Raw genomic sequence first — 115,343 nt, forward strand, 5'->3', positions numbered from 1 at the left:
TTAAACGTCAATAGTAGAGTATTGTGCATTTGCTTCGATAAATTCGCGACGTGGTTCAACTCGGTCGCCCATTAGCATATCAAAGATTTTGTCTGCTTCAGCGGCATCTTCTACAGATACACGCGCCATAAGACGAGCATCAGGATCCATAGTTGTTTCCCAAAGCTGATGGTCATCCATTTCCCCTAAACCTTTGTAACGTTGTACTGTTGGTTTTGCACGTCCTTGAGACCATTTTTCAAGTGCAAGTTTCAACTCACGTTCTTGATTTTCTCCGGGTTGGATATACTCTTTTGTTTCTGAGCCGACTTTGATTCCGTAAATTGGTGGTTGAGCGATATAGACATATCCCGCCTCAACTACAGGACGCATATAACGGTAGAAAAGTGTCAACAAGAGCGTACGAATGTGCGCACCATCCACATCGGCATCGGTCATTATAACCAGCTTATGATAACGTGCTTTAGATAAATCATAATCAGCACCGAAACCAGTTCCCATCGCTGTAAAGAGAGAGCGGATTTCTTCGTTTGCTAAAATCTTATCCATTGTCGCTTTTTCAACATTCAAGATTTTACCACGGATAGGCAAAATCGCTTGGAATTCACGATTACGGCCAGACTTAGCAGAACCGCCAGCAGAGTCTCCTTCGACGATGAAAAGTTCCGTTTGTTTTGGATCATTGGAAGAGCAGTCAGCAAGTTTACCAGGCAAGTTAGAAATCTCTAAACCTGATTTTTTACGTGTTACTTCTCGCGCACGCTTAGCCGCGATACGTGCCTTGCTCGCAAGAATACCTTTTTCAACAATTTTCTTCGCAACTTGAGGATTCTCAAGCATAAAAGTTTGCAAGGCTTCTGAGAAGAGCTTATTGACGATACCTGTCACTTCACTATTTCCCAATTTGGTTTTAGTTTGACCTTCAAATTGTGGATTAGGGTGTTTAACAGAAATAACAGCAGTCAAGCCTTCACGGACATCATCTCCTGTAAGATTTTCTTCATTATCTTTAAGAAGCTTTTGAGCTTTTGCATAGTTGTTTATCGCACGCGTTAAAGCAGTACGGAAACCTTGTTCATGCGTACCACCTTCGTGTGTATTAATATTATTTGCAAAAGACATGATTGTCGAGTGGTAAGTCCCTGTATATTGCATAGCAACTTCTACAGTAATACCATCTAATTCACCTTCTGTATAGATGGGTGTGTCAAAAATAACTTCCTTATTTTCATTAATGAAGGAAACATAAGATTGAATCCCACCTTCATAGTGGAACATAGCATGATTGTCTTCTTGCCCTTCACGTTTGTCGGTAATAGAGATACGTAAGCCACGATTTAAGAAAGCTAATTCACGGACACGTGTTACCAACTTATCATAGTCAAAGATTTGTGTCTCAGTGAAAATCGTTGGGTCTGGTGTAAAGTGAACGACCGTACCACGTTTCTCTGTTTCACCGACAATAGCCAAATCTTCGACAACAACACCACGATGATATTCTTGATAATATTTTTGACCATCTTTATGTACGGTAACATCTAACTGTGTAGAGAGAGCATTCACGACGGATGAACCAACACCGTGTAAACCACCAGAAACTTTATAGCCGCCACCGCCAAATTTACCCCCAGCATGGAGGATAGTAAAGACCGTTTCAACCGCAGGACGTCCCGTTTTCTCTTGGATATCTACTGGAATACCACGCCCATCATCCACAACTGTAATAGAGTTGTCAGGTTCAATAAACACTTCGATATGACTGGCAAACCCCGCTAACGCTTCATCGATAGAGTTATCAACAATCTCCCACACTAAGTGGTGTAGTCCTTCCTTTGAAGTTGATCCGATATACATCCCAGGACGCATACGAACCGCTTCAAGTCCTTCTAAAACTTGAATTTGACTGGCATCATATTCTTCTGCCTTTTTTTCAATTTGTTCTTTATTTTCTTCGTTCAAAATAATCTCATTTCTTTGAAAATACTTACTTATAATTATAGCACATTCTAGCTTTTTTTACTATATACTGCGAGCCATAAAAGCTTTTACTCCATCTTAATAATTTCAGAAAAAAAGCAGCTTTACGCTGCTTTTTTGTTTAATATATTTCGTCTTTTTTCTTAATTCATCCGAACTTTCGGTGATTCTTTCCATGACCAAGGAAGATAAATAACAAGCCAAAACATCAATACAATAAAAATTAAACCTAAGATATAATAAGAACCGAATACATTATAGATGGGTTCAAGTGGACTTCCCGGAACTGGTGTTCTTAGGAAGAAAAAGTTTTGATTCCAAACTTGATTGAGAAAGGCACAAATAGGCACAACAATCGTCAAAAATGCAGCAGAGCGCCAGAGTTCACGCCATTGAGGGACAAAATCGCCTGCAATCAGACGCATTAAAACATACGAGATAAGTAAGCAATGAATCAAAAAGCTCTGCCATACAAAGACATTAACAAAATCATTGGTTACCCAGTTCGGTGTCACAAGTGCAAAAATTGCTCCAGGTAAAGTTAAGCTATACAAGAGCTCACGACTCGTTTTATTTGAGCGCACTGCATCAAATAAAATAATGAATATGCCAAGTCCACACAGTTGAAAGGGCAAATCTGCGTACAAAAATTGATTAGTCATAACTAAAATAATATCTCTAATGACTTCAAGCAATAAGGTAACTGAAGCAACAAGTAGACGTAACATTTTACGTCTCTCCTCATTTGCCCGAAGGTACGTACGAATCAAGCCAAAACTGATCAGTGCTAGAACAGCAAGGGCAAAAAAGTGATCGGCACTAAAAAGGCCAAAGCCTGGCCCAACAGCTTTTTCATTCGATATAAGAAAAGTATTCATTGTGGTTCAGTTTACTCCATAATGTCTGATAATTTTTTGATGCTTCGCGTTGCTTTGGAATACTCCTGCTGAGTATCAAAGAAAATAGTCGCAATACCCGCTGTACGACCGGCTTCAATGTCCAAAGGACGGTCACCAATCATCACCGTCTTCTTGGGGTCTAAGTTATATTTTTGCACTAAATAATTAATTGAATCCGGTGCTGGTTTACGCGGAAAACCATTATCTGCCGTGACAACTTCAGTAAAATATTGAGAAATATGGGCTGCTTCAAGAATGTCTAATACCTGTTTGTCTCTGTGAGAAATCATGAAGTTCTTGCAGTTCTGATTCACGATAGTACCCAAGAGCTCTGAAGCCCCCTCAAACAAAATTGGTTTGACCAAAGCTTCTGCTTCCAGTTTTCGGTATGTTTCAAGAAACTCTGGTATGTGGCTTGCGTATTGCTCCACAGCATGAGCAGTGGAAACTTTGAGTGCTGCATATACATCGTCATGCAAAACAACTCGTTCTTCCTTTTGCCAAAGTGCTGCAGCAAAAGCATGACTAGAATTTTCGTAATTATTAAGTAAAGTGCCACCTAAATCCCAGATATAGTTTTCGTAGTTCATTTGATAATTATATCACAGCTAAGGGCTGGCTTTCTGTTTTAAACTTATGCTTCTTATTTTCGAAGTAAGGGCTGTGTGCTACATCTAAATGATCCACCTAAACTTCGGGATATTTTGAAATCAAGGTACTCTGGACGGACTCCCCGTGCTTCAAGGGCTTCACCAATGTATTTAAACTCTGAATCTAAAATATATACTTCTTCATTTATTGGGAGGCCATTAATCGCAAGCTTTGCAATATCTTCGAAAGGAACATTTATTTTATCCCAATTTTTAAGCAGCTCAGGTACACCTGTTAAAAAGGCTTCCTCACAGACAATCATTAGACCATCTCTGACCAGACTTAGAGCACAATCAAGATGTAAAACATCAGGATGGAGTTTAACCTCAATCACCTGATAGCCCCAATGTGCTAAATAAGCTTTAAGCCATAAATAGCCGTTATGATTGCTCGCTTTACCTGAATTTCCTACAAATACTGTTTTTTCTAAAACGAGGATATCGCCACCTTCTAAGAAAGGTCCACTCTCATTCGTTTCTCCTTGTGAAGTATCTGCCATTGGAAGAGAAACGTAAAAAGCATCGCTAGAATAGGCTTGTTCAGTGAGTAAGTTTCTTACGGGTAAAACCTCGTTGCGGCGATGGAAAAAGCGCATAGACCCTTCAATCAGGGAGTCACCAATCGTAAAGAACGGGTCACGTACAAAAAAGTTTGCAGCACCATAGACTTTTCCTTGTTCTTTCTCATAATCCGTGAGAAGACGTGGACGCAAAACTTCAATATCATATTTTTCTAGCAAAGCTTGCAGATTTGCACGCTCTTCTTCCCACTGCTTTTGTCTTTCGGGAAACACTTCTGCATAATTTTTTCCGCTGGTGTCTTTATTATTAAACATATCAAGGACATCGTCTTCAAGGAAAGAACCGTCATCATTGGTATGCTCTTCGTGAGGTAAGATAAATTCCGATTGTGTTAAAACTACACGTCTCAGTGGCGCAAACTCACTTGTAACACCTATTTCTTTTACATTGTTCATGTGTATTTCCCTCCTTTAAACTAAACTGTTAACTAATTCTTATATTATAACATTTTGTGATTTTAAAAAGTCCTCACATTGGTGAGGACTAAAGATGTTACAAAAAGAGTATTATTTGGAATAGTTATATTATACATTCGTCTTCTTAACCAAGACTAAAAAAGACTGCTTTTTTAATGAATCAATATCTTTTTCTATATTTGTCTGAATCTTTATGATTTTACTATAATATAATAGTAATTTCTGCCTAATACAAGGTTTAATTAAGTTTTAAATGTAATAATAATAGTTACAACACTGATAAATGTAGGCTCCTTTAAAGCAATTACAAAGATACGAAATTATTTATTCGAAGCTTTAAGGATATCCTAGAAATAATGAACTGTTAAGGAGAACTTATGACACTTTTAGGCGTAAAAATAGATAAATATTTTATGCGGGATTTACTGATACTACTTATCGGCGTAGGACTATATGTCCTATCTGTACAGCTTTTCGTCATCCCCAACCGACTAGCCAGCAATGGCGTTGCTGGCTTTTCTGTATTGATGGACTTTGTCTTTGGTGTTAATCCTGCTTTAACTTTCTTCCTCGTTAATGTACCACTCTTTACTTTTGGCCGTAAATACTTATCTTCACGTGAGCTTCTTCTCAGTATTCCAGGTGCAGCCGCTATGAGTGTCTGGATGATGATTTACGAAGCAATCGGGATTACAGGAATCCAGTTTTCTAATATCGTCTTTGCTGGTATTTTTGACGGAATTCTCTCAGGAACAGCTGCTGGATTAGTCATTATCTCTGAAGGTACTTTTGGAGGCACCTTGCTTTTGGGCCGAATATTAGAAGAAAAATGGAGCTTCAAAGTGGATAAAGTTTTATTTGGTGGCGATGTCATTGTCTTAAGTCTTTCTCTTCTCACATACCTTACCTTGCCCAACTTTGCCGTCACATTGTTGTCTTGCTATCTCTTCAGTAAAGTCACTTTGATTGTTGGTCGTGCGGATTATCGTCAAGAGCTCTTACAACGACTTTCAGTCATTCGCCTACCACAATTCGGTACTCAAGCCATTAAAGAGCGAAATAGAAAATAAGAAATAAAAAGTTTCCAAAAAGGAATCTTTTTTATTTCTGTTCAAAAACGAATCAGCTGTCATTTTTTCTAGCGTAATAAGTTTTGAACCTATCCACAAATTGAGACTTTTTTGTTATACTAATGTCATGACATATGATAAAAAGCGTCGCAAGTCTACTTCTAAAATCCGAAGTTTCTTTCGCATTGTTTTGCAGCTTTTGATTTTTCTCTTTGTTGCAGCAAACCTCTTGAACTTTAGAATTATACAAACAAGTGATAATCGTAATGACACTGAGCTCGCTAACCAAGTTGAAACAATTACAGAATACAACTTCATTCGCACTATAGCTCCCTACGCACAAGAATCGCAAGAAAAGTACCATGTTCTCGCCTCTCTGACTTTGGCTCAGGCTGCTTTAGAAAGTAATTTTGGTCAAAGTGGACTTGCAGCAAAATACTACAATCTTTTTGGGATCAAAGCTTATGGTGATGTACCAACTGTTACTTTAGATACGAAAGAATTTGAAAATGATAAGTGGATTACCGTAAAAGCAAAGTTTCGGGTATATGATGGCTGGAAAGAATCTGTTGAAGGACACGCCTATCTCTTTACTAAAGGAACAACATGGAACCCTAAGCAATACGCAAGTGTTTTAGCTGCGAAAAACTATAAAGAAGCTGCTAAAGCCGTGCAAACCTCTGGTTATGCAACAGACCCTGCTTATACCGAGAAGCTCATTCAAATGATTGAAAGCTACGGTCTAGATCAATACGATAAGATTTAGTCCTTCTTTTCAAAAGATATAAAAAAAAACGTAAAAACAGAGTATCGGTTTCTACGTTTTTTTTATTTTATTTAATAGCGAGTATACAATTCTACTGTAATATTGTTCCCTTACCCGAGGCATAATCAATTTGAATCCCAGGCTGGACATTAGGGATGAAAACATTAAACTCTAAGCTTCCATCTTTCGACTTAGCTTCCATATGCGTACCTGAAGGAACAAGATCGTTCCCGTCATACATAGGTTCTACGCGATAGCGGACTGTTTTATTCTTATCGAGAGCTTTGCGGACTAATCCTTCATAGTAGTTCTGTCCTGTATTTTCGTCATTGCCATTACTTGCTTGGTTGGCCCAAGCGGTTTGTGTACTGATATTTTGTGGGTTTGCTTCTGAGGCATCAAAGCCTTTGATATTTCCTGCTAGCGCGTAGCCAATCGAATGTCCTCGGTTATAGAGTGTGCTGTATGAACCGGAAGGAATCATGAGTTGTTTCCAGCCTACAGGATTTATTTTCGCACTGTTAGACTTCCCATCTGCTCCCGTTGTTTCTGAACGGTTTTTGTACTGACGACTCGTCTTATTGAGAAGCGCATTGGCAAGTTTAGGACGGCCTAAAGCATCTTGCTTAGCCAGTTGGACATAAGGTGCACTATTAACTTTTGCATCCAAATCTGTTTTATTGTCATTGACAATAAAAGCACCTGTCCCATTGTAAGTTACTGAATCTTTGAGATTCTTTTTAATTGAAGGTGTTAAAACTGATTGTGCTAAAGACTGTGTCGGCACTTTGTCTTTGATACTGCCATAATCGACCTTGCTAAAATTTTTAAGTTGCTGGCTTTGTGCTGGCTGATTCAGCGAGGGTGATCCTGTAACTGACGACAGTATTTCTGGATTTGACTTTAAAAATCCTAAACCAAGAACAACAACTGTCCCTAGAATACCCGCCCCTGCCTTCAATCCTGTTTGTTTTTTCTTTGCCATCTTCGCTCCTGATTTTATCTTATTACTTGTTCAATTGTTTCGTTTCTTATTATCTCAAAAATAACATAAAGAAAATAGACTTTCGTCTACTGCTCCTTCCCTTTATCTTATTAGGGATTTCTAAAAAGTTTATCGTACTGTTCTTGCGTACGAATCATGTTTAAATCTAAATGTCCACCATAGCTCGACAATTGTCCACGGTCCGTGAATTGGTGCATATCATAGTTCAAATCCGTTTTAGGAGATGTATCCCACATTCCCGTATTTCGACCATAATCAGCCATCCAAATTGAACTAAAATGGCTAGAGTCAATCTTATGGTCAGTCAAGAACCAATCTTGAGCATAGATACCTATATTCTTAGCACCTAGGCTTTTAAGCTCCTCGCGGAAAGCATCTACTCCCTCGCTCATGTTATCCATACTAACTTCTTCGATATCAAGCCAATAATATGTGGGCTTAAAAGGATGAGCGCGCTCATAAAAAAGACGTGCCTGTTCTTTCATCTCCTCAACATTTTTACCGTTGACGTAGGCGTATACTGCAACAGGAACGCCTCGCTTTTGTAATTCGGTCATGTGCGTCTTAAATTGACGATCTTCACCACTTTTATAAGCAGCTGCATTGTCCTTACTTGATTTCCCTGTTTGCACTCGTACAACAGCGCCAATAACTTCTTGACTCATCAAGTTGTAATCAATATCTTCAGGTCGCTGCCATGCGGAGATATCCACTACAAATCGGTTTAAATCAACATCTTCGTTGCTTAATGATTTATTTACAACCACCGTTTCTTCTTTTTCATGCGTCGATGCCATCTCGGGAACCTGATACCTTAAGTTACCAAAAACAAAGACCAGAGCAGTAAAAATTCCAGCAACAATCACGGTTGCCAGAGGGGTAAGCTTTTTTCTCATATTACTATTTTCACTCTTCATTCACACTATTGTAACACAGATTAGGACAATTTTTTTCAGATATACATACTTAATCTAACAAAAATTGTTCAAAAACTTCATTTCCTAATTCAAATCCTTTTTCTGTCATCCGTACACGTCCATCAGCATCAAGCAACATCTTTTGAATCTTTAATTTCGCAATAACTGGACCATAAACTTCTTCAAGTGTTTGGCCAAATTTCTTTTGGAAACGTTCTATAGATACACCATTTTTTTTACGTAATCCTAGAAACATTTCCTCTTCAATCATTTGTTTCCTTGTCAATACTTCTTCATTTACGCGTTTATTTTCCTCGCGTAAATAATGATGAACAGGTCCATGATTTTTATAACGAATGCCATCCAGATAACCTGAAGCTCCAGCTCCAACGCCATAGTATTCCGCATTGTCCCAATAGGTCATATTGTGCTTACTTTCATAGCCGACTTTTCCAAAGTTTGAAACTTCATAATGTGAATAACCTTTAGAAGTCAGCGTTTCAATAATATACTCATACATATCCGCATTGCGATCATCAGATGGTAAACGGAGGCGTCCACGACGTTGACGATTCATGAATACTGTATGATCTTCTAGAATCAGGCTATATAAGGCAACATGGGGAAGGTCCAATTCTAAGAATTTATGAACATCCCTCTCAACCATTTCCATTGTTTGGTTCGGTAAGCCATATATTAAATCTATCGTGATGTTTTCAAATCCGGCAGCACGTAGTCTTTCTATTGAAGAATAGACTTCTGCTTCAGTATGTGTTCTCCCAATTTTTTTCAAGAGTTTATTATCAAAGGATTGTACGCCAAGTGAGATACGATTCACAGGCGAATCCGCTAAAACAGCAAGAACTTCATCTGTTAAATCAGAAGGGTTTGCTTCCACCGTGAACTCTTCAAGTTCTTCTAAATCAAGATTTTTCGTCAAATGCGTGAGTAATTTTTCAAGTTGATCTGCAGGCAAAACACTAGGTGTTCCGCCCCCAATATAGAGCGTTTTTAAACTACTAATACCATAGCTATCATACTCTTTAAGCAACTCATCGATGTAAGCTTCGACCGGTTGTCCCGTCATCAAAACTTTAGCAAAATCACAATAGTAACAAATATGTGAGCAAAAAGGGATATGTATATAAGCTGCTTTTGTTTCGTTCTTTTTCACTTTATTACCTCTTCATTATTTGTTTTATAATTTTTACAGATTTCACTTTATTCTATTTTTATTGACTTATCTTTCACTTTTAAAATCACTGTCATTAAGATGTTAAGCAGAAAAAGATAAACAGGGAAAGCAAGGTGTGCAAAATCCCAAGTACTTGTAGCGGGAAGGGCAATTCCCGTGGTCACTATTCCCGCAGCAAAGGGCTTAATGCTTTCAGTTTCAGGATATCTCCAAGCTTTAATCAAGGTAGGCAAAGCTGCTAAAGCATCACTCATGATGGCCAATAAAATCGCCAGATTAGAATTCTGTGTCAAATACCAGATGACTAAGGTGATCAGTGAAACTATTCCACAGGACAAGTCAAAAAAGGTTATTTTCCAAAAAGACTGCTTATTTATAAAGGAAGCGCCAAAAACAAGTAAAGGCGTAAAGCCAGCCATGAAAACAGGAATTTGACCAAGGCTAAACCCCGACGAAGAAAAGGTGGCAAAAAAAGCAATCATTGGCGCTAAAGCCCAGAGAAACCAAGTTACTTTATTGGGAATCACCCAACCTTTGAGTGTGGCTCTAACGTAGCCCAAAGCAAAATATAAGGTAACAGCAGCACTCAAAATAAGTAAATATGCCATCTCGCCGCTCTCCTTTACTGGTAAAAACTCATATCTTACTATTGTAACAAAAAAATGTTCGATTAATCGATCGAACGCTCTCATTTTAAAAATATATTTAACTTAGACACTATTAAAACAGACTAGATATTTTATCAATAGCTCGTCCAAATGCTTTTAGACAGTAGCCAAAGAAATCTTTAGCTACCTCTAAATTTAAATCGTTGGATGTCAAATTATAAGTAGTCATATAATTTAAAAATAGTGCTGCAAGAGTTAATAGAAATAACACGACGATAATCCCAATTATCATCTGAATTATCCGCTGATTCCTGAATTTTATATAAGCACTTCTCCATTTCGGATCGTGTCTTCTATTTTTATAAAATTCATAAGTATGCAATGCCATCTTTTACTCCATAATGTTTGATAATTAAAGTATATCATATTCAATCCCTAAAACGTTATATCTGTCAGACTTTTTAATCTAATGTACATGAGAGGCAGTAATAATACCGTGAAAAGTTTCTATTATCAAGATTTTTATTCAATGAAGAGGGTAAGATAAATAAATTTTCTTATCCTAAACTAGACTTTCAAAAAAGTGAGGCAGCTTATATCATAATTCTTTTGACCTTTTGCTGTCTGTAAATTTACTAAACAGTGAACAATTACCACTTTTATAGAAAATCTTCGGTAATGTAAGAATAGCCTTATTTTCACCAGTTTGATACTTATAACTACTTTTGCTCTCTTTGTGTTATAATTAATAACAAAAGTTCAATAAATTTAAATGGGAGAACACATGGAAAAAGAAGTTACCATTAATGATTACACCGGTTTAGGAGCTTTTGAAGTTAGCTTTGAAATGCTTAAACTGGCAGAAAAAAATAAAAAAGCCAATATCTTTTTGAATGCCGGTCGCGGTAATCCAAACTGGATTAATACTAAAGCACGTTTAGCCTTTAATCGCTTAATTGAATTTGGTATTAAAGACTCCCTTCGTACGATTGAAAAAGCTGATATGGCTGGATATACGACATTGAAAGGTATTGGGCAACGTTTTGAAGCATTCTTAGAACCTGACGATGATGAGATTGACAAATTTTTGATTGATGTCATGGATTATATCGAAATTGATCTTAAACTCAATATTGACGATGTGATTAAGGAATTTATCGATGGCGCTATCGGAAATAACTATCCTGTTCCTAGCCGCTGTCTGAGAAATACCGAAATTGTCTTGAACCGTTTTATGGAAAAAATTCTGTATAATGGCGTTCATCTCGAAGATAAGACACAAATCTTCCCAACGGAAGGTGGTACAGCTGCGATTGTCTATATCTTCAACTCACTCAAGCGTAATAAATTAGTTGTTCCGGGTGATAAAATCGCTATTAACACACCTATCTTTACACCTTACTTGCAACTTCCTGGTCTAAGTGAGTTCAATCTCGTCGAAACCTTGATTACTTCAGATGAAAGTGATAATTGGAGCATTCCCGAAACAGAAATCGAAAAATTATCAGATCCTGAAATTAAGGCATTCTTCTTAGTTAATCCATCAAATCCGGGTTCTAAAGCATTCAGTCAAGAAACACTTGACGCTTTAAAACGAGCTGTTGAAAAAAATCCGGATCTTATCATTATTACAGACGATGTCTATGGAACCTTTGTTCAAGATTTCCAATCTGTTTATAGTGTCGTCCCTTATAATACCATTCTCGTTTATTCTTTCTCAAAACTTTTTGGTGCAACAGGTTGGCGTTTAGGGCTTATTGCTATGCAGGAAGATAATGTCTTTGATCGTCTTATCTCTGAACTTGATCCTGAGGATATTGAGAAACTCGACAAGCGCTATGATATTGTAACACATGACACTAAAGAGTTGCCATTTATCGAACGTATTGTTGCTGATTCACGTTCTGTTGGTCTTTATCACACAGCTGGACTCTCTACACCGCAACAAATCATGGAAGTTCTTTTTGCCTTTACGCATTTGATTCATCGTAAAGAGGCAGATCCTTACTTTGAAGCTTGTGATGCTCTTATCGATGAGCGCTATCAAGATTTGCTTAAAGCTATGAAATTAGAGCCAGACAACTCGAAAGAGAATGCTAAATATTATACGCTCGTAGATATTTATCAACTTGCCGAAATCCGTTTTGGTAAAAAATTCCGTATCTATTTGGAAGAAAATTTTGATTACTTAGAGTTCTTGCTCAATCTCGCTGACAAAAATGGTGTTGTCTTAATGGATGGGACAGGTTTTGGTGCTTCTAGTGGTACACTCCGCATTTCCCAAGCCAACTTGCCTACAGAGGATTATTACTTGATTGGTAAGCAAATTATTAATCTCCTTAAGGAATATTACTCAGATTATTTGAAGAAGAGATAGATGTAAAAGAAAAACTTCATAAAGATAATAAGATAAAAAAAAGAAACCTCGATAGGTTTCTTTTTTTTATCTTATTTGTAAATTTCAAGCAAGCCAAGGAATGAATCAGCTTCGAGTGAAGCTCCACCAACCAAAGCGCCATCAATGTTTTCTTTAGACATAAGTTCAGCAACTGTTTCAGGTTTTACAGAACCACCGTATTGGATACGTACAGCGTCTGAAACTTCTTTTCCGTAAAGTTTTTCAACTGTTGAACGAACAACTCCACAAGTTTCGTCAGCGATTTCCGCAGTGGCAGTTTTACCTGTACCGATAGCCCAGATTGGTTCGTAAGCGATAACCATGTTTGCAACATCTTTACCGTCGATACCAGCAAGACCAGCTTCGATTTGAGCTGAAACCCATTCAGCTGTTTTGCCAGCTTCAAAAGTTTCAAGTGTTTCACCACAGCAAAGGATTGGTGTTACACCAGCTGCGATAAGTGCTTTAGCTTTTTTGTTGATGTCTTCGTCTGTTTCGTGGAAGTACTCACGGCGTTCGCTGTGACCGATTACTGAATATTCGATTCCTTCTGCTGCAAGCATAGCTGGAGCGATTTCACCAGTGAATGCACCTGAATTTTCAAAGTAAACATTTTCTGCTGCAACTTTAAGTGGGTTATTTCCACGTTCTTGTACCATTGATACAAGGTAAAGTGCAGGAGCTGCGATAGCAACTTCTACTTTGTCTTCTGATGGCAATTTACCGTCAATGTTAGCGATAAATTCTTTAACCTCTTTGAGGTTTTTATTCAATTTCCAGTTACCAGCGATAATAGGTTTACGTGACATTATTAATGTTCTCCTTAAAAATTGTTCTTATTAAGTATATCACAATCTAGCCCTTTCTGCTTGAATTAACGTTTTAAACTTTCTCACACCAACTCATAAACCGAATAAAGAGCAACAGAAAAAACCTAATCAAAATTAGGCTTCTTTTACTTTATATTGACGTGCTTTTTCTTCGTCGTCTTTCATCTGAACAATCAAGGCTTCGATGCTATCAAATTTAATCATCTCACGAATCTTGTCTAACCAGAGTACTGTTAAATTTTCCCCGTATAAGTCCAAATCTTTATCAAAAATATGAATTTCAACTGTTTTTTCTTTGCCGTTAAAGGTTTCATTATAGCCAATCGAAGCAAAGCCACGTTGTCGTTTACCATCCCAAAGAACATCAACTGTGTACACACCAGGTGATGGGATGTGAATAAAGTCTTTAATCGCCAAATTAGCAGTGGGATAACCTATTGTTCGGCCACGAGCAAAGCCATGCACAACTATTCCCGTTGTCTCATAAGGATAACCTAGAAGTACATTTGCTGCTTCGATATCGCCAGTCTTCACAAGTTCACGTATCCGTGTAGAAGAAATCTTTCCTTCATCATCTGCAACCTCAGGGACAACAACCACTTTATATTGCTCACTACTTTTAAGTTGAGTCATGTCTGACCCGGTTTTATGATCAAATCCAGTAATAACAACTTTCGGCAAGAACTTTTCCACTATATTTTTAGAGAACTCTTCTGCTGTTTGCTTAGCAAAACTTGAAGTAAAATCTTTAAAAACTAGATAGTCCACACCATTTTCTGCAAAAAGTGCTTCTCGTTTTTTATCACTTGTTAACTTAAGCAACATATCTGGTTCGAATTTTTGAAAAGTAAGTGTCGGTTTTTCTGGAAAAGTTAAGACGGCAATCTTCAAATTTAGAACAGCTGCGATTTTTTTTGCCTCAGCAAACAGTGCTTGATGGCCGCGATGCAAACCATCAAAATAGCCCAAGACAAGAACAGTGGGTTCATTCCAATTTTCAATTTCGTCAAAATACAAAGTTTTCATTTTAATTTATTACCTTATTTGGTTTTAATATTCCTGGTTTTTCGGGATGTTTCATATAGACAGCGATCAATTTATTTTGATAAAAGAAAGCAAAGCGTTTGGCTTCACAAAGCTTACCAAATTCGGTCTCCTCAAACTTTTTACCTACACGCACGGCTGCTGCCTGTTCGTCTGTTACATCAATACGAGGTAAATCAGACACTGCAACTTCCTTGGGCTGCAATATCTCAGTAAGTTTGTCATCAAGGACAAAAGCCTCAATTTCTTCCAAAGTCAGTGCTTTATCAATCTGTAATCCGTTAGCCGCAGTCCGTTGTAACTTAGACATATGTCCAGCATAACCCAAAGCAGCAGAGAGGTCTACTGCCAAAGTACGAATGTAAGTGCCCTTACTACAAGCTACACGAAACGTAAATCGTGCGCATTCATTTTCAAAAGTGACCGGACTTGTCCGCACGAATGATTTAATTGTAACATTTCGGGCGGGGCGCTCAACTATTTCCCCCGCACGTGCATATTCGTAAAGGCGCTTCCCCTTTACCTTAACCGCTGAATACATCGGCGGTATTTGTTGAATCTCACCAACAAAAAGGCGTATTGCTTCATCAATTTCTTTTTCCGAAAGGGTTAACGGAACAGATGTAGTTTCAATGACTTTACCTTCAGCATCTTCTGTTTCTGTAGAGAAGCCGATCGTCACTTCACCTTCGTATACTTTTCCAGCCTCCTCCATGTATTCGAGAAGACGCGTGGCTTTACCTACGGCGACAGGCAGCACACCTGTCACTTGTGGATCAAGCGTTCCTCCGTGGCCTATTTTTTTCGTTTTTAAAATTCCTCGAAGTTTGGCAACAACATCAAAAGATGTCCAACCCGCTTCTTTATATACATTTAAAATTCCATTCATAGATACATAATTATAGCACTTTTTCAGACTTATTTCAGATAAAGGAGTATCTCTCTCTTAATTTTTCAGCGAGAATTTCATAACTCGCTGGCTGCTTACTTATTTTCTTTCTCTGTACTGATACAAATCAATGAAAATAAAAACGTAGCTTTTAGCTACGTTTTTAGGAAAATATATTTTTTATAATGTTTTTAGATTTCCCCAAGTTTAGAGTAAGGTTGTGCATGTAACATCCATCGCACACCATATTTATCGGTAAAATCTCCCATAGCGCCACCCCAGAATTGTTCTTCAAAAGGCATATTTATTGTCACTTGTCCTGACTCAGATAAGTGTTTCCAAAATTCTTGCGCTTCTGCCATTGCATCTTTATCTTCAGAGTTAAGATCTAATAAAATCGATATTCCCGTATAACTTAAAACTTCATGTTGAAAATTATCTGCTGCCATAACAGTCGTTCCTAGAATATCAAACTGACTGTGCATTGTCATTTCTGCTGCTTGTTCCTCAGACAAGCCAAATTCTTTTGCTTGTTCACCTGCGACAGGTACACGTCGGATATTTTTTGCACCAAGTACTTCTTCATAATAATCGAGTGCTTCTTTTGTATTATTAAGTACAATATAAGGATGTATGTTAGCCATAAGCGCCTCTTTCTTTTTTACTTCTTTTTTACTTCTTTTTTACTTCCTGATGTGATAGCTTCATTTTATCATAAGGGATCCATTTCAACTATTGGTTTGATATTTATTTCACTGTCCTTCATTTTCTAGTTTTCTTTGTAAGAACTTATCATAATTCCGGACTGAGGGTGTAACATACAAGAGGAAAGCAGACAATATGCCTCCAAATCCTGCAATCACGAGCATATTTTGAACACCTATAGACTCTGCTACAGGGGCAGCGAAGATTAACCCAACTGGCCCAGCAATACTCATCAGTGCCGAAACTATTCCCATAACACGTCCTAAATACTGGGCTTCAAATGATTGCTGTGTAATTGCCATATTCATTGTGGTATAAATCTGTCCCACGATTCCAGCAAAAACATTCAAAACAAGGAAAATCCAAAACCCATTCATATTTCCAGGAAGAAAGCCTGAACCACCGATACTTAAGCCGACAATAAGATAGGCAGCAATAATCCAAGGCATACGGTTCTTAGTCTTTCCAAAAATACCGACAGCGAAAGATCCAATCAGCATCGCTGCGGCAAATAAAACTTCAACCCAGCCCGCATGAACAATTGTACCTCCAAAATATTTCGTGGTCACAAGAGGATAGAGACTCATTGCGGGCATAAAAAGTAACATGAAAAGGGCGCCAATGAGAGTCATTTTCCACATCGGTTTATTCTCACGGAGAATATTAAACCCTTCAAGTGCATCCTTAATAACAGAAATCTTTTCACCTTGTGAAGCGACTTCCGGAATTTTAACCAAAAGCAGCATTCCAGCACCAAGGATGAAGCCAATCACATCAAGTAAAATAACCCAATGAATCGGCAGAGTTGCTACCATGAATGCTCCAATCCCAGGTGAAACAATGAATATCAGAGATTGAATGATACCGAACTGTCCATTGACTCGAGTGATTTCTTCTTCTGGTACCATTGTGGGCATAATAGATTGGACTGTAGGCATCTGAGCAGTCTGTGCCACCGCACGAATACCAATAGTCACAAAAACCATCCAGAGTGGATAAACATCGTTATTAATTCCGTAAATAAATAGTCCTAAAGCGATTACTGCAACCACAGCATCGTAAAAAATCAGTAAGAATTTCTTGTTGATACGGTCAATAAATGGCCCAACAAAAGGGCTCAGAATCGCCATAGGTAACATACCTACTAGTGTGGCAATAGCAAGAACGGATTCTTCGCCTGTTTCAAGGGTTAAATACCAAATTATCGCATATTGGACAATCATTGACGTTACACCCGTTAGAAGCTGACCAATCAAAAACAAATAAAAATTTTTCCGCCAGTTGGTTGGTACTTTTGTGTTCATAGGATTCCTTTTTCTATATCTTCTTTGAAGAGCCTAAAATTTTATCTGTAAGCCAACAGAGATTCGTCTCCTTTTTAAATATTAGCATATCAAAAAAGGAAGAGTTCTCAAAGCAATTTAAACCTTAACTTCAAGTATTTTACTGATTTTTAAGAAGCATCAAAAAGAGCCTGAACGATATCAGACTCTTAGTATTTACAGTAGTTCTTTATTTCGGAAACAATATTCGGCATGGTCATTAATCACACCTATAGCTTGAAGGTAAGCATAGATGATTGTTGGACCAACAAATTTCATTCCTCTTTTCTTCATGTCTTTAGACATGGCTTCAGCTAAAGCATTGGTGACAGGTACTAAACTTTCATCAGTAATTTGATGTTGCAACACTTGCCCTTCTGTAAAAGACCAGATGTATTTATCAAAAGAACCGAATTCTTTCTGAAGTTCTAAAACTTTTTGAGCATTATTGACTGCAGCTGCTATCTTTAGCTTGTTCCGGATAATCCCTGCATTTTGGCGCAGTTCTTCTTCCTTTTCCTTACTGTAGCTGGCTACTTTTTCAATCTCAAACTGATCATAAGCTTTATAGAAGCTTTCCTGTTTATTTAAAATGGTTGACCAAGAGAGGCCCGCTTGATTCATATCTAAAACAAGTTTTGCAAAAAGTTCCTGATCATCATGGACCGGGGTTCCCCAATAAGTATCATGATAATGAATCATCTTCTCCGAAGAAAGGCACCATTTGCATCGTTTCCTATCCATTTTTACTCCTTTTTCTCAATAGGTGCCATCGCAGCCAAAAGGCGTTTCATGCCTACTTCTGGGAACTTAATTTTCAGTTCCATGTTCTTACCAGTTCCGGTAACAGCTAACACAATCCCTTCGCCCCATTTGCGGTGGACGGCGGTGTCTCCAATCGTCCAGTCTTCGGTTGCAATATCTGCTTTTTCAATCACACGTGCTGTACCAGGATTGACTGCTGCTTTACGTTGATGTAGAGCATCTGTCATAGACATGCCAGTACCAAATCGTGTCGCACCATCAGCCGTTTTATAACTAGCATTGAAACTTGAGTTAGCCTTACGTGCAATCCCGCCATAGTCCAATAATTCATCATCAATCTCCGAGATGAAACGGCTCGGACGGTTATAGCTGGTTTTACCGTAGAGTACACGTTGATTTGCATTTGTCATATAAAGAAATTCTTCGGCGCGCGTGATTCCCACATAGGCGAGACGACGTTCCTCTTCCAATTCATCAGGATCATCATTGACACGGGAAAGCGGGAAGATGTTTTCTTCCATACCGATAAGAAATACAACAGGAAATTCTAGACCCTTTGCAGCATGTAAAGTCATCATGGTAACCGCATCACTCGCTTCTTCGTATTCGTCAACCTCAGAAAGAAGACTCACTTCATTAAGGAAACGACTCAAACGGTCCAAGCCGGTTTCCTTGATTGGTTCTCCGGTCATTTCATCTAGTGGTACTTCTGACTTTTCATCAAAATTCTTTGTCACAGAGAGAAATTCTTCGATATTCTCAATCCGTGTCTGAGCTTCAAGATTTGCTTGCATTCGTAGGAACTTCATATAGCCCGTGCGGTCGAGCATTTCTTCGACAAGCTCCGTGATACTGGACGTTTCAATAAAGCTACGCAAGAAGTCAAAGATCAGTCCAAGATTGTAGATTTCACCAGCTGCTTTACCTCGAATATCCGATAAAGTAATATCCAAAGTTGACTCTGCCAAAGACTTACCTTGCATATCCGCAAAGTTTCGCAATTTTTCCAGAGCACTTGGACCAACACCACGTTTAGGTTCATTGACGATCCGCTCGAAACTCATATTATCTCGAGGATTGGCAATCACGTTAAGGTAAGAAATAACATCACGAATTTCTTTACGTGAGTAGAACTTTGTTCCTGCAACCATACTATAGGGAATATTGGACTTCAAAAACGCTTCTTCTATTGTACGTGATTGTGCATTTGTCCGATAAAGGACAGCAAAATCAGAATATTTCCGACCAGCTTGCACTTGCTCATTTATCGTCGAAGCTGCAAAGATTGCTTCATCCCGCTCATCATTGGCGCGGTAATAAAGGATATTCTCCCCATCATTATTTTGGGTCCATAATTTTTTAGGGCGACGATTCACATTGTTATTTATCACATTATTGGCAGCCTGTAAGATTGTTTTTGTAGAACGATAATTTTCTTCAAGTAAAACAACTTTCGCATCTGGATAATCTTTTTCAAAGTCAAGAATATTCTGCATATCTGCACCACGCCAACCGTAGATGGACTGGTCAGCATCACCCACAACACAAATATTTTTAAAACGTTGAGCCATTAACTTGACGAGCTGATATTGCGCATGGTTAGTATCTTGATATTCATCCACATGGATATATTGAAATTTACCTTGATAATAGGCTAAAACATCAGGATTTTTATCAAAAAGACGTAAAGTTTGCATGATTAAATCATCGAAGTCCATCGACTCCGCTTTACGCAGTTCTGCTTGATAAGTTTTATAAACACGTGCTGTCAATAACTCATAAGGATTACGCGCATTGATTTGTCCTTCGTAAGCCTCGGGATCGAGAAGGTCATTTTTAGCGTTTGAAATTGTATTAAGGAGCGTTTTAGGTTCCCATTTTTTAGGATCCAAGTTTGCTTCTTTTAAAATACGCTTCATCAAGGTTTTTTGTTCCCCTGGATCAATAATCGTAAAGTTTCGGTTATAACCAATATGGTCAGCATCGCGTCGGAGGATTCGGACACACATAGAGTGAAATGTTGCAATTAATGTATCTTGAGCTGCCGGGGTTAAATTAAGCGCACGTTCTCTCATCTCACGCGCAGCTTTATTGGTAAAGGTAATCGCCAAAATATTCCATGGATTTACCATTTTTTCATCGATAAGATAAGCAATACGGTGTGTCAAAACACGGGTTTTTCCTGAGCCCGCGCCTGCCATGATTAAAAGTGGTCCTTCTGTAGTTTGTACTGCCTCTGCTTGTTTTTCATTCATTCCATTTAATAAAGGATTCATTTATTCTCTCAATTCCAGTCTAGTCTTGCTCTCCTATTATAACAAAAGAGGGACTTTCATGCACATCTGTTTCCCCTTAATTCTATTTCATTAAGCGTAATAATTATCGCAATAACCAAAGCTGTAAATACTGGATTACAGTTGCTCGATTGGCTTGTAAAAGCGACTCACACATGATAGAATTATTCATAAAATGAAAGAAGGAAAAACATGACGCTGAACATTCAAAATCTCCGCTTCTCTTATCAGGCGCACAATGTCCTTGATTTATCCCCTGTAACTTTCGAACAAGGAAAAATTTATGGAATCGTGGGACGAAATGGTGTTGGAAAAACGACATTTTTTAAAACGCTAACCAATATTATTACCAACTATTCTGGCAGCATCGAGATTGACGGCCAAAACATTAAAGAAAATCCTAGGATACTAACATCTGTAGGTATTGTTCTTGATGATATGGAACTTTATAAAAATTATTCAGGTTGGTTTAATCTTCGCTATTTTGGTGGCCTCCGCGGAAATTTTGATGAAGAAAGAACACGTATCTTAGCTAAAGAATTAAATATTGACAACAACCTGAACGAAAAAGTAAGTCGTTATTCTTTGGGAATGAATAAAAAGCTGATTCTTCTAATTTCCCTGATGAGCGATGCGGATATCCTCATATTTGATGAACCTTTCCGTGGCCTAGATAAAGGAACTGTCGAATGGTTTAAAAATTACCTGCTTCATTTAAAGACAGAAGGACGAATGGTCCTTATTTCAAGTCATGTTCAAGAAGACATTGAAACTCTAGCCGATGAAGTTTTAGTCCTAGAAAATGGTAATTTTGTTGAAAAATTCGATCTTCATAAGAAGAATCAGACCTATATTTACCGTGTCCAAACAAATCAACCTCAAGCACTTCACACCTTCCTAACGGAGTTACACGTTAAGTTTTCACAGCAAGCCGAAAACTGGACGATTTTTGAAATGAATGAAGACAATTACCGCGAGTTCTTCAAGCAAGCTGTTGCTCAAGATATTGAGTTTTATCAGATAAAAAAAGAAAGCAAGTTCATTGAACTTGTGAAATAGGAGGAACTCAATATGAATGCCAAAAATATTTTTAAAATGGAAATGTACAAAAACATAATGGATAAAACCTACATGATTGTCCTTACTGTATTCATTTCTTTAAGTCTATTGCTTAACTTTTCATGGTTGGCTGTAAGTTTGACAAACATTGATTTTCAAAACTTCCCCATCCTCCTCACTTTTCTTTTGATTACAACTGTCTTTGCCATCATTGGTCTAGCTATCTTTTCTCTCTTATACCCTTTTCATCTACTCAATGTCGATTACAAAAATAAAGTCATGAGTTTGATGATTGCCAGTGGTGTTTCTCGGGTCAAATATTACTTTGTCAAAATCGGTACAACAATTTTGACTCAATTAATTGCTCTTTTTCTTATCTTAGTTGTTCCTTTTGTTACTTTCTTTATCTTCAACCAAGAAACGGTCTTTTCTCTCTTTCGATCGCTTGATTTGTTGGTTCATTCCGCCGATATTTTTTCGGGACTTCTGTCTTACATTTTAGGACTTATTGCAATGATGGTCACGATGGCTTTAGCTGTTATTATCACGCGCGGAAGCACTTCTGGTTTGTTTGTATACATCGCTTTTAATTTTGCCTCACGTATTCTCCAAACAGTCTTAATGAGTCTATTTTTCCTCTTTCTTGCACAAGTTGGCACTTCGGATTTTAGTTCGACATTTGTAAGCAATAATAGCCTCTTCAGTATTGGTTATCATATTATAGAAATTTTGGTTTTCGGTCTAATTGGTATTTTCTATCTTCGCAAACAAGACTTATAAAAACCTCAAAAAAACTTCCAGAAAATGTTCTGGAAGTTTTTTATTTTTATTATAGTACTTGATTATAACTACGGCTAAAAGCAGTTGTCATCTCTTTTGTTGCATCATCATAAGCAACCTTTTTCTCAAATATGCCATGCACAATGATTCGGTTGACGGCTTCTGGATCAGCACAAGTTACCAAGGTAATCTCTGTCTTTCCTGGAGTATCATCGATTACTTCAGAATGTTCTGGAGAAACAACAGATATTTTGTTGATGCGATATTGGTAGATATTATTTTTGTCCGTGACATAGATAACCATGCCCTCTTTCGCACGCTCAAGGGGTGTAAAGAGGAGACTAACATCACTACTAAATCCAGTGACATTATGGCTGGCTAAGGCATAATTCCCCTGCCCCATCACTTGATCTTCTTTCATCGTTCCCGCACCAAAGGCGAGATTCTCATTAGCTAAACCATTAAAAATTGGCAGGTTAATACCAACATCAGGAATCGCAATTCCCCCAATTACTGGCATCGGTTGACGGTTTAACTGATGCCGCATCACTTGCTCAAAACTTATTGATTCCACGCTATCAAAGTCAAAGTTTCCCTTTACTTCTTTATTTTCTTTAATCGTTTCACGCGTCACATTATGTATCTGATAATGCGCCGTATTTCTACCGATTAACCAGTTTCGGATAGGCTTATTAAAAACAAGAACCAAACCCACAAGAAAAAGAAGTAAAATAAGCAAATTAACCAACACACGTTTCCAGCTTTTGTTTTTTTTCGCCATGTTGCCTCTTTCTATTTTAAGTCTTTAATTTGACCTATCTTATAGTTTTCACTGGTTAAATCAAATTTATCTTTTAAACCATCAGTAATATAGACTTTATTATCTTTGTCTACAAACACAGCTTGAACATTTTTCAGGCTTTGTACATATTCATAACCTTTTTTTGTTCCCATAGCGTAGATCATCGTAGATAAACCATCTCCATTTGTAGCATCTTCACCAGAGATTAAAAGAGTAATGCTGGCAATATCATTATCAAATGGGAAACCGGTTTTAGGGTTAAGGATATGCGAGTAACGATGCCCATCAATTTCTAGATAACGTTCATAGATACCAGAGGTATTAACATGTTGGTCGCTCGCTTTTAAAATACCCAATTGCGATTTCTCTGGATCATTAGGATCTTTTATAGCAATCGTCCACGCATCATTCGTTTGACGTGGGGAGTGTCCTATCACATAAATAGAACTTGATCCCAAATCAACAATCCCTGTTGTTACGCCATTATCTTTAAGGCTTTCCACCATCTTCATGGCTGTATAACCTTTAGCTATCGAACCTAAATCTAAACGGGCACCTTTTTCTCTTAGATAGACGGTACTCTCCTTTTCATTAAATTCAATAAATTGATAGTTAATCAACGGCAAAACACTGTCTATTTCACTTTGTGATGGCTTTCGTGCATCAGGGAAACCAATATTCCAGAGCTTGCTCAAAGGACCAATGGTAATATCATAGCCCATATTCTTAGCAGAATAGTTATATCCCAACTTGATTAACTGATAAATTTCGGCATTTACTTTGACAGGTTTAATACCAGCATTGTCATTGATTTCATCAACAACTGAGTTTGCTTGATCCACAGATACCCAATCGTTATATTTTTTGGCAATATTTAGCGCTTCTTCAACCGCTTTTTCCTTACCTTTATCATAAACAGTAACTTGGATATAAGTTCCCATCGTTGTGGCGTCCTTTTTGATTGGCTGCTCTAAAAGATCACGTGTCTCCTTATTTGAACTACAAGCTGCCAGTAAAAATATACTGACAGCTGCAGTTAAGAAGATAAATAATTTTTTCATTTTATTCTTCCGTATTTGAAGTTACCTCTGTATCGCTTACTTCTTCGTCTTCCTGTTCTGGTTCGACAAGAGCAAATGTCACAATTTGGGCATCATCATCTAAACGCATGATTTTCACACCTTGTGCTGCACGACCAGTTTGTGAGATATTGTCGACACTTGTACGGATTACAACACCTGTGTCGGTAATGACCATAATATCTTCATCACCATTGATAGCAGTTAAGCCAGCAAGCTTACCTGTACGCTCAGTGATATTCATGACTTTAATCCCTTTACCACCACGGCCTTTGACTGGATATTCACTCGCGATGGTTCTCTTACCCAAGCCTTTTTCAGAAATCACTAAGACTTCCTGTTCATCATGAACAATCGCTGTACCAACGACAAAGTCGCCTTCACGCAAGCTCACGCCTTTAACACCAGTGGCAGAGCGCCCCATGTCACGAACGACTGCTTCTTCAAATCGTACAGAGAAGCCATTATGCGTACCAATAATGATATTCTCTTTGCCTGATGTAAGCAGAACATTGATAAGTTCATCACCCTCACGAAGATTCAAAGCTTTTAGACCATTAGTTCGGATATTTGCAAATTGTTGTGTATTTGTACGTTTGACCAAGCCATTACGTGTCGTAAAGAACAAATATCTTTCTTCATCTGACTTCACAACATTAATAACTGTTTGGATTTTTTCACCTTCATCAAGTTTTAAAAGATTGACGATTGGCAAGCCTTTAGCAGCACGACCGTATTCAGGGATTTCATAGCCCTTCATCCGATAGACACGTCCGAGATTTGTAAAGAAGAGTAAATGATCATGCGTACTTGTTGACACAAGATGCTGTACGAAATCATCGTCTGACATATTCATACCTTGAACGCCACGTCCGCCACGTTTTTGTGCACGGAATTCGTCGTTGCTGAGACGTTTGATATAGCCTTTATTTGAGAGCGTAATAAGGACATCTTCTTCCTCGATCAAATCTTCGTCTTCCAGATTCAAGACTTCTCCCACCAAAAGCTCTGTGCGGCGTTTGTCTGCAAATTTACGTCTAATCTCGCCTAACTCTTCACGAATAATAGCTTTGACACGTTCTGGTTTAGCTAAGATGTCTGCCAAATCGGCAATCAAGGCAATAAGCTCTTGATACTCATTTTCAATCTTGTCACGTTCTAAGCCTGTTAAACGACGTAAACGCATATCCAAGATAGCTTGCGACTGTTTGTCTGACAATTGGAATTCATCCATCATCGCTTTTTGCGCAATAGCATCCGTTGCAGATTCGCGGATAATTGTAATCATACGATCAATATTATCCAAGGCAATACGCAAACCTTCTAAGATATGCGCACGGGCTTCTGCACGAGCTTTATCAAAGCGCGTACGACGTTCAACAACTTCGATTTGGTGTTCGATGTAGTCGGTCAAGATTTGTTTCAATGACAGAATCTTCGGCGTCCCTTTTTCGATCGCCAACATATTGAAACCAAAGGATGTTTGCAATTGTGTAAGTTTGAATAAGTTGTTCAAAATCACATGAGCAGATGCATCACGACGGACTTCAACCACTAGACGCACACCTTCACGGCTTGACTCATCACGACAGGCTGTAATACCTTCTATACGCTTTTCTTGTGCCAAACGTACAATATGCTCATGCACTTTGGACTTATTTACCATATAAGGAAACTCAGTAACTACGATACGTTCCTTACCACCAGGTAATTCTTCGATTTCTGTTTTCGCACGAAGTGTAATTGAGCCTTTACCTGTCTCATAAGCACGGCGAATACCTGATTTCCCCATAACCAGAGCACCTGTTGGGAAATCTGGCCCTGGTAAAACTTCCATCAAATCACGCGTTGTTGCCTCTGGATTTTCCATCAGCAAATCAACCGCATCAATTGTTTCACCTAAGTTATGAGGTGGGATATTTGTCGCCATCCCAACGGCAATACCCGTTGTTCCGTTAACCAAGAGGTTAGGAAAACGTGCTGGAAGTACCTCTGGCTCACGCTCAGTTCCATCATAGTTATCAACAAAGTCAACAGTGTTTTTGTTGATATCTCGAAGCATCTCCAAAGCAATTTTGGACATACGTGCTTCGGTATAACGTTGAGCGGCAGCACCGTCTCCATCCATGGAACCAAAGTTCCCATGTCCGTCAACCAGCATATGGCGGTAACTCCACCACTGAGCCATACGTACCATTGCCTCATAAATTGAGCTATCTCCATGTGGGTGATATTTACCCATGACATCCCCGGTAATACGGGCAGATTTTTTATGTGGCTTGTCAGGCGTTGTACCAAGCTCGTTCATTCCGTAAAGAATGCGGCGATGAACTGGCTTCAAACCATCGCGTACATCAGGTAGGGCACGTGCCACAATAACTGACATTGCATAGTCACGAAAGCTGGTTTTCATCTCCTCAGCAAGATTGACATTTATGATATTTTTATCTTCCATGTTCTCCTCTTTCAATGTATAAACACTGTCTCTATTATACCATAATTTCTTACTGTTTACAGTTGTTTTTAAATCTTTGGGCTACCTTTTTTAAACTTGTCCGACCCTCTCTTTGAAAGGATAAATTTACTTTTTCTCAATAAAAAAATAACCCTCATCCGAGGATTATTTTTTTATTTTATTTTTGCCTCTAATACACGATCAATATCTTCAGCTAAAGGATGACCATTGCTTGCGCGATCAGATAAGTTCAAGTCTGTTAATTCTGTTTGGTAGACTTTGCCCACTGCTGAGGTCACTTCTAAAATCTGGCTCTTATCAGTTTGTGTTTCTTCTACTTCTGCAGGACTGAAAAGATCAACCGTCTCTGAAAGTGGTGTCTTAGCAGTATTTATTACCCTACCAGCTGCAAATACGGTGTGTGGATTGGTTTTCAAAGGACGTAGAACCTGAAGACCACGATTCGCGCGACTTGTTTCTGGAATATCTTCAGATTTTACCCGTTTGATAAAACCACGTTGTGTAAGCAGGTACCAGCTGTCTGTTTGCACAAAGAAGGCAGCTTTCACCCTATCACCCGCTTTAAGATTCATTGCCTTAACACCAGCTGCTTTAGCCCCCACAACAGGAATTTCTGAGATGTTAAAGCGAAGGGCATATCCATTTTCAGAAATCAGCATCACATCTTCATCGCCTTTAAAAATAGGCTCGATGGTTACAATACTGTCTTTGTCCCCTTTGAGTTTTCCATAAGCCATTGACTTCGAACGGTATGTCCGCCAAGGTTTAAAGGAAGCGAGTTCAACTTGCTTAATTTGACCAGCCGCAGTGACGACCATGTAGTTTTCACCAGTCTCAAAATTATCAAGTACCTGTGCAAAGATAATCTCTTCATCGCTGGCAAAATTGTTCAAAGTTTGGGAAATATGCTCTCCAATATCCTTCCAACGGACATCAGATAATTCATGGACTGGACGATAAATAACATTTCCAAGACTAGTAAACATCAGGAGGTGCTGCGTCGTCCGAGCGCCTGCTTTAACAAAGATTAATTCATCATCCTCACGTTTACCGACTTCTTCAACATTAGAAGAGGCAAAGCTACGTGGCGACGTACGCTTGATATACCCTCCACGTGTTACAGAAACAACCGTTTCCTCTTCCGCAATCAGTTGCTGCGCTTCAATCTCTATCGTTTCAACATTATCTTGCAGTTCTGAACGTCTTTCTTTGCCAAATTTTTTCTTGACTTCACGCAATTCGCGTTTCATCAAGTTATAAAGTGTACGTTCATCATTGATAATCGCACGGAGTTCTAAAATCTTAGCTTCAAGTTCGGCTTGTTCATTCTCTAAAGTTACGATATCTGTATTGGTTAAACGGTAAAGTTGCAAAGTTACTATGGCTTCTGCCTGCTCTTCACTGAAAGCATAGCTCACTTTCAAGTTTTCCTTAGCATCAGCTTTGTTTTCAGATGCACGAATCAAAGCAACGACTTCATCCAAGATAGAAACCATACGGATTAAACCTTCTACCAGATGTAACCTTTTCTCAGCCTTACTCAAGTCAAATTTTGAACGTTTAACGATAACATCCTGACGATGGGCAATATAAGAGCGCAGAACAGGAAGAACACCGACTTGACGTGGTGTCATATTGTCAATTGCCACCATATTGAAATTATAATTAATTTGCAAATCTGTGTTTTTATAGAGGTAGTTAAGCACCAGTTGACTGTTGGCTTCTTTTTTTAGCTCAATAGCAATACGTAATCCTTCACGATCAGACTCATCACGTACTTCGGAAATCCCAGGTACTTTAGCATTTACCCGCACATCATCAATCCGTTTAACTAAAGTCGCCTTGTTGATTTCATAAGGAATCTCCGTAACAACAAGTTGTTCACGACCACCTTTAAGCTTTTCAACTTCTACCTTGGACCGAACAGCAATGCGCCCTTTTCCTGTTTCATATGCCTTTTTGATTTCGCTACGTCCTTGAATAATAGCACCCGTCGGAAAATCTGGTCCAGGCATGAGGGTCATGATTTTCTCGACATCAGCTTTAGGATGGTCAATCATATAGATTGTCGCATCAATAACCTCGCCGAGATTATGGGGTGGAATATCTGTCGCATAACCCGCAGAAATACCCGTTGAGCCATTTACCAACAAGTTAGGAAAACTTGCGGGCAGTACAGTTGGCTCTTTTTCTGTGTCGTCAAAGTTCCACGCATGAGCAACGGTATCTTTCTCAATATCTTTTAATAGATACGACGAAATTTCTGCCAAACGTGCCTCTGTATAACGCATAGCAGCCGGTGGATCACCGTCCATCGATCCGTTATTCCCGTGCATCTCAATCAAAGGCTCAAGCATTTTCCAATCTTGCGACAAGCGAATCATCGCATCATAAATTGAGCTGTCTCCATGAGGGTGAAAATTACCCATAACATTTCCGACAGACTTGGCAGACTTACGATAAGCTTTATCAAAAGTATTACCATCCTTATTCATTGAATACAGGATGCGTCGTTGAACGGGTTTTAAGCCGTCTCGAATATCAGGTAGGGCACGTTCCTGAATAATGTATTTTGAATAGCGTCCAAAACGCTCGCCCATAATATCCTCTAAAGGTAGAGTTTGTATATTAGACATTAGTCCTCCAACAGTTATTTCATTTTTAAGTTTACAAAATGTTTTTTAAGAGGCAAAATCCTTTAAGTCCAAAATCATTTCAACATGTTTTATGCCATCTTCCAAAAAGGGTTCTGAATCTTCCTTGAAACCAAAGGAAGCATAGAATGCACGGAGATAATACTGGGCTTCAATACGCACTACAGGTTCTCGCCATGATTGAGCCAGAAACTCAAGAGCCTGTTGCATCATTTTACGCGCCGTTCCTTTGCCACGTTGGCTTTCCTTCACCAGTACACGGCCAATAGAGGCCTCAGGATAAGAAAGCCCCGCCGGTAAGATACGACAGTAGGATTGAATGGCACCTTCATCATCTTCTAACCACAAGTGCAATGACTTTTGATCCTTACCGTCGACATCTTGATAAGCACATTCTTGTTCAACAACAAAAACTTCAGAGCGGACTTGTAAAATTTTGTAGAGTTCTGATCGCGTAAGTTCTTCGAAATTTTTAATCTTCCATTCCATACTTTTATCCCTCTTTTTCTATTTCATTTGTAAAGTTAGCTTTCTGCATTTCCTTCAAAAAGTCAGAATGAATGGTTACTGTATCATTATTATAAAGTGTTGCAGTTAAGCTGTAACCCGTTGAATATGCTGCCGTTATTGCTAGACCTGTCACCTCGAATTTCTGCCAATTTCGCTGTGTATCTCTGCGATAATAAACCAAATCTTTGGTAATCGGTAAGCTCAATTTTCGGCGGACTTCTTCCGTGATTCTCGTATCAACCTCACCAAACAAATCCATTTGCAAACTTTCATTTGACACAGGTTGCGGTTTTGGCGGCCGTGACAAGTCTTGCAAATACTGATAGAGACGTGCGGTGATAAGACAATCGTTAAGTGCATCATGACTGCGCAAATCAATACCTAAAACATCCTTAAAGGTTTCCAACTTATAGTTGGGCATCTGCACTAATTTTTTTGCTTCCGATAACGTGTCATAGACTTGAAAATGTGGGGCATCACCAATCTCACAATCAACAATCGCTTGATAGAGGAAGCTGACATCGAAAGGTGCATTATGAGCCACCATTAAGCTATCCCTTGAAAAAGCAATAAAATCAGGTAAAACTTCAGCAAGAACAGGTTGATCCAGTAAGGAAGCTGGCCAAATTCCAGTCAGTTCTGAAATTTTAGTCGGAAGATAAGAACGCGTCGGCTTAATCAACTGATTAAAGCGCGCAATTTCTTGGTCAGCTTGGTCATATTTGACAGCACCAATTTGAATAATCTCATTTTTTTGAGGACTGAATCCCGTTGTCTCAAAGTCAAATACTACGTAATGCTCCACCTTATCACGTTCCTTTCTCATTTTTCCTTAAAATATACAATTACTTAAAAGATTGTGTTTTCTTCCAATGTAAACTTCACATTATTCTCAATCCATTTACGACGAGGTTCAACCTTGTCTCCCATCAAAACCGAAACCCGTTTTTCGGCTTGCGCAGCATCATCAATGGTAACTTGAATTAATGTGCGTGTTTCAGGGTTCATGGTTGTCTCCCACAGTTGGTCGGCATTCATTTCCCCCAAACCTTTATAACGCTGAAGGGTTGCGCCCTTGCCAAAAGTTTGACGAAGTTCTTCAAGTTCAGCATCCGTCCAAGCATAAGCAACTTTTTCTTTTTTACCCTTACCTTGGCTCATCTTATAAAGCGGTGGCAAGGCAATATAAACGTGGCCATTTTCAAGAAGAGGCTTCATATAGCGATAGAAAAAAGTGAGAAGTAAAGTTTGAATATGCGCACCATCGGTATCCGCATCGGTCATAATAATAACTTTATCATAGTTCCGATCCGCAAGTGTGAAATCTGCTCCAACACCTGCACCGATAGTGTAAATCATCGTATTAATCTCTTCATTTTTAAGGATATCCTGCATTTTGGCTTTTTCAGTATTGATAACCTTACCACGCAAGGGTAAAATCGCTTGGAATTTACGGTCACGGCCTTGTTTTGCAGAGCCACCAGCAGAATCTCCTTCGACAAGGTAGAGCTCATTTTTATTAGGGTTTTTAGTTTGTGCAGGCGTTAATTTCCCTGAAAGCAGTCCTTTATCTTTCTTGTTCTTTTTACCTGTTCGAGATTCTTCACGTGCTTTGCGCGCAGCTTCACGTGCTTCGCGCGCTTTGATTGCTTTGCGAATCAGATTTTGCGCTAGCTCGCCATTCTCCAAAAGATAGAAAGTCAACTTTTCAGAAACCAGTGCATCCACTGCTGGGCGTGCTAAGGGTAAACCAAGCTTATCTTTTGTCTGTCCCTCAAACTGCAGATATTCTTCTGGTACAAGGATAGATAAAACAGCTGTCAAGCCCTCACGATAGTCCGAGCCTTCAAGGTTTTTATCCTTGTCCTTGAGCAGACCCGTTTTCCTCGCGTAATCATTCATAGCTTTTGTCAAGGCTGTTTTGAGACCAGCCTCATGTGTGCCTCCATCTTTTGTCCGCACATTATTTACAAAAGAAAGAATATTTTCTGAGTAACCATCGTTATATTGTAATGCTACTTCTACTTGAAAAGAATCTTGCTGACCCGCAAAATATAAAACAGGCGTAAGTGTGTCCTTATCTTCATTAAGGTAGTCTACGAAATCTTGTACACCATTTTCATAGTGAAACTCTTCCTTAACTTCCTCTTCTCCGCGTTCATCTGCAAGTGACAGAGTAACATCTTTCAAGAGGAAAGCTGATTCATTTAAACGTTCTGAAATCGTTTGGTATTTAAATTCAATTGTAGAAAAAATAGTAGCATCTGGCATAAAGGTAACTTTTGTACCTGTTTTTGATTTTGGTGCCTTACCTATTTTTTCCAATGTTGTTACAGGGTGACCACCATTTTCAAAGCGTTGACGATATATATTACCATCCCGGGTAATTTCTACTTCAAGCCAGCTGGACAAAGCATTTACGACAGAAGAACCCACACCATGTAAGCCTCCTGATGTTTTATAGCCCCCTTGACCAAACTTACCCCCTGCATGAAGGACAGTAAAGATAACTTCAACAGTTGGTTTCCCTGTAGCGTGCATCCCTACAGGCATTCCACGTCCTTCATCTTCCACAGTGACAGAACCGTCTTTATTTAAAATAACTGAAATTTTTGTTCCAAAGCCCGACAAAGCCTCATCGACAGCATTATCCACAATTTCCCAAATCAGATGATGCAAGCCTGTTGAATCTGTTGAGCCTATATACATCCCTGGGCGCTTTCTTACGGCATCAAGCCCTTCTAAGACTTGAATCGCGCTGTCGTCGTAATTATTTATATCTACCATTCATTATTCTCCATTTAAGCCAGCTCTAAACCAGCAGAAATATTCATCTTTCCTATTCTACATTCTTCAAGGGTCTTTGTCAAAAGTCTTTATAAAACAAATGAAGCTTTTTCCCCCATTTTATCTCTATTCTCCTCAAAAATTTTAAAATGAAAAGTTTTTCTTTCAAAAAATCGCTAAAATTCATTAACTTTTATGTTATAATTGTAGAGCTATTACAAACGTATAAGAAAGATGATATGACTATAATAATTTTATGCATCGCTGCCTATCTCATTGGAGCGATTCCTGCAGGACTTTGGATTGGAAAGATTTTCTTTAAAAAAGATCTGCACGAGTATGGTTCTGGAAATACTGGTACAACGAATACTTTCCGTATTCTTGGAAAAAGAGCTGGCATCATCGTTTTCATCTTTGACCTCCTCAAAGGTACATTGGCAACTCTTCTGCCTCTCATTTTCCATGTTCATAGTGTTTCACCACTTATTTTCGGATTATTAGCTGTCGTAGGCCATACCGTTTCAGTCTTTGATAAATTTAAGGGAGGAAAAGCTGTTGCGACTTCAGCAGGTGTTGTTCTCGGATTTAACCCCGTTTTCTTACTTTATCTTGCCGTTGTTTTCTTCCTCGTCCTTTACCTTTTCAGCATGATTAGCCTATCTTCTATTTTAGGAGCTACTGCTGCAATGATTGGCGTTCTTGTCTTTCCATATTTTCACTTTATTTTACCCAATTACGACCCCTTGTTCTCGATAATTATTTTAGCCTTAGCTTCCATTATTATCGTTCGACACAAGAGCAACATTAAGAGAATAAAAAATAAAGAAGAATCTTTGGTACCTTTTGGCTTAAACCTCAGCAAACAACACAATATATAGTAGTTTACATAATTAAGAACCACAATATCTAGTATCGATAACTTGACTAGGTATTTTTTTTATACTAAAATAAAAGAACAAAAATAATAAAAAATTGGAGAATATTTATGGTCACTGTATACTCAAAAAACAACTGCATGCAATGTAAAATGGTAAAAAAATGGCTCACAGAACACACTGTGGACTTTGAAGAAATTAACATTGACGAAAAACCAGAATTTGTTCAAACAGTGCTTGATATGGGGTACCGTGCTGCACCTGTTGTGGTCAAAGGCGACGTTTCATTCTCTGGTTTTAACCCAAGTGAATTGGCAAAATTGGCATGAAATTAATCTATTTCAGTATAACTGGCCAAACACGCCGTTTTGTCAATAAAACCAATTTAGAGCATGAAGAAATTCTGCCCAACGATCCTGAGTTTGAAGTCAATGAAGACTTCTTGATTATTGTCCCGAGTTATGCGGATGAAACTCCAGGGGCTGAACGAAGCATGGATATCATGGACCCTGTCTTTGAATTCATGTCCTATGCCAATAACGCACAGTATTGTAAAGGTATTGTTGGTACAGGAAATCGAAATTTTGCTTCCTTATATATATTTACTGCAAAAGAATTATCTGCTCGCTTCCAAATTCCTATTGTTTACGATTTCGAATTCAATGGAACACCGAATGATGTAGCTGCTGTTGAAGACATTGCAGCTCGATTAGAGTCTGGAGCAAACATCAGTCTCAAACCGTAAATTTCACTAAAAATAAAAATTAGCATGTGGGCGCAAAGCCCCGGAGAAATATATGTCACTTAAAAATCTTGAAGATGTTACGTACTTCACGCTTAACAATCAAATCAATATACCCGTTAACGGCTCTATTCCTTTAGCAAAAGACAAAGAAGCAATCACTGCCTTTTTCAAAGAAAATGTTGAGCCTAACACTTTCACTAAAGATACTTATGCTGAAAAAATCGAAGCATTGCTCGAGGGTGATTACCTTGAAGAAGACTTCATCCGTAAGTATGAAATGAGTTTCATCGAGCAACTTCACCAAGAATTGTTGGACTTTGGCTTTAAGTTTGATAGCTTTATGGCAGCTTACAAGTTCTACAATCAATACGCCATGAAAAATAACGAAGGTACACTCTACCTTGAAAACTTTGAAGACCGCGTCTTGATGAACGCGCTCTACATGGCTGATGGAGATACAAAACTTGCACGCAATTTAGCCTTTGCTATGGTTAATCGCCGTTACCAACCTGCCACTCCAACTTTCCTCAATGCTGGACGTAAACGCCGCGGCGAATTCGTCAGCTGTTTCCTTTTACAATTGACAGACGACATGAATTCGATCGGTCGTACTATTAACTCTGCCCTCCAACTTTCAAAAAATGGTGGTGGGGTTGGTCTTAACTTGACTAACTTACGTGGTGCTGGTGCTCCAATCAAAGGTTACGACGGAGTTGCAGCAGGTGTAGTTCCCGTAATGAAACTTTTCGAAGATAGCTTTTCTTATGCCAACCAACTTGGTCAACGTCAAGGTGCAGGTGTAGTTTACCTTTCCATTTTCCACCCTGACATTATGGAATTCCTTTCAACGAAAAAAGAAAATGCGGATGAAAAAATCCGTGTAAAAACTTTATCACTCGGTGTGACTGTTCCTGATAAATTCTACGAACTCGCAGCTAAAGGCGAAGATATGTATCTCTTCGAGCCTTACTTTGTAGAAAAAGAATACGGTATGCCTTTTGCCCATGTTGATATTACAGCAGAATACGACAACATGCTCGCAAACGACAATATCCGTAAGATCAAAATCAGCGCGCGTGAGTTGGAACAAGAACTTTCTAAACTCCAACAAGAATCTGGCTATCCTTATATCGTGAACATCGATACAGTAAACAAAGCTAACCCCGTCGATGGTGTTATCTCCATGAGTAATCTTTGTTCTGAAATCCTTCAAGTTCAAACACCTTCAGTCCTCAATGACGATCAAACATATTCAACATTAGGAACTGACGTTGCATGTAATTTGGGTTCAACAAATGTCATGAACATGATGACTTCAGGCGCAGACTTTGGAAGCTCAATCGAATCAATGGTTCGTGCCCTGACCTTCATCTCTGAAACTTCAAATCTTGACTCTGTACCGACTGTACGTAAAGGAAATAACGAAATGCGCGCCATTGGACTCGGTGCTATGGGGCTTCATTCTTTCCTCGCTAAAAACCACATCCATTACGACAGCAAAGCCGCAGTTGACTTTACAAGTGTTTACTTTATGCTCTTGAACTACTATACTTTAGTGGCTTCAAACGTACTTGCAGTTGAACGCCAAGCAACCTTCAAAGACTTTGATAAATCTGCATATGCGGACGGCTCTTACTTCGATAAATACCTTAACCATGACTATTTCGCCGCTGTTCCAGCCGAAATCCAAGAACTTTTCGCTGGTATTGCTGTACCTGGTCCAGCTGAATGGGCTGCCTTAAAAGAAAAAGTCATGCAAGGTGGACTTTATAACTCTTACCGTATGGCCGTTGCACCTAATGGTTCAATCTCTTATATCAACGACTGCTCTTCTTCGATTTACCCAATCGTTAACCGTATCGAAGAACGTCAAGAAAAGAAAGTCGGTAAGATTTACTATCCTGCCGCTGGCCTTTCAACAGATACCATTCCTTATTACAAATCTGCTTACGACACAGACATGCGTGCTGTCATTGACGTATACGCCGCTGCTACTGAACATGTCGATCAAGGTTTGTCTATGACCCTCTTCATGCGTTCAACTTTACCTGAAGGCCTTTATGAGTGGAAGATTACAAATAATAAAATGACAACACGTGATTTGAGTATCCTACGTAACTATGCTTACAATAAAGGTATCAAAACTATCTATTACGTCCGTACCTTTACAGACGATGAAGAGGAAGTTGGCTCAAACCAATGTGAAAGCTGTGTTGTTTAAAAAAAGGAAATACTATGTCTGAACAAAATAACCAAAAAGTCCCTACTTACTATGCAGCCATTAACTGGAATGCAATTGAGGATTCTATTGATAAATACACTTGGGAAAAACTGACCAGCCAGTTTTGGTTGGACACACGTGTCCCTGTATCTAATGACCTTGACGATTGGCGCAAATTGCCCCAAGTTGAACGTGATACTTTTGCGAAGGCTTTTGCTGGTTTGACGCTCTTGGATACTTTACAATCTGTAGATGGTGCAGAGGTGCTCAAACATGATGCACGTACACCGCAAGAAATCGCATGTTTCAACAACATCCAGTTTATGGAGTCCGTTCACGCCAAATCTTACTCTACAATCTTTAGTACCTTAAATACAAAGTCAGAGATTGAAGAACTCTTTGACTGGGTGGATACAAATGTTTATATGCAAAAGAAAGCAGAAATCATCAACGATATCTACCAAAATGGTACTGCCCTTCAGAAGAAAATTGCAAGTGTCTTCCTTGAAACTTGCCTCTTCTACTCTGGTTTCTTCACACCACTCTGGTATCTTGGCAACAATAAGATGATTAACTCTGCTGAAATCATCAAACTTATCATTCGTGACGAAAGTGTCCACGGTACTTATATCGGTTACAAGTTCCAGCTTGGTTTCAACGAATTGTCCGAAGAAGAACAAAGTGAACTCCGTGATTGGATGTACAATTTGCTCTACGAACTTTATGAGAATGAAGAAGCTTATACACACTTGCTTTACGATGAAATCGGCTGGACAGATGAAGTCTTGAAATTCCTCCGTTACAATGCCAACAAGGCACTTATGAACTTAGGTCAAGATCCTCTCTTCCCAGATACAGCAGCGGATGTCAACTCTGTTGTGATGAACGGTATCTCTACTTCTTCGTCCAACCATGACTTCTTTAGCCAAGTCGGTAACTCTTACCTGCTCGGTGAAGTTGAAGCCATGTCAGATGATGATTATATGATTGGTATGAAATAAAATTAAAAGATTAGGAATTGTTTTGAGGCTGCTGGAAAACAGCTAAAAATCGTGAAAATTAAAAACGGAACTGCTCAACTGGGCGGTTCCGTTTTTATAATTTGGGTTTAAATCTGACTTTTTCAGCAGCCTCATTGTTTTTTCTAGTCTTTTTTCGTTTTAGTTTGCTTGGTTGATGATTAGGGCTGGGCGGACGCCCGCATAGACACGGCTATGGCCTACGCCAACATTGCTATGCAGCTGACCAGCAAAGATAGACCAAGACACATACCAAGCATTGCCGAACGCACCAGGGGTACGTAGCCACCACCAACTATTACGGGCAGCGACACGTGAGGCATGATTGGGGAAAGGACCCGTTTCAGTCGACAAGTGCACCACATCCGCAAGGGAAAGCGCAAAGGCTTGAGATGTTGACCCACTAACAGTAGTTCTATCAGCGCGGACCTCATTGAAGCGAGCATCATCCCACTCCAAAGGTACCCAACGAGTGCCTCCTGTCCAAGGTGCAGCTGCGGAATCTGAAATACTCGGAACATCAGACGGAATAGATGCAGGCTGTACCATAGCCTGAACAGCTGGTGTAAGTCCCGTATAGAAGTCTGATAAAACTTGCGGTTGGTCATTGAAGCTTGTGTTACGGATGGCTTCATTGCGGATAATCATATGGTTATCGTTGCCCATATCTTCCAAATAACGGTACTCTACCCCATCCATAGTAAAGACACGGCCTGGAAGCATAGCATCAAAGTTAAAGGCAGATGGTGGAGAATCAATATCAGCACGTGGATTAGAGCCTTCACCGTCCATAGCATTATTCTGTATACCTGTAAGGAAGTCTGCTAAACGGCTATCGCCACCTGTAAGAAATTCATTCATATTTTCGGTGTCAGGACTAATCAACTGACTGTCCACATGGATACTGTAATAGTAAGAGCCATTGAAAACTGTATCTTCTATAGCGGCGGTCATTTCTGCTGCGTCCAATAGATAAGAGCTTGCTTCCCCTGGTTCTAAGAGTGAAGCCCAATAAGCCCAGCCTGTCGTGTGGTCAACAACCCAGAAGTTACCGATTTGTTGGTAAGGTTGAAGTTCCGACCATTGTTGGATGGTCATGACGGGACGTTGTTCTTGCAAGTTTTGAGCTGTTTCACGTGTCGCACCGTCTGAGCCACCATGCCAAACAGTGTTCGTTGGTCCTGAGCCATTGGTATAAGTCACACCTTCTTCCCAATAGCCATCTGTTCCGTCTCCGGGATGAGTCACGTCATCTGAATCATCTGCCAAGTCACGGGCATCTCCCGCTGCGGCAGTACTGAGATCCAAGTTGTTATGGTTAAAGGTTGGTAAATACCAAGGGGCTTCTCCTGCTCGACCAAATCTTAGGTTGGAGTATCTGTTAAAAGCAGCACCTGCCCCTGTACGTGTGCCAATCGCTGTCGCACTCGGAATATAAGGGGTCCATGTGTCAGGTTCTTCTCGGTCCCCGCCAACTATCTGTGTAAAGGGGCCATCCGTACCTTGACGGTATTCCAAGAACTCCGACAGGCGAATACGTGCCATGATGGGACGTTCACCATAGTTTTCAACAAAGACGTCCTTGTTTTCACTCTCGGCGTTATAGTAGTCATGGACTCGGCCACCGACATTAACTTGGACGTCGTTTTCACGGTCATTAATGGCTTGTTGGTTAAAAGCTGTAAAGGCGAAAGTACCTCCGATTAAGCCGAGCAGAGATAGGATAGCGATATTCCGCAGTTTCCGTTTTTTATCTGGTGTCATCTTTTTTCCTCATTTCTATTGATTGATTATTGTAAATGCCAAAAAACGCTCCAAGGGGTCCTGAGCGTTTGGGTGCAAGTAAAAATAGGCGGATGTCTACCGCTGGTGCTGTGCTGTGCTGTGCTGTGCTGTGCTGTGCTGTGCTGTGCTGTGCTGTGCTGTGCTGTGCTGTGCTGTGCTGTGCTGTGCTGTGCTGTGCTGTGCTGTGCTGTGCTGTGCTGTGCTGTGCTGTGCTGTGCTGTGCTGTGCTGTGCTGTGCTGTGCTGTGCTGTGCTGACCGATTATAAGTCATCTGCTTTACCCCGTCAAGTATTTTGTTATCATTAAGTAACGATGATAACATTTATATAACATTATTGTAATGTTTTTCTTATAATTTTCAAAATAATATTAGGGGGAGCTCTTCATGACAACCTCTTCTCTGTTTCTAAGATAAGCGCAGAGGATAATTGAGCAACAAAAAAAGCCCTACTTCTTCGTAGAACTTTTTTTGTTTTTAAACTTTCAAGAAACGACGCATTGAAGTTACTGCTCCGAGTGAACCGATCAAGATACCGATAAGGAAGAGTAAGCCAACCATCATTGGTACAAAGGTGTCTGCGGGAAGCAGATATAGACTTTGTGGTTTCAAGCTTGGTGTGAAGCTTGTGAAAGCAAGGTTGTAAAGCCAAGCAATCAATACACTTGGGACAATAGCTCCTAAGAGTCCAACCCAAGCACCTTCAAGGAAGAATGGCCAACGAATATAACCGTTACGTGCTCCCACCAATCGCATAATTTGAATCTCACGTTGACGTGACATGATCGTGATACGGATTGTGTTTGAGATGAGGAAGACGGCAACTAAGATAAGCAGAGCTGCTGCTGCACCACCCCAAATCTTCACGTTATTCCCTAAAGCAAGGATACGTTCTGTATTGGCACCACCATAGTTTGCAGATTGGATACCATTAATCTTCTTAATCGCGCTGGCAACTTTTTCGACATCCTGTGGGTTATCTGCTTCAACGATATAAGCATCGTAGAGCGGGTTAGCATCACCTTGGAAAAGAGCCCAAGTGCTGCCCAATGTCTCTGTCAATTGTTTAAGTTGTTCATCTTTACTTGAGAATTTGATTGAAGCAACATCAGGGATTTTTTCAATTTCTGAATAAATTTTACGATAGTTTGGATTATTGATTTCTTTTTTAGGATCTTTGGGATCTTCAATTTTTTTGTCCATATCATGAACATTTAAATCCATATACGCTACAATACGTACGTTTTTTTCAATATCGCTTGACAATTTCGCCGTATTTAAAATAACTGAGAGAAAAAGTCCGACTAAAGTCAAAGTAATCATTACAGAGGAAACTGCTGCGACAGTCATCCATCCATTACGACGGAGATTTTTCAGTGATTCCAATAAATGTTTAAATAAATTTCTAATCATCGTAACCGTAATCTCCTTCCGCTTGGTCTCGAACGATACGTCCATTTTCAATAGCAACAACACGGTGACGTAAGGTATTTACGATTTGGCTGTTGTGTGTTGCCATAAGCACAGTCGTTCCTTGCAAGTTAATTTTTTCGAGCAAGTTCATAATTTCCCATGAATTTTCTGGGTCCAAATTTCCTGTAGGCTCGTCTGCAATCAAGAGTTTAGGGGCATTAGCGATTGAACGTGCAATAGCCACACGTTGTTGTTCACCACCTGAAAGTTCATCAGGGAAAGAACGTAATTTATGTTTAAGACCTACAAGATCCAAGACTTCATTGACACGTTTTTTAATTTCACGCGGACGCTTCCCGACAACTTCCATCGCATAAGCGATATTTTCATATACAGTCTTCTTCGGCAAAAGTTTGTAGTCTTGGAAGACAACTCCTACAGAGCGACGCAATAAAGGCACATCACGACGTTTAAGTTTCATCAGGTCAAACTTAGCAACGACGCCTGTTCCTTTATCAATTTTTAGTTCATGGTAGAGCAACTTAATAAAGGTCGACTTACCAGCTCCAGACGGTCCAACAATATAAACAAATTCTCCTGCTTCGATGTCAAGAGAGATGTTACGTAAGGCTGTTGTTCCGTTAGAGTATTTTTTTGATACATTATTTAATTTAATAATACTCATTATCCCTAGTCTCCATTGAATTGTTTTGCAACTTTTTTCTTTCTCATCCTCTATAAATAGGAATAAGAAATATTTTTTTGAAACCATTCTTTCTGATTCAAAAAAAACAAAGTTCTTCTCATTATACCAGATAAAAAGATTTTTAGGTATAAATTATTTTACATTTTTTCCTTAAAGTTACAAATGAATTTCACTCGAATTACCCACTTACATTTTCCAACGTAGGTAGGCATGGATAAAGCCATCAAGATCTCCGTCCATTACTTTATCAATTTGTCCTGTCTCATACTCTGTTCTTGTGTCTTTGACCAACTGATAAGGCATGAAGACATAAGAACGAATTTGACTGCCCCAAGAGATGTCTGACTGATCACCCCGAAGTTCATCGACTTCGGCTTGTTTTTTATCCATCTCTAATTGATAAAGTTTAGACTTCAGCATCGCCATCGCCTTGTCTCGGTTACCGTACTGTGTACGGTCCATTGTAGAAGCCACAACAATTCCTGTAGGAATGTGTGTCAAACGTACCCCTGTTGAGACTTTATTGACGTTTTGTCCACCTGCACCACCTGAACGGAAAGTATCCATCTTGATATCTGCATCACGAACATCAACTTCAACTGTATCATCAAGTTCTGGCATGACATCTACCGAAGTAAATGAAGTATGACGACGATTTTGTGAGTCAAAAGGTGAGATACGGACTAAACGATGTACCCCCTTTTCGCCTCGCAAGAAGCCATAGGCGTTTCGGCCCTCAAATTTCAATGTTGCTGACTTTAGACCTGCAACATCTCCGTCTTGATAATCCAAAACTTCTACTTTGAATCCGTGTGCAGCGCCCCAGCGTTCATACATACGCATGAGCATGCTACCCCAGTCTTGTGACTCGGTTCCACCGGATCCTGGATGAATTTCCAAGATGGCATTCATGTGGTCATAAGGTTGGTTGAGCATGATTTCCAACTCGTAAGTTTCAATCTTTTTACCCAACTTCTCAACATTCTCTTCAAGCTCGACTTGCATATCTTCATCGTCTTCTTCCTGAAGCATCTCTAACAAGACTTCGCTGTCCTCATGAAGTGTCGCAATTGACATGAAGTTTTCATACTTTGCTTTAAGCGCATTTGATTCATCAATAACTTTTTGCGCAGCTTCATTATCATTCCAAAAGTCAGGCTCCGCCATGTCATTATCAAGCAAAGCAATTTCTTCTTCTAGGCGATCTAAGTCAAGTGAGCCACGAAAATCTTCGACTTTCTGACCATATGCCTCTAGTTTATTTCTAATTTCAGATAGTTCCATAGGCTCTATTTTAGCATATTTGTCCAAAAAAAGACAGCAGCTCCAAGGCTCCTATCTTTTTCGTGGTCGCATACGATGCTTATTTTCAAGTTTTTCAATCGCCCATTCTGCGGCATCCACCATGTAATCCCTAACATCATTTTCCGCAATCTCATGCAATTTGGGTAGAGCTGTACGATCATTCGCATTACCCAGCGCATAGACGGCATTACGTTGGATAGGATTCTTGCCTCGCCAGCTTCCTGCCATATTGCCAAATTTATTCGCAAACTCCTTGTTAGATAAATCCAAAAGTGGGAGCAGCTCTGGGTTTGTTAAGTCTGGATCTGGCTCCATTTCAGGATGGAAATGGCTGTTTATTCCCTTATTATAGGGACAAACCACTTGGCAAATATCACAGCCATAAATTACTGTTTTAATTTTTTCACGGTACTCTTCTGGCATTGCCCCACGTGTTTGGGTTTGATAGGATAAGCAGCGCTGTGCATTTAAGCGCCCATCCCCTAAAAGAGCCTTCGTCGGACAAAAATCAACACAGCGTGTGCATGAGCCACAGCCATAATCGACAGGCTGATCTTCTTCAATATCTAAATTGGTCACCAGTTCTCCCAAAAACATCCAGGAACCATACTCCTTGCTGACAAGTAAACCATTTTTCCCCACAAATCCCAAACCTGCACGCGCAGCGACAGCGACATCCACAAGTGCCCCTGTATCAACCATGGCTGTATAGTTAAAGCTTCCCGCTATTTTTTCTATTCCTTCCGCAAGTTCTTTTAACTTTCGTCGAAGCACGTGGTGATAATCTTCGCCCCAACTTCCTCGGGAGAAGGAACCTCGACGATACTCTGTTTTTTCTGGTTTTCCTTCTGCCTTATTTGGGTAGGCTATACCGATGGATATGATTGTTTTTGCATCCTCGAGAGACAACTTTGGTTGTAAACGCTCGTCGAGATTTTTATGCTCAAAGCCAGAAGTATGTCCTGCTTCTTTCTGTTCAATCAAAGAGGCACGGAGGTATTCGAAATCATCTGCTTTTGTAAATCCAATTTTTTGAATATTGAGGTCTGCCGCAAGCTTTTGTATCTCTTCTTTTAAACTTTTCATCTGTTAAACCTTTCTTTATAGACATCTTAACATAATTTTTACCAACAGCCCTCATAATTATGTTAAAATAAGCATTAGATTATTAAGAAACACGGGGTAAAATATGGCTTTCGACGGTATTTTTTTACATCATATGACAGCTGAAATTTCTGACATCCTTAAAGGAGGACGAATTCAAAAAATTAATCAGCCTTTTGAACAAGAACTTCTTTTAACGGTTCGTTCAGGAAGAACATCACACAAATTATTATTATCTGCTCATCCAACTTTCGGCAGAATCCAAATCACTAAGACCGACTTCCAAAATCCTCAAAATCCCAATAATTTTGTCATGATTTTACGCAAGTATCTCTCTGGTGCTTTTATTGAAGAAATCGAGCAAGTAGGCAATGACCGCCAATTAATTTTCCATATCTCAACCAAAGATGAAATTGGTAACGCCATGAAGATTGCGCTAGTTGCCGAAATCATGGGGAAACACAGTAACATTATCCTTATGGATAAAAGCAGCAATAAAATCATCGAAACCATTAAACACGTGGGATTTTCACAAAATCAGTACCGTACCCTTCTTCCGGGTTCGACTTATATTGCACCGCCAGCAAGCGATAAAGTGGACCCTTTTGTGGCTTCTGACGAGAAGATTTTTGAAGCGCTCCAGACACACACTCTGCAGTCAACCTTTCAAGGTATCGGGCGTGATAGCCTGCAAGCTTTAGAGAACTTGACACTTCCGGAATTCAAGGAAAAATTGCATAAAGTTCTTCCTTCAATCTATCCTAATGATAAATTTTCGGCCATTCAACTCGGGGAAGACTATCAAGAATTTCCCAGCTTATCTGAAATGTTAGATGTTTATTATGCAGACAAAGCCGAACGTGATCGTGTAAAACAGGTTGCCAGCGAAGTGATCAAAAAGGTTCAAAATGAACTCAAAAAAAATCGCGACAAGCTCAAAAAACAGGAAGCGGAGTTACGCGCGACAGAAAATGCTGAAATTTTTCGCCAAAAAGGGGAGCTACTTACGACTTTCCTCCATCAAGTTCCCAACGATAAACCTGAGGTGACCTTAGATAACTATTATACCAATGAGCCAATCACGATTAGCTTAAATCTTGCACTCACTCCTTCACAAAATGCCCAACGCTACTTCCACCGTTACCAAAAATTAAAACAGGCGGTGAAGTTCCTTGGTGATCAAATAGAGAATACCAAACAGACAATTTCTTACTTAGAGTCCGTTGAAGCAAACCTTACACATGCTGATGTTGTTGAAATTGCTGATATCCGTGAAGAACTAATACAAACAGGTTTTGTTAAAGCCAAATATCGTAACAATAAAAAGCAAAAAATGTTGCCACCAGAAAAGTATCAAGCTGAAGATGGAACCATTATTCTTGTTGGTAAAAATAACCTTCAAAATGAGCAAGTCAGTTTTAAACTCAGCCGTAAGGGTAACCTCTGGTTCCATGTGAAAGATATTCCTGGTTCCCACGTCTTAATTACTGGCAATGCAAATCCTTCAGATGAAACAATCACTTTTGCTGGAGAACTCGCTGCTTATTTTTCGAAAGCCCGTTATTCTAACTTAGTGCAGGTCGATATGATCGATGTTAAGAAACTTCATAAGCCAACAGGAACTCCTCCAGGATTTGTGACTTATACCGGACAAAAAACTATTCGTGTTACACCGGATGAAACCGTCATTAAAAATGCAAAAATAAAATAAAAAAAAAGTTCACATATAATTTTCGTGAACTTTTTAGTTTATCAAAGTCCAGTTAAAATTTCTATGTAAAAATTGTCTAAAACCCTTTAAAACACTGAAAACTTTAACAATATATGAAAACGCTTCATTTTTAGGTATAGAAAGTTCTTTATTAAAGCCCTAATATTTGTTATAATAAAATGTAATTATTTTGTCTAAAGTGTAGATATATTAGGGCTTCCCAGTAGGTCTTTCTTTTTTAACTTTAGGCATTATGTCATAAATTTTTTTAGAAGGAGCCGCCATGGCCAACGAAAATGTTATCCAAATGATCAACGTTACCAAAAAGTTTGGTGACTTTGTCGCAAATGACAAGATCAACTTGGAGCTGAAAAAAGGTGAAATTCACGCCTTGCTCGGTGAAAATGGTGCCGGTAAATCAACTCTGATGAACATGCTCTCTGGTCTTCTGGAACCTACAGAAGGCGAGATTCATGTTAACGGCAAACTCGAGCAAATAGACTCTCCAACAAAAGCTTCTCAGCTTGGTATCGGTATGGTTTACCAGCATTTCATGCTGATCGATGCCTTTACTGTTACTGAAAATATCATGCTCGGCAGTGAAGTAACGAAAGGCTTAAGCCTTGACCTTAAAACAGCTCGAAATAAAATCGTGGAATTGTCAAAACGTTATGGACTTTCCGTCGAACCCGATGCACTTGTTCGCGATATCTCTGTTGGACAACAGCAACGTGTCGAAATTTTGAAGACACTTTATCGTGGAGCAGATATCTTAATTTTTGATGAACCTACAGCTGTGTTGACTCCCTCTGAAATCACTGAGCTCATGGAAATCATGCGCAACTTGGTTAAAGAAGGCAAGTCCATTATCCTTATCACACACAAGCTTGATGAAATCCGTGCCGTAGCCGATCGTATCACAGTTATTCGCCGCGGTGTTTCTATTGAAACAGTCGAACTTGGTGATAAGTCAAATAAAGAACTGGCTGAAATGATGGTTGGGCGTTCCGTATCCTTCAAAACGGAAAAGGAAGCTGCTCAACCGCAGGAAGTCGTTCTCTGTATTGATAATATTTCTGTTAAAGAAAAACGTGGTTCCTTCGCTGTAAAAGGCCTTTCTTTAGATGTACGTGCAGGAGAGATTGTAGGTCTTGCCGGTATTGATGGTAATGGTCAAACAGAATTGATTAAAGCCATTACTGGTTTGATGAAGATTGATTCTGGTTCGGTTAAACTCAAAGGAAAAGACATCACTACCCACAAACCTCGTAAGATTATAGAAGACTCTGTAGGTCACGTCCCAGAGGACCGTCACCGTGATGGTGCAGTACTCGAGATGACTGTGGCTGAGAATATTGCGCTTCAAACCTACTACAAAGCACCATTAAGTAAGTATGGTTTCTTAGACTACAATAAAATCAATGCCAAAGCCCGTGAACTTATGGAAGAGTTCGACGTCCGTGGTGCTGGCGAACAAATTCCTTTCAAATCACTTTCAGGTGGGAACCAGCAAAAAGCTGTGATTGCACGTGAAGTCGATCGTAACCCCGACTTGCTTATTGTTGCTCAACCTACACGTGGGCTTGATGTCGGTGCCATTGAGTATATCCACAAGCGCTTGATTCAAGCACGTGATGAAGGAAAAGCTGTACTCGTTGTATCTTTTGAATTAGATGAAATTCTGAATGTTTCGGACCGTATCGCTGTTATTCATGACGGACAAATTCAAGGAATTGTCAGTCCTGAAACGACAAGCAAACAAGAACTTGGAATTCTCATGGTCGGAGGTAATATCAATGAACAGCAAAACTAAAAAAATCCTTGTACCTATTATCGCCGTACTTTCTGGTTTCTTAATTGGTGCAATCATTATGCTCATCTTCGGCTTTAATCCTATCTATGGTTACGAAGATTTAATTATCGGTGCCTTTGGTACACCACGTGCCATTGGTGAAACACTTCAAACAATGGGTCCTTTGATTCTTTGTGCCTTAGGTTTCTCTGTTGGTATGAAGGCCGGTCTCTTTAATATCGGTATGTCAGGTCAGGCTCTTGCCGGCTGGATTACGTCTATGTGGTTTGCCCTCAGTTTCCCTGGAATCCCTAAACCGATTATGATTCCGTTAGTGATAATTATTGGTATGCTCTTTGGAGCCCTCATGGGTGCAATTCCTGGTATCTTACGTGCTTTCTTAGGTACTTCGGAAGTTATCACTACAATCATGCTTAACTATGTCATCCTCTTTATGTCAACCTTCTTGATTCATGATGTCTTTAGTTCAAAAATCATGATGCCAAACTCAACTGACCAAACAAAGTTGATTAGTGCAAATGCTTCCTTCCGTACAGGCTGGTTGTCAGATTTGACTAATAATTCAACCTTGAATATTGGACTTTTTATCGCTTTAATCGTTCTTGTCATTATGGCTATTGTTCTTTCTAAGACAACACTTGGTTTTGAAATCAAGTCTGTCGGTTTAAATCCAGATGCGTCTGAGTATGCAGGGATTTCAGCAAAACGTACAATTATCATGTCAATGCTAGTTGCCGGAGCTCTTTCGGGGCTTGGAGGTGTTGTCTATGGTTTTGGATACATGCAAAACTTCGTTACACAATCCGCAACACTAGATATTGGTTTCAATGGTATGGCTGTTGCCCTCTTGGGTGAAACAAATCCTGTCGGTATCTTGTTTGCTGCCTTCTTGTTCTCAATGCTTCAAACTGGTTCAGGTAATATGAGTAATATCGATAATATCCCGCCGCAAATTGTACAGATTGTCACAGCTACAATCATCTTCTTTATTGCCGTAAAATATATTATCGAAAAAGTTCTCCCAAATATTAAGAAGAAAGGAGAAAAAGCATAATGAATATTGTAGATACATTGCAAATTATTGTTGCAAATATGCTTATTTACTCAACACCTTTAATCTTCACAAGTATCGGTGGAGTGTTCTCTGAACGTGGTGGTATCGTCAACGTTGGTCTAGAAGGTATTATGACAATGGGGGCTTTCAGTTCCGTTGTCTTTAACCTTACTTTCACTGAGACGTTTGGTGGAATGACCCCTTGGCTCTCTATCCTCTTTGGTGCATTTATCGGTGGGGTCTTCTCCCTAATCCATGCGGTAGCAACTATTAACTTCCGTGCCGATCATATCGTCTCAGGTACTGTTCTTAACTTAATGGCTCCTGCGCTTGGTGTCTTCTTGATTCAAACGTTTTATAATGCCGGTCAAGTAAACATCACTAACCAAATCGGATATTGGAACTTCCCAGTCCTCTCAAAAATCCCTGTGATTGGAAAAATCTTCTTCTCACAAACTTCACTACCAGGTTTTCTAGCAATTCTCGTTGCTTTCCTCTCTTGGTATCTTCTCTTTAAAACGAAATTCGGACTTCGTCTTCGCTCTGTAGGTGAAAATCCTCAGGCAGCAGATACTCTTGGTATCAATGTTTACCTTATGCGTTATGCTGGGGTTGTCATCTCTGGTATCCTTGGAGGTATTGGTGGTGCAATTTACGCACAATCAATCTCAGGTAACTTCTCTGTAGCTACAATCGCTGGACAAGGTTTCATCTCATTGGCTGCTATGATCTTTGGTAAATGGAATCCTGTTGGAGCGATGCTTGCTTCCCTCCTTTTCGGACTTTCAACCTCACTCGCTGTTGTAGGTGGACAAATTCCCGTTATTAAAGAAATTCCATCTGCTTTCCTCCAAATGGCACCATACGTAGTAACAATCATCGTTCTTGCGGCCTTTCTTGGAAAAGCTGTTGCACCTAAAGCTGACGGTGTTAACTATATCAAAACAAAATAAAATAAAAAGCATTTCAAGTTGAAATGCTTTTTATATTTTAAGAGCATACAAAATCATTTATTACAATATGTTGATAATTACTTGTTTATTTTCATAATAAGCTTTTTAAGAAAATAAACAAGTACGATAATTAAAACTATGAGTGCTATTAAAACTATACTGACAAAAATCACTTCTTACATACCTCCATCCTATTAGAATTATACAGTCTACATCAAATACCTCTTGTCTAATCGACGACATTATGCCTTGGAACATTAATCCAAAATATGCTACTCTTTCCACTATAATCAAATTTAACATTTTCGAGGAGGACACTCTTATTAATTTGTCTTTGATAGTAAGTAACACTCAAGCTGTAGAAATTTCTGTAAATATAAAGCACCTCATGTCTTTGATAAGATAACTTTAGTTAGATATGTCCCCCCTTATATAGCTTTCATAATTTTTATGATACCAGTTTTTCATTAGTCCATCATACATATAGGAAGCTTTACAAATAGACTTCATTGTTGTTTTGTACTGTCCTTTTCCAGTTTGTTTGTATTTAAATAAGCTTTCGACAAAAAGGTAAGCCATTTTTGCAAGATCATCTGTTTCTTGAACAAACTCTCTGGCAAATGCCAAGAAATATTCTGCTTCAAGAAGACTATTTCCCGTTAGTCTTAAGAGCGTTATTTCAAGCCCCGCCAAGACTAAACGTCTAGGATAAGTATTTTTTTCCTTAAAAAGCGTTTTAGAATATAGCAAATTTTCGCAAACTAACTTTAAGTGATCTGAACTTAGAAACTTAGCACTGTATTGAAAAATAAAGAGTTCTCGAGTAGTCCAGTATTCTCTTGTGATAAAATATTTTTTAATTGCTATTCTCTCTTGGTCAGAAATGTTGTCCACCATTCCTTTGAGGCAAAGTGATAGAAAAAAGTGTTCATTACACTCAGCAAGGCCCTCATACAAACTCTTCAGTTTCGGCGTATCACCTCTGTAATAAGCAAGATCTACCTGCTTCCAAAGAAACTCTATAGGGCTTTCACTCCCTTTATCGAGGAGAGAACAATAATCTTCAAGGCTTATGTTCATCTCCATAAGTATGGCATACAGTTTATCAAACTCAAACATAATTAGCCCCGATTCAAAAAGTTTCATTTGTTCTTCAGAAACAGAAAGGTGCGCAAAGGCTTCTCGTGAGAAACCACTTTGTTTTCTGATTTGTGTAAATATTTTTCCATATCTAGCATATATTTTCTCTTTGTGTATCACATGATAAAAATCAATAATATTTAAGTTCAATCTTTCCAATAAAGCCTCTAGTTTAGCTATAGGAAAAACAGTCTCTCCTCGTTCATAACGCGACAAACTTCTCCGAGGTACGATATCCTCAAAATCCTTGAGTGATAGTTTCCTTCTTTGCCTTATTTTTTGAAAAACTTTACCATAATGCACTTTTTTAGCCATATCATATCTCTTTCTCCAACTTTTCGTTCTTACTATTTAATACGAAAAAATTTTGAAAGCTTCACACAAAAAAACACCTAAATTTAGGTGTTTTTTTATTCTTAGTTTTTAGATGCTGAAGCAAACTCTTCTTTTGAGAATGCTTCATCAAGAATAGTTTTAAGTTGTTTAGCTGAAGCTTGCATTTTTTGCAATTCAGCGTCGTTCAATGGAATGTTGACTGGACGAACGATACCTTTATCACCAACGATAGCTGGTTGACCGATGTAAAGTCCTTCAACGCCTTCGTATTGACCTTCTTGGAAAGTTGAAAGTGGCAATACAGCATTTTCGTTGTCAAGGATAGCTTTTGTGATACGTGCAAGAGCTACAGCGATACCATAGAATGTCGCACCTTTTTTCTCGATGATAGAGTAAGCAGCGTCACGAACTGATTCAAAAAGCTCCACCAATTCTTCTTCTTTAACGCCTTGAGTATCTTTGAGGAATTCTTCAAGGTTAACACCCGCAACGTTAGCGTGTGACCATACAGCAAACTCAGAGTCCCCGTGTTTACCCATGATATAAGCGTGAACTGAACGAGCATCAATATCAAGTTTTTCAGCCAATGCTTGACGGAAACGTGCTGAGTCAAGTGATGTACCAGAACCGATAACACGTTCTTTAGGGAAACCAGAGAATTTCCAAGTTGCATATGTCAAAATATCAACTGGGTTAGCAGCAACAAGGAAGATACCATCGAAACCAGATGCTACAATTTCAGTAACAACTTGTTTAGTGATACGCAAGTTTTTCTCTACAAGGTCCAAACGAGTTTCACCTGGTTTTTGTGGTGCACCTGAAGTCAACACAACCAAGTCAGCATCATGAGCGTCAGAGTAATCTGCTGAATAGATTTTCTTAGGAGATGTGAACGCAAGAGCGTGTGAAAGGTCTTCTGCATCACCTTGAGTTTTTTCTTTGAAAATATCTACGATACCCAATTCTTGGGCGATTCCTTGGTTTACAAGTGAGAAAGCATAGCTTGAACCTACGGCACCATCACCAACGAGGATAACTTTTTTATGTTGTTTAGTCATAATTGTTCATTCCTTTCCTGAATGCAATAATAATGTTTACTTTATTATTATAGCATTTTTTCACATTCTTGTCACATTGGAAAGTGATTTATATCACATTATAACGCTTACATTTAAAGCTGAATACGTTTATATTTCTTGGACTTTGAACAAAGAAAATTAATATAAAAAAGACACCCCATTGAGGTATCTTTTATGCTGAGCAAAACGCTCTGAAGCTTTTTATTATTTGATTGTACGGATACGCATTGTGTTTGTACGTCCTGAACCAACTGGAACACCAGCAACGATAACGATGTTATCACCTGATTCAACAAGACCTGAAGCCAAGGCAGCTTTTTCAGCTACTTCGAACATATCGTCTGTTGAAGCTGGTTTGTCCATGAGCATTGGGATAACACCCCAGTTGATCATCAATCCGCGTTCAACTTTTTCATCGAAAGTGATTGCCAAGATGTCAGCTTCTGGACGGTATTTAGAGATCAAACGTGCAGTTGCTCCTGACTCAGTCAAAGCAACGATAAGTTTAACTTCCATTGATTCTGCAGCGTTTTTAACTGCTGATGCTACAACTTCTGTTACTGAATCTTTATCGAAGTTTTCTGGGTAAAGACGTCCGTATTCTTTCAACAATGTTTGCGCGTTTTTGTTAACTGTAGCCATTGTACGAACTGATTCGCGTGGGTATTTACCGTTAGCTGATTCACCTGAAAGCATAGTTGCATCAGTACCATCGATAACAGCGTTAAAGACGTCAGAGATCTCAGAACGTGTTGCACGTGGTTTTTCAGTCATAGACTCAAGCATGTTTGTTGCTGTAACAACGATTTTACCTGCTTGGTTAACTTTACGGATGATTTCTTTTTGGAAAACTGGAACCATTTCAAATGGTACTTCGATACCCATGTTACCACGAGCGATCATGATACCGTCAGCTGTATCGATGATTTCATCAAGGTTATCAATACCTTGTTGGTTTTCGATTTTAGCCAAAAGTTGAACGTGTGTATTACCAGTTTCTTCAAGGATAGCACGAACTTCGTTAACGTCTTTAGCAGTACGTACGAATGAGATTGCGATGAAGTTCAAACCATTTGGTTGTGAAAGTCCAAAACGGATATCGTCGTTGTCACGTTCTGCAAGAGCTGGGAAAGGAATAGTAGTGTTAGGGATGTTAACACCTTTTTGTTTACCGATAGCACCGTCATTTTGTGCAACTACGTCGAATTCACGTGCTTCAACGTCTTTAGCAGCTACTGTAAGACCCAATTTACCATCATCGATAAGGATAGTTTGACCAACTTCAACATCATCAAAGATATCAAGCCCACCAGCAACGTTCAAGGCAATGTTATCACGAGTTGATTTCAAACCTTGTTTTGTAGAAACACGGAATTGATCACCAGTAACATATTTATATTCGTCTGCACCATCTTCGTACACTTCTGTACGCATTTCTGGACCTTTAGTGTCAAGCAAGAAACCAACTTTACGGCCAGCAATTTCTTCAGCACGAAGTACTGTTGCCATACGAGCAGCTTGTTCAGCGTGGTCACCGTGAGAGAAGTTAAAACGGAAAACGTCAGCACCTTCTTTGATCAAATCAGCAATGGTTTGTGCTGATGTTTCAACATCAAGCTCTTCTCCCCAGTATCCTTTTTCTCCGAATTTTTTACCACCACGAGTTTCTACTGCAGGGCCAAGTGTTGAGACGATTTTTACACGTTTGTTCATTTTGAGTAATTCTCCTATTTTTATAAATGTACTCATTATTTAGTCAATGTGAGCATTCAGTGTTTTAACTTCACTCTGACATCAACCAAATAAGATTACTAATAATAACTTAATTAAATTTGATGTCAAGGTTGTTTAAATCAGCATTTAAACGATAGAGTTCCAATCCTGCTTTATGCGGATTGTTGACAACGATTTTACCTTCATCTGTCAGACTGAAAAGTGCATTTTCTTCTGCAGTACCAAGGATTGGGCTTTCAACAAGTTGTTCGTTACGGACACCGACAGCTACACCGCCAATACCATCACGAAGCAATTCTACTGCACGAGCACCCATGCGTGATGCAAGAACGCGGTCACGCGCTGTAGGTGATCCACCACGTTGGATATGACCAAGAACAGAGACACGAAGGTCAGAATCATCACCAGCAGCTTTAAGCTTCATGGCAAATTCTTCACCTGACATAACGCCTTCAGCAACTACGATGATGTGGTGATTTTTACCTTTAGCATAACCTGACTTGATATTACGTACGATACTTTCAAATTTGAATTCTTTTTCAGGAATTGCAATATCATCAGCACCTGCGGCGATACCAGACCAAAGTGCGATATCTCCAGCATTACGTCCCATAACTTCAACAACGAATGTACGGTGGTGAGATGATGATGTATCACGAATCTTATCAATAGCGTCCACAACTGTAGATACAGCTGTATCGAAACCAATTGTAAAATCTGTACCAACGATGTCGTTATCAATAGTACCTGGAAGTCCTACTGCTGGGAAGCCATGTTCAGTCAAGCGCATTGCACCATGATAAGAACCATCACCACCAATAACGACAACACCTTCGATGCCGTGTTTTTTAAGTTGCTCGATACCCGCAAGCTGCCCTTCAAGTTGAGCAAACTCTGGGAAACGTGCTGAATACAAGAATGTACCGCCACGTCCAACTTTATCACCAACACTTGCAGATGTTAGTGGGAAAATATCGCCCGCTACCATCCCTGCATATCCGTGGTTGATACCGTAAACTTCGATACCTTCAGAAATCGCTTTACGAACAACAGCACGAATAGCTGCGTTCATACCTGGTGCATCACCACCAGAAGTCAAAACTGCAATGCGTTTCATTAAAGTTTTTTCCTCCATCATATCTGATACTTATATTTGCGACTGCAAATTTAAAGTTCAATTTTTATTTCATTGTTTATTATATCACGATAGGAAAAAAAAATCTCATAAAAACGCTATGATAGCGTTTTTATTTACGGTTTTTCAAATGTAATGGTTTTCAGATTACAAAAAGATTATTACTGTCTAAAACTCTTTTTTGTATCTTAAAGTTATAAAAACAGTTCCTTTACGGAACTGTTTATTAGGCTTGATAACGTTTTTCACCATCAAGATAAGTTGCCACAAGCTCAAGATGTTCATCAAGAACGATAAAGTCTGCATCTAATCCTTCTTTAATTTGACCACAGACATCATCAATCTTCGTAGATTTAGCAGCATTCAAAGAAGCCATTTTTACAGCTTCAGCTGGTGTTGCAATTTGCCAATCTACAACGTTTTTCACTGCATCTTTAAGTAAAAGGATTGATCCAGCAAGATTGCCGCCTTCTTTCAAACGTGCTGCACCGTCTTTGACGATTACTGGGAATTCACCAAGATAATATTGGCCGTCGCTTAAGCCAGCAGCGCGCATTGAGTCTGTAATTAATACAACATGGTCTGTACCTTTTTCACGCATCAAAATTTGACATGCTTCTGGACGTACGTGGAAGCCGTCACAAATCAATTCTGCATAAGTATTTGGTAAGTTGAATACTGCACCAACCATACCTGGTTCACGATGATTAAGTCCACGCATCCCATTAAACGCATGTACCCACATTGAAGCACCTGCTTGAACAGCTGCTACTGCATCTGCATAAGTTGCATTTGAGTGACCAAGAGCGATTGTAAAGCCGTGTTCCACCGCTTCTTTAACAAAATCAGTTGAGCCTTCACGTTCTGGCGCAATACCAATTTTGATTGGCAAACCTTTTGCAGCTTTCCCATATTCAGCAAGTTCGCTATATGAAGGATCGCGCATGTATTTAGGGTTTTGAGCACCTTTGAATTCTTCTGTGAAGTAAGGACCTTCAAAGAAAAGTCCACGGATTTTAGCTCCAGCTGCTTTATCCACATTTGAACCAATTTCGTCAGCGACTTCCAACAATTCTTCATGACTTGCAGTCACAGCTGTTGGGAAGAAACTTGTAACACCTGCTGCTAAAAGTCCTTCACTCATTGTTTGGACGATGCCTTCGATTTTACGGTCATTGGTATCTGCTCCACCAAAACCGTGAATGTGTGTGTCTACCAAACCAGGAGCGATGGATTGACCTGAGTAATCCAAAACCTCAGCTCCAGCTGGCGCTTCTGCCATCCAGCTTCCAAATTTACCGTCTGTGATTTGCAGGAAACCACCTGTTTTCACTTCATAAGGATAGAAAAATTTGTCTGCTTTAATATAGTAAGTCATAAAAGGGTTCCTCCGATACTTTGTATTCTCCAACATTTTAACACTCGGTACTAAAAAAGTCAAGAATTGGTATATATCAATGCTTGACTTTTTGCTTATTTTTTATTGGAAAGTTCGAGCAATTTTTGCTTAATTTCATCTTCCATTTTGACCAACTCTTGCTCCGTTTGCTGACGTTTTTGACGTCCGTCAGATTGGATACGCATCGTTTCTTGAATTGTATCGATAAGGTTTTGTTGTGTAACTTTCAATGTCTCTACATCAATAAGTCCACGTTCATTTTCTTCAGCTGCTTCAATCGTTGAAGATTTAAGCATTTCAGAATTCTTACGCAAAAGATCATTCGTTGTTTCTGAAACAATACGTTGACTCGCTAAAGCATCTTTTTGTTTCAAGAGAGTCAAAGCAATAGCGACTTGATTTTTCCACAAGGGAATGGCTGTATTGATTGATGTTTGAATTTTTTCTGCAAGCTCTTGGTTTGTATTTTGAATCAAACGAATCTGTGGGGCTTGCTGAATCGTTAATTGCCGCGCCAAACGTAAGTCGTGCGCTCGTTTATCTAAACGATTTTTATAGGCTTCAAGATCACTGACCTTTTGAACAGCTAAAGCTCCGTCATCACCAGCGCCTTGTGCTTCTTGTCGAGCTGCAGGAAGGATTTCTTGTTCCAATTCTTCAATCTTAAACTCTGCGCCTGCAATGTAGACATTAAGAGCTTTGAAATAGTTGAGATTCTCGTCATAAAGCTTGTCAAGCATCTCATTGTCTTGAAGAAGGCCCTGTTGTTCATTGTTGAGTTTTGCCGAAATCTTATCAATTCCAGCTCCGATTTTTTGATATTTTTGAGTGACTTCAAAGATTGATTTTTTAACCTTACCAAACATTTTTTGGAAGACACTTTTATTTTCAGCAACAAGTTCATTTGGATTTGCTTGTTGGAGATTGTACATCAAATCAGTCAATGAACCACCAACATCTCCTAAATCTTGTGCCTGCACTTTATCCAAAACACTTTGTGAAAAAGCAGATATTTTATCTTGTGCATTTGCACCATAAGCAATCACTGACTGCGAACTATTCTCATCAAGTTGTTTGGCTAGTTCTTTCGCCTTTTCACGTTCTTCTGGGCTTAGTGCATCTATCGCACGCAAGGATGCTCTTTGATGCATATCGACAAGCTCTGTCTTTTGGGTTTCTGAAAGTGCTTCTGCCTCTTTCACGACCTTGTCATCATTTATTAATTCATCTAAAATAGGATTTTCCATTCTCACTCCTTAGTCAAACTTTACTTCGTGCTTAATAACATTAACATCATCCATCAAAATTTCATGATAGTTTTTAGAGATGTTCATTGCCAATGTTTTGATCAGAAGCAACGTTTCATCCATATCACGACTAACTTCTTCAGATTTGACAGATTGCTTTTGCATTTCCAGATATTTCTCTGTCAATTTCACCATATTTGGTAGGTCTTTATAGAGAAAATCATTCTGTTTTGTCAATTGCGTTGGGTTTTGCACGATATGTTTAAAGAGGAGCTTACTTGCTTCAAGACCACCTGTTACGGATTCAACAACCTCTAACTCGTCATTTTTCTTCGTATTTGTCTCCCACTTTTCAATGTTTTCTTTAGCATCTGCTAAAGTGTCACGAAAAATTTCAATATCGCTCTCAGAAAGCCCTGCTTCTTGATAACGTTGTATATTTTCTTTACGTGGTGGTTTTTTTGCTGTTTTATTCTTTTGATTTGATTTATTTTTCATTAAGCTTATCAGCCAAAGTGCCACTAGTAGAATCAGAATTATTTGTATAAATCCATGCATTCCACCCATCATCATTCCTGTCATATGCATTTTTAGCCTCCATCCTTGTTTCCTGTTATAACAAGCTTTCTTTACTTATTTCATCAGCCAACTGGCTATACTTTAATTTTATCATATTCTGAAGGAAACTTTTCAGACTTTCGTATGATTTCTAATTTGATATAAAGATGTTCAACGTAAGCTTATACGCTCAATATTGAAGATTTTTGTATTACTTTGTTATAAAGTTTGAGTATAATATTATATAGATTGCTTTTTATGTTATTAGGGTAAACATTATATGAGAATACAGACATAGTGTTTCTTAAAAACGACTCGTACTTTTATCACTGACTTTCTTTTTTAGAGTAGATATAATCTTTAGCAGTTGGGTCTTTTGTAAAGGAAAAAACAATATTGTGACCTTCAAAATTAACTGAAGAAGCTTCAAAAACTACCGAGCCATTTTCAATTCTATATGGGATTTTGGCCATATTTCCTGGTGCATTATTTATATATCCTATCTCAATATCCGTGTCTGTTATCTTATAAGGATGATTTGCCGAATAAGCATAGTTACCCACCCCTGTTGTTTTAACAGACTCCTTGCTTTCAAAATAGTAATACTGAGTACCATCATGAGCTAAATTTTGAGGCGCACCATTTTTCATTGCTGTATCTACATCCATTCCATCGTAACTTACTAAAGAACGTCTAAACCCTTTATTAATGAGAGCTTCATAAATAATCGATTTAGGATCGGAACTTTGCAATTCCGCTGGAGTAACCACTTTTAGAGCAATATTGTCTGTCGTCTGTTTAGATATGCCGTTTTGATAATAAGTAGATAACAAAGAATTTATTTTTGCTTCTTTTTTCTGAGGTTGACCGCTCATATTGTCGATGTAATTAAAAATAACCGTATTGTTATTGATGACTACATCTAATTTATGCTGAACATTTGTATCATCATACCATTGAATATATCCATCATTCACACCAGCATTACCATTTGCGGTCATTGCTATTTTTTCTGCACTTAGAAGAGTCGTTTGTGGATTTATTCCTGCATAGGTCTGTGCTAGCAATGCTATCTGTTGGTTTAAGGAAAGACGATCCCAATCCATAAGAACTTGGCGGTCGTGCTCTGACAAGCTTGTTGACTGTGCCATTGACGTACTTGCACTCCTTAAAGTACTTTTTGATGAACCATCATTAAAAGTAGCAGTTTGATCATTTGAAGGTTTAGGATAGAAAAATATAGTTAATAATATAGCAATTATAATGGCGAGAAGTGTACCCAAAATGCTTCCCACAATAATTATTGTTCTTTTATCATTTTTACTACGTATAACTTCCTCTTTTACTAAACCTTCAGAAACAGCTTGTTGATATTCTTGTTCATTGGGTTCACGCCCATTCACATTCTTGAAAGATTTTTCCCATTCCCTTTTCTGAATCATTCCTACTCTATTTTCTCCTTTATAATTCTTTGTTTGTTATTTCTTGGGTTTATTTTTTGCTCTTCTAGGTAATGAGAAATAAAGATTAAACATTAAAACCACAGCTATTGCTAGGGATACGTATGGGTTGCTATTATAAAATATAAAATTCATTGCAATAGCGATAAGTGATAGTAATGTAATCAATAAATTCATATGTTTTTTAGTCATTTATTAGTGTTCCTTCTATTTTGTGAGCTAATCATAATACTGTGAAAAACCAGAAAGCCCGCCGGAAAGCCTTAAGAAAGAGTATCATTCGTTTCATTCTCTTTTAACATTGAAATAGCGTACTGCGCAATGCAAATAATTATTATAAACCCGATAATTTTAAGCAAAAGACTGAGTGGCGCAAATAAGTACAATAAAATTATTGCTACTATTTCGCAAATATAAATGACAATTTTCATGATTTTTTCCAATCTATTTTAATAAGTCTGAGCACCTAAAAGGTGCATTTTTTATTTTCTAACAATTATTAGGAATTGAGCTTATGTAATGTTGCATTCCTAGCCTAAATACTTAGGAAATTCTTTATATTTAAGAGATATCAAATCCATTTTTCTTAGCATTGTGATTCATTATAAGTTGTAGTAAATTTTTTAACTCAGACTCGGGCATATCATAAGGAACTTTGAGTGAGCCTTTCCCGAATTCAATATTATAGTCTGTAAAAGAAGAAAAGTCATTTTCTTCCATTCCTTGTGTTCCGTAAATACCTAACCAACCCTTATTAGCCATGAGCAAAAAGAGTTGTTGCGTTGCTTTCTTAGCCTCTTTAGGATAAAAGCCAGGCATTGCATAAGAAACACGTTCTTGCACATCAGGATAGATAGTATGAACCAACTGTCGTGTAAGTCGCATTCTAGCAAGTTTTTCTTCCTCTAAGTCCTCATCATTAAAGTAAGTTTCAAAAGGTTGGGCTTTTTTCATTTTAATTCTCTCCTCTTATATCTTCTGTTTCATAAAGAGTTGTTCGTGCTTTACTCATCCTTTGCACTCATTCCGCTTCCAATCCAAGTTAAGATTCCTCCAATAAAACCTAAAAATGGAAACAGTCCAAATATTCCCCCTAAGATAAAATAAAAACCTGCACGCTTTGTATCTTTTTCTGTAGAAGATTTACGGTCAACAACTCCCATGATAATCAAAATAATACTAATAACTACAGTTACGCCAAACATCCCTAACAATAGCTGAGGATTCCAATTCTCTGGTACGTGTCCATGAGTGCCATTAAAGTATGGATTGGTATTCCAAAAGAGTTGAAATCCAAAAAGAGACAGTACAATAACGACGCTGCCTAAAAAGGCACTCATTATTGCATTTATTAAACTCATTTTTTCATTTTCCATTTTATCTTCCTCCTTGAGCTTCTTGTTTTCTCTTTTCGCTGTAAATACTAATCTCCTGTAAAGTTTACAGTATAAATAAGTGAATCTTCTTTATAAAACTCTACTTTAGAGTCAAGATTCGCTTTTTTGACGACACATCTGTCATAATTTTTTTTCACCATAAACAGATTTTGCTAAACGTTCTAGGTCTTTGGTAGAAGCATATTTAATATTTATCATAGGAGTGCTTAAGGCCTCCCATGATAAGCTCAAACTGTCCTTATCATACTGAATCTTGGCACCTCGCATCTCTGGATCCTTAATGATAGCCGTAATATTTTGTTGACTATACATTTTAGCACTTGCTTCCGTTAATACAAAAGACCCCAACATTAATAAAAGAGGGCTGAAATAAATCAACAGTGCAGCAAGTAAAATTACCAAAAAGTGCGAACAGACACAGAGACTTTTGCCCTCGTTTTTTTATTTTTAATAATATAACTCCTAAAATTTCGATTGCTGTTACTGTTAGAGCGCAATCCTTATATTCTTAGCTTTTAAATTATTAAGGCACTCTATCAAATAATCTGCATCGTGTTCTTGATAAATTGGCTTAGTTAAAGGTACTCTCTCTAGTGACTCGTAACTTGAGCAATGATTTCCACGATACAAAGGGTTTTCCCATTCTTTAGCAGGCTTATATCCTCTTCGCTTCATCTCCTCCATTATCCATAGATGATATTGAAATAATTTATAAGGAGAATAGTGAAAAACGTAGTTTACAGTCGCGTGAGGCTTGCCCCATCCCCTGCCTCTTAAAGCGCAACACTCTCGGTGCTGCCCGAGCAATTGCATCCGTGGAAGGTGCTTTATTAAAGCTTCATGCCATAGTCTCATCTATTATCTCCTCTTCTCCTTGCTTATTATGCTTCTTGTTTCAAATCAATCATCAAGGTCGATTTATTTCCAAAGGACACTTCCAAACAACCAAATTTCATAGCGGATTTCAGGAAGTTTTTGACTAAACTTACTTGCATTTGAGGATAATTTGTCGCTAAAGGCAAGTAAGGTAAAGCTCTCTCGGATATGTTTTACTCTTTATGGAACATATTTACCGCCTTCTATCAATTTTTTCGCCTTAGTTATTAAGTACTTCCCGTTTCTTGTTCCTCAACAATCAATTGATGACTATCATCGATGATCTATTCTTCACGCGCGGATTTATACTTTTCATAAATGAACGCCTTGTAAAAATCCTATTTGGTTTTATTTGAGTAAGGTTTTAAAAATCAGAACTACTAAAATTAGGTCAACAGCCAAGCCAAGATACCATGAGAAAAGAAAATATGCTTTTTGTGTCTTATGACGGCAAATTTTCCCACCCAGAAAAGCGCCCAAACCTCCACCTACTATTGCTTGAGAAATCAGGACCTTCTCAGGAATTCTCCATAAATGATGCTGTGCCTTGTATTTATCAATAGCGTAAAAAAGAAAAACAATAATATTCCATATAATAAGTACTGCTAAAATAATAATTCCTGTTGTTGTCATTGACTCTCTTTCTATTTTTAAATTTATTCTTAATATATTTTAAGTGCCAATAGTTAATGACTTTAATTATTGGATGTTTTAAAATCTTTTTATCTTTTTAAAGTTACCTTTACGCTACTCATTATACCACTTGCCACTCTTGAAGTCATAGCAGACTATTAAATAAGTGAAGTGTTTTTTATCATTTACCTGTAAAATTTAACTATTTGACATTCAAAAAAACTCGGAGTATAGTTTTATCTGTAGCAAAGTTAGAAAAGGGGAATTAACTTGGTATTTGAAAAAACAGTATTAAACAAAGCTCTCGCATCTGCCTTTGATATCCCAGTAAAAGTAACTTACTGGGACGGAAAAACAGAGAAATATGGCGATGGTGAAGCTCAAGTACACATCATTTTCAATAAGAAATTTGCTTTTAGCGAGTTATCATCCATGCCTACTCTGGTTCTTGCTGAAGCTTATATGCACGATGAAATCGAAATTGAAGGAAGTATACAAGACCTTGTCGCTTCCGCTTATCGTAAAGCAGATAGCTTTTTAACAAATCAATCAGGCTTCGGAAAATCAATTGTCGAACTCTTGGGCAATCACTCCCAAAAGCAATCTAAAAAGGATATCCATCAACACTACGACATTGGAAATGACTTTTACAGAAAGTGGTTAGATCCAACGATGACTTATTCTTGTGCATATTTTGAAAATGAGAATATGACACTTGAACAAGCACAAATCGCTAAAGTCCATCACATCCTTGACAAACTAAACAGCACACCTGGTGGACGCTTATTAGATATTGGTTGTGGCTGGGGAACATTGCTCTTTACTGCTGCACAAGAATACGGCTTAGAAGCTGTGGGCGTCACTCTTTCTGAAGAACAATACAACTATATCGTAAATAAGTCGAAAAAACTCGGGTTAGAGGATAAAATAAAAGTTTTCCTTACGGATTACCGTGATTTAAAAGAAGGCACCTTTGATTATGTAACTTCTGTGGGCATGTTTGAACATGTGGGCAAAGAAAACTTAGAAATGTATTTCCAAAAGGTTTATGATTATCTCAAACCCAATTCTCGTGCCCTCATCCATGGAATTACTGGGCAACATCGTGGAGCAGGAGTTGATCCATTTATTGAAAAATATATCTTCCCAGGCGGCTATATTCCAAACATCGCCGAAAACATTGAGCACATTATGACTGCAAAATTACAACTGGATGATTTAGAACCCTTACGTCGTCACTATCAAAAAACACTAGAAATCTGGAACGAGAACTACAGTAAAGTTTTTGCAGAAGTAGAAAAGGAAATGGGACGTCCATTTGCCCGCATGTGGACCCTTTATCTTCAAGCCTGCGCGGCAAGCTTCGAATCAGGAAACATTGATGTGGTTCAATATCTTCTGACAAAAGGACCTTCAGGTGTTGGTCTCCCAATGACTCGTCAGTATATGCTCCAACATCATTAAACATTTATTAAAATGAAAAGAAAAAAGCAGTTGATCAAATATAGCTGCTTTTTTTTTCGATATTTATTCTTTGTGTTTGTGTTTTGAATAGATAAATGCCTTGGCAATAACGGAGATGAACATGGCCATTATTCCTAAACCAACCGTAGCGTATATCATCATAAATATTTTACCCATGGCAGTTATCGGATGTAAGTCTCCATATCCTATCGTTGTCAAGGTCATAAAACTTAAGTACAAGGCATCTAAAATGCTAAATTTTTCTACTGTTGAATAAAAGATAGTTCCACTCATCAAAGTTGTTACCATTAAGAAAAATAAGGCTTTGGTATCGTCCTTTTTTAATATAAAACTAAATGATGTGACTAATTTTTTGGTTGCAATGAGTAAAGAGAGCACGAAAACCTTCTTTCTAATTTTATAATCAGCTTATTTCCAAATAAGAAGCTCTGAATCTGTAGTAACATCACCAAACTTATCCGAAAAATCTTTAAGATGAACAGCTCCTAACTTTGTATAGAGCTTCCTAGCATTTTCATTATTTTTCAGAATCGCAATGGTAACCGTCTTTTTGTCCTCTTTCGCCTGCTGTAATACCTGCAGCAATAGTTGAGTCCCTACGCCTTTTCTTTGAAACTTTTGAGAGATATGGAGCGAATCAATGTACAAGTTATCACTCCAATCTTTGCTTTCTGAAAATGCAATAAAACCTGCAACTTTATTTTCTAACTCTTTGACAAGAAGCTCTTGTGAAGGCTGTACAATAAATCGTTCCCATTTTCTCTGGAATGCCCTATATTCTAAACTTTCCAAATAAGATTGGGGCAAGATATTTTCATATGTCGCTCGCCAGTTATCCACGTTAATATGTGCTACTTCTTCTAAGTCAGCCTGATTTGCAGATCGAATGCTTGTCATATTTCACCCACTTTTATTTCAAATAATCTTTCTTCAAGAGCCCCATAAAATGACTATCATGGTAGCTTCCCGCCGCAAAGAAGTGTTCCTTCATTGTTCCTTCAATTTTGAACCCAACTTTTTCATAGATATGAACAGCCGGAGCATTATCTACATCAACCCAAAGATAGACTTTATGCATATTTAACACCTTAAAAGCATAGTCTAAAGCTTGGTGAAAAGCTTCTTGTGCCAAGCCTCTACCAGAATACTCTTCCGTAATGATGAGCTGTATTTCGCAGCTACGGTGGATGAAGTTAATCTCCATCAATTCTACTATACCCGCAAATGCGCCATCCACATCTACCACAAAGCGACGTTCATCCATACTATGAATGTGCTTATCATACAGAGCTGTTAATTCATCTAAAGATTCGTATGGCTCTTGGAACCATAAATGCATAGTTTTAGCTTCATTGTTGATGATATGAATATCCTTTAAGTCTGTTCTTTCTAATGCTCTTATTTTCATTTTAAAATCTCCATACTTTTTATTTCCAATAGCCATCATGAACTTTTCTAGCTTTTTCCTCTACTTCTGGAAAGGGGCCAATAATCTGTATCGACTTTTGTCCACAATCAATAATCTGTTGTGAAGGTAAATCAAAGGTGGGATTTTGTTCGTTATCTCCTGTTAATTCTAACAAACGTTTTTCCGTTAAAGCATAAACGATAGTCCCAATATTTCCCCAATAAATCGCTCCGGTACACATCGCACAAGGTTCAGCTGTAGTATAAAGTGTACATTGCCACAGAAATTCTTTAGAGTAAAGTTTTGATGCTTTTGCAGCCAAACTGGTTTCTGCATGTCCCGTACAAATCTGCTCTGTAATTTCAATATTCTCTTGTTCTAGGAGAATATTTCCCTTGTCATCTGTCAAGAGTGCACCAAAAGGAGTATTCCCATGATTGCGAGCATTTTGGGAAATCTCCACACAGCGTTCCAAAAGTGCAATATGTTTTTGTCTTTGCATATTCAATTTCCTCTTTTTTCACAATAAAATATTTAGACTTTATTATACAATGAACAAGCCATAAATAAAAGCGTTTACTGTTTTTCTGTATATATTTTAATACAATTTCTTTTTGTTTTATTTTTTTCTTCAGGGTTTTCAGTGAATTTTAATATAGATTATGATAAAATGAGGTTGTATTGGGCTTTTATAAGCTAGGATAAATTAGTAAAGGAAAAAATATGAATCCACAAAAAATTGCCGTACTCGGCCCTGGATCATGGGGAACTGCTCTTTCTCAAGTTCTTAATGACAATGGACATGAAGTTCGTATTTGGGGAAACAATGTTGACCAAATTGCTGAAATTAATGAAAAGCATACCAACGAACGTTACTTCAAAGGGATTACTTTAAGTCAGAAAATTTCTGCTTATACAGATCTTGAAGCTGCCTTGTCTAATGTCGATGCTATTCTTTTTGTTGTTCCAACTAAAGTAACACGTTTGGTTGCTCAACAAGTCGCAAAAGTTCTTAAACATAAAGTGACAGTTATGCATGCATCTAAAGGGCTCGAACAAGGGACACATGAACGTATTTCTTCAATCCTCGAAGAAGAGATTCCAGAAGAATACCGAAGCGAAATTGTTGTGGTTTCTGGTCCTTCGCATGCCGAAGAAACAATTCGACGTGATATTACCCTAATCTCAGCTGCCTCAAAAAACTTAGAGACAGCCAAATATGCGCAAGAAATTTTTTCTAACGATTACTTCCGACTTTACACAAATACGGATGTAATTGGTGTGGAAACAGCGGGTGCTTTGAAAAATATTATTGCTGTTGGGGCTGGGGCTTTGCATGGTCTTGGATTTGGCGATAATGCCAAAGCAGCAATCATCACGCGTGGTTTAGCAGAAATTACCCGTTTAGGCGTTGCTATGGGCGCTCAGCCACTTACTTATAGTGGTTTGTCTGGTGTAGGTGACTTGATTGTTACGGGTACATCAATTCATTCACGCAATTGGCGAGCAGGTGATGCTCTCGGTCGAGGTGAGAAGCTTGCGGAGATAGAAGCCAACATGGGTATGGTTATTGAAGGTGTCTCAACAACTAAAGCAGCTTACGAACTTGCACAAAGTATGAATATTGATATGCCAATCACAGAGACAATCTACAAAGTTCTTTATGAAAATATGGATGCACGTGAAGGCATCTTAGACATCATGCGTCGTGAAACACGTACCGAAAATGAATTCAGTATCTAAGGTCAGAAGGAGATAATTTTTAAAATGATCAAAACAAATCCAAAACAAAAAGTAAGAAAAGCGATTATTCCCGCAGCCGGTCTCGGTACACGTTTTTTACCAGCCACTAAAGCCCTTGCTAAAGAGATGTTACCTATTGTTGATAAACCAACCATTCAATTTATCGTTGAAGAAGCCTTAAAATCAGGAATTGAAGATATCTTAATCGTTACAGGTAAGGCTAAACGTCCTATCGAAGACCACTTTGACTCAAACATCGAGTTGGAACAAAATCTTAAAGAAAAAGGTAAAACAGAGCTTTTAAAATTAGTTGAAGAAACAACAGATATCAATCTCCACTTTATCCGTCAAAGTCACCCAATGGGGCTTGGACATGCAGTACTTCAAGCAAAAGCCTTTGTTGGTGACGAACCTTTTGTTGTAATGCTTGGTGACGACCTCATGAATATTATGGGCGATGGCACACCTCTTACAAAAGAATTGATTTCTGACTATGAAAAGACACACGCTTCAACAATCGCTGTAATGAAAGTTCCACATGATGATGTGGACAAATACGGTGTTATTGCTCCAGAAGGTGAAGTTTCCAAAGGTCTTTATAATGTTGCAGAGTTCGTCGAAAAACCTGCTGTTGAGGATGCACCATCAGATTTAGCTATTATTGGTCGCTACCTGTTGACACCAGAAATTTTCCAAGTTTTAGAAAAACAAAAACCTGGTGCAGGTAACGAGATTCAATTAACTGATGCAATTGAAACATTAAATAAAACACAACGCGTCTTTGCACATGAGTTCACTGGCAAACGTTATGATGTTGGCGATAAATTTGGCTTTGTTGAAACAACTATCGAATATGGCCTCAATCATCCACAAATCAAAGATGAATTACATGATTACATCATCGCTAAAGCAAAAGAACTTTCAAAGGCTGAAAACAAAACTGAAAAATAATTCAAAGCTGTCCAACATTTGCTTGGACAGCTCTTCTTATCCTCTTTTTACCGTACGAACAAATCATTCCGAGCTTCTTATTTTCCCTAAATTATGCTATCATGGAGGGGATGAAATTTTTCAAAGAAATCAAGATTAAAGCTCTGGATATTATCATTATTCTTGCCTTATTTTGTGCTTCTTTTTCTGTTTTCTTTCTCCTACCTCACAATAGTTCTGGGTCAAAGGCTCAACTACGTGTACAAGGAAAGGTGATTAAAACATTTGATTTAAGCAAAAATCAGCGCTGGACCTATCGTTCTGAGGATGGGGATTATAATGAAATAGAGGTAAGGGATGGAGAAATTGCTGTTATCAAGGCCTCTTGTCGCGACCAAATTGATGTGCAACGTGGCTTTATTTCCAAAGTTAACGATACCATCGTTTGTTTACCTCACGAGTTAGTCATTCAAATCATTGGAGATCAACCAGAGTCTGGAGTGGATTATAGCGGATGAATGTAAAAGAAAATATTTATGTAGCGCTTCTTACTGCAGTAGCTGTTGTTATGGGAATTTTTGAGAGCTGGATTCCCTCCTTCTTTGCTTTTGCCCCAGGAGCTAAGATTGGCCTAGCAAATCTCGTAATGATTATTGCTATTTTCACCTTAGATTGGCGTAAAGTTTGGACGATGCAAGTCTTACGCTTACTAATTACTGCCTTATTCACAGGTGTTTCTGTAGTAATCTACTCTGCAGCAGGAGCTATTTTAAGCCTCTTGGCAATGTATCTCATGAAGCAGCTGGGTCCCAAGCGAGTTTCTCTCATCGGCATTTCCGTTGTCGGAGGATTCTTTCATAATCTCGGACAGCTCCTCGTTGCCTCGCTTATTACAGGTACAAGTTCAGTAATGCTTTATTTACCATGGCTCTCTTTTTTCGGAATGCTCGCAGGATTTGCCATCGGTGTGGGGGGCAACCAACTCATTCAACGTGTAGCACCAATTCAGTTATTATTTATTAAAGAAAGTAAAAAATGGACGTAAAAAATACAATTTGGTCAGAATATCCAAAATTAGAATCTTCCTTAATCAAAGTTCAAAAGATGATGAAGCAACAGGTTGGCATCAAAAACAAAGAAATCAAATCAGCCATTTTTGACCTGTTTGATGCAGGTGGAAAAATGCTACGTCCAGCTTATTTATTAATGTTCGCCGATTTTACCACTATGGATAATAAAAGTAAAATCGCGCTTGCTGCAAGCGTTGAAATGTTGCATACCGCAACACTTATTCACGACGATATTGTTGACCACGCAGACACGCGTCGTGGCGTCGAAACCCTCTCAAAAAAATATGAGCCATCAATAGCTGTTTATGCTGGCGATTATCTTTTTGTAGCTGTTTTTAAGCTCTTATCAAAATATTCTTTTAATTTGCCAAACTTAACAAAAAATATCGGCTCTATCGAACGACTTTTAGGTGGAGAGCTGGGGCAACTCAACAAGCATTTTGATTTTGAGCAAACGATGGATGATTATATTCAAAATATTTCTGGAAAAACAGGCGAACTTTTTGCTATGTCATCCTCAATTGCTCCTTTAATTATGCAAGATGTTCACTTATCTGAACTCTCCTATAATATTGGGATGGACATTGGGATTGCATTCCAAATCATGGATGATTATCTTGATTATGCTAGCGATAGTCAAACTCTGGGTAAGCCTGTCCATGAAGATATCAAGCAAGGTATCTTTTCTGCACCTGTTCTCTTTGCTTTAGAGATTGACCATCATCATGTGAAATCTTTGATTCAAGAAGAAAAATTTGAAGAGGTTTACAGCTTCATTCAAAGCTCTGGAGCATTAACAAAAACGAAAGAACTGGCTCAATATTATACAAATCAAGCTCTCAAACTAATTAACAAACTCCCTGAGGGCCAAACACGTGATAACATCAGCAGTGTTACAAGAAAACTTTTGGAACGGAACTTATAATGAACCCTGAAGAATTTTATGCGCAACTTGAAACTTTTGATATTTTCTTAAATGAACAACAAAAAGAACAATTCGAACATTATTTTGAGCTTCTTGTTGAATGGAATGAAAAGATCAATCTTACGGCGATTACAGAGAAAAAAGAAGTCTTTCTCAAACATTTCTATGATTCTATCGCCCCAATTCTCTACAAGCTCATTAAAAATGAGCCGTTAAAAATCCTTGATATTGGTGCTGGAGCTGGCTTCCCTAGTTTACCAATGAAGATTATATTCCCAGAGTTACAGGTAACCATTATTGATTCACTCAACAAGCGGATCAACTTTTTATCGCTTTTATCTAATGAGCTTAAGCTAGATCAAGTCACTTTATTGCACGGCCGTGCAGAGGATTTTGGACAAAATCCTCTTTATCGTGCTCAATTTGATATTGTAACAGCACGCGCAGTTGCTCGTCTCAGTGTACTCTCCGAACTCACTATTCCTTTCCTCAAGAAAAACGGCCACCTCTTGTCGCTCAAAGCTGCCAAGTTTGATGAAGAACTTGCTGATGCTAAACATGCCATTGCCATCTTAGGAAGCAAATTTATCGAACAGATTGATTACCAACTTCCAAATGGTGATGAGCGACACATCGCTATTATCGAAAAGAAAAAAGAAACGCCAAAAAAATACCCACGTAAAGCGGGGACTCCAAACAAAAAGCCACTTTAAAAAGCCCTGATTCATTCAGAGCTTTTTATTATGCTTGCCCATTCCATTCATTTTTAATAGTCTGGTAGGCTTGAATTGGGTTTTCAGCACGAGTAATTGGACGTCCAACGACGATATAGTCTGAACCAATATTACGTGCCTCTTCTGGTGTCATCACTCGTTTTTGATCTCCCTTAGCTGTCCCTGCTGGGCGGATACCTGGTGTCAAACAAATAAAGTCTGGACGTGTTACGCTTTTAATCTTTTGGACTTCATGTGCTGAACACACAACACCATCTAAGCCAGCCTCATCCGTACACTTAGCATAGTGTAGAACTGATTCTTCCAAGCTTGTCATAATCATTTGATCATGATGCATACTTTCTTGACTTGTGGAAGTCAGCTGGGTTACAGCAATCAAATCTGCAACCTTTTCTCCAGCAGGTGTTCCAGCTATCAACCCTTCTTTAGCTTGCTGCATCATCTCAATACCACCAGCAGCATGCACATTAATCATATCTATTCCTAAACGCGCTAAGCCTTTCATAGCTGAGCCAACTGTATTTGGAATATCATGGAGTTTCAAATCTAAAAAGACATCATGTCCTTGGAATTTAAGGAAATCCACAACAACGGGTCCTTCTTGATAGAGGAGTTCCATCCCTACTTTTACATAGAGTTTTTCGTGATCATCAAAGCGCAATAAAAAATTCTTTACATCGCGTAAGCTTGGAAAGTCGAGGGCAACCATTGGTCTTGATTCATGCATTTTGTTTTTTCTCCTTTTTTACTTCTTTACGTAATTCTTCTAAACTTTCAATCCCATACCTATCCATAAGTTCAGGAAGTTCATTAATAATTTTCGGACACACATAGGGATCAGAAAAGTTTGCTGTCCCCACTGCAACCGCACTTGCACCTGCCAAATAAAATTCAAGTACATCTTGAGCAGTCATTACACCACCCATTCCGATAATCGGTAAATCCACTGCTTGTGCCACTTGGTGCACCAATTTTAAAGCCACTGGTTTAATCGCTGGACCTGAGAGACCACCTGTAATGTTGGCTAAGATGGGTTTACGAGTCTGCAGATCGTAACGCATTCCCATTAAAGTATTAATCATCGTAATACCATCAGCTCCCGCCGTTTCTACGGCTTGAGCGATTTCCACAATGTCTGTAACATTTGGTGAGAGTTTGACATATAGAGGTACATCTGCTACTTCCTTACAAGCCTTGACCAAATCATGAGCAACCTTAGGATCTGTACCGAAAGCTTGTCCTCCATGCTTGACATTAGGACAAGAAATATTAAGCTCGATAGCTTTAACATTTGGCGCAGTTCCTATTTTATCGCAGACAGCTACATAATCATATTGTTCAGAACCAGCTACATTGGCAATAATAGGGAGTTCAGGAAAGTTTTCATACAACCACGGTAATTTTTCTGATAACACGACGTCAAGCCCAGGATTTTGAAGACCAATAGCATTGAGCATACCTGCATTTGTTTCTGCAACACGTGGCGTTGGGTTGCCGTAACGTGGCTGAAGAGTTGTAGCCTTAATCATTATGGAACCTAGCTGATTCAAATCATAATATCGTGCGTAATCTTCACCAAAGCCAAAGCAGCCTGAAGCAGGAATAATTGGATTTTTAAGCTTTAACCCAGGAAGTTCTACTGCAAGTCGATTCATTATATTACTACTCCATTTCCTTTAAATACAGGCCCATCTTGACATACCTTTAAAGCATGTGTGGGGTCTTTTTTATCTGGAACAACACAAGCATAACATGCACCAATCCCACAAGCCATCCGTGCTTCCATCGACAAATATAAGCGCTCTAAACTTTCAAATTTTGTGGCAACAGCCTTTAACATCATCGGTGCTCCACAAGCATATACTGCATCTGCTTCTTGATCAAACTGGTTTAATAAATGTCCAACATGACCTTGGCAGCCATAAGAACCATTATCTGTTGCTACTTTTACCTGTACATTAGGTAGTTGAACAAATTGCTCTTCTAAAACCTTAACTTCTACACGTGCAAATCCGAGTAAAACCGTAATCTGACATCCTTTTTTACTCAGCTGTTTTGCTAATTCATACAATGGTGGAACACCTATCCCTCCACCTGCGATAAGGACATGATCTGTTTCTACTACCTCATCAACCGGAAAGCCTTTACCTAAAGGACCAAGAATATCGATGGCTTGTCCTGCAACCATTTTTGACAATAGGTAAGTGCCTGTTGTTTTATCACCTCGACGATAGAGTAATGTACACGTTTTTTCCTGCTTATTCCAACTCGAAATCGAAATCGGACGTCGTAAAAGTAAATCCTGACTGGGAACTTTTAGTTGCAAAAACTGTCCTGCTATTTCCATGTCATTTACCAAATCACCTTGCAATACCAACTCAAAAATATCTTCGGCTACTTCTTTCTGACTGACGATAAGCATTTCTTCTTGAAGCTTCATTACTCCTCCTTTTTATAAAACGAATTCATTAATCAACCAGTTCTGCAGCTCAAAATGTCTTTATGCCAAACGTTCTTTGCAAACTTTCATTCTCTTCACAGAAAGATAGCTGTGAGGGAGAAAAACTATAAGATTTTCCGTCATTTTTTAAAACAGAGAATGACGGAAGGTTCACAACTTGCTCCGCTCCCTACTATCCTTCTAATCTTCTAAAGCAGAAGGAATCATAATAAAAACACCTGCAGAAGGACTGCAGGTGTACAAAAAGCGTCTATCATCCTTTTCACATACCTAAAAGTATGCAAAATAAGGGGATATAATTTATCGTATCCTTGCTAGCCTCTCTGGACTAAGTTAAAGGTTTTAAAGTATTATAACCTAAATCTTAAGGAATTACAAGAATCAATAAATCCTACTCAAGTTGTAAAAATTTATTTTACTTCTATGGTATAATGAAAGCGTGTAATTTAAACAAAGACAGGAGAAAAATATGGGTATCATTAAAGCAGCAACAAGTAGCCTTGGGGGAACTTTAGCCGATCAATGGCTTGAAGTCATCGAACCAGAAGATATGTCCGATCAAACCGTTATGACCAAAGGTGTCATGGTACGTAAGGACGATAAACGTGGCAGCAATCGTAAAGGAACTTCTGACGTCATCACAGATGGGTCTGTCGTGCATGTCTATCCGAATATGATGATGCTCCTCGTTGACGGTGGAAAAATTATTGACTATACCGCTGAGGAAGGTTATTATACAGTCAAAAATGATACTGCACCTTCTATGTTTAACGGCGGCCTTAAAGAATCTGTGCAAGAAGCCTTCTTCCGTTTTAAATTTGGTGGTGTGACACCGCAAAAACAAGAAGTTTACTATATTAATCTTCAAGAAATCAAAGGTATTAAGTTTGGAACAGCAACACCTTTACAGTACTTTGATAACTTCTACAATGCGGAACTCTTCCTTCGTACACATGGAACATATTCGATAAGAATTACAGATCCTATCTTGTTCTATGCTAATGCCATTCCTAAAAATCAAACGCAAGTTGAAATTTCAGATATCAACGAACAATATCTTCAAGAATTTTTAACAGCATTGAACACGTCGATCAACCTTTACTCAGCCCAAGGGGAGCGCGTTTCTTTCCTCCCTTCAAAATCTGTTGAACTTTCAAAATATATGGCAGATACACTTGATGAAGAGTGGCGCAAACTTCGTGGAATCGAAGTGGTCGCTGTGGCTGTAAGCTCGATCAGTTACACAGATGACAGTCAAAAACTGATCAATATGCGTAATCAAGGTGCGATGCTTGGTGATCCAAGTGTACGTGAAGGCTATATGCAAGGCGCTGTGGCTCGCGGTATCGAAGCTGCTGGAAGCAACACGGGTGGAGCTATGCAAGCCTTTATGGGAATGGGCATGGGGATGAACCAAGCGGGTGATGTTCTCGGTCAAGCCAGTGCCTCAAATCAAGCCCAAATGGCTCAACAGGAAAAATCCGCGACAAAATCAGAAGATACTTGGACATGTTCAGCTTGTGGTACAGAAAATGCAGGAAAATTCTGTTCAAACTGTGGGGAGAAAAAACCTGAAGCAACAGCTAACGTAAAGATTGAAATGGCTTGCTCAGCTTGTAATGCAGTCGTTAATTTAGCGAATGGTGTGCCAAAATTCTGTCCAGAATGTGGGCAACCTTTCGTTGCTAAGCCTTTATAAAGATCAGAAAAGAGGTAAATTATGAGCCAGTCGAAGGTTCTCACCCATCTCTGTCCTAACTGTGGCGGCCCCCTCCTATTTGATCCTAAAAGTCAAAAGTTTCATTGTCAGTACTGCTTATCTACCTTTACAGAAGAGGAAGTTACTGCCTTTGAAGCTAAACAAGAAGACAAGGGAATTCCAGAAGAAATTGCTCCAGATGTTCCTCTAGAAACTGATGAGGCAGAAACACCGATTGATGATCAGGTTGGGCTCTTTGTCTGTCCTTCTTGTGGTGCGGAAATTGTGACCGATGCAACAACTGCTTCGACTTTCTGCTACTACTGTCACAACCCTGTCGTTCTTTCAGAGCGTCTGTCTGGGAAATTTCTCCCTGAAAAAGTTTTACCCTTCCAGATTGAACAGAGAGATGCTGAAGAAGCTTTTCTTGACTGGGTAGGGAAAAAGAAATTTGTCCCGAAAGATTTCTTTGATAAAAAGCAAATCAAGCAACTCCAAGGTGTTTACTTTCCTTATTGGGTTGTCGGTGCAGATTTAGAAGGACAATTACAGGCGCGTGCCAATAGGATTCGGGTCTGGATTGTTGGAGATTTAGAATACACAGAAACCAAGCAATACCAAATTATCCGAGAAGGGAACAGTTCTTTTCAAGATTTAGTTAAAAATGCCTTGAAAAAAAATGAACCTGAAAAAATGGTTGGTGCGGTCCAACCTTTCGATTTATCCAAAGCGGTATCATTTAAAAATCAGTATCTCTCCGGTTTTTTAACTGAAAAAAGAGATATTGAGTATGCCGAAATCAAGGAACGGGTGGATAGCGAATTACGTCAGTATTCTGAAGCGCTCATGCGTGATACAATACAAGGCTATACCGCTGTTACTAGTGTTCAATCTCAACAAAGCATTAAAAATCTAGAAAGTGACTATGTGCTTTTGCCACTCTGGCTCGTGACTTATCGTCAAAAAAATAGCGATAAACTTTTCTACTATGCGATGAATGGGCAAACAGGTAAAACTGCTGGTATTCTTCCTGTGGATAAAATGAAAGTCGCCCTAGTGGCACTTCTTATTTTCATTACTGTACTCATACTTGGAGTTATTGTGGGGTGGTTTGTCTCATGAAAAAGAAACGAATACTTTTAACACTATTTTTTACAGTAGTTACACTATGTACATTATTTGCTTTTCCTAAAGATACTTTTGCACAGCAGGTAGGTATTGACGATCAGGCTGCTCTTTTGAGTGGCACAACACAATCCCTTGAGCAAGAAGCTCAATTGCTTGCAGATCAGACTAAAGCCGGGGTCTTTGTAGTCACAACTATGAACGATACTGAATCGCCCAAAGATTTTGCGGTCAATTACTTAGCTCAAAAAGTTGGCCAAGGGAACAATGGTATTGTCTTGGTAATTAATATGTCACAACGGAAGCTTTATATCTGGGCAACAGGAAATTTGAAGCATTACATTACCTCTTCTCGGATTGAGTCGATTTTAGATGTTGTGCAGCCACAATTGTCCGATGGGAATTATCAACAAGCCATCGAAAGTTTCTATGCGCAGGTAACGCATTATTATGAACAAGGAATACCTGGAGATCGAAAATATACAGTTGACCCACAAACGGGAGCAGTTACTTTCCAACGTTCCTTCCGTCCTGCTTATATTCTAATTGCAGTTATCCTTGCGTTCATCTCCGCCGGTGCCTTTGTTATCGTTCTGGTCTCCCGCTATCAATTAAAGATGGGCGCCCACTGGAATTACCGTTATCAAGAGAACGGAAAATTAAGCTTATCCAAACGAAGCGATACACTGGTCAATTCCTTCATTACTACTCGCCGCATCCCTAGAAATAATAACTCTGGTGGAGGTGGCTTCTCTGGCGGTGGAGGTTCTGGCGGTGGACGGAGCTTTTAGTTGAAACACCCTTTATAAGTTTCAATAAACTTTTTTCTTATAATAAACAGTGAGACAGCATTACTCACTACTGCCGAGGAGTTGGTGAAATTCCTCGGTTTTTTTGCATGTTGTGCCATTTTATATTATAAAGAGGAGTTAAGAGATACTATGATTTAACGCATCTCTTAAGACTAAAAAAATACTTGGAAGTAAAGTTTCCAAGTATTTTTTTAATTAGAGCATGTCACATAAATAGAGGAAAAAGCTTTAATTTGAAAAGGAGTGATGAGTATTTTTTCTAAGCTTCTCTCTGCCAGATGATGAGGGCGGGGCGGACTCCAGAATCCCTCATAGCGTGGGATGCATTTTGAAAGCCAGCTAACCAACCAGCAGCGCCAAAGTCTGCACTTAGTATAGACCAAGCTTGGCCTCCTGCTCCAGGAGTACGTAACCACCAACCATTAACATTGCCTTGAGCGCCTGCTACACGTTGGGCATGGTTAGGAAACCCCAATCCTGGGCCCGATACTCTAGCTACATCAGCCAGGGAAAGGGCAAAAGCTTGTTTAGAGCCACCGCTTGTCGCAACAGTTGTTGAATCATTGGCTACTGCTGGGAAAGAGGCAAGATTAGATGGTAACCATCCTGAGGTTGTAAGATTAATAGAAGAAGAGGCAATACCAGGTACAGGAGTTGGGATAGCTACAGGTTGAACCATAGGTTCAAGCGTGGATTCTGCTTGAATAAGAGCATTGTACCAAGTCTGTAACCTTGCAGGTTGTCCATTCCAAGAGATACTAGGAATCATCGAGTTACGGATAATCAAATGATTACCACCACCTTGATTTTCAAGATAACGAAACTGTTGCCCAGCCATGGTAAAGAGTCGTCCTGGGGTCATCAGCCCAAAGTTAAAGTCTCCTGGAGAAGAATTCACATTAGCTGGTGGGTTCTCCGTTGGCAAGCCCGGAAGTCCCCAATCTTGGTCCATAGCGTTATTTCTTATCCCTTGAAGAAAATCTGGCAAGTGCTCATGGTGCTCCCCTTCGCTGTCTTCTTCTAGGAAATCATCGCTATGCTCTGGACTGAGCAGATGACTAGAGACATGGATACCATAATAGTAAGTGCCATTGATGTCATCGGCTGCTGGAGTCATTTGAGCGGCATCCAGAAGGTAGGACGTTGTTTCGCCTGTTTGGAGTTTAGAGGCCCAGTAAGCCCAGCCTGTCTGGTAGTCAATTACCCAAAAATCCCCGATTTTCTCGCTGTTATCAAGTTCTGCCCATTCTTCCATGGTCAGTGGCGGGCGTTCTTGTTGGAGGTGCTGTGCAGTTTCACGTGTCGCTTGAGAACCGGGCCAAGTACCTGTGCTGTTGTCATAGCTTTCATCTTCTGACCAGAAAGCATCTGTCCCATCTCCTGGGTAAGTAGCCCCATCTGTGCTGCCGTCTGTCGCTCCATTGCCCGCGATATAGTCTCGGGCATGGCCTGCAGCTGCGGTGCGTTCATCTGCTTCGTCAAGATTAAAGGTCGGCAGGTACCAAGGGGCAAACTGGCCGTCACGGTGCCAACCAAAGGTCAGGTTAGAATAGGGCTCAAAATGTGCAGAGTCTGAGCCTATCTGACGTTGACTCATTTCTTCTGCCTCAGGTTTCCATGTGGTCCATGAGGTCACATCATCACGCTCAGTACCCTCTACGACAGGTGTGAAGCTGGATTGTCCTCGTTCTTGGATTTCCATAAACTCTGACAGGCGGATGCGGGCCATGATTTCTTCTTGGCCGTAGTTTTCCACAAAGACGTCTTTGTTTTCTGTGTCTCGGTTGTAGTAGTCATGGACACGCCCGCCGACCTCAACTTCATTGTCACGTAAGCGGTCATTGATGGCTTGTTGGTTAAAGGCTTGGAAGGCAAAGGTGCCGCCCACTAATAAGGCCGCACCTAAGACGGCGATAAGGGCGAGTTTTCTCTTTTGTTCTTTATTCATTTATTTTCCCTCTTTTATTTTCATTTTTATAGTTAAGGAACATTAGCACTTTGTGGTGCGCTGTTGCTCACACGACAAAAACGCCCTTATCCAGGACGTCCGTTGAGTGCATAGTAAAAAAGGCGCAAAACTACTGCTGTGCTGTGCTGTGCTGTGCTGTGCTGTGCTGTGCTGTGCTGTGCTGTGCTGTCGGATTATAAAGCATGGCATTTTCCTTGTCAAGTGTTTTTGTATTCTGAGAATACTTCTCATTATATTTTAACATTTGTTTCTTGTGAGTTAAAATGATTTCAAATACATGACAAAACCTGTTCAACTGAACTTAAAAACGCTCAAATTAACATTTTAAAATGCTAATTTGAGCGTTTTTATTTTTAAAGTTTCTCTGGCAAGCTTAGATTATTTTGTATTTTCCTGAGGGAAGATTTCCTAACTCATAATTACCAATCTTCGTACGGATTAAGCGTAGAGTCGGAAAGCCTACATTGGCAGTCATTCGACGCACTTGGCGGTTTTTTCCTTCTTTGATGGAAATTTCAACCCAGCTTGTAGGTATTGCTTTTCGCTCACGAATCGGTGGCGTTCTCTCCCACAGCCATTCGGGTTCTGAAACTCGTCTAACTTTTGCTGGAAGGGTTTTACCATCCTTGAGTAGCACACCAGCACGCAGTTTTTGAGCTGCTTCTTCTGTAAACTCTCCTTCTACCTGTACAAGATAGGTCTTATAAGACTTGGACTTTGGGTCAGTGAGCTTATGATTTAACTTCCCATCATCGGTCAGTAAAAGCAAGCCTTCACTGTCCTTATCTAACCTTCCTGCAGCATATACATTAGGAATATCAATATAATCTTTCAGTGTCTTACGATTTTCAGTATCAGTAAATTTTGTGAGTACGTCAAAGGGTTTATTAAATAGTAATATCATCTTCTCTATTGTACCAAAAGTAGCCCAGCTTCGCATCTGCAATCAAGTCAACTTCACAACAAAAAAGGCAGACTAGAACTGCCTTTTTTGTTTAAATTACATTCATTGTAAATGAGCGGCTCTCCATCACACGGAGGATAGCTTCTGCTGTGTCTAAAGCTGTAAAGAGTGGAATACCACGACTAATTGCTTCCTGACGTATGAGGAAGCCGTCTGTCTCAGTTGTTGATACACGTTTACTGCCCATGGTATTGACAATAGCTTGAACACGTCCCTTACGAATGTCATCGATAACGGTCTCTTCAGTCGACTCCGTTACTTTACCAACTTCTCGAACATAGAGTCCTGCAGTTTTTAGATACTGTGCCGTTCCCGAAGTCGCTACTAGCGAATAACCAATCTCAGCAAAACGTCTCGCCATCTCTAAGGTTTCTGCTTTATCTTCATCAGCCACTGTAAAGAGGATTGATCCATGATCAGCCATGTGTAGTTTTGCAGCTTCAAAAGACTTATAAAGTGCCTTTTCTAAGGTTGTATCTGATCCCATCACTTCACCTGTCGATTTCATCTCTGGACCGAGAAGGCTGTCCACTTTTGCTAATTTGCTAAAGCTAAAGACAGGTGCTTTGATGTGGACAAGTTCTGACTCTGGGGCGAGACCTGATGTGTAACCGAGCTCTGCCAGTGTTTTTCCTAAAATCATCTGTGTGGCAAGCTGTGCCATCGGAATTCCTGTAACTTTTGATAGGAAAGGAACCGTACGCGAAGCACGTGGATTCACCTCAATAACATATACTTGCTCTTCATGGATGACAAACTGAATATTCATCATCCCGATACAGTTCAAACCCTCTGCCAAGCGTTTAGTGTAATCTACGATTGTCTCAATAATCTCAGGACTAAAGGTTTGTGGTGGATAAACCGCCATCGAGTCTCCTGAGTGAACCCCTGCGCGTTCGATGTGTTCCATGATTCCTGGCAACAAAACATCTTTTCCATCACAAATAGCGTCAACTTCACACTCTTGTCCAGTCAAATAGCTGTCTACTAATACTGGATGCTCTGGCGAAGCCTTAACCGCACGGTTCATATAATTACGCAAATCGGCTTCATTATCAATAATTTCCATGGCACGACCACCTAAAACGAAGGATGGACGGAGTAAGACAGGATAGCCTATCTTCGCGGCATTGGCAACAGCTTCTTCTTCATTCGTGGCTGTCGCACCCGGCGGTTGTGGAATATTTAGGTCTGACAAAGCCTTCTCAAAAGAATCACGGTCTTCTGCACGCTCCAAGTCAGCAACTTGTGTCCCTAAGATACGTACACCTGCTTTTTCTAAAGGTTCTGCAAGGTTGATCGCTGTCTGCCCACCAAACTGCACGATAACACCCTTAGGCTCTTCCAAGTCGATAATGTTCATGACATCTTCGAAAGTTAATGGTTCAAAGTAAAGTTTATCTGAAATTGAGAAATCAGTAGAAACCGTCTCAGGATTGCTGTTAACAATAATTGCTTCATAACCTAAAGCCTGAATCGCTTTAACAGAGTGAACAGTCGCGTAGTCAAACTCCACCCCTTGACCAATACGGATCGGACCTGAACCTAAAACAAGAATCTTTTCTTTTTCAGATTTTACAGATTCATTTTCCCATGCATAAGACGAATAGAAATACGGTGTGCTACTTTCAAACTCGGCAGCACAAGTGTCTACCATTTTGTAGACAGGCAAAATCTCTCCATCTTTGCGACGGCGGCGTACTTCTGACTCTGTCACATTCCAAAGTCGGGCAATCTCTTTATCCGAAAAACCATTTTTCTTGGCTGTCTTCAAAATTTCTGGATCAAAAACATTCAATTCTAACTCTTTTTCCATCTCAACGATATGGAGTAATTTGTCTAGGAAGAAAATATCAATCTTACTTAAAGCCGCAATTTCTTCAATGGGAATTCCCCGGCGAATCGCTTCAGAAATATAGAAGAGACGGTCATCCTGTGCTTTGATAATTTTTTCGTACAAGAACTCTTCTGTAACTTTCTCTGCTTCTTCCAGACGATTGTGGCTCACACCTATTTCTAAAGAGCGTACAGCTTTCAGGAGACTTTCTTCGATGTTACGACCGATAGCCATAACTTCCCCTGTCGCTTTCATTTGCGTACCAAGGTTACGGTCACCATGTTCAAATTTATCAAAAGGAAAGCGCGCAATTTTAGAAACAACGTAGTCAAGAGCTGGCTCAAACATAGCATAGGTTGTGTTTGTGACAGGATTGATGATTTCATCCAGCGTCATGCCAACTGCAATTTTAGCGGACATCTTAGCGATAGGATAGCCTGTCGCCTTAGAAGCCAAGGCAGAAGAGCGTGAGACACGTGGGTTTACTTCAATCACATAATATTTATAAGAATGTGGATCCAAAGCAAGCTGAACATTACAGCCCCCTTCGATTTTCAAAGCACGAATGATTTTTAATGAAGCATCACGAAGCATTTGGTATTCAGCATCTGACAAGGTTTGACTTGGCGCAAAGACAATCGAGTCTCCTGTATGTACACCTACGGGGTCAAAGTTTTCCATGTTGCAGACCACGATGGCATTATCCGCTGAGTCACGCATCACTTCATACTCTATTTCTTTATAGCCAGCTATTGATTTTTCAATCAAACATTGTGTCACTGGAGAAAGTTTTAAGCCATTGGCAACGACCTCGCGAAGTTCAGCTTCGTTATCACAAATACCGCCTCCTGTTCCTCCCATCGTAAAGGCTGGACGGACAATGATAGGGTAGCCGATTTCTTTTGCTTGCGCAACTGCTTCTTCAACAGTCGTTGCAATTTCGGATTCGCACAAAGGTTCGCCGATACTTTCGCAAAGCTCTTTAAATAATTCACGGTCCTCTGCTCGGTCAATTGCTGATAGTTTTGTGCCCAAAAGTTCAACCGAAAGTTCTTCCAAAATACCACTTTCTGCTAATTCCATCGCCATATTTAGGCCAGTTTGACCGCCTAAAGTCGGCAAGAGCGCATCTGGTCTTTCTTTACGAAGAATTTTACTGACAAACTCAAGCGTAATCGGCTCAATATAAACCTTATCCGCAATTTCACGATCAGTCATAATCGTTGCTGGATTAGAGTTCACAAGGACAACTTGATAACCTTCCTCTTTAAGTGCCAAGCAAGCTTGAGTTCCTGCATAGTCAAATTCAGCAGCCTGACCAATAACAATCGGTCCTGAACCGATGATCATAATCTTTTTAATATCCGTACGTTTTGGCATAGTATCCCCATTTCTAAAATTCCAAAGCAGCTGTGAGATAAACTTTGCACCACTCTTTGACAGGCATTTTCTCGCTTTCTGAGAAATTTAAGAAAAAAGCACCTGCCAGAAAAAGCAAGTGCAAAGAAGATAGAGTATTCCCTTTTTATTTAAAGGGCTTAATATTCATGTTCACAACCTTGCTAGCCTCTCTGGACCAGTTTAAAAGTTTTATCCTTAGTAGGATATCATTTTCTAAAGAAGCAGTCAAATGAAAACTTTGAAAGAGCATCTCCTTCATAATTTTATTTTTTAAAATACATTTATCTAAACAAACGATAATAAGAATTACATTAAATAGAAAACGCTTCTATTTAATAAACAAAAAAGAAAATTCTTTATCGATTTTGAATAAATCATTTTATTATTTAATACCAAACAATCTATAATTCCACTTTGCAAAGGGGATATATCCCTTTTTTAATTTGAAGGTAAATTTACAATTAAATTTTTTTAATAATACCCTTGACACTTTTCGTAAAAATGTTATAATTAATCCATAAGTAAATTAGAAATAAATAAGAAGCTTGACAAGGGGGACAATATGATCAAAATTTATACAGTTGCTGGTTGCAGTTCAAGCCAAAAAGCAAAAAAATGGCTCGTTGACAACGGTGTAGATTTTCAAGAAATAAATCTTCTCACGGATGATCTTAAAAAAGAGGATTTGCTTGAAATACTTGCTTTGACTGAAAATGGTACGGAAGAAATTATTTCAAAAAGAAGTCGTGCTTATCAGAGTTTATCATTAGATCTTGAACGATTTTCTTTAAATACCTTGATTACAATCATGAAAGAGAACCGTTCTATTCTACGTCGTCCTCTTATTCTGGATGATAAGCGCCTTCAGATTGGTTATAATGATGATGATATTCGAAAATTTCTACCACGTCCTGTCCGCGAAGTAAGACTAAACGATATTAGTCGCAAAGTCCGTGATATTGTATTAGAACGTGATTTCCATATTCATGCAAGTTGATAAAAAAAGCCAAGAGCTCTGGATTCAGAAGCCTTGGCTTTTTCTATCATGCTTTATTTTTTAACTTGTCTTCATTTCTAATATTGTTAAGTGATTGTTTCAAAACTTTAAGCAAACCATCACTACTATAGATCAGAACATTTGATTTATAAAGTCGTGCAGAGAACAAGAGAATAAATAGCATCGTCACGAACATAATCCCCATGGATATCCAGACTTGTAAATTACTTGCTACGCCTGTTGCAATCTGCATGGGCAAGACAAAACTCGAGATAAAGGGAATATAACTTGTCACAGTCATCACGATATTATCAGGCTGAGAAGCAAAAATTACAGAAAGCATATAACCAAGTAGCCCAATCATTGTCATAGGTGTTTGGGCTTTGGGTACATCTTCCACTCGAGAAATGAGTGAGCCAGAAAGGGCTGCTAAGAATGTAAACAAAAGAATACCCAAGATGACAATTGGAATAACCAGCCAAAATTGTCCTGTAAAGACTTCTTGAAGATTCAACCCGTTAAGGAAACTACGTATCATATCATTATCTCTGAAAAGTAGATAACCCACGCCAATCTGTACAACATAAGCCAGTACGTTAACTGAGCAGACTAAGATGATACCAACCAACTTACCATAAAAATGTGTTTCGGCTTTAACGCTGGAAAGAATAACTTCCATGATACGCGTTCCTTTTTCGCTGGCTATTTCTTGTGCTACAATGCTGCCATAAGTCGCAACGAAAATCCAAATCATAACAATCAAGACTGTAGCTATAACCTGCCTTAAACCAGAATAATCTGTACCTTGAATTCGATTGCCATCCGCGTCAAATTCAACATGCATAGGTTCTAACTTAGCAGGAGAAAGAAGATTTGTTTTTTCGTCTGGTGACAAGCCTAATTGAGTAGCAAAGACACTTTGTTGGATTGCTGTAAGTGTCTGTGAGACAGTCATTTGAGTTGCCGTATCAAGAGAACGTGTGGTTTCTAAGGTTGAGCTTATTTTCCCTTGATTCATCTCTAAAGCTAAAATAGCACCTACATCTTCATCTTTAAGTTTACGGTCTGCCGCTGCTCTATCCAGTACTTCATATTTAATGTTACCTTTAACTTCAGTTAGTGCGCTTCCGATTTCCTTATTCTTTGTCACTACTGCGATACGATCAACATCACCTGTCCCATCATTGGCAACTCTTGCAATAACATAGATAACTAATCCAATAAGAAGTGGAAGAAATACCATGACTAAAAAGGCAACCGATTTAACATTTTTACGAAAGACTTCTTTTACTATTGTCCAAAACTTACTATTCATGAGCATCACCTGCCTTCATTTTGAATATTTCTTCCAAGCTTGGTGGTTGTTGTGAAAACATCTGGATATAGCCTGATTTTGTAACATAGTCAAAGACAACTTTGCCAGCTTCTTCATTTTCTAAGGTTAACTCATAAGTACCATTACGTTCCACATGTACTTCTTTTACACCTTCCAGCTGTGCGAGTTCTTCTTGTGCTACAGGTGCCTCAATAAATACTTTAGTCCGTCCAAAACTTTGCCGTACAGCATCGACAGTCCCATCTAGTATTTTCTTACCTTCTTTTACCATAATCATCTTATCCACCATCTTTTCGACATTCATCATATTATGGTCTGAGAAGACAACGCAGACCTTTTGGTCTCGAAGTTCAGCTACAGCTGTTTTGAGTAGCTCTGCGTTTACAGGATCTAAACCAGAGAATGGCTCATCTAAAATAACAAGTTTTGGTTCATGGATAAGCGTAGCAATAAGCTGAACTTTTTGCTGATTACCTTTTGATAAAGTTTTAACCTTATCTGTTCGCTTACCTTTAACCTCAAATTTTTCCATCCAATAATCGATTTTCTCATCGATTTCTTTTCGCGTTTTCCCCCTTAGTTGGCCAAAGAAACGCAACTGTGTTTCTATGCTGTCTTTCGGATACAGTCCCCTTTCTTCTGGCAAATAACCTATGATATTATATTCATCACTTGAGAGTGGCTTGCCATTCCAGAGTACGTTCCCAGAATCTTGCATCAAAAAATCCAATATTAATCTAAATGTTGTTGTTTTTCCCGATCCATTTTGACCGATAAAACCTAATATCTCACCATCTTCGATAGTAAAACTCAGATCATCAACAGCAACAAGTTCTCCGAATGTTTTTCGGAGATTTTTCACTTCGAGCATCCCTTCCTCCTTAAAGTTAAATGTTAACCTTTTTACTTAGTATACCTTATTAAGATGAGATATTGAAATAAAAACCTTATTCTTTCTTGGTTACAAATAAAACAAAAAAGAAGCAAGTATCTCTTACTTCTTTATTATTTTAGGATGGATTAATAAAGTAAACTCCTGATGTTGAGACAGTACGCTGTGAACCCCAGCCACCATTAAAGTTTCCTTCGGAAATTACAACTTGACCATTGCCCAAAACTTGTTCTACAACCCCTACGTGACCATAATAAGAATCTGCACCTTGGACTCCTGCAGGAAAGACAATGATATTACCCACAGCTGGACCAGCGTTAGCATAAACTACCCAATCAGCGGCATTCCCCATATAAGTAGGCATATTTCCTCCGAGACGTTCCCAAACATAAGCGGTACATTGACCTGCGGGATATGGGTTTTGAGTCACTATCGGTGGTGGCGGCGGTGTTGGCCCTGGTGTAGGAGGGGGCGTTGGTCCTGGGTTCGGTGGTGTAACCTCCGAATCATCTCCCAAGTCTGGTGTTGAAGGTTGCAGCGGCGTTGGTTCATCTTCCTTTGCCTTTTCTTGCTGAGCTACCATTGATTGCTCAGCGGCCAACCGTTGTGCTTCTTCCGCTGCTTGTGCTGCACGTTCAGCTTCGGCTTTTTGGTAAAGCAACTCTTGCTTTTTACCTTCTTCAGTTGTAATTGTGGCTTCATAACTAAGCTGAGCAACTTTAAGTTGAGCTTCTTGAGTTGCTAACTCGTCCGCCTGACTTTCTAAGTCTTGTTGCAAGCGTGTCACCTTAGCATATTTCTCTTGATTATCTTTGAGTTTATCTTGAATAGCCTTTTGATCTGCCTCTTGTTGCTCAAGCATCGACTTATTCGCATCAGCAACCGTTGCCATCGCAGTCACTTTTTGGATGGCATCTGTTATTGACTTAGAATTCAAAAGAGTAGAAATATAATTTGTCGCTCCACCTTCTGTTTGTGCACTCCGTGCCTGAGCTTCCAAAGCTTCACTACGTTCTTGGATATTCTTATTTAATTCTTGAATCTGTGTAGATTGTGCTTTCTGTTGTTTTGATAACTGTTCAACTTCCTCCTTCATTGAAACTTGTCTCTCTTTCAATGTATGAACTTGGGTACTTACAGCATCTACTTGTGATTGAGCTTGAGCAGCCTCACCCTTTACAGTAGCAATCTTAGAATCTTGTTCAGCAATTTTTTGTTCTGTTGAATCTGCTTTCACGCTAGACAGAGGAGCACCTGCAGTCAAAACAACTGTTGAGAGCATCAATGTCGCAATTAATTTCTTTTTCATAAATTTTAAGTTTACTTCCTTATGTTTTCTTATTCGAACATTACCATTGTATCACAAAACCTTTTGTTTTTATTACAAAAATGCTCTTTTAGATTACACGTGAGTTACGCAATGTTTCTCAAACGTAATATATTTTTAATGAACTGTATAATTTAAAGAAACGAAAAAAGCTCCAAAAATAAGGAGCTTTTCAATAAAAGGGCGTAAATTAATATTATAGTTTGGCAAGCACTTTATCAACAAAAGCATCCACTTCATTGATTTGCTCTTTTGTTAAATCACCACCAGCAGGAGCGAAAAACGTCATTCCTTGCATATTTAAATGCAAATCAAAAGATTCTTCATGAACTTTAATACCTTTGTCTTTCGCTGCTGCAGTAATTTTTTTAATTGCCGATTCTAAGTGACCAGAAGTAGAAAAAGCAACAATCTGTTTGATTTTCCCACTGTCCAAAGCAGCCAAGTATTCCTTCATATCTTTTGTTACAGAAGCAAACCAAACACCTGCTCCAAGGAATAAGACATCCACTTCTTCTTCTAACGGTTCCGAGATTCGTTCTGCTTTCACATCAATTTTTTTCGCAATTTCATCAGCAACTGCACGGGTATTTCCACCACGTGAAGCATATCTTACTGCATATTTCATTTTAATAATTCCTCCTTTGTTCCTTCACTTATAGACTATCATATTTTGTGAAGTATGTGAAATTTCTAGCTTATAAATTTTTGAAATACCCTTGGTATTAATAGGTTTTTTAAAGTAAAAAAGCTTTTCCATTGAAAAGCTTTTTATTTGTTTATTCTCCGTCTTCCCTTTGGCTTCACCCTTTTATAGGATGAACGAGACAGACGTGCTCGTTTATGTTCTAATTTTTTTCTACCTGCTTCACGAACTAATACAAACTCAGGCAATTGATTATATTTCATGGAAAGTACGAGCCCTAAACCAATAATATTACTGATCAATGCCGAACCACCTTGCGAAATGAACGGTAAAGGAATACCAGTCAATGGTACTAAGCCAATCGCTGCTCCAATATTTTCAAAGACGTGGAATAAAATCATCATGATAATTCCCGTTGATATAAAGATATAGAACTGATTATTAGACTGGAAAGTCACGCGAATCATACGGTAAATCAAGATAAAGTAAAGTAAAATTACGAAAGTTGCACCGACAAAACCAAAATCTTCTCCGATAACGGTAAAAATCATATCTGATTCACGGACAGGTACATTAACATTTGCCACCCCAAATCCATGTCCGAAGAGACCGCCTACTCCAATGGCAATCAATGCACGAGATTGTTGAAGTGAAAAGGTCTGTGTATACTCAAAGGGATGTAGCCAAGCTAAGAAACGATTGATCTGATATTGGCTGAAAACAGTCCCCAAAAGTTCTTGTCCCTTAGGATTCATAACCATGGCCACAACTCCTACTGCCACAAGGATAGCAACAAGAAGGACGGGCAAGATAATTTTCCAAGATACACCTGAAACGAGAATGATTCCCGCTGCAATCACAAGGAAAACCATGAAGGTACCAAAGTCCTTTTGCAAAGCGGCAAGAATGGCAATGGGCACAGTAGCCAAGGCAATTTTTCCAATCAGGATAAAATCATCTTTAAGATAACGTTTTTTCAGTTTGTTTTGAAAAGAAACCACAACCCTTGCTAAAAATAATATATAGGCTATTTTCATCAGCTCGGAGGGTTGAAAAAGATTGGTGTTATGAAAGGCCACCCAGTTCTTCGAACCCGTGAGCTCATACATGGAAGGACTGTAGAAGAATATGGGCAGTACCATCAGAACCAGCCCAATGCCATACAGAACCGGTGTGAGGTTCCAAAGCAGCCTCGAGTCCATATGCATAACAATTAAAGCTAAGATAACTCCAACAATAATCCAGGTTCCTTGTTGACCTACCATCTTAACAGCTTGCGCTGGATAGTCATGACTTACAGCAACCCAAATGGCGTAAAGACCGATAACTGTTAAAAGAAAAGCCGGCAGGATGAGCGCATAGTCAATACGACTATCAAAAGTTAGCTTATTTTTAGGCTGCTTTTTCTTTTTATTGATTGTATTTGTTTTATTATTCAAAATGAAGCTCCATCACTAGAAAGTCTATAGGCTCTATTATACATTATTTATATAAAAATGGTTGCTTTCGCAAAACCATTTTTGTTCGTTATTCAAAGTTCTAGTTAGAACAAATTTCCAAGTAAATTTCCACCGAAGATTAAAGCATATGAATAGAATAAAATCGGCAGCGGCTTACATAAAATCATCACCCAGTTAAAGAATTTCCAACTCATACGAGTCTGACTTGCAATGAGAACCAAAGCGTCATCAGGCGCGATTGGTGATAGAATTAAAAGCAGAAAAGCAATGTTAAATCTCTTTTGTCCTTTTTCGAGCCAAGCCATATACTTGTTGTAGGTTTTCTCTTTGACAAAGACCTGGACTAAGGACTGTCCATACTTTCGTCCAAGATGGAAAAGTATTACTGAGCCAACAACAATCCCGACATAATTGTAAACGAACCCCCAGAAAGGTCCAAATATTAAGACCCCTGCTGCAATTGTTAAGCCTCCCGGAATAATAGGAATAATTACCTGGATGATTTGCATACAGAAGAAAATTATCGGACCAAGCAAAGCATGAGCTGTTACCAGACGTTTTAAAATTTCTTGATCTTGAAAAGCACCGAGATGCCAGAGGTAAACACTACCAACAATAGTAGCAATAAAACCCAAAATTGTAATCACGTTAAAGACTCGTTTGGTATATTTTAAGACATTGTTGTTCATCTTCACCTCGTTTGGATTTAGTTTGCTCTTTCTTTCAGATATTTTTCGCCATCTTCAATCCAAAGTTCTCGTTTCTCGGCTAAGCTTTTAAAGCCAATTTTATTACGTGAATCTGTGAATCGTTTTTTACGATAAAAGTAATGATTTTGTGGATTTTCTTCGAGGCTACGAATTGATAGACTGACTTTACCATTGTACTCATCAATGTCTATAATCTGGGCTTTTACATGTTGCCCTACTTTGATAACTTCTCGAATATTTTTGACGAAACCTGACTGAACTTCGGAAATATGGATTAAGCCCTTATGCTCAGTATTTTGACGATCCACAAACTTTACAAAAGCACCGTAATCCTGAAGCCCGATTATCTCAGCAGTGACTTTATCACCAATTTTTACAGATTTATCAATCATTTTATTTCTCGATAATTTCAATATTTTCGATGACTACATCGTCAACTGGACGATCTTGCATTCCAACACGTACAGCGGCAATTTTATCTAAAACTTCAAATGATTTTTCATCCACAAGTTGACCAAATACTGTGTGACGTCCATCAAGATGCGGTGTGCCGCCTTGAGTATAAACTTCAGCAACTTCTTCAGGCCAACCACCATCAATCAAGGCTGATTTTGGATAAGGAAGGTTTTGGTTTTGAACGATGAAGAACTGGCTTCCGTTTGTGTTTGGTCCAGCATTTGCCATTGACAAGGCACCTCGAATGTTGAACACATCTTGTGAAAATTCATCTTCAAATTTTTCACCATAGATTGATTCGCCACCCATACCTGTACCTGTTGGATCGCCACCTTGAATCATAAAGTCTTTGATAATACGGTGGAAAATAATGCCATCGTAATAGCCTTTCTTGCTGAGTTCAACAAAGTTTTTTACTGTTTTTGGAGCGAGCTCGTCAAAGAGTTTAACAGTCATATCACCATGGTTTGTACGAATGATTGCTGTTGTTCCATTATGTGCTTCAAGATTAAGTTGTGGGTAAGTCATTTGTTTCTCTTTTCTAAATTTTATCAAAAATCTCGTAGATGAGACTTTCATTTTTGTAAGTTTAATCGATGAGTTGAAGTGCGCGCAAAGCCTTTAATACACCATCATTCTGTACTGTATCCGTGACATAGTCTGCTTTTTCCAGAATGAGAGGATGTGATATTTTCATAGCAACCGAAAGTCCAGCCAAATCAAAAAGCTCCTTATCATTAAGCTCATCACCAAAATTCATCATATTTTCTGCCGAAAGCCCAAGATATTTTAGTACTTTCATACAACCATTAGCTTTACTACCAGAAACTGGAATAATGTCAGAAGAATTTGGATGCCAACGAACCATTCTTACTTTTTTAGATAAACGTTCAGGCAGGTGAAGCCTTTGATCATATTCAGATATCGTAAGCAGTTGAAAAACATCTTGCTCTTTGTAGTAATCAGGTTTAACCTCAAGTATGCCATAATCAGCAGGAATAACTTGTTCAGTCAATCCTTCCCATTTAGAAGCTTTTAAGTTCTCGTTTCCTACAAAAAGATATTCAGCTCCTTCACTCTTTAGCCATGTCACTATTTCATCAACTGTTTCTTTGTCCAAAGGATTTTTGTAAATAATCTCCTGCGCCTGGTTTTGCACCAAAGCACCATTAATCGTTACAAAAAAATCAGGATTTAAATTGCGGATTTCAGGGAGAACATTATAGTAATTTCGTCCTGTCGCAATACCTGTTTTTATTCCTTTTTGGCGTAAAGTTTCAAAGATATAGGGTAAGCTTTCGGGGATATAGCCTGTTTTTAAGTCACGTAAAGTATCATCAATATCGAAAAAAATAATTTTGATTTTTGAAGCTCTTTCGATTAAATCTTTCATGACTCTATTATAACAGATATAGGCTATTTTCGCTATTGTACATACAATTAGGGCTTATGCTGCTTGCTTTAAAAGTTGTTTACTGATCAACTAGTTTATGCTGGATAGCATAAATTGTGGCTTGCGTACGATCATTTACTTCTAATTTATTGAAGATGTTAGAGACGTGAGTTTTGACTGTTTTAAGGCTGATAAAAAGTTGATCCGCGATCTCTTGATTAGAAAAACCTTGGGCTAATATTTTCAAAACTTCCATTTCTCTTTTTGAGAGATTATCATACAATTCAGGTTTACGGTGTTTTTGCTGGTTAATTTTTTCTTTAACCGCACCCGATAAAACATCTTGCCCACTGGCGACTTTACGAATAGCACTGGCAATTTCGGCAGCCTGAGAGGTTTTAAGAATATAGCCTTTGGCCCCAGCGGCTAAAGCAGGAAAGACTTTTTCGTCATCTAAAAAGCTCGTCAAAATCAGAATTTTCTGTTCTGGCATTTCCGATAAGATTTTTTGGGTCGCACCTATACCATCTAAACGGTCCATAACCAGGTCCATTAGAATAACATCCGGTTTTAAGTTTTTTGCTTTAAGATAGCCTGATTCTCCATCAGCTGCCTCTCCTACTACTTCAATATCAGGCTGTATATTCATAAAGCTAGAGAGTCCTAAGCGGACCATTTGATGATCATCGACGATTAATAATTTTATTTTATCCATTTTTTCCTTTTAACTTTTAACTTTTTACTGACTCACTTGAGGAATGCGTATCTCAACACTTGTTCCTTGATTTGGTGCACTGATAATTTTAACATCACCACCGAGCAAAAGCGCGCGCTCTTTTATATTGACTAGACCATAGCTGGCTGATTTACTGTCACGTGTGTCAAAGCCGACACCATCATCTGCTATTCTAAGAATAATGTTCTCATACTGTTCTTTAAGAACTACTTCAATATTATCAGCTTGGGAGTGACGTAAAGCATTACTCAGAATTTCCTGTGCCATACGGAAGAGATTGTCTTCGATGTTAGATGATGCTTGAATATCACTGAGCTTTACATTGATATTGGCTGATATCTTCGCCTGCAATTCATCTGTTAGAGAGTTTAAGCCTGCAGAAAGTGACTTGCCATCTAATTCAATAGGTCTTAAATGAAGCAATAAAGCCCGCATCTCATTCTGTGCTTCATGTAAAATTTTTAAAACCAAACGTGTTTGTGTCAAAATTTGATCTTGTGTGAGATTAGAGTTTTCAGCTTCGCTGCCCGTTACAGAAGAAAGAATCATCGTGGCAGCAAAAAGTTCTTGACTGACTGAGTCATGGAGTTCTCGCGAAATACGTTTTCTTTCCGTTTCAACAATTTCTGCTTTATTGGCTGATTTTTGGCTTGAAAGTTCTTGCAGCTCGACAGACATCTCTTTTAAACGAAAATGAAGCGCCTTCAACTCCGGATGCTCAGGTTCTTGATTTTGGCTGACGCGCTGAATATCATCATAAAAGTCTCTCTTAATTTTACTGTTTTCCAGAAAGTTGAAAAATGTAAAAACCAAGGCTAACAAACCGGCTACAGAGAGAAAAATCCATATTCCATAAAAATTATTCGCAATTTCACCCATAATACTGGCTGTTGAAACGCCACTAGTGATCGAAAATAATAAAACATCTACCAAAACAATAATGATAAAGAGAACAGTGAAGGTTTTAATGATTGATTTCTTCATCCTTTCACCACCTCAACATTTCCTGTTTCAACTTGTAGTTTAATCCGCATCCGCTTTTCAGCGTCTTCCTTCATATCCGAAAAGTATCGGAAGTTTACAGGATTAATTTCAGTTTCTTCATCAAAAATCTTGACGATACCATTGTATACGGTAATTTCTAAAGCTACCGCAACATCGTCTGGTACGATAATTTTAGTATTTCCTGCTGATTTCTTGATACTCAAGCTGTTTCCTTCAGGTCTAAAATTCACATCATAGAGATCAATGACATCATTTCCATTGGATTTCGTGATATCTTCTGTATTATCAGCATAGGATTGGCTATAAGAAGAATTTGGCATCGTGTAAGCTTGTCTTTTCCAGAAGCTAATCCCAACCAGAAGAGGAAAAAGAAGCGCCAACCAAAACCATCCAGCTGTCAAGAGCATTACTGCAAAGAAAATCCAGAGTACTGCTGTGACAGGACGGAGAAAGGTTACTTTACGTGACAAGATACTAAATGATACGGCTAAAGCAAGCAATATAAGGAAGTACGGTGATTTTAGAATATGAAAAAGCAAAGCAACTACGATACAAAGCTCTATAACAATAAATGTTTTTATCCGTCTATTCATACCTCTATTCTACCAAAAAAAGGCCACTCTCTGCTCGGTCTTTGGTCTTATTTTACAATTTTTCATTCACGATTCTCTAAAGTGATACGCTAAGAAAGACCATGCTCCTTGGCACCCATTCCTTAATTTTTTTCATTTCTTTGACTCTATCAAATGAAAGCGCTACAATAATGAATACAGAAAGGAGATTTTATGGTCCCACAATTAATCAAAGCCGAATTAATGCCAAATCTTCGTCTAAAATTAACTTTTAGCAATAATGAAATTCGGTTCCTTGGAACAAGACGTTCCAAAGATTTCATTAATGAAAACAATATCTTAAAAAACATGCTTGTCGCATGGGGAGCTAGTCTATCATCACTTGCAGGCCCTGAGCAGAAACTAGAAATAAACAAGGATGGAAGTTTAACAGTAGAAAGGCATACGTTATCGGCGGAGGAACTTTATCGGTTAAGTGTAGCGAATCTTTCGGAACTTACCCTTTGATAAATAAGCTTACTTTAGAACCGTTTTCTCAATAAACTTCTGCTCGTTACAGGCAGGAGTTTTTTACTGAACTTAGAATTGATACTCACCATATCTGTATGATTTAAAAATATAATATATGGTTCCATATTACGAAATTTATTGAATTTTCATTTGAAAACCTGCTTCTGAAAAATATCGTCTATCATCTAATAAAATTTTTGATATTAAATTATTTATTTGCTGAAATAATTGAGAAACGCCTTCTGTCTATATTTCCTCGAGTTATACATATATCTCTCTTACAATTTTACAATATTTTTAGTAATAATAATTCAACTCCAACTTAATCTTTCCTTAATTGTTATTAAAAACACAAAGTATTATAATATAATCATCTAAATAAAAATGTTTGAATATTTTATAAAACGGAGAAAAAATAGGAAAAAACAAAAATTATACAGTACTTCCAAACAAATTCCTCAAAAATTGATAAGGGAGAATCTCCTTTAATAAACATACCTAACAGTTATTTAACGAGAATAATGGAAAGTATGTTTACCAATTTACAAAGAGCTCCGCTAGTATAGGATTTGGATTATCCCCAATATCTGGGGACAGTGGTGATGGTTTTGGTCCTGACACTCTTCTCGATAGAAACGAGGTATTTCATGTTTACTTCTAAAAAATTTAAACAAAATGAGCAAGATTTTTTAAACTTATTATATGATTTTATTTTGAGTGAAAATATCACTGCTAGGGAAAGAAAAATTGGATTACTAGCTAAAAAAGATGTGGAAAAGGGAAAGTACTTACTTGTAGTTATAAATAGAGTATCTTCAAGTATGCAAAAAGAAGCAATGAAAAATGGTTTATCTAGTGAGGCTTCTTCGTTCTATAAAAAACTTGGTCCTATTATTACAAGTATTGCCCCAATCGGTTTAAATAGAGGTTCTATGTTGTTTAACAATAGTTATTTAGACTGATAATGTTACAAGCTAGCCAATATGATGGGAGAGAAACAAGTGTTTAATAAACAAAAAACAAATGACTTTAAAGATTTAGAACGGGAAGTTTTAAGTGAACTAAAAGATATTATTGAAAACTCTGCGACCACTAACTTTGAAAAAGAGAAGGTTTCCATCGCAGTTGATTTAATTGAAAAAGGAGTCTCTCTATCAAATGTGCTTAGACGTCTCCAAATTACATTTGTTGGAAAAACTCAAAGTCCGGCTTTAAAAATATTTAATAAAAAAATATCTCATTATCTCAGAGAAAGTCAAATCTTCGGCACTGCTTTTATGGGCTCTGCAACTTCTCTATAGATTAAATCTAAACATATAAAATAAAAATGTTTTTAAATTTAAAAAAGAGAAAAATATGATGGACAAAAATTACAAAGTGCTTTCAGATGAAGAACTGCACATTTTGAATAGTAGGCATTGGATTTTATTTCTCGGTAAAAATTCTGATCCATATGGGAAACTTTTTAAGCAACCATAAATCCCCCTAATAAGAACATTCCTCATGGCACTGGCGGAACGCCTATCTTACATAATTGATAAAGTAATAAATGAAGAAATTCTAGAATTGATAAACTATGAATAAAACAGAAATAATGACTGAACTTGACCGTTTGATTAAACAACCACAAATAAGTGACGATGAATTAAAAATTTTGAAAGAATTGAAGGTTAAGTATCAAAGCAATGATAACCTCTCACAAGTCGCTCATGGAATTAAGTCTTCTTTAACGCCCTTAGCAATACAAGGCAAGCTGTCAAAGGAAAGCATTTCTTTATTTAGACATCTTACTCAAAATAATTTTTGGAATAAAGGCACTGGAGTTAACCCATTTTCTATGTGAGTCTTTTGGTCTAATTTTCACATCATTTATATTAACAATAATCCTAATCTCAGAGCATTGCTCATCATTTCTTCAAGTTCTTTTTTCATCTCTTCTTGTATCAGATCTTCAACTGGCTTATATTCTTCCTCTACTTTTTTATTACTTATTGAAAAGTCTATAGTTAATTAAAGGCAAGGAATAGCTACAACTGATTTGATATTTTTTTAATTGATGTTATAATTAATTCTTAGATTTCGAAAAGGAGGTGTTATTATAAATTTCTATTTATGGATTAAAATTATGATCCCACCATTTCCCTTCAAAGGATGTTTTTTTCACAGTTAAAAATTAAATAATTTAAGAAAGATTATAATGAAAAAAACATCCAAAAAAATAAATAATAGTATAAATTTACTTTTACTCGTATGTCTAGTAGGTTTCCCTCAGCTTAGTGAAACAATCTATACGCCATCTCTAACTGAAATTGCTAAAGCTTTCAATACAAGTCTCAATGTGGCTCAAATGACTTTGAGCATCTATTTTCTAGCGTTCGCTCTAGGAGTAGTATTTTGGGGAATCGGTTCCGATTATTTTGGCCGACGAAAGGCAATGAATTCTGGGATATTAGTATACATCATTGGTAGTATTCTTTGTCTGATATCAAATAATATAGTCCTACTATTTATAGGCAGATTTATACAAGCGTTTGGTGCAAGCACTGGATCAGTTACTACTCAAACCATTTTAAGAGACAGCTATACAGGAAAAGAACGGCATCATATGTTTGCTAAAATATCGGCTGTCTTGGCCTTCTCCCCTGCACTCGGCCCCCTTATAGGTGGTATTATCACCCAATTCTATGGCTTTCGGATTGTCTTTTGTGTGCTAGTAATCATGGGAATGTTACTGTTTTATTTTAGTTTGAAGAATTTACCAGAAACCCTCAACTACAATCAGGTAAATCCCAGCCTACTTAGTGTATTCAGTTTAGCTAAACAGATGCTCTTAGATTCCAACACTATCATTTTTTGCCTGTTCATTGGATTATTAAATGGTATGATCTTCGGATATTATTCTGAAGCTCCTGGTATCTTTATTGATCACTTTCATTTTACGCAAAGTCAATATGGATTTATGGGATGTATTGTCGCTTTATCCACAATGATTGGAGCTTGGCAATCTAGCAGGTTATTAGAAAAGTCAAATGCTATACTAATAATTAGAAAGGGGATATTTTTATCCCTTGTGTCAACATTATTTTGGGGAATAACTTCATTGATGCAATTAAATAGTATAAGTGAACTTATATTATATATACTAGGCATCTTTTTCTTATTGGTAGGAATTGGGATGGCATTGCCTAATTGCCTAAGTTTAGCACTCGATAACTTTCCAAAAACAGCTGGAATATCAGGAGCACTCTTAAGTTTAGGGTATTATCTCATAGTAAGTATTTGTACATTTGTAGTCGGGATAATTCATACAGGTTCATTGATTGTATTTCCCCTATTCTGTACTATTATCCTTGCTATGATGTTGGTGTTAGTAAATTTTTTAAAAATTAAAAGCAATCAATAATCATCATTTTATATTCATTCAATGAGTAAAATGCCGCAAATCTTCCTCGGTTGGGGAGGATTTTTATAATACCTCACAGATATCCTTTAAATAAGCGAGTGACTATTTTTTACTCTTTGATAATGACTAGGTATAATGAAAGAATATAATTGAGAAAAGGAAAATCTTATGACAATCACAGTTTATGTTGCTAGTGCTTTTAGTAAAAATCAAAAAGGAGGTAATAAGGCAGGAGTTGTACTCTTAGAGCACCCCCTAAACTCTTTATCAAAAATGTCTATTGCCAAAGAATTAGGTTTTGCAGAGACTGCCTTCATATCAAAATCTACAAGAGCTGATTATAAATTTGAATATTTTACACCTAAAGAGGAAGTTGATTTATGTGGCCATGCTACAATTGCTTCATTTATCATACTGGATTATCTCAATAAACTCTTCAAAGATAATTACACAATTGAAACCAATAGTGGGATTTTAACAATTACTTTAAAAGACGACATGGTTTTTATGGAACAAACAGAACCCAAATTTTATGATGTTTTATCTATTGAACAGTTCAGTGGTTGTTTTGATACAACTTTTATTGAAACAGATTATCCTATTCAAATTGTGTCAACAGGCTTAAAAGACATATTAGTTCCAATTAAAACTGAAGAAATGCTACATGACCTCCAACCTGACTTTTCTGAAATCCAAAACCTTAGCGATGAATATGGTGTTGTTGGTATGCATCTTTATGCCTTCAATAAAAACCGTATAATTTGCCGAAATTTTGCTCCTAGTTTTGATATTGATGAAGAAGCAGCAACAGGCACTTCAAATTGTGCCTTAGCATGTTACCTATATCAAAAAATCCATCTCGAAAAAGAATTATACGTATTTGAACAAGGGTATTCTTTAAACTCTCCTTCTGAAATTTTTGTTAAATTAGAGACCAACAGTAAGAAAGACATTGTAAAAGTCTATGTGGCTGGTAGAGGCCATTATTGTGAAACTAAATTAATTACAAATATTGAGGAATAAAACTAGGAGTACTAGTGTTATAATTTTCTCTCACATAAGTTCATCAGATAAGATCCCGCTATTTTCATACGCGTAGACACAAATAAAAAAGAATCATCAAAAAACTAATGATTCTTTTTTATTTTATAATCAAGTAATCTAAAATCTATATAAGTGTCCATGATTAAAGAAAGTGACACTAATGATCCAAATAAAGGAGTTATTGTATAGACCTAATGTACTTTTAAAGGGTTAATATTTTTATCAAAACTCTCTTAAAGCCAGTTATACCACTATTAGCGAATACCCAAAGCGATACGCGCATAGCGGATCATTTTATCTACTGTCCATGCTGGTATATTTTTGAACTTTTTTTATTGTTGTTATATCAGTGATTATAGACTACTGTACTTTCAAAGCCAAACAATAAATAGCTTGGAATGTATACTAAATGTACCATAAAGAAATTTCTAAAGACTCTTTTAATTCTTACCACAAATTGGTTTAAAAATCTCATTCAAATTCAGTATCATCAATTCAATAGAGTCAATTAAGTTTTTAATTTTGTTAAATCAAAGTCAGTTTGTTCTGGAAGTGTTGTTACTATGTCACTATTGTTCCATACAAAAACTGAGTGTTTAACTTCTATTATCTTCTTGTATAAGTATTCTATGGTTAAAATAATACATACTATCTATAAGATTTTGCAATGATCGTCGTCCTTTTTTACAAATTTAAATATTTGAGAGGAATAAGTTATATTTCCCCAATCCATAAAAACTAGGCTTATATAAGTAAATTAGAGATTTCTCGAATCATTTTCCTCAAGAGGACTTTGTTATAAAACTAAAAATGTGTTCTCACTAATCCCTTCAAATAAACTTATGCTACTAAGCTATACTAACTAACAAAATTATAGTAAATAGCTTTGGTATATTATCGTTCATCTGAATCTTGTTTTATAAACTCCCATAGTAAATAGAGGTATGGAGTAGTAATAATATTCATAATATCACCTCGACTCTATTTCTATTCCATTATCATGTAATAATTGAGCCGCTATACCGTTTGCTTCTTTCATATTCCCTGTAAACGTCCCATCATATATTTTTCTAAAGCCACAGGATGGACTGCCTGATTTAAGAATAGCTTTCTTGCATTCCAACTCCTCAGCAATTTTTAGCGTCTTTTTTGCTCCATATATAAATTCAGGAGTAAAATCTTCTCCCTCTTGACTCAACACTTTGTCTCCAACTATTTCAGCAGCTGGGCGTGGAGTTGGCAGCCCACCTAAAACTTCAGGACATACTGGTATTGCTCTACCACTTTCCACTAATTCTATGACCTCAGCATTAGGAGCTGCCTTGCCATTATATCGGCATGGAATACCAGCAAGGCATGAACTAACTAATATAACTTCTTCTTTTAGGTTATTTTCTTTTTTCACAATATAGCACCTCCTAACTCTATTGTACGGTTTTAAAGAATATAAATACAGTATTTTATATTATAAAACTTAAAAAAGCTCATATCGTTCGGAATAAAATGATATTTATAAACATTTTTAATTTAAAAAAGCAACAAAACCCTCAGCCTCAAAGATTACATTTTTATAACATAACCCTATAAAAAAGACAGGTGAAATGCATACCTGTCCTATTTTATAAATTATATTAACTGATATTTTATTAAAAGCATTGGCTGATTTATACATAACGTGTCCCTCAAGTAATTTTCGATAATTTTCTATTTAATATATATATATTGTAAAATTTCAGCTGGAATAAACGACACATCAGATAAAGCAGATAAGATAACAGGAGCGTTAATAATATTATCCGTATATACACACTAACAGGTTCATTTGTTTTCTCACCTCAGATAAAAGCCGCAGAAAAAGTTAAAGCTATATTTCAATGTTAGGAATACTGTGCCCACTTCATTAGGATCTAATTTTATCATAGACATATGTAGTATTCTAAACTTATATATTTTTTAGTATATTGATTACTTGTTATACTCCTAATAACTTTATATGATTTAAATTAATACTACTCATAAGCTAATTGTTTAATGATTTTTTCCAAATGAGGGTAACGATTTATCAATTGCTCTTGGGTAAATAATTCAAAATCTTCAAATGTAAAAGCAGGTGTAACCACACAACTTACTAGTGCGTAACCACTCTTCACTGTTGAGCCAAATATAGTTCCAGCGGGGACAGTCCATGAAAGTAACTGGCCTTTTTTGACATCAGGGCCTATTTTTACTTCTTCATAGTTCCCGTCAGGAAATATACAATGTACAGTCAACGCATTACCACTGTGATAAAACCAAGTTTCATCTGCTGATAATCTGTGTAAATGAGAAGGATTTTCTTCAGTGAGTAAAAACAAACATGCAGAACTTAGGCTCCTTTCTCCTTTTTGAGTAAAAAGTGTTTCAGGATGTAAGTAAGTTTCTTTATAATAGCCTCCTTCAGGATGAGGGAGTAGTCCAAGATCTTTTATCCAATCTTTGTAATTAGTCATTTTAACCTTTATGCTTTCTATCTGATTTTTAAGAGATACGATATGTAGTACAGATTAGTCTGGGGCCTGACCTACATGATCTCCCCAAAGACATTTTGAAAATTTAAAGTTTGAAAAAGAAGCTTTAAAACTTGATTCTTCAGGTAAACACGCATATATTCCAATATTCACTTTTCCACCACCTTTATTTAAGTGACATATCCTCATTTGGTGGAATATTTTGCCATCACTAGAGTACTCAACACGAAAATCGGACTCTCTTCTACTTACTCGATACCAAATCTCTTTTATAGAAGGATCTATTTCCATAGTTGACCAATCGGAATATCCGCTGTTTGTAACCACACACCCTAAATGTTGATAATCTCCATTCTCATATTCAGAGGAAGCTTTCAACCAATTTTCACTATCCTGATATATAACTATTCCACACTGGTCAAATCTATGCTTCGCATCTCTAAACTCAGCCTTGACTGTAAAAGAAAAATACTCTTCTTCCACTTCCCTATAGAATATTGGAGCATTATCATTTTGAAAGTTATAATAAGTTCTTTGCCATAAATCTGTATGAGGATTAGTATATATCTCGACCATTCCATTAAGTATTTTAGTTTTTTCCGGTTTTCTTATCCAATTATAATTCTCGCTCAACATATTCCTTTATCTTCCTATTTACATGGTATAAAAACTTAATGCTCTTTTTTATATCTTTCTTCTAATTTGCTTCTGTGTGATTCCATAATATCACTGATTGAAAGGTTATATTTATCTGCCATAATAAAAACATTATCTAAGACATCCCCAAGCTCTTCTTTTATATATTCAATCTTCTCTACTTCATTCCCCTCAACTTCATCTGGTCGATCTCTACCTATTTCTTTTTTTCTTATTGCTTGTGCTAACTCACCAACCTCTTCCGTGAGAAAATTGCAGCGTATAAAGGGGCTGTAATTATACCACCCTCTTTTTTTATAAAACATTTTGACCCATTCTTGATATTCTTCAAATTTCATGACATTTTCCCTTTCTTTTCTCGTAAATATGCGTTAAATTACGCTTCCCACTTTTATTCTTTCTTCATATTTAACGTTAATTGGTTGAGGAAGCTTTGTTAAATAGGTTTCGAGAGCTACTACATCTTCTTGTATATTTTCGTTAAGAATTATTCCTTTCTTGAAAGCCTCATAATTATCTTTTCCTTGCCCAACAAACGAATTAGTGACTACCTTATATTTCTTTCTCATTTGCAGAGGCTGCCACTTGTCATCCTTACGTACATCCACCCTTTTGAGTTCTTGCTTTTCAGAATAATAAAGTTTTAACTTTGAAACTTGTGGGAACTTACCATATTTCAAGGCTTCAAATAAGAAGTGCCCCTCAATTTCTAATAACATTAATTGCTTTGAAAATGGGAGAACTTTAATTAAATCTACTCGACTTATTTCTCCGGTAGGTATTGATGATCGAATCCCTCCCCCATTTATTACAGCTAAGTCTGGTTGGTATCCTTGTTCAATTGCTTCTAGAAAAAAAGCATCTGCTACTACATTTCCTAAGGTAGAGAAAGGTTTAGATGAAACAATGCGTTCTCCATCCATTCTATCCTTAACAGTAAATAGCTTATGTGAAGATAATTTATTTTTTTCATGCTTCATATCTGATAAGAAGGATTCCAATCTTTCATCAACTGCATTCTCACTAACTTTGTGCAGAAACTTATTGACCAATTTTATTTTTCCTGTATCTGTATATTCTAGATTAACTTCTCCTAAAAATTCTCCGTAAGCTCCAGCTTGTACTATAATCGTATCATTCACAATTATATTTTCTTCTATCGGAACGTGGGTGTGCCCCCCAACAATGACATTAATTCCATCAATTTCTTTAGCCAACAGCATATCTATATCATCTCCTAAATGGCTAACAAGAATTATAATATCACTCTCCAATTCAATCAATTTATCAATCATTTCCCGTGCTACCATAAAAGGGTCATTAAAAATAGTTTCTGAGCTTGGAAACCCGTAGGAAGGAGTTTCCAATGTTGTAAGACCAAATATGCCTATCTTCACTCCTGAAGGTAAGGTTTTAATCATATAAGGTAAAATTTTTTTCTCTTCAACCAAAGGAGCGATAAGTTTGTCATGCTTAAAATTAATATTACTAGCAACTATGGGGAAATTCACATCTCTTATAAACTGTGACAAAACATGAGAACCTCCATCAAATTCATGATTTCCTAAAGTCATTACATCGTAGTGTAAAAGATTAAGTAATTGAGCTTCCTTCTTACCATGATAAAGATTATAGTATAAGTCTCCTGAAAGAGCATCCCCTGCGCCAATCAATAATGTAGTATTATCTTCTGATAGATTTTTTTCTCTTATTTCATTTATTTTCTTTGCTCTTTTTCCCATATCATCAAGATAAGAATGGGTATCATTTGTATGTAGAATTGTAAGTTTCATTTTTCCCCAATAAATATAAAATAGTTACTGCGCCGCAAAAAATAACCGGTAAAAGCTAAGTATACAAGTTACTATATATAATAGCAAACTATTCATAAAATTTCAAAAATATTTAAGAAACCACTAGAATTGCTATTGCTATTGCTATTGCTATATCTTTTTCTTTCCTTGTTTACATTAGAACATGATCGAAATCCTGATAATATTCTTATATGTCACTTGGAGCCATAATTTTTGCAATAGTATATCTTAAAACTAAAAAATCTTTAACTTTCGTTATCCTTTTATATATGTTGGATAATATATTAGGATTAATAAACTAATCTGAAAATATATATAAAAAACAGAAAGTCGACAACTTCCTGTTTTTTATATATATTTTTCTTTTTGTTTTTTTGTAAATTTTTTAGATTTATTTCTATTACCACATATATCCATTGAGCACCACTTTCTTCGACCAGTTTTGTCGAGGAATATAAGTATACATTCGGGATTTGCACAATGCTTTAATTTTTTAATATCTTCATTCTCAATGAGCTCGGAGAGAGATAAATAGATCACTGATAAGAAAGCACGATACCCCGTAGAATTATAGGGAACTAAAACATGTTCCTTATCAACAATACGAGATGTAAAGGGTAAATTATGGAGTTTTTTATTTATATCTGAAATCCAATTTTCTAATGAGATTTCATGATTCATGAAATGTTGTAATTCACTTCCAATAACTTCTCTTAATTTTAAAACTTTTTCCGTTATATCTTGTGTTCTAACTGTACTTTCTAATATGTCTAGTTGGTGTTTTTTGGGTACACTACTTGTTAATTTTTTCTGAATTAAAATCCACGAAAGAAGATCTGTTTCATCATTAATAAGCTCTATTTTTTTCTTGTATCTCATTATTTGAGTGTTAACAAGGTTCAGTGCCAGATTATCCGTAGTAATCACAAACTTTGATTCCATTTTATTTCTCCTTTCTGTTTCGATTGAAGCTTTTGTCTAACAGTACTGCTTATATTTTAAATAGCAATATGTAGAATATAAAAGATATTTTCACCAAGCTTTAATATTAACCTAATATCAAATCCTCTTCCATATATTATCATTCAAAATCGCTAAACCAGCTGAATTAATCTTATCAAATTACAATTTATTTTACAATATTAATTTTTTTTAGGCAACGTTTTATCTAATATCACTTCTGGTAAGTGAAATAATGGTTCTCGCTCCTATTTCAGTTAATTTTCTTCTTAAGCCCCTCAGTAACTCATGTCTGAAGATTATGAATTACGCCTTTTGCTTTCTTAACAGATGGTGGGTTAAGTTTTTTAATTACTCCCAAATGATAATAGAAAACGCCCTATCCATTTTTCATTTGGTAGCATGGTATTCACTACTATAGTTTGATTATCAGTTACACGAATATCTTCATGGGAAAACTGATCATAGATTAAGTAAGAAATTTTATTGGAAAATTCTAACTCTACATCCTCCTAAGCAGAGTTATACGCAGAGGTATTTATTAAAGAAAGGGTAAAATTATTTGTTTTTAAAAGTATTAATTGAATAGAATAGATGAAATAAAAACGAAAATCAGAGTAATGAGATTTATTTTTATATATTCAATTAGTTATTTAACAATTTCATATATAAATTTAGAATATATCTTTAAATATTTGAGGAGCTTACCTCATAACTATCCCAAAAAACCATAATTTGTATTTCACCTCCTCCTTAATCCTAGAAATTATTTTAAAATCCATATAGTTTTATCTATTACAATAATTACTTGTGCTTTTCATTACCTATTAGTAACCATAGTTTGAGCTATATAAACTAAGTATAATATGTAAATCAGCTTTCTTACTTATTGATATTAATAGACACATAGTACATCATTTGTCCATAATCGCTGAGCATATTTGTTGTATTTGATACTACATTATCATAGAATATTTTTCATGAAATATGTTAACCCCTTCAAACTCTCTAATAGAGTTTTTTTTTCTGATAAAAAGTTTGATTTATTCCATAAAGTTTTTATAATTATCACTTTATCATTCTTAACTTTTATAATCTCCCCTCTAAATGCAAAAGCAAAAGAATTTACAAATAATGAAACTATAGTTGATATTAAACTAATAAACGGTCCAAATTTCTATCCCTCCAGTACAATTAATTTCAACGTTGAATTTGACTTAAGTAATAAAGAGGTTGAACCAGGTGATATTCTTAATATCTCTATTCCAGAAGGTCTCCTTATTCCTAAAGATACACATATAGAATTTAAGGATGATAACGGAAATATACTGGCTATCGGGCAAGAAAAGGATGGAAAAATTGCCATCATATTTACTGAAAAAGTTCTAGGAAAAGAAAATATACATGGATTTTTAAATCTTGGGTTGAAAATTCAGCCGGATATTTTACCTCTAGGAAAAAATATTTTGGAATTTGAAATAAACTCCGGAACAGTTCCTATTGAAATTAATATTGAGGAACGGATTGAGGACTTAAGTAAAAAAGGCAAAATACTAGAATTACCAGATGGCCGTAAAGCAATTAAATGGACTATTATTGCTAATCGTAATGAGATAAGTATGAACAATCTCGTCTTAACAGATACGATAATAGATAATAAACTTATATATACTCCTGAAGGGCTTCAAGTGTATACAGGCCAGTGGTCTGATGTAAAAAAAACTTCTTACAAAAGAAAAAAGTTACTCTCAAGAGGAATAGACTACCAAATAGCTGAGGCTCAAAGTGATGTGACAATTAATTTTAGCAATGGTAATCAAATGTATATTATAGATTTATTTACTGTTATTAAAGATCCCAAGAGCATAGAAACAATAGGGGAAACATTTAAGAATAATGCTATTATTTCGTGGATAGATGATAATGGAAAAAAAACAACAAGTAAAACTTCTTCTCGAGTAGTGATAAAAGATTCTGGTTCAGGAATTGGGGGTAATAATAAGCCCCCAGTAGTCGATCCTACTGATCCTACTGATCCTACTGATCCTACTGATCCTACTGATCCTACTGATCCTACCGATCCTACCGATCCTACTGATCCTACCGATCCTACCGATCCTACCGATCCTACCGATCCTACCGATCCTACTGATCCTACTGATCCTACTGATCCTACTGATCCTACTGATCCTACTGATCCTACCGATCCTACCGATCCTACTGATCCTACCGATCCTACCGATCCTACTGATCCTACTGATCCTACTGATCCTACCGATCCTACCGATCCTACCGATCCTACTGATCCTACTGATCCTACTGATCCTACTGATCCTACTGATCCTACTGATCAACATACTGTAGAAAATAAAAGGTCTCAAATAATGACCAAAAATATTTTATTCCATAAATTCAATCTTCCCCAAACAGGAACTTCGGAACATCTATGGGTAGTTATCATTGGTCTTATCTTATTATGTGTAGGTGTAATAATGTCTAAATACCGAAAATTTTTTTAACTAAAGATTACACCAGAATAAAAATTTAACTAGGTTTAATACTCTTATAAACTTATATATCAAAACGCATTAGCTTAATCTTTTTACTATTTTAAAGTTAAGTTTTTGTGTTTTTAATTTTAATACTCAAAAGGAAAAGTATATGAAAAAACTAAAAAAGTTCTCAAAAAACAGCTTGTTAATCTTATTTGTAATCACACTGATTATTGGTGAATTGTTCATTGATTCCTCCACAATTTGGTCCCTCTGCATTGTCCCTATCCTATCTCGGGGCCATAATTTTAATCCTAAAAAGTAAAAACAAACCTTTGGAAAAAATAGTATCATTTTTTATATTTCCAATTTTTACAAGCCAAATTTTTCAAGTTTTACTTATTTTCATTATAAAGGATAGTAATACTAAATCTATATTTTTTTCTTTGCTTTTTATTCCTCTCTCTAACTTTTTTTACGTAATATTCCTCATTAAAACTAGAAAAGTATCTTTGAAAGAAATTGGACACATGGTAACTACTATACAATCTATACTATTTGTTTCCACATTAATTGGATTCATAGTCAAAAACCCTCTTCTCTTTGATGGTATTTTAGTCAAAACAAAAATGAGTTACTTTGGTTTAGCTTGTCCTTATCCTTACCTCTCCTCTCTTTCTATTTCTCAAGTAATCGAAACTCTTACACAAACTATTTTCATTCCTTATCTTACATCCGCATCTATGATAAAGGGATGGATTGAGTATAATAACTTCTTAAATGAGCAAGTTAAACACTAAGATCTAGACTGAGAGACACTACAAAAAATTAGTATATATTGAACAAAAATTAATGAGATACTGAACACCTTGGATACACTCGTCTATTTTCCTCAGACAATCAAGGTGTTTTTCTTGTTCAGAAAAAATGCATTGGTTATAATAGTTCGGTATCACAAAATTTTATAAAGAGGTTTTACTGTTGAAAAAGCAAAAGTTTTCCAACGAGCACATAAAAGCACTTGTTCTATTAGCTGTTTACTTACTATTTATAGTTATCAAGCCAACACAGGGATTATTTATGTTATTGATGATAAATATTTTTCCTACTTTATTTGAAAACGAGTTTATGATATCAGCTATAGTATATGCTATACCAATACTCTTAACTTTAGTCTTCTATGCCAAGGAAGTTTTCAAAGACTTTTCCTATTTTAAAACAGAAACCTTCAAAAAGGTTTTGTTTCTTATAGCTGGATTTGCGGTCATGATGTTAGCTAATTATGGTATTAATTCTATAGGAAACTTAGGTAGTACTGAAAATGAACAAGGAGTTAGTGACGCCGTAAGTACTGTTCCATTAATTTATAGTGCAATATTATTTGGTATATTAGGTCCATTACTTGAAGAAATTATCTTTAGAAGAATCCTCATTAAAGACTTATCCACTTTTATCAATGAAAAATTTGCGATTATTTTTTCTTTGTTAGCATTTGCACTTTTGCATGTGGATGGGAATATTATGGATATATTTAGCTATATACCCTTATCTATCGTTATAACTATCTCATATATTATATCCAAAAAAAATATCGCCTATGCTTGGACCTTACACATGATCAATAATCTATCTGGTATAGTCGTATTTCCATTGCTATTTACTTAATTTTGTTGGAAGAATAATATTTTTTCTAACTTAATCTTCTTAAAAATACTAGATTACCCATAGCCTAGTATTTTTATTTACTTTTTCTTTTAATAGAATTAGCGTGAACAAACTATACATTCCCATAAAAATACAGGAGTTATAATTTGCTTAAAAACAAACATCTAGATTTAGTCTTACACTTAGGAGTTATAATAATACTACTTGCTTTGGGAATGATAATACTTCTATTTCTTTTGACTGATTTATTTTATACATTAACATTTATTATTGAAAAAACTGTTTAATAAATATCAAAATAATCATATCTACTCACTTCTTAGTGGGTAGTTTTATCATAGTATTTAACTATATAGAAGTGCTCAAAATTTTTTCCAAAAGAAAATAGAAGAAAAGATAAACAGAAACCATACATTTTACAACTTTATGAGTTTATATGGTTAGCCAAATCAATCATTTTAACTTCTTCATCTGTAAATGTATTAATAACAGTTCGTCTCTCTTTAATCCATTTAACACGATGTATAGGCGCTTCCTCATACCTCATGTATTCTTCTCATTAACACAGTTATGCAAACAATGCCCTGATATCTCTCAAATGTGCATTAACGGATGTCTCAGAGTAGCCATATTCTAGTCTGTTAACTAAATATTGTTTTACATGAATTGGTTTGATTTCGTTAATATTTAAAATATCATTTTGGCACAAAAAAACAGAGAAAACCTTTAGTGTTTTTTCTCTGAATATAATTGTATTTTTCGACAATCCTCTTGCTTTATTGTCAAAAAGCATTTCTTGAATTGCTGATTGGATTGAAATTTCCATGTTGTTTTCCTCTGTTTTTACTAGATTTAACAACAATAAATGTTTTTTCAAAAACGGCTTAGATACCGTACTAAATGTACTTTTTAAGAGTTAATATTTCTATCAAGACTCTCTTAAAGCCAGTTATACCAAGATTAACGAATACCCAAAGCGATACGCGCATAGCGGCTCATTTTATCAACCGTCCACGCTGGATACCAGACGAGATTGACTTTGATTTCAGTTACTTCTTCAACTTCTTTGAGTGCATCATGAATTTGATCAGTTAACACGTCTGCTAGCGGACAACCCATTGTTGTCAGTGTCATTTTGACTTCAGTAAACCCATTGTCTTCAAAGGAAATTTCATAGACCAAGCCCAAGTTAATGATATCAATACCTAGCTCAGGGTCAATAACAGTCTCCAAGGCTGCTAAAATCTTTGTTTTAATTTCTTCTATTTGTGTATCAGAATATTTGCTTTCTTCACTCATAAATTTCTCCACATTCTCATTGTAAAATCTATTTGACAATGTTATTCTACCATATTTTTAAAAATTTGACGAGAAGAGTAAAAGATAATTTATAAATCATTTTATAGACACCACGTCTAAAAATTGTTATAATTATAGTGATATAAAGTTTTAAGACAGCACTTGCTGTGTAGTGAAAAGGATACACTGTGGAGAATAGAAAAGAACGTACAAAAGCGCGACTTCGCGATGCAATGACTCAACTTTTACATGAAAAGCCATTTGATCAAATTACAACCACTGAGCTTGTCAAAGTTGCAAAGATTAGTCGGAGCGGATTTTATACGCATTACCAAGACAAATATGAGATGATTGATCAGTATCAAAAAACATTGATTAACACAATTCAATATGTCTTTGAAAAAAATGATGGAGACTTGCAAAAAACAATGCTTGAGACCTACGAATTTTTAGATAATAACGAAATCTACGCAGCCCTGCTTTCTGAGAACGGCAGCAAGGAAATCCATCAATTTATGCAAGCCAAGTTAAAAAGCATGATTGAAAACTCAATTATTCCAAGAGATTCAAGAAGAAATAACCTCGGTCGCTTAGGTAAAATTTATGCTGCTACTTACTATGCTAATGCCATGTTTGGCCTTACACAAGCATGGATTCGGCGCAAACGTAAAGAAACTCCTGAAGAGATTACAAATATACTCAGTAAGCTTATCAACTGATTAGTAATTCAAATAAAAATATCCAAACATAGAGTTTGGATATTTTTTTAAAGGGATTGAATACTTTTAAGAAGTCTTTCAAGTCCATCTTTTACCTTGGCTCGTGAACAGCCAATATTTAGGCGGAGAAAGTTGCTTCCTTCCCGACCATATACCTGTCCATCCATAATAGCGACTTTTCCTACGTTGATTAAAGCCTGCTGTAACTTATCCATGGAGACACCTTGTTCTGAAACATCAAGCCATAAAAGATAAGTTGCTTCCGATTCGATAAGCTTTATCTTTGGCAAATGCTCTTGCAAAAAACGGCGTGTGAAGTCTACAGTATCATCCAAATAACTATTCAGCTCTTTTAGCCATATATCCGATGTCCGGTAAGCTGCAATCGTTGCTTCCATTCCTAAAATGCTACAAGAGGAAAGCCCATCTTTTTCTTTTAAATGTTCACAAAATTCTTCACGAAGATTCTCATTAGGAATTAATAAATAGGAAAAAATCAATCCTGGGAAATTAAAGGTTTTGCTGGCAGATGTTAAAAGAGCAATATTTTCTGTACCATATTTCAAAATTGGATGCTGCTGCTGCTCTTTGCGTAAAATATCCATATGAATTTCATCTGAAACCAAGAAAACATCGTACTTTTGACAAAGCAATACCACTCGCTGGAGTTCCTCATTTGACCACACGCGTCCCGTAGGATTATGGGGCGAGCAAAAAAGGAGAATTTTGTTATTGGGGTGAGCGAGTTTTTCTTCTAAATCTATAAAATCAATCGTATACTTTCCATTATGAAAAATTAATGGATTTTCCACGTACAAACGATCATTTGCCGTAATTGTTTTAAAAAAAGCATCATAAGCTGGCGTCTGGACAACAATACCTTCTTGAGGTTGAGACTTAATTTCAATCAACTGAGAAAGAGAGTAAATCACACTTGGACTGTACAAGATCCATTCCTCATCAATCGTAAAATCAAACTGTTTTTGATACCAAGCAGAGACAGCTGATTTCAAATGTTCGTGATTCCAACGTGTATATCCATAGATTGGATGTTGAATTCTCTTTTGTAAGGCCTGATTAACTGTCTCTGGGATAGCAAAATCAGTATCCGAAATGGTAAAAGGCAATAAATCTTTTTGACCAAAACGATCCTCTACAAAATCCCACTGTGTACAAAACGTTCCTTTACGATCGATAATTTTATCAAATTCTGTCATATCAATAAATGGTAAAACAAGACCTTTGTCTTGTTTTACTGTTCTCCTTCTAAATCAAATTGTCCAATGCATTTCGGACAGTCGTTACTTTCGTTCCAATAATAACTTGAACACTCGTATCATCTAAATGTACGACTCCTAAAGCACCCAAATCCTTGAGTCTGTCATCTTCGACAAGTTTACCATTATTTAAAATCAAACGAAGACGTGTGATACAGTTGTCGAGTGTGACGATATTTTCTTTGCCACCTAATGCAGCTAAGATTGCTTCGGCATTATATCCAGACGTATTGCCACCATGTGCTATCTCTTGATCTGAATATTCTGGCTCAAGTACAGTTTCACGTCCTGGTGTTTTCAAGTTTTTCCATAGAATAACCTTTTTAAATGTGAAATAGTAAGCTGCGAACCAAAAGGCACCAACTAGAGGGATCAAGAACCATTGTGTATATGAACCTTGCATTACCCCAAAGATAAGGAAGTCAAGAACTCCGCCATCTGTATTACCGATTTTGACACCTAATAGGCTGACGACCATTGCTCCTAGACCAGTCATAATGACGTGGAAAATCCAAAGGAATGGACTGATAAACAAGAAGAGAAACTCAATAGGTTCTGTTATCCCTGTGACAAAAGTGGCAATCACACCAGAAATCAGAAGTCCTTTGACTTTTGCTCGATTTTCAGGTTTTGCTGTACGATACATGGCAAGCGCTGCGGCTGGAAGCCCAAACATAAACGTTGGCATTTTTCCTTGCGAGAGGAAAGCTGTCGCAGAGCCCGAAATTGGTAAGCGATTTGCCAATTCCGCATAGAAAATGTTTAAAGCACCGTAAACTTCGTGCCCATCAATTAGTGCTGTTCCACCAGCTTGAGTAAAGCGAATGGTTGCAACAAGAATGTGATGCAAACCAAAAGGTAGAAGCAGACGTTCCCCAGAGAAAAAGAGAAATGGACCGAAAATACCTGAACGTTGAATCAAGTTCCCCACTTGTTGGATAAGAAGAGCAAAAAGTGGCCAAATGACTGGGATAGCTAATCCTACCAAAGCCATTACTAAGGCAGTAATAATTGGTACAAACCTTGATCCCCCAAAGAAAGCAAAACTGTCTGATAACTGTATGTTGTAAAATTTCTTGTGGAGATTGTAAACAATAATACCAGTAATGATACCTCCAAGAACACCCATTTCGATAGTTTGTACGCCAAGAGCCATGCCTTGGCCAGCTTTTTGCATGAGCTCAGGATCAGCAAGCTGTCCACGTTCAGTCAAAAAGAAGTTAATAGACAGATTCATGACCATATAACCAACAAATCCTGAAAAAGCCGCAACTCCTTTTTCTTTCTTGGCTAAACCTAAGGGGATAGCCATAGCAAACATCACAGGTAAGTTACTGAAGGCAAAACCACCAATAGCAGAAAAGAAACGGAAGACAACTTGGAGTACTTCGTTTCCTAAGAAAGGAAAAGCATCAATGGTCGATTGACTCGAAAACGAACTTCCTAGCCCTAAAAGAAGTCCCATAAAAGCCATTAAGGCTACAGGAAGCATAAAAGTTTTACCTAATTCTTGGAAGAAACCGCCTAGGGCAAATTTTTTCTTTTTCTTAGGTTGTAGCACTTTAGTTTTTGTTTCAGCACCTTTTACCACAGCTTCTCCTATTGGTACTCCTCCTTTTACTTTTCCTGAGGCACTGATTCTCATATCTTTTAATTTTTCAGCTGTATTTGTAATAACAACGATTGCCGTTTTTTCAAGTCCAGCATCTTCAACTGCTTTCCAATTCACGCGCCCAATCACTTGGCCCGCTTTAACAGCCTCCTCTTCTTTGATAGTGAACTCAAATACCGACTTATCCAGACTGACTGTATCAATCCCAATATGAAGTAATACTTGCAAATCATCTGCAGTACTAAATCCTGCAGCATGACCTTGAACCATTCTTACTATACCAGAAACTGGTGCATAAATTGTTTCACCAGTTGGTTCCACAGCATACCCATCTCCCATTGTTTTTTCAGAAAAAATTGGATCCTTAACATCCTGTAATGGGATAATTTCTCCCTCAAAAGGAGAATAGAGGTTTTTTTGGTTATTCATCATTTAACCTACCTTTATATTTTTGTTGTAAGTTAATATTACCACAAAGTAAAACGCTTTCACGAAAACTACTAAAAAAACACCTTCTCATTTGAAAGTATTTTTTTAAATGTGTAAAATTCCACGATAACTGTAGTAAAGTGATTGCAGAACCAAAAGTAAAGGCGTCTTATCTGTCGTGTCATAGCCATTTACTTCCTCTTTTTCTGTTAAACAATAGAGCGGAATATCGACTATTTGTGCTAAACTATTTTCAGTCAAATTGGTAAGACTAACCAGTTTGTGTTTTCTGGACTTGGCCAGTTCTGCTAATTCCAAAACGGAAGGTGTCTCTCCAGATAAAGAAACAAAAAAGAATACTTCATGAGACGAGTTTAAAATCTTCTTTTTCATTTCCTGCTGATATTCAAAAAATTGAAATTTATCATCGAGAGCAAAGAGGCTTTTTACATACATCTTCGTCAGAAGTCCTGTTTGATCTAGCGCATAAAAATTTACACTTTTCGCTCTTTGCATTAGCTGTACAACCTTCATTTCTCTATCTTTATCGATCAAATCAAAGTTTTTTAAGAGAATATGCTTATGCGCACTCATACTTTCAGGAGTTGTGAGTTCTTGTTTGAGGTTAATCTTAAATTCAGAGAAATTTTCATACCCCAATTTTTTACAAAACCGTGTAATCGTGT

The 115,343-nt window shown here is 37.6% G+C and carries 110 protein-coding genes (1 of these 110 running past the window's edge); 35 read left to right on the forward strand and 75 right to left on the reverse strand.

Translation table 11 applies throughout. From position 1 onward, the window contains the following. The 4 genes from gyrB to VNN39_RS00020 all read right to left on the reverse strand — a co-directional run bounded on the left by gyrB (position 1) and on the right by VNN39_RS00020 (position 4,503). Positions 1–1,959: a DNA topoisomerase (ATP-hydrolyzing) subunit B gene (gene gyrB, locus VNN39_RS00005; protein ID WP_017369781.1), complete on the reverse strand. Its 1,959-nt coding sequence runs from the start codon at positions 1,957–1,959 to the stop codon at positions 1–3. A 161-nt stretch (positions 1,960–2,120) separates the two neighbouring features. Next, positions 2,121–2,855: a TIGR02206 family membrane protein gene (locus tag VNN39_RS00010; protein ID WP_338997641.1), complete on the reverse strand. Its 735-nt coding sequence runs from the start codon at positions 2,853–2,855 to the stop codon at positions 2,121–2,123. An 11-nt stretch (positions 2,856–2,866) separates the two neighbouring features. Further along, positions 2,867–3,466 (reverse strand): HAD family hydrolase, encoded by a 600-nt coding sequence (locus VNN39_RS00015; protein ID WP_338997642.1) that lies wholly within the window; start codon positions 3,464–3,466, stop codon positions 2,867–2,869. Positions 3,467–3,519: 53 nt separating this feature from the next. Further along, entirely contained in the window at positions 3,520–4,503 is a 984-nt protein-coding gene (locus VNN39_RS00020; RefSeq protein WP_338997643.1) for a dimethylarginine dimethylaminohydrolase family protein, read from the reverse strand. 398 nt (positions 4,504–4,901) lie between these two features. Here VNN39_RS00020 and VNN39_RS00025 point away from each other — a divergent pair, with 398 nt between their 5' ends. Together VNN39_RS00025 and VNN39_RS00030 are read left to right on the forward strand one after the other, a co-directional pair. Next, positions 4,902–5,594 (forward strand): YitT family protein, encoded by a 693-nt coding sequence (locus VNN39_RS00025; RefSeq protein WP_338997644.1) that lies wholly within the window; start codon positions 4,902–4,904, stop codon positions 5,592–5,594. Between the two features lie 127 nt (positions 5,595–5,721). After that, positions 5,722–6,360: a glycoside hydrolase family 73 protein gene (locus VNN39_RS00030; RefSeq protein WP_243415539.1), complete on the forward strand. Its 639-nt coding sequence runs from the start codon at positions 5,722–5,724 to the stop codon at positions 6,358–6,360. A gap of 91 nt (positions 6,361–6,451) precedes the next feature. Here the strand turns inward: VNN39_RS00030 and VNN39_RS00035 are convergent, their stop codons facing one another. The 4 genes from VNN39_RS00035 to VNN39_RS00050 form a co-directional block, all read right to left on the reverse strand. After that, positions 6,452–7,345, reverse strand: coding sequence for a DNA/RNA non-specific endonuclease (locus tag VNN39_RS00035; RefSeq protein ID WP_338997645.1), 894 nt, complete (start codon positions 7,343–7,345; stop codon positions 6,452–6,454). 110 nt (positions 7,346–7,455) lie between these two features. Continuing rightward, positions 7,456–8,262, reverse strand: a complete 807-nt coding sequence (locus VNN39_RS00040) for a GH25 family lysozyme (RefSeq protein WP_165713721.1) — start codon at positions 8,260–8,262, stop codon at positions 7,456–7,458. Between the two features lie 70 nt (positions 8,263–8,332). Then, the gene (gene hemW, locus VNN39_RS00045) at positions 8,333–9,457 is read right to left on the reverse strand and encodes a radical SAM family heme chaperone HemW (protein WP_338997646.1); all 1,125 of its coding nucleotides are present in this window, start codon (positions 9,455–9,457) and stop codon (positions 8,333–8,335) included. A gap of 47 nt (positions 9,458–9,504) precedes the next feature. Continuing rightward, positions 9,505–10,086 carry a hypothetical protein gene (locus VNN39_RS00050; protein WP_165713715.1) on the reverse strand — a complete coding sequence of 194 codons (582 nt, stop codon included), beginning with the start codon at positions 10,084–10,086 and terminating at the stop codon, positions 9,505–9,507. 784 nt (positions 10,087–10,870) lie between these two features. On the opposite strand from VNN39_RS00050, the gene VNN39_RS00055 reads away from it, so the two are divergent. Further along, complete coding sequence (locus tag VNN39_RS00055; RefSeq protein ID WP_017369792.1) at positions 10,871–12,463, forward strand: bifunctional aspartate transaminase/aspartate 4-decarboxylase; 1,593 nt, start codon at positions 10,871–10,873, stop codon at positions 12,461–12,463. A 71-nt stretch (positions 12,464–12,534) separates the two neighbouring features. Here VNN39_RS00055 and tpiA read toward each other — a convergent pair whose 3' ends face one another. From tpiA to pcrA, 7 genes are all read right to left on the reverse strand, one after another. Beyond that, positions 12,535–13,293, reverse strand: a complete 759-nt coding sequence (tpiA, locus tag VNN39_RS00060) for a triose-phosphate isomerase (protein ID WP_004258230.1) — start codon at positions 13,291–13,293, stop codon at positions 12,535–12,537. Positions 13,294–13,428: 135 nt separating this feature from the next. Continuing rightward, positions 13,429–14,340 carry a bifunctional riboflavin kinase/FAD synthetase gene (locus tag VNN39_RS00065; RefSeq protein ID WP_252175723.1) on the reverse strand — a complete coding sequence of 304 codons (912 nt, stop codon included), beginning with the start codon at positions 14,338–14,340 and terminating at the stop codon, positions 13,429–13,431. Between the two features lies 1 nt (position 14,341). Continuing rightward, complete coding sequence (truB, locus tag VNN39_RS00070; protein ID WP_339007105.1) at positions 14,342–15,247, reverse strand: tRNA pseudouridine(55) synthase TruB; 906 nt, start codon at positions 15,245–15,247, stop codon at positions 14,342–14,344. A gap of 191 nt (positions 15,248–15,438) precedes the next feature. After that, positions 15,439–15,891, reverse strand: coding sequence for a glyoxalase/bleomycin resistance/extradiol dioxygenase family protein (locus tag VNN39_RS00075; protein WP_338997647.1), 453 nt, complete (start codon positions 15,889–15,891; stop codon positions 15,439–15,441). Between the two features lie 108 nt (positions 15,892–15,999). Further along, positions 16,000–17,256: a multidrug efflux MFS transporter Mdt(A) gene (gene mdt(A) / locus VNN39_RS00080; RefSeq protein ID WP_017369796.1), complete on the reverse strand. Its 1,257-nt coding sequence runs from the start codon at positions 17,254–17,256 to the stop codon at positions 16,000–16,002. A 195-nt stretch (positions 17,257–17,451) separates the two neighbouring features. Continuing rightward, positions 17,452–18,018 carry a DNA-3-methyladenine glycosylase I gene (locus tag VNN39_RS00085; RefSeq protein ID WP_165714144.1) on the reverse strand — a complete coding sequence of 189 codons (567 nt, stop codon included), beginning with the start codon at positions 18,016–18,018 and terminating at the stop codon, positions 17,452–17,454. A 2-nt stretch (positions 18,019–18,020) separates the two neighbouring features. Then, positions 18,021–20,315, reverse strand: coding sequence for a DNA helicase PcrA (pcrA, locus tag VNN39_RS00090; protein WP_165714431.1), 2,295 nt, complete (start codon positions 20,313–20,315; stop codon positions 18,021–18,023). Between the two features lie 210 nt (positions 20,316–20,525). Here pcrA and VNN39_RS00095 point away from each other — a divergent pair, with 210 nt between their 5' ends. Both VNN39_RS00095 and VNN39_RS00100 read left to right on the forward strand, forming a co-directional pair. Then, positions 20,526–21,392: an ATP-binding cassette domain-containing protein gene (locus VNN39_RS00095; RefSeq protein WP_213432332.1), complete on the forward strand. Its 867-nt coding sequence runs from the start codon at positions 20,526–20,528 to the stop codon at positions 21,390–21,392. A 12-nt stretch (positions 21,393–21,404) separates the two neighbouring features. Continuing rightward, entirely contained in the window at positions 21,405–22,172 is a 768-nt protein-coding gene (locus VNN39_RS00100) for an ABC transporter permease (protein ID WP_017369800.1), read from the forward strand. Positions 22,173–22,221: 49 nt separating this feature from the next. Here the strand turns inward: VNN39_RS00100 and VNN39_RS00105 are convergent, their stop codons facing one another. The 7 genes from VNN39_RS00105 to parE all read right to left on the reverse strand — a co-directional run bounded on the left by VNN39_RS00105 (position 22,222) and on the right by parE (position 32,480). Continuing rightward, positions 22,222–22,953: a class A sortase gene (locus VNN39_RS00105; protein WP_165712093.1), complete on the reverse strand. Its 732-nt coding sequence runs from the start codon at positions 22,951–22,953 to the stop codon at positions 22,222–22,224. An 11-nt stretch (positions 22,954–22,964) separates the two neighbouring features. Beyond that, positions 22,965–24,035, reverse strand: coding sequence for an FAD:protein FMN transferase (locus VNN39_RS00110; RefSeq protein WP_165712094.1), 1,071 nt, complete (start codon positions 24,033–24,035; stop codon positions 22,965–22,967). Position 24,036: 1 nt separating this feature from the next. Continuing rightward, a complete protein-coding gene (gene gyrA / locus VNN39_RS00115) occupies positions 24,037–26,508 on the reverse strand; it encodes a DNA gyrase subunit A (RefSeq protein WP_165712095.1) in 2,472 nt (823 codons plus the stop codon). Positions 26,509–26,681: 173 nt separating this feature from the next. Beyond that, complete coding sequence (gene parC, locus VNN39_RS00120) at positions 26,682–29,165, reverse strand: DNA topoisomerase IV subunit A (RefSeq protein ID WP_165712096.1); 2,484 nt, start codon at positions 29,163–29,165, stop codon at positions 26,682–26,684. A 45-nt stretch (positions 29,166–29,210) separates the two neighbouring features. Continuing rightward, positions 29,211–29,672 (reverse strand): GNAT family N-acetyltransferase, encoded by a 462-nt coding sequence (locus tag VNN39_RS00125; protein WP_213496815.1) that lies wholly within the window; start codon positions 29,670–29,672, stop codon positions 29,211–29,213. A gap of 4 nt (positions 29,673–29,676) precedes the next feature. Continuing rightward, positions 29,677–30,519, reverse strand: coding sequence for a 3'-5' exonuclease (locus VNN39_RS00130; protein ID WP_338997648.1), 843 nt, complete (start codon positions 30,517–30,519; stop codon positions 29,677–29,679). Between the two features lie 23 nt (positions 30,520–30,542). After that, complete coding sequence (gene parE / locus VNN39_RS00135; RefSeq protein ID WP_338997649.1) at positions 30,543–32,480, reverse strand: DNA topoisomerase IV subunit B; 1,938 nt, start codon at positions 32,478–32,480, stop codon at positions 30,543–30,545. A gap of 239 nt (positions 32,481–32,719) precedes the next feature. Between parE and plsY the strand changes: the two genes are divergently transcribed. The 5 genes from plsY to nrdF all read left to right on the forward strand — a co-directional run bounded on the left by plsY (position 32,720) and on the right by nrdF (position 37,322). Continuing rightward, positions 32,720–33,358 (forward strand): glycerol-3-phosphate 1-O-acyltransferase PlsY, encoded by a 639-nt coding sequence (gene plsY, locus VNN39_RS00140; protein ID WP_338997650.1) that lies wholly within the window; start codon positions 32,720–32,722, stop codon positions 33,356–33,358. Between the two features lie 107 nt (positions 33,359–33,465). Then, complete coding sequence (gene nrdH, locus VNN39_RS00145) at positions 33,466–33,684, forward strand: glutaredoxin-like protein NrdH (protein ID WP_016170892.1); 219 nt, start codon at positions 33,466–33,468, stop codon at positions 33,682–33,684. Beyond that, positions 33,681–34,100 (forward strand): class Ib ribonucleoside-diphosphate reductase assembly flavoprotein NrdI, encoded by a 420-nt coding sequence (gene nrdI, locus VNN39_RS00150; RefSeq protein ID WP_017369810.1) that lies wholly within the window; start codon positions 33,681–33,683, stop codon positions 34,098–34,100. The genes nrdH and nrdI overlap by 4 nt, the downstream gene beginning before the upstream one ends. Before the next feature lie 52 nt (positions 34,101–34,152). Then, a complete protein-coding gene (gene nrdE, locus VNN39_RS00155; RefSeq protein ID WP_338997651.1) occupies positions 34,153–36,321 on the forward strand; it encodes a class 1b ribonucleoside-diphosphate reductase subunit alpha in 2,169 nt (722 codons plus the stop codon). 14 nt (positions 36,322–36,335) lie between these two features. Beyond that, the gene (nrdF, locus tag VNN39_RS00160; RefSeq protein ID WP_017369812.1) at positions 36,336–37,322 is read left to right on the forward strand and encodes a class 1b ribonucleoside-diphosphate reductase subunit beta; all 987 of its coding nucleotides are present in this window, start codon (positions 36,336–36,338) and stop codon (positions 37,320–37,322) included. A gap of 159 nt (positions 37,323–37,481) precedes the next feature. On the opposite strand, the gene VNN39_RS00165 is transcribed toward nrdF, so the two are convergent. The 6 genes from VNN39_RS00165 to queG form a co-directional block, all read right to left on the reverse strand. Next, the gene (locus tag VNN39_RS00165; RefSeq protein ID WP_338997652.1) at positions 37,482–39,104 is read right to left on the reverse strand and encodes a hypothetical protein; all 1,623 of its coding nucleotides are present in this window, start codon (positions 39,102–39,104) and stop codon (positions 37,482–37,484) included. Next, positions 39,091–39,447, reverse strand: a complete 357-nt coding sequence (locus tag VNN39_RS00170; protein WP_339007107.1) for an adenine methyltransferase — start codon at positions 39,445–39,447, stop codon at positions 39,091–39,093. Before VNN39_RS00170 ends, VNN39_RS00165 begins: the two co-directional genes overlap by 14 nt. Before the next feature lie 153 nt (positions 39,448–39,600). Further along, positions 39,601–40,536, reverse strand: a complete 936-nt coding sequence (gene ftsX, locus VNN39_RS00175; RefSeq protein ID WP_165712103.1) for a permease-like cell division protein FtsX — start codon at positions 40,534–40,536, stop codon at positions 39,601–39,603. Further along, entirely contained in the window at positions 40,529–41,221 is a 693-nt protein-coding gene (gene ftsE, locus VNN39_RS00180) for a cell division ATP-binding protein FtsE (protein ID WP_017369093.1), read from the reverse strand. The genes ftsX and ftsE overlap by 8 nt, the downstream gene beginning before the upstream one ends. A gap of 207 nt (positions 41,222–41,428) precedes the next feature. After that, positions 41,429–42,526, reverse strand: coding sequence for a peptide chain release factor 2 (prfB, locus tag VNN39_RS00185; RefSeq protein ID WP_017369092.1), 1,098 nt, complete (start codon positions 42,524–42,526; stop codon positions 41,429–41,431). A gap of 51 nt (positions 42,527–42,577) precedes the next feature. Further along, the gene (queG, locus tag VNN39_RS00190; protein ID WP_213432339.1) at positions 42,578–43,633 is read right to left on the reverse strand and encodes a tRNA epoxyqueuosine(34) reductase QueG; all 1,056 of its coding nucleotides are present in this window, start codon (positions 43,631–43,633) and stop codon (positions 42,578–42,580) included. Between the two features lie 103 nt (positions 43,634–43,736). Between queG and VNN39_RS00195 the strand changes: the two genes are divergently transcribed. From VNN39_RS00195 to VNN39_RS00210, 4 genes are all read left to right on the forward strand, one after another. Next, on the forward strand, positions 43,737–45,362 hold the full coding sequence (locus VNN39_RS00195; RefSeq protein ID WP_338997655.1) for an Rqc2 family fibronectin-binding protein: 1,626 nt from the start codon (positions 43,737–43,739) through the stop codon (positions 45,360–45,362). 283 nt (positions 45,363–45,645) lie between these two features. Next, a complete protein-coding gene (locus VNN39_RS00200) occupies positions 45,646–47,175 on the forward strand; it encodes an ABC transporter ATP-binding protein (protein WP_338997656.1) in 1,530 nt (509 codons plus the stop codon). Further along, entirely contained in the window at positions 47,159–48,229 is a 1,071-nt protein-coding gene (locus VNN39_RS00205; RefSeq protein WP_165712107.1) for an ABC transporter permease, read from the forward strand. The genes VNN39_RS00200 and VNN39_RS00205 overlap by 17 nt, the downstream gene beginning before the upstream one ends. Then, positions 48,229–49,182, forward strand: coding sequence for an ABC transporter permease (locus VNN39_RS00210; protein WP_096368466.1), 954 nt, complete (start codon positions 48,229–48,231; stop codon positions 49,180–49,182). The genes VNN39_RS00205 and VNN39_RS00210 overlap by 1 nt, the downstream gene beginning before the upstream one ends. Before the next feature lie 408 nt (positions 49,183–49,590). On the opposite strand, the gene VNN39_RS00215 is transcribed toward VNN39_RS00210, so the two are convergent. From VNN39_RS00215 to VNN39_RS00275, 13 genes are all read right to left on the reverse strand, one after another. Continuing rightward, entirely contained in the window at positions 49,591–50,637 is a 1,047-nt protein-coding gene (locus VNN39_RS00215) for an Rgg/GadR/MutR family transcriptional regulator (RefSeq protein ID WP_165712108.1), read from the reverse strand. A 101-nt stretch (positions 50,638–50,738) separates the two neighbouring features. After that, positions 50,739–51,716 carry an L-lactate dehydrogenase gene (locus VNN39_RS00220; RefSeq protein WP_338997657.1) on the reverse strand — a complete coding sequence of 326 codons (978 nt, stop codon included), beginning with the start codon at positions 51,714–51,716 and terminating at the stop codon, positions 50,739–50,741. Between the two features lie 225 nt (positions 51,717–51,941). Beyond that, positions 51,942–53,450, reverse strand: a complete 1,509-nt coding sequence (gene pyk, locus VNN39_RS00225; protein ID WP_339007109.1) for a pyruvate kinase — start codon at positions 53,448–53,450, stop codon at positions 51,942–51,944. A gap of 109 nt (positions 53,451–53,559) precedes the next feature. After that, the gene (gene pfkA, locus VNN39_RS00230) at positions 53,560–54,588 is read right to left on the reverse strand and encodes a 6-phosphofructokinase (protein WP_004258348.1); all 1,029 of its coding nucleotides are present in this window, start codon (positions 54,586–54,588) and stop codon (positions 53,560–53,562) included. Positions 54,589–54,832: 244 nt separating this feature from the next. After that, positions 54,833–55,984 carry an N-acetylglucosamine-6-phosphate deacetylase gene (gene nagA / locus VNN39_RS00235; RefSeq protein WP_339007110.1) on the reverse strand — a complete coding sequence of 384 codons (1,152 nt, stop codon included), beginning with the start codon at positions 55,982–55,984 and terminating at the stop codon, positions 54,833–54,835. 95 nt (positions 55,985–56,079) lie between these two features. Then, the gene (locus tag VNN39_RS00240) at positions 56,080–57,252 is read right to left on the reverse strand and encodes a toxic anion resistance protein (protein WP_017369084.1); all 1,173 of its coding nucleotides are present in this window, start codon (positions 57,250–57,252) and stop codon (positions 56,080–56,082) included. Between the two features lie 9 nt (positions 57,253–57,261). Beyond that, entirely contained in the window at positions 57,262–57,840 is a 579-nt protein-coding gene (locus VNN39_RS00245) for a 5-bromo-4-chloroindolyl phosphate hydrolysis family protein (protein ID WP_165713281.1), read from the reverse strand. Positions 57,841–58,136: 296 nt separating this feature from the next. Next, a complete protein-coding gene (locus VNN39_RS00250) occupies positions 58,137–59,252 on the reverse strand; it encodes a hypothetical protein (RefSeq protein ID WP_213497196.1) in 1,116 nt (371 codons plus the stop codon). A 579-nt stretch (positions 59,253–59,831) separates the two neighbouring features. After that, positions 59,832–60,224, reverse strand: a complete 393-nt coding sequence (locus VNN39_RS00255; protein WP_096368472.1) for a hypothetical protein — start codon at positions 60,222–60,224, stop codon at positions 59,832–59,834. 50 nt (positions 60,225–60,274) lie between these two features. Beyond that, positions 60,275–60,646: a hypothetical protein gene (locus VNN39_RS00260; RefSeq protein WP_017369079.1), complete on the reverse strand. Its 372-nt coding sequence runs from the start codon at positions 60,644–60,646 to the stop codon at positions 60,275–60,277. A gap of 141 nt (positions 60,647–60,787) precedes the next feature. Beyond that, a complete protein-coding gene (locus tag VNN39_RS00265; RefSeq protein ID WP_338997660.1) occupies positions 60,788–60,979 on the reverse strand; it encodes a hypothetical protein in 192 nt (63 codons plus the stop codon). Positions 60,980–61,153: 174 nt separating this feature from the next. Then, positions 61,154–61,522, reverse strand: coding sequence for a TIGR02328 family protein (locus VNN39_RS00270; RefSeq protein WP_017369077.1), 369 nt, complete (start codon positions 61,520–61,522; stop codon positions 61,154–61,156). Between the two features lie 369 nt (positions 61,523–61,891). Continuing rightward, on the reverse strand, positions 61,892–62,176 hold the full coding sequence (locus tag VNN39_RS00275) for a DUF1294 domain-containing protein (RefSeq protein WP_017369075.1): 285 nt from the start codon (positions 62,174–62,176) through the stop codon (positions 61,892–61,894). A gap of 270 nt (positions 62,177–62,446) precedes the next feature. On the opposite strand from VNN39_RS00275, the gene VNN39_RS00280 reads away from it, so the two are divergent. Then, complete coding sequence (locus VNN39_RS00280; protein WP_096368475.1) at positions 62,447–63,640, forward strand: SAM-dependent methyltransferase; 1,194 nt, start codon at positions 62,447–62,449, stop codon at positions 63,638–63,640. Between the two features lie 63 nt (positions 63,641–63,703). On the opposite strand, the gene VNN39_RS00285 is transcribed toward VNN39_RS00280, so the two are convergent. The 4 genes from VNN39_RS00285 to VNN39_RS00300 all read right to left on the reverse strand — a co-directional run bounded on the left by VNN39_RS00285 (position 63,704) and on the right by VNN39_RS00300 (position 65,571). Next, on the reverse strand, positions 63,704–63,934 hold the full coding sequence (locus VNN39_RS00285; protein WP_422393571.1) for a potassium channel family protein: 231 nt from the start codon (positions 63,932–63,934) through the stop codon (positions 63,704–63,706). A 135-nt stretch (positions 63,935–64,069) separates the two neighbouring features. Then, on the reverse strand, positions 64,070–64,558 hold the full coding sequence (locus tag VNN39_RS00290; protein ID WP_096368476.1) for a GNAT family N-acetyltransferase: 489 nt from the start codon (positions 64,556–64,558) through the stop codon (positions 64,070–64,072). Positions 64,559–64,571: 13 nt separating this feature from the next. Further along, a complete protein-coding gene (locus VNN39_RS00295) occupies positions 64,572–65,069 on the reverse strand; it encodes a GNAT family N-acetyltransferase (RefSeq protein WP_243415327.1) in 498 nt (165 codons plus the stop codon). Between the two features lie 19 nt (positions 65,070–65,088). Further along, the gene (locus VNN39_RS00300; protein ID WP_213432351.1) at positions 65,089–65,571 is read right to left on the reverse strand and encodes a nucleoside deaminase; all 483 of its coding nucleotides are present in this window, start codon (positions 65,569–65,571) and stop codon (positions 65,089–65,091) included. 221 nt (positions 65,572–65,792) lie between these two features. Between VNN39_RS00300 and VNN39_RS00305 the strand changes: the two genes are divergently transcribed. The 6 genes from VNN39_RS00305 (at position 65,793) to rsmG (ending at position 70,450) form a co-directional block, all read left to right on the forward strand. After that, the gene (locus VNN39_RS00305; protein ID WP_017369069.1) at positions 65,793–66,812 is read left to right on the forward strand and encodes an NAD(P)H-dependent glycerol-3-phosphate dehydrogenase; all 1,020 of its coding nucleotides are present in this window, start codon (positions 65,793–65,795) and stop codon (positions 66,810–66,812) included. 24 nt (positions 66,813–66,836) lie between these two features. Continuing rightward, on the forward strand, positions 66,837–67,763 hold the full coding sequence (gene galU / locus VNN39_RS00310; RefSeq protein ID WP_165712117.1) for a UTP--glucose-1-phosphate uridylyltransferase GalU: 927 nt from the start codon (positions 66,837–66,839) through the stop codon (positions 67,761–67,763). Between the two features lie 101 nt (positions 67,764–67,864). After that, the gene (locus VNN39_RS00315) at positions 67,865–68,260 is read left to right on the forward strand and encodes a NusG domain II-containing protein (RefSeq protein ID WP_017369067.1); all 396 of its coding nucleotides are present in this window, start codon (positions 67,865–67,867) and stop codon (positions 68,258–68,260) included. Continuing rightward, positions 68,257–68,787 (forward strand): Gx transporter family protein, encoded by a 531-nt coding sequence (locus tag VNN39_RS00320; RefSeq protein WP_017369066.1) that lies wholly within the window; start codon positions 68,257–68,259, stop codon positions 68,785–68,787. Before VNN39_RS00315 ends, VNN39_RS00320 begins: the two co-directional genes overlap by 4 nt. Continuing rightward, positions 68,778–69,737, forward strand: coding sequence for a polyprenyl synthetase family protein (locus VNN39_RS00325; RefSeq protein WP_017369065.1), 960 nt, complete (start codon positions 68,778–68,780; stop codon positions 69,735–69,737). The genes VNN39_RS00320 and VNN39_RS00325 overlap by 10 nt, the downstream gene beginning before the upstream one ends. After that, positions 69,737–70,450, forward strand: coding sequence for a 16S rRNA (guanine(527)-N(7))-methyltransferase RsmG (rsmG, locus tag VNN39_RS00330; protein ID WP_165712120.1), 714 nt, complete (start codon positions 69,737–69,739; stop codon positions 70,448–70,450). Before VNN39_RS00325 ends, rsmG begins: the two co-directional genes overlap by 1 nt. 28 nt (positions 70,451–70,478) lie before the next feature. Here the strand turns inward: rsmG and pyrF are convergent, their stop codons facing one another. The 3 genes from pyrF to VNN39_RS00345 are packed head-to-tail and all read right to left on the reverse strand — an operon-like array spanning position 70,479 to position 72,911. Beyond that, positions 70,479–71,198: an orotidine-5'-phosphate decarboxylase gene (pyrF, locus tag VNN39_RS00335; RefSeq protein WP_017369063.1), complete on the reverse strand. Its 720-nt coding sequence runs from the start codon at positions 71,196–71,198 to the stop codon at positions 70,479–70,481. Continuing rightward, the gene (locus VNN39_RS00340) at positions 71,191–72,126 is read right to left on the reverse strand and encodes a dihydroorotate dehydrogenase (RefSeq protein ID WP_017369062.1); all 936 of its coding nucleotides are present in this window, start codon (positions 72,124–72,126) and stop codon (positions 71,191–71,193) included. The genes pyrF and VNN39_RS00340 overlap by 8 nt, the downstream gene beginning before the upstream one ends. After that, positions 72,126–72,911, reverse strand: coding sequence for a dihydroorotate dehydrogenase electron transfer subunit (locus VNN39_RS00345; protein ID WP_338997662.1), 786 nt, complete (start codon positions 72,909–72,911; stop codon positions 72,126–72,128). The genes VNN39_RS00340 and VNN39_RS00345 overlap by 1 nt, the downstream gene beginning before the upstream one ends. A 490-nt stretch (positions 72,912–73,401) precedes the next feature. On the opposite strand from VNN39_RS00345, the gene VNN39_RS00350 reads away from it, so the two are divergent. The 3 genes from VNN39_RS00350 to VNN39_RS00360 are packed head-to-tail and all read left to right on the forward strand — an operon-like array spanning position 73,402 to position 76,547. Continuing rightward, positions 73,402–74,631 (forward strand): SPFH domain-containing protein, encoded by a 1,230-nt coding sequence (locus VNN39_RS00350; RefSeq protein WP_338997663.1) that lies wholly within the window; start codon positions 73,402–73,404, stop codon positions 74,629–74,631. Between the two features lie 21 nt (positions 74,632–74,652). Then, positions 74,653–75,753: a TFIIB-type zinc ribbon-containing protein gene (locus VNN39_RS00355; RefSeq protein ID WP_270264906.1), complete on the forward strand. Its 1,101-nt coding sequence runs from the start codon at positions 74,653–74,655 to the stop codon at positions 75,751–75,753. After that, on the forward strand, positions 75,750–76,547 hold the full coding sequence (locus tag VNN39_RS00360; RefSeq protein WP_165713271.1) for a TPM domain-containing protein: 798 nt from the start codon (positions 75,750–75,752) through the stop codon (positions 76,545–76,547). The genes VNN39_RS00355 and VNN39_RS00360 overlap by 4 nt, the downstream gene beginning before the upstream one ends. Before the next feature lie 280 nt (positions 76,548–76,827). Here VNN39_RS00360 and VNN39_RS00365 read toward each other — a convergent pair whose 3' ends face one another. The 4 genes from VNN39_RS00365 to carB all read right to left on the reverse strand — a co-directional run bounded on the left by VNN39_RS00365 (position 76,828) and on the right by carB (position 82,718). Continuing rightward, entirely contained in the window at positions 76,828–78,516 is a 1,689-nt protein-coding gene (locus VNN39_RS00365) for a hypothetical protein (RefSeq protein WP_339007112.1), read from the reverse strand. A gap of 130 nt (positions 78,517–78,646) precedes the next feature. After that, positions 78,647–78,781: a hypothetical protein gene (locus tag VNN39_RS00370; RefSeq protein WP_339007114.1), complete on the reverse strand. Its 135-nt coding sequence runs from the start codon at positions 78,779–78,781 to the stop codon at positions 78,647–78,649. A gap of 129 nt (positions 78,782–78,910) precedes the next feature. Next, complete coding sequence (locus VNN39_RS00375; protein ID WP_096368489.1) at positions 78,911–79,441, reverse strand: rRNA large subunit pseudouridine synthase E; 531 nt, start codon at positions 79,439–79,441, stop codon at positions 78,911–78,913. Positions 79,442–79,532: 91 nt separating this feature from the next. Next, the gene (gene carB, locus VNN39_RS00380) at positions 79,533–82,718 is read right to left on the reverse strand and encodes a carbamoyl-phosphate synthase large subunit (protein ID WP_252175693.1); all 3,186 of its coding nucleotides are present in this window, start codon (positions 82,716–82,718) and stop codon (positions 79,533–79,535) included. 583 nt (positions 82,719–83,301) lie between these two features. Here carB and VNN39_RS00385 point away from each other — a divergent pair. After that, on the forward strand, positions 83,302–83,736 hold the full coding sequence (locus tag VNN39_RS00385) for a Spx/MgsR family RNA polymerase-binding regulatory protein (protein WP_017369054.1): 435 nt from the start codon (positions 83,302–83,304) through the stop codon (positions 83,734–83,736). Between the two features lie 46 nt (positions 83,737–83,782). Here VNN39_RS00385 and VNN39_RS00390 read toward each other — a convergent pair whose 3' ends face one another. The 12 genes from VNN39_RS00390 to liaF all read right to left on the reverse strand — a co-directional run bounded on the left by VNN39_RS00390 (position 83,783) and on the right by liaF (position 94,290). After that, a complete protein-coding gene (locus VNN39_RS00390; protein ID WP_213495339.1) occupies positions 83,783–85,051 on the reverse strand; it encodes an ABC transporter permease in 1,269 nt (422 codons plus the stop codon). Next, positions 85,044–85,943, reverse strand: coding sequence for an ABC transporter ATP-binding protein (locus VNN39_RS00395; protein ID WP_165712128.1), 900 nt, complete (start codon positions 85,941–85,943; stop codon positions 85,044–85,046). The genes VNN39_RS00390 and VNN39_RS00395 overlap by 8 nt, the downstream gene beginning before the upstream one ends. A 139-nt stretch (positions 85,944–86,082) precedes the next feature. Next, positions 86,083–87,273: a CHAP domain-containing protein gene (locus tag VNN39_RS00400; RefSeq protein WP_338997666.1), complete on the reverse strand. Its 1,191-nt coding sequence runs from the start codon at positions 87,271–87,273 to the stop codon at positions 86,083–86,085. 214 nt (positions 87,274–87,487) lie between these two features. Further along, a complete protein-coding gene (locus tag VNN39_RS00405) occupies positions 87,488–87,919 on the reverse strand; it encodes a flavodoxin family protein (protein ID WP_017369050.1) in 432 nt (143 codons plus the stop codon). 143 nt (positions 87,920–88,062) lie between these two features. Then, the gene (locus VNN39_RS00410) at positions 88,063–89,376 is read right to left on the reverse strand and encodes an FtsW/RodA/SpoVE family cell cycle protein (RefSeq protein ID WP_165713263.1); all 1,314 of its coding nucleotides are present in this window, start codon (positions 89,374–89,376) and stop codon (positions 88,063–88,065) included. Positions 89,377–89,480: 104 nt separating this feature from the next. Further along, positions 89,481–90,086, reverse strand: coding sequence for a TVP38/TMEM64 family protein (locus VNN39_RS00415; RefSeq protein WP_019291660.1), 606 nt, complete (start codon positions 90,084–90,086; stop codon positions 89,481–89,483). A gap of 17 nt (positions 90,087–90,103) precedes the next feature. After that, positions 90,104–90,499 (reverse strand): CvfD/Ygs/GSP13 family RNA-binding post-transcriptional regulator, encoded by a 396-nt coding sequence (locus VNN39_RS00420; protein WP_017369047.1) that lies wholly within the window; start codon positions 90,497–90,499, stop codon positions 90,104–90,106. Between the two features lies 1 nt (position 90,500). Further along, on the reverse strand, positions 90,501–91,091 hold the full coding sequence (locus VNN39_RS00425) for a peptidylprolyl isomerase (protein WP_096368496.1): 591 nt from the start codon (positions 91,089–91,091) through the stop codon (positions 90,501–90,503). Positions 91,092–91,152: 61 nt separating this feature from the next. Then, complete coding sequence (locus VNN39_RS00430; protein WP_213432364.1) at positions 91,153–91,956, reverse strand: Cof-type HAD-IIB family hydrolase; 804 nt, start codon at positions 91,954–91,956, stop codon at positions 91,153–91,155. 79 nt (positions 91,957–92,035) lie between these two features. Continuing rightward, a complete protein-coding gene (locus tag VNN39_RS00435; RefSeq protein ID WP_096368498.1) occupies positions 92,036–92,671 on the reverse strand; it encodes a response regulator transcription factor in 636 nt (211 codons plus the stop codon). 24 nt (positions 92,672–92,695) lie between these two features. Beyond that, positions 92,696–93,676 (reverse strand): sensor histidine kinase, encoded by a 981-nt coding sequence (locus tag VNN39_RS00440; RefSeq protein ID WP_017369043.1) that lies wholly within the window; start codon positions 93,674–93,676, stop codon positions 92,696–92,698. After that, positions 93,673–94,290, reverse strand: a complete 618-nt coding sequence (liaF, locus tag VNN39_RS00445; RefSeq protein ID WP_017369042.1) for a cell wall-active antibiotics response protein LiaF — start codon at positions 94,288–94,290, stop codon at positions 93,673–93,675. Before liaF ends, VNN39_RS00440 begins: the two co-directional genes overlap by 4 nt. 192 nt (positions 94,291–94,482) lie before the next feature. Between liaF and VNN39_RS00450 the strand changes: the two genes are divergently transcribed. The 6 genes from VNN39_RS00450 (at position 94,483) to VNN39_RS00475 (ending at position 99,205) form a co-directional block, all read left to right on the forward strand. Next, positions 94,483–94,776 (forward strand): hypothetical protein, encoded by a 294-nt coding sequence (locus VNN39_RS00450; protein WP_017369041.1) that lies wholly within the window; start codon positions 94,483–94,485, stop codon positions 94,774–94,776. A 650-nt stretch (positions 94,777–95,426) separates the two neighbouring features. Further along, positions 95,427–95,741, forward strand: coding sequence for a bacteriocin immunity protein (locus tag VNN39_RS00455; protein ID WP_165713259.1), 315 nt, complete (start codon positions 95,427–95,429; stop codon positions 95,739–95,741). Between the two features lie 21 nt (positions 95,742–95,762). Then, positions 95,763–96,080 (forward strand): hypothetical protein, encoded by a 318-nt coding sequence (locus VNN39_RS00460; RefSeq protein ID WP_240246865.1) that lies wholly within the window; start codon positions 95,763–95,765, stop codon positions 96,078–96,080. Between the two features lie 275 nt (positions 96,081–96,355). Continuing rightward, a complete protein-coding gene (locus VNN39_RS00465; RefSeq protein ID WP_096368501.1) occupies positions 96,356–96,622 on the forward strand; it encodes a bacteriocin immunity protein in 267 nt (88 codons plus the stop codon). A 354-nt stretch (positions 96,623–96,976) separates the two neighbouring features. Further along, positions 96,977–98,182 carry a multidrug effflux MFS transporter gene (locus VNN39_RS00470; RefSeq protein ID WP_213495349.1) on the forward strand — a complete coding sequence of 402 codons (1,206 nt, stop codon included), beginning with the start codon at positions 96,977–96,979 and terminating at the stop codon, positions 98,180–98,182. 168 nt (positions 98,183–98,350) lie between these two features. After that, on the forward strand, positions 98,351–99,205 hold the full coding sequence (locus tag VNN39_RS00475) for a PhzF family phenazine biosynthesis protein (RefSeq protein ID WP_338997667.1): 855 nt from the start codon (positions 98,351–98,353) through the stop codon (positions 99,203–99,205). A 991-nt stretch (positions 99,206–100,196) separates the two neighbouring features. Here VNN39_RS00475 and VNN39_RS00480 read toward each other — a convergent pair. The 6 genes from VNN39_RS00480 to VNN39_RS00505 all read right to left on the reverse strand — a co-directional run bounded on the left by VNN39_RS00480 (position 100,197) and on the right by VNN39_RS00505 (position 105,146). Then, the gene (locus tag VNN39_RS00480) at positions 100,197–100,631 is read right to left on the reverse strand and encodes a DUF523 domain-containing protein (protein WP_252175681.1); all 435 of its coding nucleotides are present in this window, start codon (positions 100,629–100,631) and stop codon (positions 100,197–100,199) included. A 604-nt stretch (positions 100,632–101,235) separates the two neighbouring features. Continuing rightward, positions 101,236–101,715: a cupin domain-containing protein gene (locus VNN39_RS00485; RefSeq protein WP_338997668.1), complete on the reverse strand. Its 480-nt coding sequence runs from the start codon at positions 101,713–101,715 to the stop codon at positions 101,236–101,238. A 54-nt stretch (positions 101,716–101,769) separates the two neighbouring features. Further along, positions 101,770–102,369 (reverse strand): DUF1349 domain-containing protein, encoded by a 600-nt coding sequence (locus tag VNN39_RS00490; RefSeq protein ID WP_339007117.1) that lies wholly within the window; start codon positions 102,367–102,369, stop codon positions 101,770–101,772. Positions 102,370–102,404: 35 nt separating this feature from the next. Further along, entirely contained in the window at positions 102,405–102,728 is a 324-nt protein-coding gene (locus VNN39_RS00495) for a MazG-like family protein (RefSeq protein ID WP_338997670.1), read from the reverse strand. Positions 102,729–102,761: 33 nt separating this feature from the next. Then, positions 102,762–104,183, reverse strand: a complete 1,422-nt coding sequence (locus VNN39_RS00500; RefSeq protein ID WP_338997671.1) for a bifunctional UDP-sugar hydrolase/5'-nucleotidase — start codon at positions 104,181–104,183, stop codon at positions 102,762–102,764. 369 nt (positions 104,184–104,552) lie between these two features. Beyond that, complete coding sequence (locus VNN39_RS00505; protein WP_252175677.1) at positions 104,553–105,146, reverse strand: CGNR zinc finger domain-containing protein; 594 nt, start codon at positions 105,144–105,146, stop codon at positions 104,553–104,555. A 998-nt stretch (positions 105,147–106,144) separates the two neighbouring features. On the opposite strand from VNN39_RS00505, the gene VNN39_RS00510 reads away from it, so the two are divergent. The 3 genes from VNN39_RS00510 (at position 106,145) to VNN39_RS00520 (ending at position 109,321) form a co-directional block, all read left to right on the forward strand. Then, positions 106,145–107,683: an Ig-like domain-containing protein gene (locus VNN39_RS00510; protein WP_338997672.1), complete on the forward strand. Its 1,539-nt coding sequence runs from the start codon at positions 106,145–106,147 to the stop codon at positions 107,681–107,683. 308 nt (positions 107,684–107,991) lie between these two features. Next, positions 107,992–108,456 carry a hypothetical protein gene (locus VNN39_RS00515; RefSeq protein ID WP_338997673.1) on the forward strand — a complete coding sequence of 155 codons (465 nt, stop codon included), beginning with the start codon at positions 107,992–107,994 and terminating at the stop codon, positions 108,454–108,456. Between the two features lie 181 nt (positions 108,457–108,637). After that, a complete protein-coding gene (locus tag VNN39_RS00520) occupies positions 108,638–109,321 on the forward strand; it encodes a CPBP family intramembrane glutamic endopeptidase (protein WP_252175674.1) in 684 nt (227 codons plus the stop codon). A 568-nt stretch (positions 109,322–109,889) separates the two neighbouring features. On the opposite strand, the gene VNN39_RS00525 is transcribed toward VNN39_RS00520, so the two are convergent. Next, positions 109,890–110,147, reverse strand: a complete 258-nt coding sequence (locus VNN39_RS00525) for a site-specific integrase (protein WP_338997674.1) — start codon at positions 110,145–110,147, stop codon at positions 109,890–109,892. Between the two features lie 134 nt (positions 110,148–110,281). Continuing rightward, complete coding sequence (locus tag VNN39_RS00530) at positions 110,282–110,620, reverse strand: metal-sulfur cluster assembly factor (RefSeq protein WP_017369035.1); 339 nt, start codon at positions 110,618–110,620, stop codon at positions 110,282–110,284. 188 nt (positions 110,621–110,808) lie between these two features. Between VNN39_RS00530 and VNN39_RS00535 the strand changes: the two genes are divergently transcribed. Beyond that, entirely contained in the window at positions 110,809–111,339 is a 531-nt protein-coding gene (locus VNN39_RS00535; RefSeq protein WP_017369034.1) for a TetR/AcrR family transcriptional regulator, read from the forward strand. A 47-nt stretch (positions 111,340–111,386) separates the two neighbouring features. Here VNN39_RS00535 and VNN39_RS00540 read toward each other — a convergent pair whose 3' ends face one another. The 3 genes from VNN39_RS00540 to VNN39_RS00550 all read right to left on the reverse strand — a co-directional run. Next, a complete protein-coding gene (locus tag VNN39_RS00540) occupies positions 111,387–112,556 on the reverse strand; it encodes a MalY/PatB family protein (protein WP_213495353.1) in 1,170 nt (389 codons plus the stop codon). Between the two features lie 49 nt (positions 112,557–112,605). Further along, entirely contained in the window at positions 112,606–114,657 is a 2,052-nt protein-coding gene (gene malX, locus VNN39_RS00545; RefSeq protein ID WP_339007288.1) for a maltose/glucose-specific PTS transporter subunit IIBC, read from the reverse strand. 105 nt (positions 114,658–114,762) lie between these two features. Then, positions 114,763–115,343 carry the 3' portion of a MurR/RpiR family transcriptional regulator gene (locus VNN39_RS00550; RefSeq protein ID WP_165711310.1) on the reverse strand. It continues 148 nt past the right edge of the window, so only the last 581 of its 729 coding nucleotides appear in the window; the start codon falls outside the window, past its right edge — the gene reads right to left on this strand; its stop codon occupies positions 114,763–114,765.

Origin of the sequence: Lactococcus formosensis (genome assembly GCF_037892375.1) — a bacterium.
In the GTDB taxonomy this organism is placed as follows: Bacteria; Bacillota; Bacilli; order Lactobacillales; family Streptococcaceae; genus Lactococcus; species Lactococcus formosensis.

Bases quoted from the DNA above. Each gene is read 5' to 3' on its own strand.
- VNN39_RS00095 (WP_213432332.1), top strand. From the start codon at position 20,526: ATGACGCTGAACATTCAAAATCTCCGCTTCTCTTATCAGGCGCACAAT.
- VNN39_RS00255 (WP_096368472.1), bottom strand. From the start codon at position 60,224: ATGAAAAAAGCCCAACCTTTTGAAACTTACTTTAATGATGAGGACTTA.
- VNN39_RS00470 (WP_213495349.1), top strand. From the start codon at position 96,977: ATGAAAAAAACATCCAAAAAAATAAATAATAGTATAAATTTACTTTTA.
- VNN39_RS00195 (WP_338997655.1), top strand. From the start codon at position 43,737: ATGGCTTTCGACGGTATTTTTTTACATCATATGACAGCTGAAATTTCT.
- pyk (WP_339007109.1), bottom strand. From the start codon at position 53,450: ATGAACAAACGTGTAAAAATCGTCTCAACACTTGGCCCTGCAGTAGAA.
- VNN39_RS00475 (WP_338997667.1), top strand. From the start codon at position 98,351: ATGACAATCACAGTTTATGTTGCTAGTGCTTTTAGTAAAAATCAAAAA.
- pyrF (WP_017369063.1), bottom strand. From the start codon at position 71,198: ATGCATGAATCAAGACCAATGGTTGCCCTCGACTTTCCAAGCTTACGC.
- VNN39_RS00345 (WP_338997662.1), bottom strand. From the start codon at position 72,911: ATGAAGCTTCAAGAAGAAATGCTTATCGTCAGTCAGAAAGAAGTAGCC.
- VNN39_RS00465 (WP_096368501.1), top strand. From the start codon at position 96,356: ATGAATAAAACAGAAATAATGACTGAACTTGACCGTTTGATTAAACAA.
- malX (WP_339007288.1), bottom strand. From the start codon at position 114,657: ATGAATAACCAAAAAAACCTCTATTCTCCTTTTGAGGGAGAAATTATC.
- nagA (WP_339007110.1), bottom strand. From the start codon at position 55,984: ATGACTTACTATATTAAAGCAGACAAATTTTTCTATCCTTATGAAGTG.
- VNN39_RS00435 (WP_096368498.1), bottom strand. From the start codon at position 92,671: ATGGATAAAATAAAATTATTAATCGTCGATGATCATCAAATGGTCCGC.
- parE (WP_338997649.1), bottom strand. From the start codon at position 32,480: ATGGTAGATATAAATAATTACGACGACAGCGCGATTCAAGTCTTAGAA.
- ftsE (WP_017369093.1), bottom strand. From the start codon at position 41,221: ATGAGTATTATTAAATTAAATAATGTATCAAAAAAATACTCTAACGGA.
- VNN39_RS00395 (WP_165712128.1), bottom strand. From the start codon at position 85,943: ATGCTCGAAGTGAAAAATCTCCGAAAAACATTCGGAGAACTTGTTGCT.
- VNN39_RS00530 (WP_017369035.1), bottom strand. From the start codon at position 110,620: ATGAGTGAAGAAAGCAAATATTCTGATACACAAATAGAAGAAATTAAA.
- VNN39_RS00205 (WP_165712107.1), top strand. From the start codon at position 47,159: ATGAACAGCAAAACTAAAAAAATCCTTGTACCTATTATCGCCGTACTT.
- pfkA (WP_004258348.1), bottom strand. From the start codon at position 54,588: ATGAAACGCATTGCAGTTTTGACTTCTGGTGGTGATGCACCAGGTATG.
- carB (WP_252175693.1), bottom strand. From the start codon at position 82,718: ATGCCAAAACGTACGGATATTAAAAAGATTATGATCATCGGTTCAGGA.
- VNN39_RS00350 (WP_338997663.1), top strand. From the start codon at position 73,402: ATGGGTATCATTAAAGCAGCAACAAGTAGCCTTGGGGGAACTTTAGCC.
- VNN39_RS00085 (WP_165714144.1), bottom strand. From the start codon at position 18,018: ATGGATAGGAAACGATGCAAATGGTGCCTTTCTTCGGAGAAGATGATT.
- VNN39_RS00050 (WP_165713715.1), bottom strand. From the start codon at position 10,086: ATGGCATATTTACTTATTTTGAGTGCTGCTGTTACCTTATATTTTGCT.
- VNN39_RS00105 (WP_165712093.1), bottom strand. From the start codon at position 22,953: ATGGCGAAAAAAAACAAAAGCTGGAAACGTGTGTTGGTTAATTTGCTT.
- VNN39_RS00065 (WP_252175723.1), bottom strand. From the start codon at position 14,340: ATGAAAACTTTGTATTTTGACGAAATTGAAAATTGGAATGAACCCACT.
- VNN39_RS00440 (WP_017369043.1), bottom strand. From the start codon at position 93,676: ATGAAGAAATCAATCATTAAAACCTTCACTGTTCTCTTTATCATTATT.
- VNN39_RS00320 (WP_017369066.1), top strand. From the start codon at position 68,257: ATGAATGTAAAAGAAAATATTTATGTAGCGCTTCTTACTGCAGTAGCT.
- VNN39_RS00430 (WP_213432364.1), bottom strand. From the start codon at position 91,956: ATGAAAGATTTAATCGAAAGAGCTTCAAAAATCAAAATTATTTTTTTC.
- VNN39_RS00125 (WP_213496815.1), bottom strand. From the start codon at position 29,672: ATGGAATGGAAGATTAAAAATTTCGAAGAACTTACGCGATCAGAACTC.
- plsY (WP_338997650.1), top strand. From the start codon at position 32,720: ATGACTATAATAATTTTATGCATCGCTGCCTATCTCATTGGAGCGATT.
- VNN39_RS00315 (WP_017369067.1), top strand. From the start codon at position 67,865: ATGGAGGGGATGAAATTTTTCAAAGAAATCAAGATTAAAGCTCTGGAT.
- VNN39_RS00240 (WP_017369084.1), bottom strand. From the start codon at position 57,252: ATGGAAAATCCTATTTTAGATGAATTAATAAATGATGACAAGGTCGTG.
- VNN39_RS00420 (WP_017369047.1), bottom strand. From the start codon at position 90,499: ATGATTGATAAATCTGTAAAAATTGGTGATAAAGTCACTGCTGAGATA.
- VNN39_RS00305 (WP_017369069.1), top strand. From the start codon at position 65,793: ATGAATCCACAAAAAATTGCCGTACTCGGCCCTGGATCATGGGGAACT.
- VNN39_RS00495 (WP_338997670.1), bottom strand. From the start codon at position 102,728: ATGAAATTTGAAGAATATCAAGAATGGGTCAAAATGTTTTATAAAAAA.
- VNN39_RS00340 (WP_017369062.1), bottom strand. From the start codon at position 72,126: ATGAATCGACTTGCAGTAGAACTTCCTGGGTTAAAGCTTAAAAATCCA.
- VNN39_RS00165 (WP_338997652.1), bottom strand. From the start codon at position 39,104: ATGACACCAGATAAAAAACGGAAACTGCGGAATATCGCTATCCTATCT.
- galU (WP_165712117.1), top strand. From the start codon at position 66,837: ATGATCAAAACAAATCCAAAACAAAAAGTAAGAAAAGCGATTATTCCC.
- ftsX (WP_165712103.1), bottom strand. From the start codon at position 40,536: ATGATTAGAAATTTATTTAAACATTTATTGGAATCACTGAAAAATCTC.
- VNN39_RS00250 (WP_213497196.1), bottom strand. From the start codon at position 59,252: ATGATTCAGAAAAGGGAATGGGAAAAATCTTTCAAGAATGTGAATGGG.
- pcrA (WP_165714431.1), bottom strand. From the start codon at position 20,315: ATGAATCCTTTATTAAATGGAATGAATGAAAAACAAGCAGAGGCAGTA.
- tpiA (WP_004258230.1), bottom strand. From the start codon at position 13,293: ATGTCACGTAAACCTATTATCGCTGGTAACTGGAAATTGAATAAAAAC.
- VNN39_RS00360 (WP_165713271.1), top strand. From the start codon at position 75,750: ATGAAAAAGAAACGAATACTTTTAACACTATTTTTTACAGTAGTTACA.
- VNN39_RS00325 (WP_017369065.1), top strand. From the start codon at position 68,778: ATGGACGTAAAAAATACAATTTGGTCAGAATATCCAAAATTAGAATCT.
- truB (WP_339007105.1), bottom strand. From the start codon at position 15,247: ATGAATGGAATTTTAAATGTATATAAAGAAGCGGGTTGGACATCTTTT.
- VNN39_RS00450 (WP_017369041.1), top strand. From the start codon at position 94,483: ATGGTCCCACAATTAATCAAAGCCGAATTAATGCCAAATCTTCGTCTA.
- VNN39_RS00040 (WP_165713721.1), bottom strand. From the start codon at position 8,262: ATGAGAAAAAAGCTTACCCCTCTGGCAACCGTGATTGTTGCTGGAATT.
- VNN39_RS00215 (WP_165712108.1), bottom strand. From the start codon at position 50,637: ATGGCTAAAAAAGTGCATTATGGTAAAGTTTTTCAAAAAATAAGGCAA.
- VNN39_RS00490 (WP_339007117.1), bottom strand. From the start codon at position 102,369: ATGTTGAGCGAGAATTATAATTGGATAAGAAAACCGGAAAAAACTAAA.
- VNN39_RS00415 (WP_019291660.1), bottom strand. From the start codon at position 90,086: ATGAACAACAATGTCTTAAAATATACCAAACGAGTCTTTAACGTGATT.
- rsmG (WP_165712120.1), top strand. From the start codon at position 69,737: ATGAACCCTGAAGAATTTTATGCGCAACTTGAAACTTTTGATATTTTC.
- VNN39_RS00355 (WP_270264906.1), top strand. From the start codon at position 74,653: ATGAGCCAGTCGAAGGTTCTCACCCATCTCTGTCCTAACTGTGGCGGC.
- VNN39_RS00365 (WP_339007112.1), bottom strand. From the start codon at position 78,516: ATGAATAAAGAACAAAAGAGAAAACTCGCCCTTATCGCCGTCTTAGGT.
- VNN39_RS00015 (WP_338997642.1), bottom strand. From the start codon at position 3,466: ATGAACTACGAAAACTATATCTGGGATTTAGGTGGCACTTTACTTAAT.
- liaF (WP_017369042.1), bottom strand. From the start codon at position 94,290: ATGAATAGACGGATAAAAACATTTATTGTTATAGAGCTTTGTATCGTA.
- VNN39_RS00270 (WP_017369077.1), bottom strand. From the start codon at position 61,522: ATGAGACTATGGCATGAAGCTTTAATAAAGCACCTTCCACGGATGCAA.
- VNN39_RS00075 (WP_338997647.1), bottom strand. From the start codon at position 15,891: ATGGCTAACATACATCCTTATATTGTACTTAATAATACAAAAGAAGCA.
- VNN39_RS00400 (WP_338997666.1), bottom strand. From the start codon at position 87,273: ATGAAAAAGAAATTAATTGCGACATTGATGCTCTCAACAGTTGTTTTG.
- VNN39_RS00525 (WP_338997674.1), bottom strand. From the start codon at position 110,147: ATGGAAATTTCAATCCAATCAGCAATTCAAGAAATGCTTTTTGACAAT.
- VNN39_RS00455 (WP_165713259.1), top strand. From the start codon at position 95,427: ATGTTTACTTCTAAAAAATTTAAACAAAATGAGCAAGATTTTTTAAAC.
- VNN39_RS00295 (WP_243415327.1), bottom strand. From the start codon at position 65,069: ATGAAAATAAGAGCATTAGAAAGAACAGACTTAAAGGATATTCATATC.
- VNN39_RS00510 (WP_338997672.1), top strand. From the start codon at position 106,145: ATGAAATATGTTAACCCCTTCAAACTCTCTAATAGAGTTTTTTTTTCT.
- VNN39_RS00485 (WP_338997668.1), bottom strand. From the start codon at position 101,715: ATGACTAATTACAAAGATTGGATAAAAGATCTTGGACTACTCCCTCAT.
- VNN39_RS00275 (WP_017369075.1), bottom strand. From the start codon at position 62,176: ATGACAACAACAGGAATTATTATTTTAGCAGTACTTATTATATGGAAT.
- VNN39_RS00540 (WP_213495353.1), bottom strand. From the start codon at position 112,556: ATGACAGAATTTGATAAAATTATCGATCGTAAAGGAACGTTTTGTACA.
- VNN39_RS00210 (WP_096368466.1), top strand. From the start codon at position 48,229: ATGAATATTGTAGATACATTGCAAATTATTGTTGCAAATATGCTTATT.
- VNN39_RS00220 (WP_338997657.1), bottom strand. From the start codon at position 51,716: ATGACTAAACAACATAAAAAAGTTATCCTCGTTGGTGATGGTGCCGTA.
- VNN39_RS00385 (WP_017369054.1), top strand. From the start codon at position 83,302: ATGATCAAAATTTATACAGTTGCTGGTTGCAGTTCAAGCCAAAAAGCA.
- VNN39_RS00505 (WP_252175677.1), bottom strand. From the start codon at position 105,146: ATGGAATCAAAGTTTGTGATTACTACGGATAATCTGGCACTGAACCTT.
- VNN39_RS00265 (WP_338997660.1), bottom strand. From the start codon at position 60,979: ATGTATAGTCAACAAAATATTACGGCTATCATTAAGGATCCAGAGATG.
- VNN39_RS00020 (WP_338997643.1), bottom strand. From the start codon at position 4,503: ATGAACAATGTAAAAGAAATAGGTGTTACAAGTGAGTTTGCGCCACTG.
- VNN39_RS00245 (WP_165713281.1), bottom strand. From the start codon at position 57,840: ATGCATATGACAGGAATGATGATGGGTGGAATGCATGGATTTATACAA.
- VNN39_RS00010 (WP_338997641.1), bottom strand. From the start codon at position 2,855: ATGAATACTTTTCTTATATCGAATGAAAAAGCTGTTGGGCCAGGCTTT.
- VNN39_RS00055 (WP_017369792.1), top strand. From the start codon at position 10,871: ATGGAAAAAGAAGTTACCATTAATGATTACACCGGTTTAGGAGCTTTT.
- VNN39_RS00370 (WP_339007114.1), bottom strand. From the start codon at position 78,781: ATGTTAAAATATAATGAGAAGTATTCTCAGAATACAAAAACACTTGAC.
- VNN39_RS00425 (WP_096368496.1), bottom strand. From the start codon at position 91,091: ATGACTTACCCACAACTTAATCTTGAAGCACATAATGGAACAACAGCA.
- VNN39_RS00030 (WP_243415539.1), top strand. From the start codon at position 5,722: ATGACATATGATAAAAAGCGTCGCAAGTCTACTTCTAAAATCCGAAGT.
- VNN39_RS00130 (WP_338997648.1), bottom strand. From the start codon at position 30,519: ATGAGAAAGGAACGTGATAAGGTGGAGCATTACGTAGTATTTGACTTT.
- VNN39_RS00100 (WP_017369800.1), top strand. From the start codon at position 21,405: ATGAATGCCAAAAATATTTTTAAAATGGAAATGTACAAAAACATAATG.
- VNN39_RS00025 (WP_338997644.1), top strand. From the start codon at position 4,902: ATGACACTTTTAGGCGTAAAAATAGATAAATATTTTATGCGGGATTTA.
- VNN39_RS00405 (WP_017369050.1), bottom strand. From the start codon at position 87,919: ATGAAATATGCAGTAAGATATGCTTCACGTGGTGGAAATACCCGTGCA.
- VNN39_RS00300 (WP_213432351.1), bottom strand. From the start codon at position 65,571: ATGCAAAGACAAAAACATATTGCACTTTTGGAACGCTGTGTGGAGATT.
- VNN39_RS00375 (WP_096368489.1), bottom strand. From the start codon at position 79,441: ATGATATTACTATTTAATAAACCCTTTGACGTACTCACAAAATTTACT.
- nrdI (WP_017369810.1), top strand. From the start codon at position 33,681: ATGAAATTAATCTATTTCAGTATAACTGGCCAAACACGCCGTTTTGTC.
- nrdF (WP_017369812.1), top strand. From the start codon at position 36,336: ATGTCTGAACAAAATAACCAAAAAGTCCCTACTTACTATGCAGCCATT.
- nrdH (WP_016170892.1), top strand. From the start codon at position 33,466: ATGGTCACTGTATACTCAAAAAACAACTGCATGCAATGTAAAATGGTA.
- nrdE (WP_338997651.1), top strand. From the start codon at position 34,153: ATGTCACTTAAAAATCTTGAAGATGTTACGTACTTCACGCTTAACAAT.
- gyrA (WP_165712095.1), bottom strand. From the start codon at position 26,508: ATGGAAGATAAAAATATCATAAATGTCAATCTTGCTGAGGAGATGAAA.
- VNN39_RS00460 (WP_240246865.1), top strand. From the start codon at position 95,763: ATGATGGGAGAGAAACAAGTGTTTAATAAACAAAAAACAAATGACTTT.
- VNN39_RS00035 (WP_338997645.1), bottom strand. From the start codon at position 7,345: ATGGCAAAGAAAAAACAAACAGGATTGAAGGCAGGGGCGGGTATTCTA.
- VNN39_RS00170 (WP_339007107.1), bottom strand. From the start codon at position 39,447: ATGTTATCATCGTTACTTAATGATAACAAAATACTTGACGGGGTAAAG.
- VNN39_RS00200 (WP_338997656.1), top strand. From the start codon at position 45,646: ATGGCCAACGAAAATGTTATCCAAATGATCAACGTTACCAAAAAGTTT.
- VNN39_RS00285 (WP_422393571.1), bottom strand. From the start codon at position 63,934: ATGAGTGGAACTATCTTTTATTCAACAGTAGAAAAATTTAGCATTTTA.
- queG (WP_213432339.1), bottom strand. From the start codon at position 43,633: ATGAAAAGTTTAAAAGAAGAGATACAAAAGCTTGCGGCAGACCTCAAT.
- VNN39_RS00390 (WP_213495339.1), bottom strand. From the start codon at position 85,051: ATGAATAGTAAGTTTTGGACAATAGTAAAAGAAGTCTTTCGTAAAAAT.
- parC (WP_165712096.1), bottom strand. From the start codon at position 29,165: ATGTCTAATATACAAACTCTACCTTTAGAGGATATTATGGGCGAGCGT.
- VNN39_RS00260 (WP_017369079.1), bottom strand. From the start codon at position 60,646: ATGGAAAATGAAAAAATGAGTTTAATAAATGCAATAATGAGTGCCTTT.
- VNN39_RS00500 (WP_338997671.1), bottom strand. From the start codon at position 104,183: ATGAAACTTACAATTCTACATACAAATGATACCCATTCTTATCTTGAT.
- VNN39_RS00110 (WP_165712094.1), bottom strand. From the start codon at position 24,035: ATGAAAAAATTATTTATCTTCTTAACTGCAGCTGTCAGTATATTTTTA.
- prfB (WP_017369092.1), bottom strand. From the start codon at position 42,526: ATGGAACTATCTGAAATTAGAAATAAACTAGAGGCATATGGTCAGAAA.
- VNN39_RS00290 (WP_096368476.1), bottom strand. From the start codon at position 64,558: ATGACAAGCATTCGATCTGCAAATCAGGCTGACTTAGAAGAAGTAGCA.